The following is a 115,343-nucleotide window of genomic DNA, read 5'->3' as shown; positions in this document are numbered from 1 at the left end:
ATGCAAATATACAAGATTCGCGTATATCAAAAGATTATAGGAGCTAAAAAAACTTATTTTGTTTCATATATGTTTCGATAAAGTTTCGAAAGCTTATATATTGTGTTATAAAAGTTTCGAAAAAGCTTTGATATATTTAAAACGTAATTATCTTTGCAATATATAAACCTGCGTAATAACAATTAATACAATAATTTGCTTGATGAAAAGAGAAGATCACATTAAGAAAATAGCCGATACTACAATTGGATGGGATATCCTTGTGGTTGGTGGAGGTGCTACCGGTATAGGGATAGCTTTGGATGCCGCTTCACGTGGATTCAAAGCTGTACTGTTGGAACAGTCCGACTTTACGAAAGCTACATCGAGTCGGAGTACTAAATTAGTGCATGGCGGAGTGCGTTATCTGGCGCAAGGAGACGTAGGTCTTGTTGTTGACGCGCTTCATGAAAGGGGATTTATGCGAAAAAATGCACCTCACCTTGTGAAGGATCAGCGATTTATTATCGGAACCTACCGTTGGTGGGAAAAGGCGTTTTATACGATTGGATTGACAATGTATGACATTCTGGCCGGACGAAGAAGTTTCGGTCGCTCATTGCCAATGCGAAAGAAAGAGGTTATAAGCGAAATACCCGGAATCTCGGAAAAAGGACTCAGGGGTGGGGTAGTTTACCATGACGGGCAATTTGATGATTCCCGTATGGGCATTAACCTACTTCAAACAGCTGTTGAGCATGGCGCTACAGTGGCAAACTATGTGAAAGTATCCGCTTTGACAAAGGATGCAAACGGACGGATATCCGGAGTTGAGGCTGTAGATGAACTTACCGGTCAGACGTATAAACTCCAGGCTCGTGCCGTGATAAACGCAACAGGTATATTTGTAGATGATCTCATGCAAATGGACGCGCCGGAAAAAGAAAAGATAGTACGTCCCAGTCAAGGAGTGCATTTGGTGGTGGACAAATCATTTCTGGGAGGCGACACAGCGATTATGATACCTAAAACAAGTGATGGGCGTGTAATGTTTGGTGTGCCCTGGCATGATAAGGTGGTTTTAGGAACTACAGATACACCGATGAATGAGTTTGTTCTCGAACCAAAGGCGTTGGAAGAGGAAGTAGAATTTATACTAAAAACCTCCGGACAATACCTGACCAAGCAACCAAAACGTGAAGATGTGCTTTCTGTATTCGCAGGACTTCGTCCGTTGGCTGCACCCAAAAAGACAACAGATGGTAAAAAAACGAAGGAAATATCCAGAAGTCATAAGATTGTTGTATCGCCCAGTGGATTAGTGACAATAACCGGAGGTAAATGGACTACCTACCGTGATATGGCGGAAGATGCGGTGAATCGTGCGATTACTGTATGTAACTTAACGAATGTGCCCTGCAAAACCGAAGATATCTTGATACATGGCTATCAGGAAAAGGTGGATCGTTCAAACTTCTCGTATGTTTATGGCAGTGATTATCCGAAAATCCGCGAAATAGAAAGTGAAACAGCAGAAAATTCGAAAAAACTACATCCTGCCTATGATTACACAGTGGCTGAAGTGATCTGGGCTGTGCGGCAAGAAATGGCAATGACGCTTGACGACGTGTTGTCTCGAAGACTTCGAATAACGTTTTTGGATGCCCGGGCTGCTATGAACATGGCTCCTAAAGTAGCTGCGATTATGATGACAGAAATGAAGATGAACGAAGAATGGAAGGACCGGCAAGTGGATGAGTTTGTTCATTTAGCGAAAAACTATTTGCTGGAACCCTGATTTTCTGGCAGGATATTTATACTTTTGATTTTTGGAATAATCTAATATTGAAAAACGCATGGAAAAATACATATTGGCATTTGATGCCGGGACAACCAGTTCCCGCGCTATTCTCTTTGATAGAAAAGGGGAAATCTGTTCTGTAGCCCAAAAAGAATTTACGCAATACTTTCCGCAAAGTGGTTGGGTGGAGCATGATCCACGTGAGATATGGTCTTCACAAGCTGCAGTTGCTGCTGAAGCAATTACTAAAATAGGCGTTAATGGTCTGAACATAGCCGGAATAGGAATAACCAACCAACGCGAAACCACAATCGTGTGGGATAAAGAAACAGGCGAGCCTGTGTATAATGCGATAGTTTGGCAAGACCGACGGACATCTGAATACTGTGATCAGTTGAAGAATGACGGACAATTGCAACTTATTAAGGATAAAACCGGACTAATAATCGATGCTTACTTTAGTGCCACAAAAGTAAAATGGATTTTGGACAATGTAGAAGGGGCAAGAGAAAAAGCAGAAGCCGGAAAATTAGTGTTCGGAACGGTAGATGCCTGGATTGTTTGGCAACTCACTCGCGGAGAGGTACATGTTACTGATGTATCCAATGCTTCACGTACGATGTTGTTTAATATTCACACATTGACATGGGATGACGAGTTGTTGGAATTATTTACGATTCCTAAATCCATGATGCCTAAAGTATGCGAATCAAGTGAGATTTACGGATATACCAAAACTACGATTTTTGCAACTAAAGTACCCATTGCCGGTATTGCCGGCGACCAACAAGCTGCTTTATTCGGTCAAATGTGTGTGGAACCGGGAATGGTGAAAAATACTTACGGTACCGGATGCTTTATTCTGATGAATACCGGAGAAAACAAAGTTGTATCGAAGAATAATTTAATTACAACGGTTGCCTGGAAACTGAATGGAAAAGTAAATTATGCGTTGGAGGGTAGCATATTTGTTGGAGGCGCAATCGTGCAATGGCTGAGAGACGGACTAAATATTATCAAATCGTCTGCCGAAATAGAAGAACTTGCCAAAACTGTAAAAGATAACGGAGGTGTGTTTTTTGTGCCCGCGCTAACCGGATTAGGAGCGCCTCATTGGGATCAGTACGCCAGAGGAACAATTGTTGGCATCTCTCGTGGAACAACTTCCGGACACATTGCCCGTGCCGCACTTGAAGGAATCGCTTACCAAACGATGGATGTAATCAATGCCATGATTCTTGACGCCGGAGTAGGGTTGAAGGAATTGCGCGTAGATGGTGGAGCTGCGAAAAATAATCTGTTAATGCAATTTCAGGCAGATATTCTGGGGCAAACGGTAATTCGTCCGCAAACAACAGAAACTACAGCCTTAGGAGCTGCTTATTTAGCCGGATTAGCGGTAGGCTTCTGGACAAGTCTGGATGAAATACGCGCGCAATGGCATGTCGATGTAACTTTCGAGCCGAATTCAAAAATTGATATGCATCTGGCAAAAAAACAATGGAACGAAGCTGTTCACCGTGCTCAATCATGGATTAAATAACCCTAAAACTTATACTATTGCATGGGACAAGATTTATTATTCGAATTTATTGGAACCGCAATTTTGGTACTGTTGGGAGACGGTGTAGTTGCCAATGTGATTTTAAAGGGAACAAAAGGGCATAATTCCGGTTGGGTTGTGATAACTATTGCCTGGGGATTGGCCGTGTTTGTAGCAGCTTTCATCTCCGCACCTTATTCCGGAGCTCACCTGAACCCCGCACTAACCGTTGGTTTGGCTTTAGCCGGACTGTTTGAAGGAAATATTATCGGTTATATCGTTGCCCAAATGATGGGAGGTATACTTGGTGCCTCGTTGGTTTACTTGTTTTATAAACCTCATTTTGATGCTGAAGAAGACAGTACTACCAAACTTGGCGTGTTCTGTACAATACCTGCGATTCGTAATTATACATACAACTTCATTTGTGAAGTAATTGGAACCTTCCTGCTTGTTTTTGGAATACTGTATGTGGCAGGAGCGGAAATATCCGGTCCTTATCCGGTGGCATTATTAATTGTGGCAATCGGTATGTCGCTGGGAGGTACAACCGGATACGCGATAAACCCGGCTCGAGACCTGGCTCCTCGCATTGCACATGCTATATTACCGATAAAAGGAAAAAGAGATAGCGATTGGACTTATTCCTGGGTGCCTGTGGTAGGGCCCTTTACCGGGGCTTTATTGGCAGGCGGATTATATTTATTAATATAGAGAAAAAGGCAATCCGGATTCCGGATTGCCTTTCTTATAATACGAACGTGAGTAGGATTAAAGCTTGTTTGCCGAACCTAATACGTTTTCGATTTTGTGTTTGTACAACTTCTTCATGTTGTCGCGAGCCGGACCTAAATATTTACGTGGGTCGAATTCAGCAGGCTTAGTTGCGAAAGTTTCGCGGATAGAAGCTGTCATAGCCAAACGGCTATCTGAGTCGATGTTGATTTTACATACCGCAGAAGCAGCTGCTCTACGTAATTGTTCTTCAGGGATACCGATAGCATCTTTCAATGCACCACCGTATTTGTTGATAGTATTAACCTCTTCCTCAGGAACTGAAGATGCACCGTGCAACACGATTGGGAAGCCCGGAAGTTCTTTTTCGCAACCTTCCAATACGTCGAAACGCAAGGGAGGAGGAACAAGAACACCTTTAGCATCACGTGTACATTGGTCCGGAGTAAACTTGTTAGCTCCGTGAGAAGTACCGATAGAAATAGCTAAAGAGTCGCAACCCGTTTTAGTAACGAAGTCAACCACTTCTTCAGGTTTAGTATATGTATGGTGCTCAGCAGAAACTTCATCTTCAACACCTGCAAGGATACCTAATTCACCCTCAACAGTTACATCGAATTGATGTGCGTATTCAACAACTTTCTTTGTCAGCGCTACGTTTTCGTCATAAGGCAGGTGAGATCCGTCAATCATAACAGAAGAGAATCCCATATCAATACAGCTCTTGCAAGTTTCAAAAGAATCACCGTGATCTAAGTGAAGCACGATTTGAGGATTTTTGCAGCCTAATTCTTTTGCGTACTCAACAGCACCCTCAGCCATATAGCGAAGAAGAGTCTGGTTTGCATACTGACGTGCACCTTTAGAAACCTGAAGGATTACCGGAGAATTAGTTTCAGCAGCAGCCTGGATAATTGCCTGAAGCTGTTCCATGTTGTTGAAGTTAAAAGCAGGGATCGCATATCCACCTTTAACTGCTTTTGCGAACATTTCCTTTGTGTTCACCAAGCCTAATTGTTTGTAACTTAGCATTGTTATATGTGTTATTACGTTATTGATTAAAAACTTGTACAAATATACAAATATTCGGTGTACTGTATGCTATTAAACATACTAAAATAACACAAAACTATATTACAAATGAAAAAATACTTCCCATTTCTTTGTTTCTTCATGATGAATGAATACCTTTGCAAGCCAATTTACCGGTTACCAGCTGAATAAACAGATTATAATTAAAAATAAGATAAAGCAATGAAACAAGGTATTCACCCTGACAACTATCGTGCGGTAGCATTCAAAGATATGTCAAACGACGATGTATTCATCACGCGTTCAACAATCAACGCAAAAGAAACTATTGAAATTGATGGCGTTACATATCCATTAATCAAAATAGAAATTTCAAATACTTCTCACCCGTTCTATACTGGTAAATCTAAACTGGTGGATACTGCAGGACGTGTTGATAAGTTCATGAGTCGCTACGGTAACCGTAACAAGAAATAAGGATTCCTCTTAAGGAAAACTGAAAAACACAAAAAGGCTGTTCGAAATTATCGGACAGCCTTTTTTGTATCCTGTCGGTACGCTATTTTCTACACATTACTATACGTTTAAAAAGATATCCTTTATTTTTAAAAAGATATCCTTTATTTTTCGAAAAATAACCTTTATGTATTTGGCTTTGAATTTCAACGGCTGCAAAAATGCTGTTTTTTAGGAAAAACACAGGCGGATTAGTCCCGGATATCATTGGATTTATTAAATTTGAAAATAAACACAGACAAATAGCTTAGTTGCGTTTTCTAATTAAAAAAATAAACCATGATCTATCAATTTAAAATTCAAATTAAAGGAATAAAAAAGCCACCCGTTTGGCGTCGTGTAGCAGTCCCTTCAACCTTTACCTTTGAGCGTTTTCACGATGTGATTCAACTATCATTCGGTTGGTTAAACTACCATCTGTACCGCTTTGAACCCAAACCCATGGATCGCGGATTAGTAATCTCCATACCATCAGAAGACGACTGGGAGCCGGTAAAACACGCAAGAAAAATCAAACTAAAAGACATCTTCAATTCAGAAGGACAAACCTATATGTACATCTACGACTATGGCGATAACTGGGAACACGAAATCAAGCTCGAAGCCATATTGCCGGAAAACGCCCTCAAAGCCGTCTGCCTGGCCGGAAAAGGCAGTTGCCCCCCCGAAGACTGTGGAGGAGCCCCCATATACGAAGAAATAAAAAGAATACTACGAGAAACCCCCGAAACCCCCACCGCCGCACACTACAGAGACTGGCTCGAACTCGCCCCAGACGAAACCTGGGAAGAACTCTGGCCCTTTAATGCCAACGAAGTAAATGAGGAATTGAGATTGTTGTGAGTTGTGGAAAAAGAAAAGCGACATATAAAATATGCCGCCTCTAATGTTTTCACAACGGAATAATCCTTATTGTGATTTGCTTCAAATTGTAGGTGCAAATATAATAAAAAAATGAATTTAATCAATATAATGAAAAAAAATGAGAACTATTTTGGGATTAGATCTTGGAGTATCATCAATAGGATGGGCTCTTGTCAGAGAGGGAGATAATGAAAATGAAACGTCATCAATTATCAAATTGGGTGTACGTGTGAATCCGTTGACTGTTGATGAGACCTCTAATTTCGAACGCGGGAAGAGTATTACAACAAATGCGGATAGGACTCTTAAAAGGAGTATGCGTAGAAATTTGCAACGTTATAAATTAAGGAGAAACAACCTGATAGAAATACTAAAGAGGAACGGCTTTATTTCTGAAGACTCCATATTGTCAGAGACAGGAAACAAAACTACTTTTGAAACACATCATTTAAGAGCAAAAGCAGTCACCGAAAGAGTAACCTTGGATCAGCTTGCTCGTGTATTATTAATGATTAATAAAAAGAGAGGTTATAAAAGTAGTAGAAAGTCTAAATCTCAAGATGAAGGACAGTTAATAGATGGTCTTGAAGTAGCAAAAAGGTTATATGAGGACAATCTAACTCCGGGGCAGCTAATTTATCTGTTCTTGAAAGAAGGGAAAAAAAATATTCCTGATTTTTATCGTTCAGATCTACAGATTGAGTTTGATAAGGTATGGAATTTTCAAAGTCAGTTTTATCCGGAAATTTTGACTGACGATTTAAAGACAAAATCAGAAGGGAAAAGCAAACTAAATACCGCGAAACTATTCCTTGCATTACACGGTGTTTATACAGCAGAAAATAAGAATAAAGATAAACGCTTGCAAGCAGCTAAGTGGCGTGTGGACGGCTTGAAAAAACAATTGACTGTTGAGGAAGTTGCTTTTGTTATTAGTGAAATTAACGGAGAAATTAGTAACTCAAGCGGTTATCTAGGTGATATTAGTGATAGAAGTAAAGAACTGTTCTTTCACAAACAGACTGTAGGGCAATTTTTAATGATGCAACTGAAAAATAATCCTAATACTTCTCTTAAAAATAAAGTGTTTTATCGTCAGGATTATTTGAATGAATTTGAAGCGATTTGGGAAAATCAAGCGAAGTATCATGATGTGTTAACACCTGAACTAAAACAAGAAATTCGTGATGTTGTTATTTTTTATCAACGCAGATTAAAGAGCCAGAAAGGATTGATCAGTTTTTGTGAGTTTGAAAGTAAAGAAATTGAAATAATTGTAGACGGTAAAAAGAAGATAAAGAAAAATGGATTTAGAGTATGCCCTAAGTCTTCGCCAATTTTTCAAGAGTTTAAAATATGGCAGATATTAAATGATATTGTTGTTAAGAATGAAGGAGGTGGTTTTGAGAAACGTTTCCTAACTCAAGAAGAAAAGGAAACTTTATTTAAAGAGCTGAATATAAAAAAAGAAATGAAAGCTTCTGAGGTCATAAAACTTCTTTTTAAGAAAACCTCAAAAATTGAATTGAATATTGATAGAATTGAAGGAAACCGCACACAAGCTGCTTTATTTGAGGTTTATCAGGATATAATAGAATTGAGTGGGCATGGGAAATATGTTTTTCAAAAAATGAATTCCTCAGAGGTGTTAGAATTAGTAAGCTCTGTTTTTTGTGCTTTAGGTTATAATGTTGGACTACTTAATTTTGACTCAACTTTAGAGGGCAGTAGCATTGAAAAACAACCTTTGTTTCAGTTGTGGCATCTTTTATATTCTTTTGAAGGTGATAAATCAAATACAGGAAATGAAAAACTAATTCAAAAAATTACTGATCTGTTTGGGTTTGAAAAATCCTTTTCAACTTTGTTTGCAAAAATTACTTTTCAGAATGATTATGGGAGTCTAAGCGCAAAAGCAATAAGACGAATATTACCTTATTTAAGAGAAGGAATGAAATACAGTGATGCTTGTTTCAAAGCGGGCTATCAGCATTCGGCTAAATCGATGACTGTTGAAGAGAAAGAGCAGAAGCAGTATAAAGAACGATTGGAAAATTTTTCGAAGAACAGTTTGCGTAATCCAGTAGTCGAAAAGATATTGAATCAAATGATAAATGTGATCAATTTAATTATTGATACTTATGGTAAGCCTGACGAAATACGGATAGAACTAGCGAGAGAGCTAAGGAAGAATGCAAAGCAGCGTGCGTTAATGACTCAAAATATAAATCAGACAGCTATAAACAATGAAGAGGTCAAAAATATATTGAAAAATAAGTTTGGACTATCTCATATTAGTCGTAATGATATTATTCGCTATAAATTATATGAAGAGCTAAAACATAATGGTTACCATACACTCTATTCTAAAACTTATATTTCTCCGGAAAAATTGTTTTCAAAAGAATTTGACATAGAACATATTATTCCTCAATCGCGATTATTTGATGATTCTTTTTCAAATAAAACGTTAGAGTTAAGTAGTATAAATCGTGAAAAAGGAAATGATACAGCATGGGATTATATATTTAAGAAGAAAGGAGACGAAGGTGTTGAAGATTATGAACAACGGCTGGATTCACTGTTTAAACAGAGTGCGATTTCAAAGGCAAAATATGTGAAGCTTAAAATTAAAGGAGATGCTATTCCTGATGGGTTTATAAATCGAGACTTGAATGATACGCAATATATAGCCAAAAAAGCAAAAGAAATATTAGAAGAACTGGTTAAAAATGTAGTTTCGACTACGGGTGCCATAACAGATAGATTGCGTGAGGATTGGCAGCTTGTAGATGTGATGAAAGAGCTGAACTGGGATAAGTATGATAAATTAGGGTTAACGGAGGTTTTTGAGAATAGAGACGGTCATATTGTAAAACGTATTACGGATTGGACAAAGCGTAATGATCATAGGCATCATGCGATGGATGCTTTAACAGTTGCTTTTACGAAACATGTTTATATTCAGTATCTCAATAATTTGAATTCAAGAATTGATAAGACAAGTGATATCTATGGTATAGAGCAAAAATATTTGTCAAGAGATAGTAAGAACAAGTTGAAATTTAAACCTCCCATGCAATTGCATGAATTTCGAAAAGAAGCCAGAATGCATTTGGAAAATCTTTTTGTTTCAATTAAAGCAAAGAATAAAGTTGCTACAACTAATGTAAATACGATTGATAAAAAAGAGGGAGTGAGTAAAAAGAAACAGCTTACTCCAAGAGGTCAGCTTCATAATGAAACAATTTATGGCCGTATTCAGCAGTATGTCACAAAAACAGAAAAAGTCGGCGCCTCTTTTGATGAGATTAAAATAGCGAAGGTCGTACCTGAATGTCATAAAAAGGCTTTACTTAAGCGGTTAGCTTTATTTGATAATGATCCCCGAAAAGCATTTTCAGGAAAGAATTCGATATCAAAATCTCCTTTGTTTTTAGATGAAAATCATACGGAAATGCTGCCGGAAAAGGTTAAGTTAGTCAATTTAGAATATATCTATACCATTCGGAAAGAAATAGCCCCGGATTTGAAATTGGATAAAGTGATTGATCATAAAATTAGAAAAATTCTACAAGCAAGATTAAATGAATTTGGAGGAGATAATAAGAAGGCGTTTTCAAACTTAGAGGAAAATCCAATTTGGTTAAATGAAAAAAAAGGAATTTGTATTAAACGAGTTACTATTCGAGGTGTAAGTAATGCGAATGCTTTGCATGATAAAAAAGATAAAGACGGTAGATTTATTTTAGATAAAGAAGGACGGAAGATTCCTGTGGACTTTGTTAATACAGGAAATAATCATCATGTAGCCATCTATAAAGATAAGGCTGGGAATTTGCAAGAAACTGTAGTTTCTTTTTTTGAGGCAACAATGCGTGCAACCCTTCATCAACCGATTATTGATAAATCTTATAACGCAAGTGAAGGTTGGGAGTTTCTGTTTACAATGAAGCAAAATGAGTATTTTGTTTTTCCGAATCCGCATACTGGCTTTGATCCGAATGAAATAGATTTAAAGAATCCTGATAATTATTCAACAATCAGCCCTAATTTGTTTAGGGTACAAAAAATTGCAACAAGAGATTATTTTTTCAGACATCATTTGGAAACTAATGTTGATGATAATAATGCTTTGAAAGGAATTACCTGGTTGAGAATAGGACTTGGTGGTCTTACTGATATTGTGAAAGTAAGAGTAAATCATATTGGACAGATTGTTAATATTGAACAGGATTGAGGCTTGATTTATTATTTAAAAAAAAGAGGAGGAATTAAGTATTCCTCCTCTCAAAATAAAAAAAGCAAATCACAACTAAACTCAATATTTATTGTATTGAATTTATTTTGTTAAAATCTAATTTTGGAGGTGATAGCTTTTTTATGAAAAAGCTATCATGTATAAATAAATACCCTCCAAATAATAATTAAAAAATTGATAAGCATTCATCTGCAAAGATAAATTTATTTTGAACATTTATTGAGTTTAGAGTCATTTTATTTTGTTTTGGTGTTAAATTATGATAAAGAAAACATTGTATTTTGGTAATCCGGCCTATTTGAGTCTCCGTAATGAACAACTTATTATTAAGTTGCCGGAAATTGAAAAAAATGATTCGTTGCCAGATCATTTCAAAAAGGTTAGTGAGGCATCTTTTCCTATTGAAGATTTAGGTGTTGTTATGCTTGATCATAAACAAATAACGTTAACTCATGGATTAATAGAAAAGTTGTTGGCAAATAATGTTGCCCTATTAACTTGTGATAGTACCAGAATGCCTGTTGGTATGATGTTACCTCTTTCAAAGAATACTTTACAAAGTGAGAGATTTGCATCACAAATAAATGCCTCTGATCCATTGAAAAAAAACCTATGGCAACAAACAATCAAGGCTAAAATAACAAATCAAGCCAGAGTCTTGAAAAAACATAGAACGTGTAATATTCGTAATATGTTGTATTGGGCAGGGGAGGTGAAGAGTGGAGATGCTGATAATCATGAAGCACGTTCTGCTGCATATTATTGGAAGGAAGCCTTTCCTATGATTGATAACTTTACAAGAGGAAGAGATTGTGATCCCCCCAATAATTTATTAAATTATGGGTATGCGGTTTTGAGAGCAGTTATTGCACGTTCGTTGGTAGGTAGTGGTTTGTTGCCTACATTAGGAATTCATCACCATAATCGCTATAACGCTTATTGTTTGGCCGATGATATAATGGAGCCGTATCGCCCGTTTGTTGATGACCTTGTATTTTCAATAGTAAAGAGTGGCGAAAATTATTCAGAATTAACAACTTCAGTAAAAGCAAAACTTCTTGCAATTCCAACAATAGATGTGATGATAGAAAAACGACGTAGTCCATTAATGGTTGCAGCAGGACAAACAGCCGCCTCACTAAACTTATGTTTTGAAGGTAAATTACGCCGGATAAAGTACCCTGAATTGTTATAAAGTATGAGACAGAGTCGGTTTAATCAATATCGTATTATGTGGGTTATAGTATTATTTGATCTACCTACTGAAACTAAAAAGGATAGAAAAGCTTATTCGGTATTTAGAAATAAACTACAGAAAGACGGTTTTACTATGTTTCAGTTTTCTACTTATATACGCCATTGCATGAGCGTAGAAAATGCTAATGTACATATAAAGCGTGTAAAGAAATTTTTACCAGAAAAGGGGCATGTTGGAATTTTATGTATAACCGACAAGCAGTTTGGTATGATGGAGCTATTTTATGGAAAAAGTCCTGAATTTAAAGATACCGGAGCCCAGCAACTTGAATTATTTTAGAAACCCCAAATCTTAACACGTCTCAAGATTTAAGGTTTCTAAATAATAAAAAATCAAATGCAAACAACCTTTGTAATACGTTGATATATACGTTATTACTGTGTGGTATACTGTAATCAATGAACTAAGGTACAATTTTGAAAGCAAATCACAACTGAAAGCCCTTTACCTTCTACAACGTCAAACTGTAATCAATGAACTAAGGTACAATTTTGAAAGCAAATCACAACTATAAACGTATCCATCATCTTCTATCACATACTGTAATCAATGAACTAAGGTACAATTTTGAAAGCAAATCACAACTGAAGTATTCTGTTGATAAAAAGTACTCAAACTGTAATCAATGAACTAAGGTACAATTTTGAAAGCAAATCACAACTCTATCCATCCAATATGTTAATTGATAGCGACTGTAATCAATGAACTAAGGTACAATTTTGAAAGCAAATCACAACATACACAACCGGCATCACGACATTATCCTTACTGTAATCAATGAACTAAGGTACAATTTTGAAAGCAAATCACAACTGGCAGACTTAAGAGAATCAGGCGGTATCGACTGTAATCAATGAACTAAGGTACAATTTTGAAAGCAAATCACAACGCCATCCCACCAATAATCAGGAACGTCCGTACTGTAATCAATGAACTAAGGTACAATTTTGAAAGCAAATCACAACAGCAACGGAATGATAGTTGTACCCCTCATAACTGTAATCAATGAACTAAGGTACAATTTTGAAAGCAAATCACAACCTCCCTGAACCTTGAAAAAAAATGCGGAGGACTGTAATCAATGAACTAAGGTACAATTTTGAAAGCAAATCACAACTATCCCCGTTAATAGCGGACAGCATAAGTTACTGTAATCAATGAACTAAGGTACAATTTTGAAAGCAAATCACAACATATCACGGAAAAAGGAAATGGCTGGTTTACTGTAATCAATGAACTAAGGTACAATTTTGAAAGCAAATCACAACTCTTGTTGACGTGCTTCATTGCCGATTTCCACTGTAATCAATGAACTAAGGTACAATTTTGAAAGCAAATCACAACTTCCTTGCGGACATACCAATAGCTTAGGCACTGTAATCAATGAACTAAGGTACAATTTTGAAAGCAAATCACAACCCGCCGTACGCCTTACGATTCGCTAAAAGAACTGTAATCAATGAACTAAGGTACAATTTTGAAAGCAAATCACAACCTGTTTCTTCGTGGTTTATGTAAAAGCCCAACTGTAATCAATGAACTAAGGTACAATTTTGAAAGCAAATCACAACCTATCAGGTACAATGAGAATGACAGATCGGACTGTAATCAATGAACTAAGGTACAATTTTGAAAGCAAATCACAACTATTATCTTTCTTGCCAACAATGTCAATAGACTGTAATCAATGAACTAAGGTACAATTTTGAAAGCAAATCACAACCCGCCGTACGCCTTACGATTCGCTAAAAGAACTGTAATCAATGAACTAAGGTACAATTTTGAAAGCAAATCACAACCTGTTTCTTCGTGGTTTATGTAAAAGCCCAACTGTAATCAATGAACTAAGGTACAATTTTGAAAGCAAATCACAACCTATCAGGTACAATGAGAATGACAGATCGGACTGTAATCAATGAACTAAGGTACAATTTTGAAAGCAAATCACAACGGAATCCATATCTGTTAGTAAATCGTGGAAACTGTAATCAATGAACTAAGGTACAATTTTGAAAGCAAATCACAACTTGTAGCTGAAATGTTCGGCTTTGAACCTACTGTAATCAATGAACTAAGGTACAATTTTGAAAGCAAATCACAACCTATCAGGTACAATGAGAATGACAGATCGGACTGTAATCAATGAACTAAGGTACAATTTTGAAAGCAAATCACAACTTGTAGCTGAAATGTTCGGCTTTGAACCTACTGTAATCAATGAACTAAGGTACAATTTTGAAAGCAAATCACAACAAATGGATGTGCCTTTGGAATTTAAGGACAACTGTAATCAATGAACTAAGGTACAATTTTGAAAGCAAATCACAACAACTTGGTTATACAATCATTATAATAAGCACTGTAATCAATGAACTAAGGTACAATTTTGAAAGCAAATCACAACTTTAAGAGAACGGTATGGTAAGCCTATTCGACTGTAATCAATGAATTAAGGTACAATTTTGAAAGCAAATCACAACACGTTGTTACGGATTATATTACGTGTGCGGACTGTAATCAATGAACTAAGGTAAGCATTCGGCGTCCTCCGTCTTTTTCTTAGCTTTACTTGGTTCTATCTTTGCCCAAAAAAGATTATGTGGAATCTCAAAGAATTTGAAGTTGTCTATTCGCATTATAAGTCCAGCGGTCTCCGTGTCAAAGACTTTTGTCATAACGAGTGCATTTCTTTATCCCGTTTTTTCTATTGGCAGAAGAAGCTGAAGTCCTATGGCAGAGAATTGCCTTCCCCTTCCGGTTTCGTTCCGTTGATGTTGAATTCTTCAGGTTCTCCGGCAAAGAGTTCTTCTGATTATTCGGATGTTTCATATCATCAATCAAAAACCGAGTCTGTTTGCGAGGTGGTCTATCCTAATGGAATAAAACTCCGTTTACCTTTAGATACGGATATCCGACAGTTGGAACAGCTTATCCTCTTATTTCGTTAAGCCATGTTTAATCTGAATGAATCCATCCGCTATTGGTTGTATCCTTTCCCGACCGATATGCGTAAAAGCTTTTATACCTTGAGCGGGATAGTGACCGATCAGATGGGCTGCAATATCCGGAGCGGTGATGCCTTTATCTTTATCAACCGACCTTGCACCTCAATGAAAGTATTACACATGGAAACCGGCGGATTGGTTATCTATCATTTGCGGCTTGAAGAGGGCACTTTCAAGCTTCCTGCTTTTGATCAAGAGAGCCGTTCTCACCGGAGTTCCTGGAAAAATCTGATGCTTATGATACAAGGCATTGATGCGCAAACCTGCAAACACCAAAAACGCTGGAAAGGCTGATAAATAAAGGGTGTTAACCCACTTTTTTCTTGTCTGAATCGTTGAAGCTCCGTATCTTTACTCTTGTAATAAAGCGGGGATAGATGCAGGAAAACAACGAAAATACGGATGAACTTTTGCTGGTGCTTTTGGATAAATGCGACCGTCAGTATCAGGAGATACAACGCCTGAAAAGCAAACTGAAAGACCGTACGGATGTAGATGCCCTGCAGAGCTCTTATGAACAAACCATCTCCCTTCAGAAGGAAAAGATACTTTCTCTGGAAAGCCAGGTAGCTTACCTGAACCGCCGTTTGTGGGGTAAGACCAGTGAACGCTTTATTAAGGAAGATCCCCGCCAACGTCGCATTGACTTTGAGGGGATGGATGTTCTGCCCGAAGAAAAGGAACTGGTAGAGAAAGCAGCCCAAGAGCTTGCCGCTTCCAAAGAACGACGCACGCGTGAGCGGGTAAAAGAAAAACCCGTCCGCAAACCCTTGCCGGAAGATCTACCCCGCAAAGAAGAACATGTTTACCCTGCAGTTGATAATCTGGACGATAATACCGTTTGGAGCGAATTGGACCCGGAGGTGACCGAAGTGTTGGAGTATGAACCGGGCAAGTGTTATGTTCGTCGGATTATCCGCCACAAATATGCGCTCAAAGATAAACAACAGGAAGTGGCAAGTCCAATCGTAACGGCTCCGCTTCCAGTTGCTTACCAACCTCTCTCACGCAGTTATGCCGGAGCTTCTCTTTTAGCGGAACTGTTGATCGGTAAATATGTGAATCATCTTCCTTTTTACCGGCAGATACAGATGCTCAAACAGATGGGGGTCAATCTTCCTCCTCCCACGGTCAACGGTTGGTTCCGAGACACCGCGGATTTACTCCGCCCCCTGTACTATCGGCTCAAAGAATTAGTCCTTGCTACCGATTATATACAGGTAGATGAAACCACGCTTCCCATCGTACAGGAAGAGAAGCATAAAACCATCAAGGGATACATCTGGATGGTGCGTTCTGTCATGGACTCACTCGTATTCTTTCATTACGATCAGGGTTCCAGGGCACAGAAAGTGGTATTGCCATTACTCAAAGACTTCCGGGGAGCTTTGCAAACGGACGGCTATGAAGTATACAAGGTCTACGAAGACAAGCAGGGTGTTCTTCCTCTTGGTTGTTGGGCGCATGCCAGACGGAAGTTTGAAGAGGCTTTGAAAGAAGATAAAACCAGAGCAGAATATGCCTTGGAGCAGATAGGTCTGCTCTATGAGGTGGAACGGGAAGCTGATTACCGGAATCTCACGTATGAAGAGCGGGCCCAAATGCGCGAACGTCTTGCGTATCCTATCTTGGTGGTCTTTGAGAAATGGTTGGTAAATGAATACCCTAAAGTCTTGCCCAAAGGTCGGATTGGGAAAGCGATCAAATACACTTACGGGATTTATCACCGTCTGACCCGTTATCATCTGGACGGCCGATATCGCATGGATAATAATCTGGCCGAAAACAGCATCCGTCCCCTGGCTTTGGGGCGAAAGAACTATCTCTTTTGTGGAAATCACGATGCGGCGGAAGATGCCGCAGTGCTGTACTCTCTACTGGGCTGTTGTAAAGCGGTTGATGCTAACTTCCGGGACTGGATGCTCTATGTATTGAGTCACATCCATGACTACGATACCGATTATACGAAAGATTTGGCAGAACTGTTACCACACAAGTGGATGCAAAAAAACTCCAAAGAAAAATCCAAGAAAATCTGAAACGACTCCGAATGTTTTCGTAGTTTTTGAAAGTTACTTCTCTATAACTGAAAATCGTTTGCTATCAATACGGGGGACACCGAATGCTTACGAACTAAGGTACAATTTTGAAAGCAAATCACAACCTTCACGGCTTGGTCCTTCATACGGTAGTCACTGTAATCAATGAACTAAGGTACAATTTTGAAAGCAAATCACAACAGTTGCCTCATCGTACTTGATTGGAGTGCACTGTAATCAATGAACTAAGGTACAATTTTGAAAGCAAATCACAACTTAGCCGCAAGGATATAATCATAACTTCGAACTGTAATCAATGAACTAAGGTACAATTTTGAAAGCAAATCACAACTGAATTTATAGGTTCAGATACTGTTCCGAAACTGTAATCAATGAACTAAGGTACAATTTTGAAAGCAAATCACAACCGTGAGCGCCTTTTCCAAGGAGGGTATACGCACTGTAATCAATGAACTAAGGTACAATTTTGAAAGCAAATCACAACTACTGTTAAAATATAACTGCTGTGTTCCTACTGTAATCAATGAACTAAGGTACAATTTTGAAAGCAAATCACAACGATACTCCAACCACTCCCTGAATACCGCTTACTGTAATCAATGAACTAAGGTACAATTTTGAAAGCAAATCACAACCACGCCCCCGTACCTTGCGATACGTCAATTACTGTAATCAATGAACTAAGGTACAATTTTGAAAGCAAATCACAACTTCTGACGCTATTAAAAAAGCGGAAGTTGACTGTAATCAATGAACTAAGGTACAATTTTGAAAGCAAATCACAACACCTATATGTAAATTTCCGAACCGCAGTTGACTGTAATCAATGAACTAAGGTACAATTTTGAAAGCAAATCACAACACCTATATGTAAATTTCCGAACCGCAGTTGACTGTAATCAATGAACTAAGGTACAATTTTGAAAGCAAATCACAACTGGTAAGTCACGGCTTCCCTAAACTACCCACTGTAATCAATGAACTAAGGTACAATTTTGAAAGCAAATCACAACGCATCCACTGTTTAGGTTACCACTGTTTCGTTAACATTCGGTGTGCTCCGTTTTGTTTACATTTGATTCTTTTATATAGTTGTTTGGGTGTAATTCTGGCTTTTCTTACGAGTAGTCTGTGTCATCGTTAGGGGTATGACTGCGCACGTATATCATTCAATACGGGAATTACATACTATTGATTGAAACTTTACCGTTTGATAATCCGGATGCTCCGGATTATTTACTCGATCAACGTCAAGCTCGATATTAGTTTATGTCTTAATTTTATGCTTCTAAGTCAATAAGTTTTCCTTCTTTGTTGTATGCCAGATCAACTCCATGTTCATCATCCCATTCGCAATCACAGTGTAAAATAAGTTGCATTTCATCTGTATTCCCAATTCGTTCCACGTACAGATCTTTTAAATATATGTAGTTCCAAATTTCACTTTCAACAGCTAAATGAGCAAGTGTATGATGCATCTCATTCTCTTCGTCCCAAACATCTGATATAAAGTTTATACAGTCTTGGTGGAGCAAATGGGTAAGTTCATCGATTCTGTCTTGATTGGTTTTTGCCAAAAAGATTTGTAACAAGCTATCAGCCTCTGCCATGAAATTAGCATCCAAAGCAGGGGTGTAATTGGCAAAAGTGATCGGAACATTCTGCTTATTCCAATAAGGAATTTCAACCGCTTTCAACGTCCACCAATCGTCAAACTCTCCTTTAGGTATAACTCCTAAAACTGCTGAGGTAATTTCTGTTTCTTTGCTCACCACCTTCTGTTTAACCTTGATTTCATCGCAAAGGCTTTTGAAGACTGTATCACGCTCTTCTTCTGTTTTTATACCGTAGAGAAGTTTGCGTCCCAGTTCATTTTTATTAGTTACTATGTCTCCAACCTCATCACTGGTTATCGTAATCTGGCTATACCCATCTCTTGGCTTTATGCTCAACTGGGTATACGTGTAGTGAGGCAAAAAGTAGCAACAATGGCCCGAAGGAAAATGATAAAGCAAACCATATCTAAACTCCGTTTCGGTGTCAGGTTCTCGTTGCAGCACGGGATGATACTTGCGGATAATCCAGAAGGATTCCTCTGCTTCATCCCACGCACAAAGAGGATAATTTTGTAGGAGCTGTTCTACTTCTTTCTTTTTGTTTGCCAGTATGTTAGATTCTGATCTTTCGATCTCCCAGCCGGTTAATGATGTGTACATTTGTCGTAATTTATTGGATGATTGTACGATGAGTTGCTTGTTGTTTTTGAAGTACAAGATGAACTCTTCAACTTTATGGTCGCAAAAATAAGTTTATTCTATCAGAAACCTTTGCTGTGTGGATAGAAAAAATAGTCAATATTGCTTTTCCGAAGGTAGCGAGTAAGGTTCAAACTGGTCAAAATCATTGGATGATCACTCTAATGGAAAATATGGATTATCGGAGAAATGCCGGGAGAGCAATGAAACGGATGAGAGATAGGGGTATGTAAAGAAGGTGTAGGTGAGTACACCTTCTGAAGGTTTTTTTAGTGAAATCTGTTTGTTACACAGACGCTCAAGTCTGCTTTTCCATTGATGGCTTCCACGAATGTTTTAAAGTGGGCCGTTTCGTTGTGTGTGTTGATGGCGTCTTGAGATTTCCATACTTCGATAAATGCGTAGGTCAGCGGGGTGTTTGATTTTCCTAATTCGTAATAAACACATCCTTCTTCCGCGCGGGAACCGGCTACTACTGCTGCAACAAGCGTTCCCTTTCGGAAGATAGTCCTTTGCCGGTTAATATGCGCAAAATAAGGGTAGAACATCGTGTGGTAAGTGGAATCCATGATATCTATGTCTGTTTATTTGACGAGATCGATTTTGGTCGTATTTTCAATTGTTGTCCGGCAAGTCGTTCCGTGATGAAAGATATTGTGATGGCCAGATTATCGCAGCCTTGCAGTAAACGCACCTCTGTGGAAATGCAGGAAAGAGACTATGGAATAAAAATACCATTGGAAAAAGTCTATCGAATGATGGATGTTTTGACAGATGCTCGTATAAAACAACTTCAACAGTTAAGCTGGAATCATTCCCGGTCACTTCTGACTAAAGAAGTCAAGATCATGTTTTATGATTGTACTGCCCCGTATTTTGAAAGTTTTACGGAGGATGAATTCCAAAGCTTCGGTTACAGTAAAGATCATAAATTCAATCAGGGATAAGTGTTATTGGCCTTGATGGTAACCGAATAGGGGTTTTCGGTCGGTTAGGACGTTTTCCCAGGAAATATGTATGAAGGTGACACTTGTCTGCAGATGAGGTATTGAGTCAAAATCACGGTCTCTGGCAAGTGGAAGAATCGTTCCGGCTGCAAACATGATTTACGTGTATGCCCTGTCTTTCACTGGTCATCTGATAGAATAAAAGCTCATTTAGCTATATGTTTTGCCGCCTTTTCTTTGATTCGCTTCCTTCAATATCGTATTCTAAAAGAAAAACAGGAAGGTTATTCGACCGACAGGATACGACAGGAACTTTTCCGTGTACAAGAAAGCATAGTTTGTCATACGACTACCGATGATCACTATGTGATACCCTCCAAACCCAGTACTGAAGCCAATTTAATCTATGAAACCATGCAGATGAAGCGACACACTGTGCCCTTTAAATTAGAGAGGAAGAAATAAATGTAGTGTCTAAGCGAAAATGAATATCGCTGAAAATCATGTATTTAAGAAAATTAACCTTCAAAGTCAGGTGTCTTGAAATATATGCGGTGACTATTTAAATAATTCAAAGAAATGAACTCAAGTCCGTTGACTCGATTTCCCCATAATGACTATCTAATTTTCAAAGAATTCAAAGAATAATTGTGTTTTTCAGTGGACACTAATGACTTAAAAATGGAAGAACTGCTTTACTTTATTATTTGGTAAAGCAGTTTTTTCCCTTTTTGATTTTTACGATGTAGTCTTATTCTATTAATGCGAAGCAGCACCAGAGAATAGGAGCTTGTCCATGATAGTCTCCTGCCTTTCTGGGGCGGTCGTAATAATACTGACGATCATTTTTCTTGTTTGTCCCAACACAAACTTCTGTAACATCTCCATTCTCATCTATATAAGGAATTAGTCCCATCCATGCGTCGCGTGCCACCTTAGAATATTCTTCCTTATTGAGCCAGCCCAATTTTACTCCTGTGATCATAGCATAAGCAAACATTGCTGTACCTGATGTTTCAGGCCAAAAAGTCGGCTCATCAATTAACTGATTCCACATCCCAGTAGGCATTTGATATTCTTTTAGGCTTTTCATCATTAGTAAATATCCCTTAAGAATACGTTCACGATCCGGGTTGTCTTCCGGTAAATAACGGAGCAGTTCTGTCATACCTGCTGCCATCCAACCGTTTCCGCGTGCCCAGTAAAAGGGGACATCCGGCGCATGATAAAATAATCCGTTTTGCATCTGTAATTCATCTAGATACATGACCATTTCACGAGCTGCACGATCGATATACTTTCTGTTACCTGTGACTTTGTATGCTTGGGATTGTATAATGGTAATCATAAACATATCATCGATCCATAAACGGGTTTGCCATGAAAATCCTTTGTTTTCCCAGTCTTTTTCTTCAATACTGCAACTGTCAGGCGCTTGCCATTGTGTGTCTGCATATTTTAAACCCAGATCAAGACAACGTTTGTCTCCATTTATTTGATATAGTTCAAGAGGAAGGCTGCCGAACATATTTAAATCCACGTGATTCATTGGGGGAAGATAGCCTTGTTCGGTAGAGAAAAAGGGTTCAAACTTATCTTGTAATTGCTCACTCAACTCTTTATTGTTACTGACGGTGGCAAACTTTAATGCTCCGTACCATGAGCATACTTGGGCATAATGAATCCATGTGTTTTTGTGGAGCATGTGTTCGCTTGTTACAAAATGCGCTCCTAATTTAGTCCCTATTTCCACAGGAGTATAACCTTCCGGGAAATTGGTGAGATCTGTACTTTCTTTTTGAGCACAGCTGTTTAATGCGATGAAAATTAGTAATGCTAAAATGAAAATCTTCTTCATATAGTTTAAATCTTTAATTAATAATATCCCGGATTTTGTTCCTCGGCATCAGTCCCTCTTGGATTAAGTCTATCGATGTGTTTTTGAGGAATCGGTCGAAGTTTATGATGTGTCTTATATGTCACAGAGGCATCGGGATTCCACTTCTTAATATATTCTTCTAGTTTCTCACAACGTACCAGATCATTCCAACGGCAGGTTTCTCCTAAAAGTTCACGACCTCTCTCATCTAGCATAAAGTCAATGAAATTCGCTTGTATATTGGATGTGCTTACTTCTATTTTTGAAAATGTATTGTTTGTATTTCCGGCCTCTCCACCTTCTTCACGCCAATATTGTGGGATTTTTTGTTCATTATCCTGCCAGGCAGCCCGTTTGCGAACAATGTTGATATAAGTAGCAGCAGTAGTGTAGTCTCCTTTTCTTCCTGCGGCTTCAGCTGCGATAAGATAGGTTTCTCCAAGGCGCATCTTTACCCATTCTCTACCTCCAGGCATATCGTTAATGGAAATACGCAGAGGGTCAAAATACTTCAATAAAGGAGGGTAGTTGCGGTTATTTTTTGCTACAATTTTTTTATCCCAAGCAAAATATTTATAGCGATAAGCTTCTGTTGATGGATTAATACTATAGTAAATAGCGGTATCTCCTATTTCTAAACCAGCTCCTTCTCTATTTGCATAGTAAGCCCATTTGAAACTTTTATAAAAGCGGGAATCATTTTTTCGATCAAATAATTCCAACATTGTTTTATTCGTTTGAAGGTGCCTTCTGTAAGGACGACCATTTTCAAGATCTCTTTTCATTCCAGGCTGGTCTTCATACCATGAGCCCCAGTATAGATGGAAAGAATTACCCTTATCACGATAGACAGGATCGGTTGTAAACTGAATTGAAAAAATAACCTCTTTATTCCCCTGATTATTAATATCCCATAAATCGGTGAAATTGCTTAATAAACTATATTGCCCGCTTTCAATAACCATTCTTGCATATTTTAATGCATTATCCATATCTGTCGGTTGCTGCCCGCGCTGATCATTAATTGCGCTCCCTCGTGTCAAAAAGACTTTAGCTAGTAGATGGGCTGCTGCATATCGGGCGGCTTTGCCTGTTTTAGCTGGTTTTTCCGGTAGATATGCTACTGCATACTCCAGGTCTTTAATAATCTGCGTATAAATATCAGAAACAGAGAAACGGGGGAAATCCGTCCTGACTTCAAAATAGACATCTAATACCAACGGGATACTTCCGAACTGCTGTACGAGTTCAAAATATAAAAAGCCACGAAGGAATGACATTTCAGCTATCGCTGATTGTTTCTGAACTTCAGTCATTGATGTAGACGCTTCGACTTGTTGAATTACTAAATTCGATGTGCTGATCGCCTTATAATGGTTTTCCCAGAACTCATATAAAACGGCAGCATCCGGATTTAGCTGGCTACCATATTTGTTGAATCCATCAGCATATTTGCCAGGATCTTCACCTTGAGTAAATAAGTCTGTTCCGTATTCTGTTATAACATTATAACGTTCTTCACCTGCTCCCCAGCGCAGGTAGCTATATGTTGCGGTTGCTGCTGATTCTACACCAGCCACTGTCCCATAGTAATCAGGAGTCAGGCGAGGTAGATCTTTTTCTTTCAAATAATCGTCGCAACTTGTAAGTCCGAAGCATATAGCCAAGCATACGACTGCAATCTTTTTTATTGTTGTATCTTTCATTGTCATCATGTTTTATTGATTAAAAGCTTAAATTAAGACCGACTAACCATGTTGAAGGAGTTGGGCGGGTATATCCTGCATAGGTACCATCTATATCCTTATTCTGACCTTCCGGATCAACACCACTAAAGCTTGTCCACATCCACGGGTTTTGAGCTTGAACGTATATGCGGCACTTTGAAAATGTCAGCTTTTTAGCAAGCTTGCCAGGTATGGTATAACCTAGGGTTACATCTCTTAGTCTAATGAAATCTGTTTTTTCATAATGTAATGTTTCGTAATATGGAAGGTAGTCAACTCCTTCGATAGGACGAGGAAAAGCGTTGGTTGGATTTGACGGAGTCCAGTAATCAACTTTTACGTTTCCATTTCTATGCGCTTGATTCAGATAGCTAATGTTGTTCTTAAGCATAGCTCCAAAATTACCAACAAAAAACACGCTGAAATCAAAGTCTTTATAACGGAAAGAATTGTTTAAACTGAGTATTGCTTTTGGCCTGGACTGACCTTGAATTACACGATCGTCAGAATTGATCTTATAGTCGCCATTATCCCACAAACGTATTGTTCCCGGATAAAAATTACTTCCGTTGGCGTTGAATTTTTCCATTTCCGCATGATCTTCCGGAGTATCTTGCCATATTCCTGTTTTTTTGTAATCATAGAAAACGTTAATAGCTTCGCCGATAAACCAGGCATTTCCGGGATCATCTTCTTTTCCGTTGTACAGTTCTACTATTTCTTCTTTATTTATGTAGGCTATGAAATCTGTGGACCAGCTAAAATTCTTTTTGCTGATATTAAGAGAACTTAGTGTGAACTCTATTCCTTTGTTACGGGTTTTCCCGACATTGGAACGAATTTGGTTAAAACCGGAAACAATCGGTAATTGTCTGTTAAGGAGTAATTGATTTGTATTCTGTAGATACACATCAATAGCTCCGTTTAATCTGTTCCCAAAGAATCCGAAATCTAGCCCTGCATTCCATTGTCCGGTAGTTTCCCATGTTAGCGTGTTGTTTGGCATTTTATCCGGACCATATCCGAATAGCTTTTCATCACCATAATTATAAGGTAATTGTTTTAGTGTTCCCTTTGTTTCGTAAGGATCAACCTCAGAGCTGGCAACAGTTCCATATCCCAAACGGAGTTTTAAATTACTGAGTGCTGAGAAGTCTCTCAAAAATGATTCTTCATTAATACGCCACCCTAAAGCTATGGCAGGGAAGGCAACCCATTGATGCCCTTCAGCCAAACGAGACGAACCATCATAACGAGCAGAAACAGTCATCAGGTAACGTCCTTTATACCCGTAATTTAAGCGAGCCATAAAAGAAGCCAGCTTCCATTGACTTTTTCCACTCTCTGTGCTTCCTGGTGTCGAGGCTGATCCTACATTGTAATAAAGTAGTTCGTCAGCAGGTACTCCTTCCACAGGAATATTATTATATTCTCTCAGATATTCCTGGATTGACTGTAGTAAGGTGATTCCGAATGTATGATCTTTAATAACTTTATCATAGAACAATAAATTTTCCCAAGTAAACATAAAGCGGTTGTCTGTTGCATTCTTTGCAGAATTCATTGAACTACCTCTTGCTTCTGCTGATTGGAAGTTGTAATCCTGTACGGCTCGTGAGTCCAACCCTAAGTTGGTACGAAAGCGTAGTCCGTCAATAGGAAGAGAAATTTCGGCAAAATAGCTGCCAATAAATCTGTTAACTTTTAAGGGATTTTCAACAGCACCGTCAGCTAGTCTGAGTAAAGGGTTTCGCCATTGGTCATCAGTTCCTGATACTTTTTCCAATAATTGACCGTCATCGTCATAAAATCGTCCCATAGGCATAACACGCCAGGAATTGAACAAAGTACTTCCTCTTTCTTGCAAAGAATGAGAAAACTGGTTATTTGCTCCCAGTTTGATATGTTTATTGATCTGATGCTCAAGATTCATACGTGTAGAATAACGTGAGAATGCTTCATCTTTGACAAGACCTTTATAATTATAATATCCTCCGCTAAAAGTGAAATTGGTTTTATCATTTCCTCCTCTTACGCTTATCTGATGATCAGTTGTCATTCCTGTACGTTTGGCGGCTTCCCACCACTTACTACCTGAACGAACCTTTGATGGGTCATAACTGCCACTCTCGTCATAGGCCATTCGAAGAGACTCTAATGTATAAGGATCATTTGAAAATGAACCTATTTTCTTGTCTTCTTCCCAACTTGGTGTTGCTGAATTATATTTTCCGGTTGAACGATAAGATTCGCGTACTGTTTCTGCATAAGAGGTACCATCCATATACTCCAGCTCATTAAGAACGCTTTGAAAACCCACGTATCCGTTATAATCAACTTGCGTTTTGCCTTCGCGACCTCTTTTGGTTGTAATCATAATAACTCCGTTGGAGCCTCTGGCGCCGTAGATCGCAGTTGCTGATGCGTCTTTAAGAATATCCATAGACTCGATATCAGCTGGGTTGATTTCGTTTAATCCGCCAACGATAGGAATACCATCTACAATATATAAAGGATCACTACTACCGCTTATTGAACGCTTTCCTCTGATTACTACAGAAGCATTTTCGCCCGGTTTTGTGGTGGAATTAGCTATGTAAACACCTGGCACCCGACCCTGAATTGCTTGTACAGCACTTGTTGCTGGTGTTGCTGCAATTTTTTCTGCCCCGATAGATGAAACAGAGCCTGTCAAGTCTTTCTTTTTTACTGTCCCATAGCCCACAACTACAATCTCTTCCAATCCTAATTGATCAGCTTGTAATATGATATTCAGATGTTGTTTGTCTTTTACTGTTACTTCTTGTGTTTGATAACCTATGTAAGAAATAATGAGTGTCGGGCTTAGTTGATTCGTTTTCAATGCAAATTTACCGTCAATATCAGTAATGGTTCCTGTTGAAGTCCCTTTTATTAGGATATTTACACCAATTAACAGCTCGTTGTTTTCATCCATAACCGTACCGGTTAGCATATTTGATTCTTGCTGTGGAACATGTATAGGCGCTATTGCCATTGCTTTAGCTTTGGCAACAGATACCTGACGATTGTTGATCTTATAATCCAGACTTGTGTTTGTGAAAAGGCTATTTAGAATGACGTCTAATGTTTGTTCTTCTACTTTTATATTAACCTTCTTATCTAAATCCTTCCGGATATTATCTGAAAAAAAGAAAATGTATTCGGAGTTACTTTCAATTACATCAAAAACCTCTTTTATGGATTGCCTATTGATATCGAGTGAAAGAAGTGTGTTTTGAGAATAAGTAAAAGAAAAGGCATTGCTTATTCCCATAAATAGGAGGATTATTGTAATTTTCAATGCGCGCAAAGTTTTTCGTAGATCGTTGTCACCCCACGATCTATCTCTATGATGATTTATTTTCATATATTTGTATTGATTTTATAAGTTAAAAGTGCAATATTTACTTTGAAATCTCATGCCGGATAATAGTCCAATATTATCCGGCATATTTGTTTTTTTAGGGTCCGTGTTTCATAGGCTTTTTCGATTTAAGATGTTAACAGTATATTATTTATTATGGGTTTCTATGTATTGAGATTCCTGTTTCTTCAATTTTGTAACTGATTGGGATTGTATTACTGATTGTTTCTAAAACCTCCTTTATATTGTCGAACAAAAATAACTTGCCATTGCATTTTAGCATAGCGCTGTTTTCTTCATAATGTATAGGGATATCATAATAGCGCGAAAGACGTTTTAAAATATTGGTTAGTGGTTCGCTGGTGAACTGTAGATAGCCATCTTTCCAACTGACGTAATTGTTCACATCAACCTCCTTGACAGAGATTTCACCCATTGATGCTGAGAGTATCTGATTAGGCAGCAAACTGGCTTTTTCAGAATCAACACTAATATTTACACATCCTTCCACCAATACCACAGCATGTTCAGCGTCTTCATTATAGGCGGATACATTAAATCTTGTTCCTACCACATCTATAATCATCCTACTCGTGCTTACATAGAAGGGGCGGGTCTTATCCTTGACTACATCGATGAAAATTTCTCCTTCAACCCGGATATCTCTTCTTTCTGAATTGAACTGTGTCGGAAACTGTAGCGTAGTTCCTGAATTGATCCAGACTTTTGTTCCATCGGCAAGTGTAAGGCTTGAACGCTTCCCTTTAGGAACAATCAGAGTATTATAAGATGCATCTTTCGTGGCTGTTTCTGATGTTTTTATTTGTTCATCTTCGGTACTAACCGTTATTTCTCCTTTTTCGCTATATTTAATATCCGCATCCTTTTGAAACGTAATTGTTTTATTATCAGCTAAGATCAGTTGGATGTCTTTTTCGTTGATTGCATGATTTATAACATGTGATAGCGTTTCCTCCTCTGAAGGAATAGTGCGATTTGTAAATGGGTTCAGTAAAAAAACTGTGAGGATGACACAAGCCGCAGTAAAAGCAGATAGATACATCCGGATACGTTTTTGCCTCTGTTTCTTGTCTATCTTTTTTTGTACTTGTATAAATATCTCCTGTTTCTCTTCAGTAGATAGTTTCTCTATATTCTTTTTATATAACCAATGATTTTGCATACTTCACTATAAATATTCATAAGACAGACGATTAAGATTTATTTTTGTTCCCATATTTTGAAAAAATAATTTATTACAGATAATTATTAAAGAGCTAAAATTCCAATCAGGTTGTTGTTAGTTTATTCTTAATAAAAAACCTTTTCCAATTCTGTGATTTTTTATCAATAAGCATATGAAAAAATGATAATGAAGAATGTTTATAAAAGATATAGGCAAGAAAATAAGTATAAAATGAGCCGTAGTTTTTCTAAATATGTTGTTTAAACCGTTTTGAGGGTCTCTTGTAGTTGTTTGTTTTATTCTGATAGATGTTATCTTTGTATGTGATACGAAAAAATATTGATGAGCACCGTGAATAGAGACTTTGACAAAAGAAACGTAATAGTTGAGGAAGATCAAGTACTATTGACCTCTTTTCTAAAAGGTGATAGTGATGCTTTTTCAATTATTTATAACAAATATATTGATGAGCTCTTTGCTTACGGTGTGGGATTTGGATTTGACCGTGAAACACTTAAAGACGCCATACAAGATGTTTTTGTTAAATTTTACATCAAGAAAAAACAATTGAAAGATATTGTAGAATTGAAATATTACCTGTTTCGTATGTTGAAAAATCATTTATTTGATATTCATAGATCAATCAAAAGAGAGGTGAAAGAAGAAATCACAGACCTGCCGTTTTTAATCGAACCTTCAATCTTGGATGAGTTAGTAGCTATAGAAGAAAAACTTGCTTTTGAATCGGAAATGGAAACGTTATTAGGAGTTCTGACAGATAGACAAAGAGAGGCTGTTTATTTGCGCTTTATCCAGGAAATGGGATATGAGGAAATAGGGGAATTGATGGAAATGACTGCTCCGGCTGTGAGAAAACTTGTTGGGAGAGCAATGAAACGGATGAGAGATAAAGGTATGTAAAGAAGGTGTAGATGAGTACACCTTCTGAAGGTTTTTTTAGTGTAATTTATTTGTTACACAGACGCTCAAGTCTGCTTTTCCATTGATGGCTTCCACGAATGTTTTAAAGTGGGCCGTTTCGTTGTGTGTGTTGATGGCGTCTTGAGATTTCCATACTTCGATAAATGCGTAGGTCAGCGGGGTGTTTGATTTTCCTAATTCGTAATAAACACATCCTTCTTCCGCGCGGGAACCGGCTACTACTGCTGCAGCGGCTTTCTCAAAGTCTGCAATATGGGCTTCGCTTTTTAGTGTTACTACTGCAACGATTCTTAGTGCTTCGCCGGGAAGCTCAACTGTTTTTTCTACAATAACCTGTGGCGTGGGATCCGGTGTTTGTGCCGGCTGTTGGTTGCATGAAGAAAACAGACTTATGCCTGCGAAGATTAATGTTGAGAGGAATGCTTGTTTCATTTTTAAACTGTTTTTTTGTTAAACTTTAGATTTAATATTCTTCCCAAAAGTATATTTTCCTGCTGAAATATTGAAGTTTTTAGACTTTTGTTTTTTTGAAATCCTTATCAATATATTCTGTTTTAAATATATTGATAAGCAAAAAGAACATCGATAAAAGCAGTGGTCCGAATATGACACCCCAAAATCCGAATAATGATAACCCCATAATTACCCCGAATACCGTAATAAGCGGATGCGTATCTGCTAATTTTTTCTGAAGTAAGAAGCGAATTACATTATCTATATTGGTCAGGATAATTAATGAGTAAATTAATAACCCGATAGCACCGAACCAATTGCCGGTCAGCGCGAAATAGATACACAAAGGAAACCAAACCAAGCCTGTACCAAGTAGTGGTATCAGTGTGGCAAAACTGGTAATAATCCCGAAAATAAGCGCGCTCGGTACACCGAAAATCAGATACCCGATAAATGCGATTATTCCCTGAATTACGGCAAGCAGTGGGATTCCTATCGCGTTAGAAAGTACCATCCTCTTGATTTCAACCATAACGTTAGCCTTGTTCGCATCATTGAACGGTAGAATTCCATATATATAAGCCTCTAATTTTCGTCCGTTGATTAACATAAAATAGAGAATGAAAATAAGCACTACCGAATTTACAATAATATGGCTGACCTGGCCAATCAGCAATTGCACCAGTTTGGTAGCATAGGTTGTAACGGTGCCCAGATTGTCGGTGCTTAACAGGTTATAGCCGGTTTTTTCCTGTACAAGATTTATGAACTGTTGTACAAAAGAAATTAGCGGAGCAATGTCCAGATCTACGTGTTTAGCTTTTCCTAAAAGCATCCAAACAATCAGAAACATGGGAACAAGAATGCAGAGTATCACCTCCGAAATGAGAATAAGAGCTGATACCGTACTGTTGACATTTTTCTTTTCAACAAGGTAAAACATCTGTCTCCTCAGTACTACATACATCGTGAATGCTCCGAGCAAACCGGTTAGAAACGGACGAAACTCGTTGAAGACAATAATCCCGATAAAAACGATTAAGATCATTAACGAATACTTCCAATAATTTTCTTTAGATGTTGCCATAGATAAAAAAATGAATGAATAGTCTTGAAAAACCTGTGTAAAAATAATTATTTAAGACAAACGATGATCAAAAAAACGGTTTTTTGAATAAATGCTACTTATATATAGGGTCTGTCCGGGTTAAAATACCTATTCCTTGCTATTGAATAACGGGATTTTGTCTGCTACATTTGTGGAAGCCCGTTCAATAAGAAATATTAAACGATTCAACAATCATGCTATGTATATGGTTCTTTGTACGGAGAATCCTTTACAGAAATAAAATAATTAAGTAATAATAAAAGAGAAGTACGTTTACGGAAATAAAGTATCTTTGATCTGTAAGCGTAAAAGGAGTAAGATATATTATGTATAAGAAAGGTAATTACCGGGAAACCGATAAAATGAGCGATTTGATATGTGACAACTATCCGATGTTGCTTGTTATGAGTCGTTTTGGAATAGCGCTTGGCTTTGGTGAAAAGAATATAGGAGAGGTGTGCAGAATGAATAATGTAGATACATGTACATTTCTTACTGTTGTCAACTTTTTGTCTGATACCGCTTTAGGTTCTGTGCCAACAGTCAGCGAATGTCTTTCACTTGAATCATTTATGACCTATTTGCATAATTCCCATGATTATTTTTTAAAATTCAGACTGCCCCAGATACGTGCGAAACTGCTCGAAGCGATAAGTAATTCTACAGATGATGTGACCTTTGTAATACGGCGTTTCTTTGATGAATATGCCGAAGAAGTAAATAAACACATGCTGTATGAAGAAAAAACCGTATTTCCGTATGTAAGGGCAATACTGAACGGAGAGACAAATCAGAAATACAATATTTCTATTTTTATGAAAAGGCATGATCAGATAGAACTGAAGATTGCTGAATTGAAAAATATATTAATAAAATATTACCCCGGAGCCTCTAATAATATGCTGAATAGTGTATTGTTTGATATCTTCTCAACAGAAGAAGACCTGGCGTCTCATAATCAGATTGAGGATTCACTTTTTATCCCGGCGATCTTGGAGCTTGAAAAAAAAGTTTTAAATAACAATGGCAAACATAAACCTTAAAATAATCATTGCAGAGCCCTCCGTAATTATACGAAGCGGTTTAGAACTTCTTTTAAAGCGGATAGCGGGATTCCGAATTCAAATAGTAGAAGTTAGTGGAGTTGAATCTCTGCCCGACGCCATGCGGACGAATAAGCCGGATGTGCTTATTATAAACCCGGCAATGATCGGAGGAGTTAATCTCTCGAATTTTAAGGAAGAATGTAGCTGCCTTTCAGTGAAATGCATAGCACTTGTTTATTCCGTATTTGAACATACCTGTTTACGCATGTTTGACGAGCAGATCAAAATCTTTGATAGTGCAGATGAGATCAGGCACAAATTGGAGCGATTGAATGCGGAAGAGGTTGTTTCAATGGAAGAGTCTGATGAGCAGCAAATGCTGAGTGCCAGAGAAAAAGAAATTGTTGTTTGTGTAGTAAAAGGTATGACAAACCGGGAGATTGCTACAAGTCTTTTTCTGTCTACACATACAGTTATTACACATCGGCGAAACATTGCCCGTAAACTCCAGATCCATAGTGCCAGCGGTCTGACAATTTACGCTATTGTAAATAAATTAGTGGAACTGAGCGATATTAAGTAAAAGTGAGAGAGAGCAACCTCCTCCTTTTCTGAAAAAAAGATCACCCCGTTTTTAAGGAAAACCTTAAGAGCGGGGTGATTTGTTTTTTAGATTCGAGGGGTTTTTATTTTGCTTCCCAACCTAATGCGCTTGCGCCTAATACTGCCGCGTCGCTTTCTTTTAGTTGTGAGAATAATAATTTTGTTTTTCCTTCGAATACTTTCAGCATATTTTTGTCCATTGCTGCCTTGATCGGGTTCATGATCAGGTCTCCTGCTTTGGTAAGTCCGCCGAACAGGATGATTGCTTCCGGGCTTGAGAAGGCTACGAAATCTGCGATAGCTTCACCAAGGATTGTACCGGTGGCTTCGAATATTTCAAGAGCGATCTTGTCTCCTTTGATGGCTGCGTCAAATACGTCTTTCGATGTAATTTCTTCAGAATTCAGTTCGCGTAACAAACTGTCTTCTTTGCGAATTTCAAGATATTCGCGAGCTGTACGTGCCACACCGGTTGCTGAAGCATAGGCTTCCAAACATCCGTGACGACCACAACCGCAAAGACGACCATTGTGACGACGCATGATTACGTGACCTAATTCGCCGGCAAAGCCATCGTGTCCGTATACTAAGTTGCCACCGATAACAATTCCGCTGCCAACTCCTGTACCAAGTGTGATCACGATAAAGTCTTTCATGCCGCGCGCAACGCCGTAAGTCATTTCGCCGATAGCCGCTGCGTTAGCATCGTTTGTTAATGAAACAGGAATTCCGCCTGTTGCTTCACTGATTAGCTGTGCCAATGGGATTTTCCCCTTCCAAGGAAGGTTCGGAGCAAATTCGATACAACCGTTAAAGTAGTTCCCGTTAGGGGCACCAACGCCAATTCCTTTGATTTTGTCATTACCTCCGGCTTGATCAATTACGAGCTTAAGACCTTTCGCTAATTCTGCTACATAGTCGTTTACATCCGCATGACTGCCGGTTTTAATTGAACCACTGTAAATAATAGTTCCTCTTGCGTCAACAACACCATACACCGAATTGGTACCACCTATATCAATACCAACTACATAAGGTTTATCCATGATTTTATATTTTAGATTAATAATGAGATTTTTTTCAGACCAACAAATATAAGCGTTTATGTATAAGTGACAATATGTAGAATGATAAAAAAGTAGAAAAGAATACTTTCAGCTATCTTATTACCGGTAAAATCTCAATCCAATAGTCGTCCGGATCATTAATAAAATATAGCCCCATGGACTCATTTTCAAAGCAAACACATCCCATTTCCTTATGATATTTGCGAATTTCATCGTAATCACCCTCAACGCGGTAACAAAGGTGACTTTCGTTCTCTCCCAGTTCGTATGCTTCTTTGTGGTCTCTTAGCCAAGTTAGCTCCAGCAGGAAACCTGTTGTTTCATCGGTGAGGTAAACTAAGGTGAATGATCCGTCTTTGGCTTCTTTTCTACGTGCCTCTTTCAGACCGAGCGCTTTGTCATAAAATTCGATACTCTTTGCCAGATCTGTAACGTTTATGTTAAAATGATCGAAATGTCCTTTTATTTTCATTGTTATATGTTTAAATAGTTATACTCTGTCCTTTTTGTCGTATTTGTATATATTCACAGTTTGCTGCTTTTGCATAGTTGCTAAACGGTGCTATCTTGTCGTAAGCTTCTCCAAAATGCATCGGGGCAATTTGTTTTACGGGAATGCGCGAGACAAATTGTATAGCTCCACGCATAAAGTCCGTCCCTAAACGCGGATCGATAGGAAACATTGCGAAGTCAATATTGTCTATGCCATTGGCAACATCGGTTAGTTCGCGTTCGTAAAAGGCCTCGGCTTCGTCTACTTCCTCTTTTGTAGACTCATCTTTCCAATGCCAGTTATTCAGGTCGCCGGCATGAAATATTTTCTTGCCTTCTATTTCTACGAAGAAAGAAACACCCACATCAGTAGACCCGAACGCCTTTACAGAAAGTAAGTCGTCCGTAAAGATTTCTCCTTTTTCCAGATAAATGGCGTCATTAGCTCCGGCTTTATGATTCTCAAGAATGTCTTTTGAGAAAATATAGGTTGTGTTTTTCTGCTGGGATCTCCATAGAAGAATATCCCGGTTGAAATGATCCGGATGAAAATGCGATGACAAAACGTATAAAGGTTTTTTATCTGCCAGAATTCTCGTGTGAATAATTCCAACGCCGGGTTTGTCGCCACTATCTTTGAAGTAGTCGAAAATCAGATTGCATTTCTCTGTTTCCAGCAAATAACAACTGTGATATATATAGGTAAGTAACATAAATTTTATCCTTTCTTTTTTTGTCAAACAAATATACGATTTTCCCGGAAGTTTAACCGGGAAAGCCTGTTGGTTTAATTCAATTTACCAGACTACTATATTTACTAACAAACAAACCGGTGGTGTAGGTTTACAGTCTGGTCATGTTTTTTCGGAAAACAAGTGTGTTCATTGTGTTAAAATGTTGTTTTTCCGTCTTTTTTTGTGTCAAGTTGAATATCCGGAATTGTATTCATGTGTTAATGATTCAGTCCGGAGATGAAATAAAAGTTAAATAAGACTCTTGATATCCTTTGTTTCCATCAAAATCGGTTGGGTCGTTTTTTTGTTTCCCCTGATAACTTGAGAAAAGCATTAGTATATATTTTTTTTAATATCCTTTATTCTCCGAAAAATATCCTTTATCTTTCGAAAGACATAGTAATGTTGTTTTTTTTGAGAAAGACATGCTTTGATAAGGCCGATAAAAGCGCTTCTGCCGGACTTATAGTTCAATTGGACGCCCGTTCCGTTTCCCGGGGGAAAATGGCTGAGATAGCTTGTTTTTTCGCCGGTGTTAAAATGATTTTAAATCAACTGTTTTCGTGTCATGTTGCGAAATTGAAAAAAACTGCCGGGCGTTTTCCCGTTGTATAAAGATTGTTATAATATGCCTTGTTTAGATAAAAAATGAAACAGGGTTTGCTGTGTGTCTTAAATGACTTTATCTTTGTATGAAATATATATTTTATACATGGGACGACGCTCAGATAAAAAAAATAATTATAAACCTCGTCAAGCCGGGGAACGCCGAATTTCAGTTAATGAGGAAGCTACTTTACTCCCTCTTCTTTACAATTCATTGGCGAAAGAACATAGTAAAACTGCTATTAAATCCCTCTTAAGTAAAGGGCAGGTATTGGTTAATGGTGAAGTTACCACGCAATTTGATGCGCCTCTTCATCCAAATGATCTTGTAACTATAACTTACGGTAGGGGGAAAGTGGTTTTTAATCATCCTATGCTTAAGTTAGTTTGGGAGGACGATTCGCTTATTGTGGTGAATAAAAAAAATGGATTGCTCTCGGTTGCTAATCAAAAAGTAAAGGAGAGAACGGCTTACCAATTGTTAAGCGATTATGTGAAGAAAACAGATTTGCGGAACAAAATTTTTATTTTACACCGATTGGAGCGGGAGGCTTCGGGACTGATGATCTTTGCTAAAAACAAAGGTGTGCAGGCACAGTTGCATACGAATTGGAACACGATGATGACCAACCGGAGTTTTGCTGCTGCTGTGGAAGGGCGTCCGGAAAAAGATACTGATCTGTTGATGTCTTTCGATTCAAACGGAGAAAAGTCTACTGTTTATATTACGTCTGCCGATAGTGGCACGGAGACGATCATGCGTTATAAACTCCTGAAAACAAATGATATCTATTCTTTGTTAGAACTTACGATGGAGTCCGGTCATAAAAATTTGATCCGCGAACGATTGGGGGCACTTGGCACACCGATAGCGGGTGATGAAAAATTTGGCGCGCAAACCAATCCCGTTGCTCGAATTGCATTGCATGCGCATAAATTGTTTTTTATTCATCCTGTCACTAATGAAGAGATGTGTTTTGAGTCACCTATACCTTCATCTTTCATTTCTCTCGTGAAAAAATAAAAGTAAAAAATCGTATGAAAAAGATACATTCAATCCTTTTGCTTCTGGTTTTTACCCTTAGTGTACAAGCGCAGATTTTTACTCCTGCAAAATGGGATATTCGTTTAGAGCAATCCGGAAGTCCGGAAAAAGAGGTTGTCTTTACAGTTGTGCTTGATAAGGGTTGGCATTTGTATGATATGAACCTGCCTGAAGGCGGACCGGTATCGACTTCATTTACCTTTGAAAAGTTAACCGGAGTGGAACTGGTGGGTACGCCCGTCGCTTCTGTTGCGCCAACTACGGTGTACGACGAGTTGTTCTCGATGAACCTCCGTTGGTATGCGGATAAGGTTAGTTTCAGACAAAAGATAAAAATTACGGATCCGGTTAAGTTTAAACTCAATGGTGAGGTGGAATTTATGGTTTGTAATGATGAGACCTGTCTTCCTCCGGACCGTGTGGAATTTAGCTTTGATAAACGCCATGTTTCGATAACAAATGATCAGTTAACGGCTGATAATTCTGCCGATGAAGCGGTGACGGATAGTGCGGATAATCAAGTGGAGGTAACCTCAACCGCAGGTGAACCTACCGTGATTCAAACTATCCCTATGACCAAAATAGAAGATCCGTCTCAAAAGGTAGTCTCGGCGGATGTGTTGTGGACTCCTGTGATTGATGAATTGAAGTCGTATGGTGATAAAGTTGTGTCCGCCCCTGATACTTCCTGGTTATTTATCTTTTTTGCCGGATTTCTGGGTGGGTTGATCGCTTTACTAACGCCTTGTGTTTGGCCGATGATACCGATGACGGTAAGTTTCTTCTTAAAACGCACCAAAAACCGCAAAAAGGCGATTCGTGATGCTGTGACGTATGGCTTGTCTATTATCGTGATCTACTTAGTCATGGGCTTGTTGATTACCGGTATATTTGGCGCCAGCGCACTGAATGACCTTTCTACAAATGCGATTTTTAATATTTTATTCTGTCTGTTATTGGTTGTTTTCGCGATTTCGTTTTTCGGCGCGTTCGAAATGGTACTTCCGGCTTCGTGGACGAACAAATTGGACAGCAAAGCCGATTCTACAACGGGTATTCTGAGTATATTCTTCATGTCGTTTACACTTGTGCTGGTGTCGTTCTCGTGTACAGGACCTATCATCGGTACTTTGCTTGTACAGGCCGCGTCGATGGGTAGTGCTGTTGGTCCGGCAATCGGTATGTTCGGATTCGCTTTAGCGTTGTCTATCCCGTTCTCTTTCTTCGCGATTTTCCCGAATATGTTGCAAAATATGCCAAAGTCCGGTGGCTGGTTGAATTCAGTAAAAGTAGTTCTTGGATTCCTTGAACTGGCCCTTGCGCTGAAGTTCCTTTCAGTGGCAGACTTGGCTTATGGCTGGCGTATTCTTGACCGTGAAGTCTTCCTGGTGTTATGGATCGTTATATTTGCGATGTTGGGCTTCTACCTGTTGGGTAAAATCCGGTTTAGTCATGATAGCGAATTAAAGCATGTATCTGTACCTCGCTTGTTTATGGCGATTGTTTCGTTGTCATTTGCCGTTTATATGGTTCCCGGTTTGTGGGGTGCTCCGCTAAAAGCGATCAGCGCCTTTGCTCCACCGTTATATACGCAAGATTTTAATTTATATGATGATGAGGTTCATGCCAACTTCGATGATTATGAAGCGGGAATGGCCTATGCCAAACGGTTAAACAAGCCTGTTATGATTGATTTTTCAGGGTATGGCTGTGTGAATTGCCGGAAAATGGAAGCATCTGTATGGACGGATCCGAAGGTGAAGGGAATTATCGAGAATGATTACGTGTTGATCACACTCATGGTCGATGATAAAACAAAACTACCGGAAGTAATCGAGATCGAAGAGCATGGTAAAACCCGTAAATTGAAAACAATCGGTGATAAATGGAGTTATCTGCAAAGAAGTAAATTCGGAGCTAATGCCCAACCTTTCTATGTTTTATTGGATGCGGATGGAAAACCGCTGACCTCTTCGTATGCCTATGATGAAGATGTGGACAAATACATTAAATTCCTGCAGGAAGGTTTGATAAATTTTAAAAACAAATGAGTAGCAGAGAAGAACAGATGGCTGCCTTCGGGCAGCTGTTGGATATTATGGATGAGCTGAGGGAAAAATGCCCTTGGGACAAGAAGCAGACCAATGAGAGTTTAAGAACAAATACGATAGAAGAAACGTATGAATTGTGTGATGCCATCATGCGCAATGATGATGTAGGGATAAAGAAAGAGCTTGGCGACTTGTTGCTTCATGTGGTGTTTTATGCTAAGATTGGCGCTGAAAAAGAAGCATTCGACATTAAGGACGTTTGCGACAGTCTGTGTCAAAAATTAATCTACCGTCATCCGCATGTGTTTGGTGAAGCCGTAGCCGAAACCAGCAAAAAAGTAGAACAAAGCTGGGAGGAATTAAAACTGAAAGAAAGAGGAGGAAACAAAACAGTGCTTGAAGGAGTACCAGCTTCACTTCCCTCATTAGTAAAAGCACATCGGATTCAGGATAAAGCCCGCAATGTAGGGTTTGATTGGGAGGAACGCGAACAGGTATGGGATAAAGTGCACGAAGAATTCTCGGAGCTAAAAGCCGAAATCAATAAAATGGATAACGATTTCATGGAAGCTGAATTCGGAGATCTTTTCTTCAGTTTGATCAACGCTGCCCGTTTATATAAAATCAATCCGGACAATGCGCTTGAGCGGACAAACCAAAAGTTTATACGTCGCTTTAATTACCTGGAGGAGCATACATTGAAAGAAGGTCGCTCTTTAAAATCCATGTCTTTAAACGAGATGGATGAAGTATGGAATGAAGCGAAATCCAAAGGCCTATAAAAAACAAAAGGGGAGCCGACATCACGTCGTCACCCCTCCCTTAACTTAAACGCCAAAACTAAATCTAAACAAAAAACACAAATAATGATATTGTAAATACTATCTATTTATGTATTATCTTTTATTACCCGAACCTTTCATAAACTCACGAGCGAATCTATATTCAGCCGTGTTTAATTTATAAAGCTTTTCAGGCGAGAGTATCTTTTTGAATTTACCATAATACTCTTTATCTAATTCTGCTTCTTTCAGCTTCACTTCCACACATTCATCCACCGCTTTCGTGTAATCGGCCGAAGTTGCGCTTTTGTTCTTTCTGACTTCCCGGGAAAGCTCTCTGCATTTTTGTCCAACCTCAAATCTTTTGCCTTGGAACTCATTATAAAGAGGAATGAATTTTGCGGCTTCTTCTGAAGTAAGACCAATTTCTGCTACCAGATAAGCATTTCTTTTTTCAATAAATACTTTTCTGTCAAATTGACGTCCCTGTTGTTTCTCATGGGCGGATACTGTTCCGGAAAATAAGAAAGCGAACGAGGCAAATGTAATAATAAATATTTTATACATACAAATGAATTTACAAAAATATTCTATTCTACTAAATATATCTAACATTTTATTCGGAATAAGCCAACTCTTCTTCCAAAATATAATCAGAGTATCTGGCTTCTAAGTATTCGAGATATTCCTCATCAAGATTGCTTTGCAGGCCCGACATGATATCAGCTTGTCGTTGTGTTTGCACCCGAAGGGAATCATTCATATAAGCGTCGGTCTGGTCTTCAAGCCCAATGAAAATATTGATAAAAAAAGCTATCCCTAATGATATGGCAGCTATTCCTATCCACGGGCGAAGACGAGTTATCATGGGAACCTTGCGCGATTTCTTTTCACATGTAGCATCTTCCGGCAGCTGACTCATGATTTGGTCAGTCAGACTTTCCATGTATCCTTCGGGCACACGGAAAGGATTCTGTCCTTTCAAATTGTCTAATTCATGTTGATCTTTTCCCATTTTATATGTTTTTTATTATTTGACTAACTGAATCCCAAATGGTTTAAATGTCTTTTGTTAAAAAGTCCTCGACTTTTTTTGTTGCGTGATGATAGGATGCTTTTAGTGCACCTACGGATGTGTTAAGTATTTCTGACATCTCTTCATACTTCATTTCCTCAAAATATTTCATTGTAAAAACGATGCGCTGCTTTTCGGGCAATGTTAAGATTGCTTCTTGTAGTTTCATCTGGGCACTGTCGCCATCAAAGTATGAATCTCCTTTGAGTCGTTCCAAGAGAAAAACATCTGTATCGTCAATCGATACGTTATTTAAGTTGCGTTGTTTGTTGAGAAAGGTTATTGATTCATTGACGGCAATTTTATACAGCCAAGTTGAAAGACGGGAATCTCCCCTGAATGAATCAAGATTTGTCCAGGCTTTTAAAAAAGTATTTTGTAATAAATCGTTTGCATCATCGTGGTTTAAAACCATTTTTCGAATATACCAATAAAGCTTCTCGCTATATCGGTTGACTGTCAACGTAAATGCGGTACGTCGTTGGTCAGGAGATTGCAGTAGTCTCAGTATTTCATCATCTGTATTTTGCTGCATACTTTCTATTTTGGAGTAAATATATTAAAAAACTTTCTAATTTTGTCCAAACATTAAAGTTCATGGATGTTCAGACAATTTTATTAGCTTTTGGTTTAACACTTATCGCTGGCCTTTCAACCGGGATAGGAAGTGTGCTGGCCTTCTTTACAAAACGAACAAATACAAAATTCCTGTCAACGGCACTTGGATTCTCTGCCGGTGTGATGATTTACGTGTCATTTATGGAGATGATGCCCGAGGCGAAGTCGAGTTTGATAGAGGATTTTGGCGAGCATTTAGGTACATTATATATGTTGTTCGCTTTCTTTGGCGGAATGGCCCTGATTAGCTTAATCGACTTTATCATACCGGAAGATAAGAATCCGCATGAGCTGCATCGAGTTGAAGAACTGGATAAGAAACAGACCGGATTAACTAAGACCGGTATGATGGTTGCTGTGTCTATTGGTATTCATAACTTTCCGGAAGGGATAGCGACTTTTACTTCTGCGTTAAACAGTCTTGAGATTGCTTTACCGATTACTTTTGCTATTGCGATTCACAATATTCCTGAAGGTATTGCTGTTTCTGTGCCTATTTACCATGCAACAGGTAATAAGAAGAAAGCTTTTTGGCTGTCTTTCTTGTCTGGTATGGCCGAACCGGTTGGCGCTTTGTTTGGATTCCTTATATTAATGCCATTCTGGACGCCTGCATTGAATGGTTTTATTTTAGCCGCCGTATCAGGTATCATGGTCTTTATCTCGATGGACGAACTTTTGCCCAGTGCCCAGAAGTATGGTGAGCATCACTTGTCTATTCTTGGATTGATCGGAGGAATGGTAACTATGGCATTGAGTTTATTCTTATTTATTTAATCAATAACAAGATGAAGATCGAGCACATTGCAATTTGGACTTCCAACCTTGAGTTGATGAAAGATTTTTATGTTACCTACTTCGATGGCGTACCGAACGAACGCTATGAAAATCCGTTGAAAAAGTTCTCTTCTTATTTTATTGCTTTTGCAGATGGTTGCCGCTTAGAGCTTATGCAAAGAGACGATGTGAAAAATTCTTCGGAGCGTGGAGACTATTTAGGTATAACTCACTTGGCTTTTTCAACCGGTAATAAAGAAAATGTAACTGCATTGACCGAACGGCTAAGAGCAGACGGTTATACGATTGCTTCCGAAACAAGAACTACGGGAGATGGTTATTTTGAAAGTGTTGTACTTGATCCCGAAAACAATCGCATAGAAATTACAGAATAACTACCGGTTTATTTCCAAACCAATCCATCTTGGCGAATATGCCATAACTGATTCTGAAAGGGTAGGGTGATTTCATAGCCGGACGGCAAGGTGTATAGCTGTATTGTTTTCAACTCCTCAGCATTGCAGAAATCTTTTGCTTGTAAATCGTCAGGATTTTTAGCGTAATGTCCGAAAGTTTTGAAATAATGCGACTGGCGATAATACAGATTGCGTAAGGTCCATTTTATTTCTTCTTCCGGTTGTAAAACGAATGCTTCCTCACCCGCTCCGCATGTTATGCCTGAAAATTGTACAAATCCCCAGAATTCGGGACGATGAATATCTATAACTCCTGTTGGAGCCCAAACCCAATTGTATTCTCTGATCTTATCTTCACCGGCAATGGGTGTCTTTTTGTATTGGCCGTTTTCAACTGTAGTTGTCCATTGCACACGGGAAAAGTTTACCCGGATTTGTTCTCCCGGCTGAGGCATTTTTGAATGACGCACAGGTTGATAAAGTGATTCCCAGGGAATAAATACTTCTAAGCTCCAGGAACGATCTGTGTCGTTGGGGTTATTGATTGTGCCATCTACATAAACCGCTGATTTCATTCCGGCAAATTCCCAGTTGTTAAGCACAACAGTGCCGTCACGATAAGGCTTTGACAGGAATAAATCCCAGACAGTTCCGAGTGCGTTTACTTCGTATTCCAAATAATTATGTGTGTCTCCGGAGGGATTCAGGAATATTTCGAAATCATTGTCATGAAAGATAACAGCATCGTGTTTGGTTATAGATGCCCAAACATGAGGCTCCTCCATTAAGGCAGCGAAATACATACCGGTACTGTCGTAAGCCATTTTTACACGGGTTTGCAAATGAGGCGCCGGTTTTTTGTCTCCTTCGATATCCGTAAAATCATCTGTCCAGGGAATATTGTCCCATTCAGAGGGATTTATTTTGCCGTCTATCTCGATGGGGTGGTTAAGCTGGTAACACACATACCCGGGAGGATTGAATTGTATGGGATCGGCAAAGTTGATGGAGTGCACTTCTTTATCAGCCTGTTTACAGGACGGAATGAATAGTAATAAAAGGATAGTGAAAACAGAAAAGCTTAAAATGCGTATCATTATTTAGTTAGTTAGTGTTTGTTTAATTTGACATATCAAGGATGGACAATCCGGCCTTCAGCCAGATGTCGATATCGTCGGGGTAATGCTGAGATGTTCTTGTTTCGCTACGTTTTTCTCCTAAACGAACAATTACAGCGTTATGTTCCGGAATCACAAAAACATATTGCCCAAGTATACCACGCATATACGAAACCTCCAGGTCATGGTATTTTAAGTGCCAGAACTGATAGCCGTAACATTGGTTTGGCTCGTTGTATTCTGCGAATACCAAAGAGGCATCAGGAGTTGTTGCCTCCTCAAGGTATGCGGATGAAATCAGCTGTTTTCCGTTCCAGTAACCTTTGTTTAGCAATAACTGTCCAAACCGGGCAAAATCTCGGGCGTTACTGTTGAAGCAGCAATACGCTTTTTCCATTCCGTTCGCCTTATCTAAGCTCCACAACGCATTTTCTTCCGCTTGCATCGGAGTCCATAGTTTGCGAGATACATAATCGGATAATCTTTCTCCCGTAGCTTTCTCCAGTACGAACGCCAATAGTTGTGTAACGCCACTTTGGTATACGAAGTTTACTCCCGGCTTTTCAATTTCTTTCATTCCGTAAACAATATGCTCCAGGTTGTTTCCATAATACAACTTGGTGGTAGGAGAGAAGGGGGAAGTGTAGGCCTCTTCAAAATCCACACCGGCACTCATGGTCAGCAAATGTTTAATCGTTAAAACTTCACCATCAAACCCTTGAAAGCCCGGCACGAAATCACTAACGGGCTGATGCACATTGCGGATCAGTCCGTCGTCAATCGCACAACCGATAGCTAAGGCAACGATGCTCTTTGCCATTGAAAAGGAATTACTCAAAGAAGAGGAAGAGTACGTATCCCAATAAGACTCGAATAACAGGCGGTTGTCTTTGATAACCACAAAGGCAACCGTCCCGTATTTTGTGAAATCCGCTTGCAATTGTTCAGGAATAGCACGCTGATTATATTGTGGTGATAATTCCCACGGAGAAGGGTTTCCTGCCTTGACCGTTCTGTTCTCAAAAATCGGATATTGATCGATCTTCGGCGTCAGGTGTACTAACGCTCTTCTCAGGTAATAATTAGAAGGCAGCGTGATGAAAGCCGCCAAACAACCCAGTACCAGCAGAATCGCTACTCCCCACTTTTTCATTCGGAAGTATCCTCCTTATACCAAGAAGCATACATGTGGTAATTCTTAGCGATGCGTTGATTTATTTCCTGAGACTGTGCCGGGTCTACCTTCTTTACAAACTTAGCAGGAACACCGGCGTAAATGCTACCGGGCTCTACAATCGTATTGCTTAGAACCACCGATCCGGCCGCGATAATTGCACCTTCGCCCACCACAACATGATCCAGCACAACAGAACCCATTCCGATTAAAGCACCGTCGCAAATTTTAGCTCCGTGGATTGTAACGTTGTGACCTACAGATACATCATTTCCAATTTCGATTGTGGATTTCTGGTAGAGCGTATGCAGAACCGTTCCGTCTTGTATGTTTACCCCGTTGCCAATGCGGATAGAATTTACATCCCCTCTAAGCACTGTGCCGAACCAAATACTGCACCCTGTGCCGATCTCTACATCACCAATAATTGCCGCATTGTCGGCCAGGTAAGTGTCGTCGCCAATTATAGGCGTAAATCCCCTTACCGATTTTATAATTGCCATAGTTTAAATTTCTGTTGTTTTATCTTTTAACCAAGCCGCTTCTTCAGCGTTAAGATGCGGACTTAGCAGTTCGTATACCATTTCGTGATATTTGTTTAGCCAGGCATGTTCCCGCGCAGATAACATAGATGGGATAACTAAACGGGTGTCGATGTAGCAAAGCGTAAGCGTATCGAACGTTAAAAAGCGTCCGTATTCAGTAACGCTGTCTTCCCGGATCAACATAATGTTCTCGGTCCGGATTCCGTATTCGCCCGTTCTATACATTGCCGGCTCATCGCTCATCACCATGCCCTCGCGCAAAATCACCGGATTTTCTTCCATGCGAATGCTTTGCGGACCTTCGTGCACGTTGAGGCAATGCCCAATTCCGTGGCAAGTTCCGTGCATATAGTTGATCCCTGCATCCCAAAGTGCTTTTCTGGCGAATGCATCGATCAAACAACCCCGAATACCCTCCGGAAATTTACATTTGGCCATGCTGATTGTGCCTTTTAGCGCGCGCGTAAAATCTTTCCTCATCTGTTCGGTAGGTTCGCCCAAAGCGATAGTACGCGTAACATCTGTTGTGCCATCCAGGTACTGACCGCCCGAATCCAGCAGGTAGAGCCCTTCCGGTTGAAGTTGAATGTCGGTTTCCGGAGTAGGCGAGTAATGCACAACTGCCCCGTGTTCACCATAGCTGGATATGGCCGCGAAACTATCCATTATATATTGCGGTTGCTCCGCGCGTAAAGACGTTAGTTTTGCCGCTGCGCTGAGTTCGGTTACTTTTTCGCCGGCAGCCAGTTGCTTTTCCAACCAAAAGTAGAAACGGCTAAGCGCGATACCGTCTTTTAAAACAGCATGGCGAAAGCCCTTTATCTCGGTATCGTTCTTGATGCTTTTCAGGTGATTGGCCGGAGCGATACCTTCAATTATTGTCGCACCCTTTGGTAGCGCATTGTATAAAGCCACATTTGTTTTAGCCGGATCAAGGAACACGCGGCTGTTTTCCGGAAGGCGAGACAGATAAACCTCTATCATAGAATAATCGGCCAGTATAACCCCTTCTTCTTTCAATCTTCCGGCGGCTTCATCGGTCAGTTTCTTCGGATGAATAAAAAGAACGCTTTCTTTTTCGGAAACGAAAGCATAGCTTATCACCACCGGATTGTAGGTAACATCAGTTCCGCGAATATTAAAAGTCCACGCCACCTCGTCGAGTGCCGAAAGAACCGTACAATCCGCTTCCGATTTACGCAACATCGCGATTATCTCTTCAATTTTATCGGCAGTACTTTTACCGCTGTACTCAATCGGCATTTCAAATAACGCATCACCGGGTACTTCCGGACGGTCTATCCATATCTCGCCCGGCAGATCCATGGACGAATCCACTTTAATACCTTTACAATTTAATTTCAGTTCCAGGTTCCGCCAATCGGCAATGCTGTAACAAGCCCCATCAAAACCAACTGTCTGCCCCTCGAGTAATTCTGATAGTAAGAATTCGGGGATGGAAGGCGTTTCGGGTAAAGCAAGTCTGTAAAGATCGATTCCACTTCCGTTTAGTTGGTCAATCGCTTGCAGGAAATAACGTGAATCAGTCCACAAGCCGGCTTTGTTGGTCGTAATAACGACCGTACCTGCCGAACCGGTAAAACCGGATATCCACTGACGTGTTTTCCATCTGTCGGCAGGATATTCACTCATGTGCGGATCCGAACCCGGAATAATATACGCATCGATCCGGCGTTCGTGCATCAATTTTCTTAACGCGGCAATACGCTCAACAATTGTTACTTTCATCAAACTCTGGTTTTAAATCATTATTTGTACTTAAGGCAAAGTTATTAAAATACTGAAAACCGTTGCAGTTGTAAGTCGCTAAAAATGAAAAAAACGGAAAAACAATAGCCCGGCTCGGTGTGTTTAAATATGTTAAATTTCACGTAGCTATATCCACAGAAAAAGGGGTTTTATAACTAATTGATAATTAGCTTGTTGGTAGTGCTCAAAAACATAAAGGTTATTTTTGAAAACATAAAGGATATTTTTTGAATTATAAAGGATATCTTTTAAAAGATAAAGGATGCGTTTGGAGAGGCATTGATTTGCTATGTTTTTGAAATGTTAATTATCTTGAAAAATAAGCCATATCGGCGACAATCCGCAACTGGTTATAATTGTTGTTTATGTAGTGTCGCGAAAAGCACTGCGAAATAATGAATAAAATATAGATTCTTTTGCAGTGTGCTTGAATATTTGTATATTTGCGACCGAATGAGAGAAGAGGATGAGGAGGGGGACGGATAGTCCCCTTCTTTTATTCTCCTAATTGTCAAATAGTATGATTGATAAAAACGAACTGGTACGGCTTGTGGAGGAGAAGCTTGCTTCATCGACTAATTTTTTAGTAGATGTACAGGTTAAACCCGGCAATCTGATTGTGGTTGAGATAGATAATGATGAATCTGTGGGTATTGACGACTGTGTGGAGTTGAGCCGCTACATTGAAGATGCTTTAGACAGGGATAAGGAAGACTTCGAGCTGGAAGTCGGTTCGGCCGGAATCACTTCGCCGCTAAAAGTGCTTCGCCAATACAATAAATATATTGGTAAAGAGGTGGAGTTGCTGTTGCTAAAAGGGCTGAAGGTGACCGGTGTGCTGAAATTCGCGGATGAAAACGGAATCGTAATCGTCGTGGAAAAAATGGTTAAACCGGAAGGAGCTAAAAGAAAAGTGCTGGTCGAAGAAGAGCAGGCTTACGCTTTTGAAGAAATAAAATATACGAAATATTTATTAAGATTCAAGTAGAAAAATTATGGCGAAGAAAGAGGAAACAGTCAGCATGATTGATACACTTGCGGAATTCAAAGAATTGAAGAACATTGACAAGGATACAATGATCAGTGTGCTGGAAGAGTCGTTCCGTAATGTGATAGCCAAAATGTTCGGGACGGATGAGAATTATGACGTAATCATCAACCCGGAAAAAGGAGACTTTGAAATTTGGAGAAACCGTGTGGTGGTTGCCGACGACCAGCTGGAGGATTCGAATTTGCAACTAACATTGACACAGGCCCGTGAAATAGACCCGGATTGTGAAGTAGGTGAGGAAGTTACGGATGAAGTGTATTTTGCCAAATTCGGACGTAGAGCAATATTGAACCTGCGTCAAACATTAGCCTCAAAAATACTTGAATTACAGAAAGATAGTCTGTTTGCAAAATATAAAGACAAAATCGGAACAATAATTGCCGCTGATGTATATCAGGTGTGGAAAAAAGAAATTCTGTTGCTTGATGATGAAGGGAATGAGTTGCTTCTTCCTAAATCAGAGCAAATACCGACTGACTTCTATCGTAAGGGAGAAACAGTTCGTGCGATTGTTCAACGTGTAGATAATATGAACAACAATCCGAAGATCATATTGTCTCGTACCGATAAAGTCTTTTTACAGCGCTTGTTCGAACTGGAAGTACCCGAGATTAACGATGGCTTAATAACCATCAAGGCAATCGCGCGTATTCCGGGAGAAAGAGCAAAAGTTGCCGTTGAATCGTATGACGACCGTATCGATCCGGTAGGAGCTTGTGTGGGTATGAAGGGTTCACGTATTCATGGAATTGTTCGTGAATTGAGAAATGAAAATATTGATGTGATCAATTATACATCAAATATTTCACTGTTTATACAACGCTCACTCAGTCCGGCTAAAATTTCCTCTATTCGCTTAAACGAAGAAGAACGTAAGGCTGAAGTATTTCTTCGCCCCGAGGAAGTTTCCTTAGCCATCGGAAAAGGAGGTTTGAATATCAAACTGGCAAGTATGTTGACTGAATATACGATTGATGTGTTCCGTGATATTGATAGTGCGGATGAAGAAGACATCTATTTGGATGAATTCTCTGATGAAATTGATGCATGGGTGCTTGAGATTCTGAAAAACAGTGGATGCTATACCGCTAAAAACGTGTTGGCAATGAACCGCGCCGAATTAATCGAGCGTACTGATTTGGAAGAATCTACTATTGATGAGGTGTTGGCTGTTTTAGCTGCTGAATTTGAAGACGAGAAAAACGTATAAAAGTATTACGATAAATATTGATATGCCTATAAAATTAATAAAAGTAACACGAGATTTAAACGTAGGGATCACCACGGTTGTGGAGTTTCTGAACAAGAAAGGTCATCAGGTTGAGAGTAATCCCAACACGAAGATCAGTGATGAACAATATACTTTACTCGTAAGTGAGTTTGGGAAACCTTCGCATGCCGGAGTACGGGAACGACCTGCTTTTGAACGCCCTGTTAAAAAAGTGCATATCACAAAAAAAGAAACTCCTGAAATAATTAAAACAGAAGTTCCGGAAGAATATAAGCCAAAGATTGTAACCAAGGGAAAGATTGATTTGGATGAGTTGAACAAGCCGCAGGAGCAGCAAGCTCCCGTTGTGCCTGAAGTGAAGGTAGAACCTGAGGTTAAAAAAACGGAACCGGAAGTTAAAAAAGAAGTTATTGTAAAACCTGAACCGAAGCCTCAACCCAAGGTAGAAGCTCCGCAGGTAATTCCTGCCGCGAAGGAACAAGAGAACGCGGAAAAACTAATCGCTGAAAATAAAATAACTGTGGAAGCAGAGACTGTTAAAAAGACACAACCTGAAACTACATCAGCCCCTGTGGATAAAGGGCAGGAAAATGAAGAAACCGCGAGCGCTGACAATGATTCTTTATTTCGCCTGAGTGCACCTAAGTTCGAATCGAACATTAAGGTAACGGGGAAGATTGATTTGGCTACACTTAACCAATCTACTCGTCCGAAGAAAAAAACAAAAGAGGAACGTCGTAAAGAGCGGGAAGATAAGCGTGAGAAATTCAGTCATGGTAAAGGACCGAATACTGCTGCTGGCAATAACCCCAATACCCAATCCCCGAAAACGGGTGCAGGTACTGCCGGAACAAGTGCTGCCGACGCTGATGCGAAGAGAAAGCGCAAACGTATTAAAAAGGATCGGGTAGATGTAAACAATACACCCGGAACAAACGCGCCCCATAGCGGAGGACATAGTGGTGGACATAGCGGAGGTAATAAGGATTTCCGTAAACCTCGTCTGAGAAAACCGGTAAAGGCCGAAGTAAGTGAGGAGGATGTACAAAAACAAGTGAAGGAAACGCTTGCCCGCCTGACAAACAGGGGGAATAAGAGCAATAAAGGTGCGAAGTACAGACGCGATAAACGTGACGCGGCCGTAAGACGGGAAAGTGAATTGCTTGAACAGGAAGAACTGGAAAGCAAAGTATTGAAACTGACCGAGTTTGTTACAGCGAACGACTTGGCTAATATGATGGATGTTCCGGTAACGAAAGTAATCGGTACTTGCATGAGTATTGGAATCATGGTTTCAATCAATCAACGATTGGATGCTGAAACAATTAATATAGTAGCCGAAGAATTTGGCTTCAAAACAGAATATGTAAGTGCGGAGGTTGTTGAAGCGATCAATGCCGATGAGGAAGAGGATGTAGAAGAAGATTTGGTTGCGCGTCCGCCTATCGTTACGGTGATGGGACACGTTGACCACGGTAAAACATCTTTACTTGATGGTATTCGAAACGCGAATGTGATTGCCGGAGAGGCCGGAGGTATCACACAGCATATCGGTGCTTACAACGTGAAACTACCACGTAGCGGACGTCGAATTACGTTCCTGGATACTCCGGGGCACGAGGCGTTTACCGCGATGCGTGCACGTGGAGCGAAAGTTACAGATATCGCGATTATTATTGTTGCTGCTGATGACAATGTGATGCCACAGACTGTGGAGGCTATCAATCATGCTGCTGCGGCAGGTGTGCCGATTGTTTTCGCGATTAACAAGATAGATAAACCGCACGCGAACCCTGAAAAAATTAAGGAAGAACTGGCAGGTATGAACTACTTAGTGGAAGACTGGGGAGGTAAATACCAAAGTCAGGAAGTTTCGGCCAAGAAGGGTTTAGGTGTAGAAGAATTGCTTGAAAAAGTATTGCTTGAGGCCGACTTGCTCGACTTGAAGGCTAATCCAAAACGTAGAGCGATTGGTTCGATCATAGAATCGTCATTAGATAAAGGACGTGGATATGTATCTACTATTTTAGTAGAGAACGGTACACTTAAAATGGGTGATATCGTGGTGGCAGGTACGCACTTCGGACGTGTAAAGGCAATGTTCAACGAACGTAACCAACGCATTGAAGAAGCCGGACCTTCTGAACCGGCATTGATCTTAGGATTGAATGGTGCTCCTCAGGCCGGTGATACGTTTAATGTCATAGAAACAGAACAGGAAGCGCGTGATATCGCGAATCGTCGTGAGCAACTACAGCGCGAACTCAACTTGCGTACGCAGAAAATGCTTACGCTGGATGATATCGGTCGCCGTATAGCAATCGGAAACTTCCAGGAGCTGAATGTGATTGTGAAGGGAGACGTGGACGGATCAGTGGAAGCGCTTTCAGACTCTTTGATTCGCTTGTCTACAGAGCAAATACAGGTAAACGTAATACACAAAGCGGTAGGGCAGATTTCGGAATCGGATGTTGTTCTTGCGGCTGCTTCAAATGCGATTATCATTGGTTTCCAGGTGAGACCTTCGCAAGCTGCCAGACGCAACGCGGAAAACGAAGGCGTAGAGATTCGCCAGTACTCTATCATCTACGATGCTATCGAAGAGGTAACGAGTGCAATGGAGGGTATGCTTGCGCCTGAAGTGAAAGAAGTGTTTGCCGCGAATGTGGAAGTACGTGAAGTGTTCAAAATCACTAAAGTCGGAACTGTGGCCGGTTGTATGGTTAAGGAAGGTAAGATCAAACGTTCTAACAAAATCCGCCTGATTCGTGATGGTATTGTGATTTACTCAGGCAATTTAGGATCGCTGAAACGATTTAAAGATGACGTGAAAGAGGTTGCCTTCGGATATGAATGCGGACTTAATATTACCAATTACAACGATATTCAGGTTGGCGATATTATTGAAGCTTACGAAGAAATAGAGGTTAAACAAACGTTATAAAACAACGATATGAACTGGTTGGACATTGTATTGCTATGTCTGGCAGGTATAGGATTTTTGAAAGGCCTGTTTGATGGAATGATCAAACAGGTTGTTTCGCTTATAGCCTTGGCTGTTGCTATTTACTTTTGTGCGGAGGTTGCCGTTTGGGTGGAAGGACATCTGATACGGTTGGATTGGTTCTCTGCCGAGTCGGTAACGATCATCAGCTATATATTCGGTTTTATTTTAATACTTGGAATTATTTTATTGGCCGGAGAAATTGTACACCGGGTTGTCGGTGTAACGCCGCTTGGCGTATTAAATCATTTAGGAGGAGGGGCATTAGGTTTGGTTATCATGCTCCTTTTTTTAAGTTTGGGACTGAACTTTCTTGAGGTTTTTGAAAAGAAATCTGCGCTTATAGCTCCTGAAATCAAAGTAGAGTCTCGCTTCTATGCTCCGATAAAAGAAATCGTGCCAACCATTTACCCTCACAAACTGTTCTATAACGAGTAAAAGATTGTTTTTTAAATAAAGTATAATGCAAGAATCAAATGATATATTGAATGACGTAACAACCAGTGAATACAAATACGGATTTGTTACTGATATTGATACGGAGACGATTCACAAGGGATTAGACGAAGAAACTGTTCGTATTATATCCGCGAAGAAGAATGAACCCGAGTGGCTATTGGAATTTAGGCTGAAAGCTTATCGCCATTGGCTTACGCTCGAGATGCCTACATGGCCTCATCTAACCATTCCTCCGATCGATTACCAGGATATTATATATTACGCTGCTCCGAAGCAAAAAGAAGGACCGAAAAGTCTGGACGAAGTAGATCCTGAATTGCTTAAAACATTCGATAAACTGGGAATTCCTTTGGAAGAACAGAAAATGTTAAGCGGAATGGCGGTTGACGCTGTAATGGATAGTGTTTCTGTGAAAACAACGTTTAAAGAAGTGTTGGCCGAGAAAGGCGTGATCTTTAGCTCCTTTAGTGAAGCCGTTCAGCATCACCCTGATCTTGTTCAGCAGTATTTGGGAAGTGTGGTGAGCTATCGTGATAATTTCTTTGCCGCATTAAACTCCGCTGTGTTTTCAGATGGTTCCTTTGTTTATATACCAAAGGGAGTTCGCTGTCCGATGGAGTTGAGCACTTACTTCCGGATTAACGCGGCCAATACCGGTCAGTTTGAACGCACACTTATTGTTGCGGAAGATGATTCTTATGTAAGCTATCTGGAAGGTTGTACTGCCCCGATGCGTGATGAAAACCAATTGCATGCCGCTATTGTGGAAATTATCGCTCAAACGAATGCCGAAGTAAAATATTCGACTGTTCAAAACTGGTATCCGGGTGATAAAGAAGGAAAGGGTGGTATTTATAACTTCGTGACAAAAAGAGGACTTTGTAAAGGAGATAACAGTAAAATATCGTGGACTCAGGTAGAGACCGGCTCGGCTATTACATGGAAATACCCAAGTTGTATTCTGGCAGGAGATAATTCGGTAGGCGAATTTTATTCTGTTGCCGTAACAAACAATTATCAGCAGGCAGATACAGGAACGAAGATGATCCATCTGGGGAAAAATACCAGAAGCCGTATTGTGTCTAAAGGAATCTCTGCCGGATTCAGCCATAATAGTTACCGGGGTTTAGTGAAAATATCAGCCCGTGCTGAAGGAGCCCGTAATCATAGCCAATGTGATAGCTTATTGCTTAGTTCCACCTGTGGAGCTCACACCTACCCTTATGCCGATGTGCAAAATGAAACAGCGGTAATAGAGCACGAAGCAACCACCAGCAAGATCAGCGAAGAGCAATTGTTCTATTGCCAGCAACGTGGCATCTCGGTGGAGGAAGCGGTTGGATTGATCGTAAACGGATATGCAAAAGAAGTAATGAATAAATTGCCGATGGAGTTTGCCGTTGAGGCACAAAAACTACTCAGTATTTCGCTGGAAGGCAGTGTCGGATAATATAAAGATATATATAATAAACATGTTAGAAATAAAGAACTTACATGCCAACATTGAAGGCAAAGAAATATTAAAGGGAATAGATTTAAAAGTAAACGCCGGAGAAATCCACGCGATAATGGGACCAAACGGATCGGGTAAGAGTACCCTAAGTAGCGTATTGGTTGGAAATCCCGCTTTTGAAGTGACAGAAGGTGAAGTGCTATATAATGGTAAGAATCTGCTGGAGCTTGAACCGGAAGATCGTAGTCGCGCTGGTATCTTCTTAAGCTTTCAATATCCGGTTGAAATACCCGGGGTAAGTATGGTTAACTTCATGCGTGCGGCAGTAAATGAACACCGCAAATATAAAGGTCTCGAACCTGTTTCGGCAACAGACTTCTTAAAGTTAATGCGTGAGAAAAGAGCTATTGTGGAGTTGGATAATAAACTGGCCGGACGTAGTGTGAATGAAGGATTTTCAGGCGGTGAAAAGAAGCGGAATGAAATCTTCCAGATGGCTATGCTGGAACCTAAATTGTCTATCCTTGACGAAACCGATAGTGGTTTGGATATCGACGCTCTTCGTATTGTGGCAAAAGGAGTGAATGAGATGAGATCATCGGAAAACGCGACAATTGTAATTACCCACTATCAACGACTACTGGAATATATTAAACCTGATTTTGTACATGTCCTTTATAATGGTCGTATTGTAAAAAGTGCCGGTCCGGAATTAGCGCTGGAACTGGAGAAGAAAGGATACGATTGGATTAAGGAGCCTGAAACAAAAGCATGATATGGGAGCAGAAAAACAATATATTGATTTGTTCGCCCAACAAGAGAACTTGATAACTAAACATTCTCCTGAGGTGATGAATAAACTTCGGGCTCAGGCTTTCGAAGACTTTAAACGAATCGGATTCCCTTCATCAAATGATGAAAACTACAGATATACGGATGTTCAGAAAGCTTTTTCTTCTGATTACGGATTGAATCTTAACCGCTTGGATATGTCTTTCAAACCGGAAGATGTATTTCATTGTGATCTTCCTAATCTGGGAACATCGCTTTACTTTATGGTGAACGATTCGTATGTTGAGAAAACACATAAGGATAAGAACTTACCCGATGGAACATTCGTCGGGGGATTCAGGAAATTTGCGGAGATGCATCCGGATGTGGCAGCCCGGTATTACGGCAAAGCCGCATCAACAGCACATGACGGTATAATCGCAATAAACTCCATGTTGGCGCAAGATGCTTTTGTAATCTACGTACCCAAAGGAGTAGTGGTGGAAAAGCCAATGCAGCTGATCAATATCTTACGTAGTAAGGTGGAGATGATGGCGAATCGTCGTATGCTGATTATTATGGAAGCACATTCCGAAGCCCGTCTTTTAGTTTGTGACCACTGTCTTGATTACAAGAAATTCTTGGCAACACAGGTGGTGGAGATATTCGTTGGAGAAGGTGCTTTTTTAGACTTTTATGAGTTGGAAGAAACAAACGACCTGACTACGCGCTTCTCTTCATTGCACGTGAAACAGGAAGCCAATTCAAACGTACTTGTCAATGGTATCACGTTAATGAACGGACTTAGCCGTAACAACTACTACTTTGAGTTGAACGGTGAATATGCCGAAGCCACGTTATGTGGTATGGGAGTGATGGACAAGGAAAAGAAAGTGGATGTTTACAGCCATATCACGCATGCGGTACCAAATTGCCATAGTACGGAATTATTCAAAAATGTACTGAATGATCACTCGGTAGGTTCTTTTGCTGCGCGTATATTGGTGAAATTGGATGCTCAAAAAACACGTGCTTACCAAAGTAATAGGAATCTGCTGCTTACCCGCGATGCCCGTATGTACAGCAAACCACAATTGGAGATTTACGCTGATGATGTGAAGTGCTCGCACGGTATGACAACCGGACAATTGGATGAAAACGCGCTGTTTTATCTCAGAAGTCGTGGTATCCCCGAAGCTGAGGCGCGTATGATGCTGAGTGTTGCATTTACGGCTGATGTGTTAGACCACATACGGCTTGAACCGCTACGGGAAAGACTGACAGCTTTGGTGGAAAAACGTTTTCGTGGAGAATTGGCCACCTGTTCCGGTTGTAGTTGTTTTTAAGGATGCTTTTATGTGTTGATTGTTAGCGAATAAAGCGGCTAATAATCATAGATGAAAATAGATAAAATTGTATGAAGACCATGCCGGAAAGAGGTTCTTGAGAGAGCCTGATTACGGCATGGTCTTTTGTTTTATAGCTCTTTTTATGACCCTTAGTCTCTATTCGTTAAGATAATTAAATGGTTATAAGTCCTGTAGTTTTCATTATTAACTCTATCTTTGCGACAAGATATATCAGTGTATGGCAGATAAAGAAAATATTTGCAGAATAGATCTCAAACAAATCTTAAGACAAAAAGCACCTTCCCTTGCCGGGAAAATACCGGGCTTTATTGTCAACTATTTGATAAGAACAGTTCACCAGGATGAACTGAATGATATTCTGACAAGATATCAGGATAAAGAAGGTGTAGAGTTTATGCAAGAATTAATCGGTTATTTCGATTTGACTTTGCAACTTGTCAACGACGAAAATATTCCTGATAAAGGGCGCTTTATATTCGCGTCTAATCATCCTTTGGGAGGGTTGGATGGTATATGCTTGTCTGCCGTTATCGGTGGTAAGTTTGATGGAAAGATAAAATATCTGGTTAACGACTTATTGCTTTACTTGGCTAATCTGAGAACTATTTTTGTTCCGATCAACAAACATGGATCGCAAGGTAAGGAAGCGGCGCTAATGCTTGAAGAAGCTTATGCTTCGGATAATCAAATTGTCACTTTCCCGGCCGGACTTTGTTCCAGAAAGATAAAAGGCGATATTGTAGATCTGGAATGGAAAAAGTCTTTTATCCAAAAAGCCGTAGAATATAAACGGGATATTATTCCTGTTCGTTTTGAAGGAAAAAATTCCTCTTTCTTTTATAACCTGTCGAATGTGCGTAAAGCATTCGGTGTGAAAATGAATTACGAAATGATTTATTTGCCGGACGAAATGTTTAATTCTAAACATAAAACCTTCAAAATTTATTTTGGAGAACCGATTCCCTGGCAAACCTTTGATAAAAGTAGAAAGCCCGCTGAATGGGCTGAGTGGGTGAAGCAAATTGTTTATAAACTTTAGAACAGCAAGATGTATGCAAATGCAGGAGATAATTAGTCCGGTAGATATAGAACTGCTTAAGGCGGAACTGACGAAAGACAAACTCTTACGGAGAACCAATAAATCCAATAACGAAATTTATATCGTTACGGCTCATGATTCGCCAAACGTAATGCGCGAGATCGCACGTTTGCGCGAGATCGCCTTTCGTTTCTATGGCGGAGGCACAGGCAAAGAGATGGATATTGATGAGTATGATACGATGGACAATGCTTATCGTCAATTGATAGTGTGGAGTCCGGAAGATGATATGATTTTAGGAGGCTATCGCTTTTTGTGCGGTTCGGATGTAAAGTTTGATAAGGACGGGAAGCCAATGCTGGCCACTTCGCATTTGTTTAATTTTTCTGAGAAATTTATTAAAGATTATCTGCCCTATATTGTTGAACTGGGGAGATCTTTTGTTACGTTGGAATATCAATCAACGCGTGCCGGCGCAAAAGGGTTGTTTGTTTTAGACAATCTGTGGGATGGCTTAGGAGCCTTGTCGGTAATAGACCCTACCCTTAAATACTTTTTCGGCAAAGTAACCATGTATAACACCTATAATACAGAAGCCCGAAATATGATTCTGTATTTTCTAAGTTTGCATTTTCCCGATAAAGATCGCTTGATTACTCCGGTATGTCCTCTGCAAACAGATACGGATATCGAAAAAATGAAGACTCTTTTTCCGCATGAGAACTTTAAGGAGAATTATAAGATATTGAATACTGAGGTGCGTAAGTTGGGTATAAACGTTCCGCCGTTAGTAAGCGCATATATGAGTCTTTCTCCACAAATGCGCGTATTCGGAACTGCTGTTAACCAAGAATTCGGAGAGGTAGAAGAGACCGGTATCCTGATCGCGATAAATGAAATTTTGGAAGAAAAGAAGAAACGCCATATTGAAACCTATCTGAAAGAAGACCAATCTTCAACAGATTTGATAAAAAACGCGGAGTAAGCAATTAAATAAAAGAAACAAATGGAGCCTTGCTTTTTACATCAAAAAGGCAAGGCTTTCTTGTTGCTTAAGCAATCCGTAAATAATGAAGCCTGCTATTGTTACGAAAAGGGCTATAAATCCCAGCACAGTAAAGAATAAAAACTGCCCGAAGATACATTTGAATATGTTCTTTTTCCATGTTCCTCCGGTCAACTCTTTCATGTCGTAACTTAAAAAAAATAAATAGGAAAGCATTAAGTAACTGTCATTGATGGCATAAGACGGGAAAAACGCATTGAACAAAACAAAAATCAGTTCGATAATAATGATCTGTGAAAAGAAATAAGCCGCGATGAAACAGGTCTCCACCCAGGTGAACCGATAACGTATCTCTTTATAAAGCATGCGGAATACTAAAACCTGTAACGGGATACAAAACACCCACATGATTCCCCGGTTATTTTGAAAGAAGCGGATTAACTTCGTGCAAAAAGTATTTACCGCGGGTGTTAACATATTCGAGAAGCTGTTGCCTATCTCAAAATCACTACTCTCCCCACTCCAGAAATAGATAATCATGTAAAGAGTTGCCGTTAGGAAGAGCAGCTGGAAGGGGGCAAAGAACGTAACACGCCGGCCATATACATATTCCGCTGCCATACGGGCAGGCTGAGTAAAGAGGTCGATCAATGTGCGAAGCATACCCCTGTCTATTGTTCCGAAGCTCAGCATTACGCTTTGCGCTAAAGATTTATAATTTAGCGGTTCGGTAGCACTTTTTTGTCCACATTGCGGACAATAAGGTGTATTAACTTCCGTGTCACAATTCTTACAATTCACTTTCTTTTTGTTTTTCCCATTCGGAAGCAACTGTCTCTAATTCGTTGTACCAGGCTTCACCGAACTTGCGGATCAAGGGCTCTTTCAGAAATTTATATAAAGGAACGCCGGCCTTGCTACCCAGGATTTCAGCCGGTTTGCAAATCTTCCATTTGTTATAGTTCAGCGCGCGGAATGTATTGTGCTTCGCTACCCGAATTGGATAAAGATGGCAGGATATCGGTTTGTAAAAATCGATCCGCCCTTCCCGGTACGCCTTTTCTATCGCGCATTTACAAATGCCTTTTTCATCGTAGAAGGTAAACACACAGTCGCGTCCGTTTACTAATGAGGTTACTACCTCGCCATCCTCATCTATATAACCAACACCCTGCTTTTCGATAACAGCTTGCGCTTCAGGTGAGAGGTCATTCCAGATTTCGGGTAGTATCTTTTTGATGATCTGGTATTCATTGCTTTCAAGAGGTGCGCCGGAGTCTCCTTCTACACAACAGGCTCCTTTGCATTGCGCCAGGTCGCAAATAAATGCCTTCTCGATGATATCTAAGCTGATCAGCGTATCTTCAATTTGAATCATAAATAAAAATATGAATAGTAAAGACAAGGCGCGCCTTGTCTTTACTATGGTAATGATATAATCTTATTTTATCAATGAACGTCCGGTCATTTCAGCAGGCTGACCCAATCCCAGTATGGCTAAAAGGGTAGGGGCTACATCTGCCAGAATTCCGTTTTCTACTTTCGCTCCTTCGCGATCTGTAACATATACACAAGGAACGGGGTTCAATGAATGAGCCGTGTTCGGACTTCCGTCAGTATTAACCGCATTGTCCGCATTTCCGTGATCCGCGATAATAATCACTTCATATCCTTTTGCTTTTGCCGCTTCAACCGTATCGCGAAGGCAATTATCAACGGCTACAACCGCTTTCTCGATGGCTTCGTAAATGCCGGTATGTCCCACCATGTCACCATTTGCATAATTACAGATGATACAATCGTACTTTTCCGTATGAATAGCCTCAACCAATTTGTCTTTAACTTCGTATGCGCTCATTTCCGGTTTCAGGTCGTAAGTAGCCACTTTAGGCGATGGCACAAGAATACGATCTTCGCCGGAAAAAGGCTCTTCACGTCCACCATTGAAGAAGAACGTTACGTGCGCGTACTTTTCGGTTTCCGCGATATGAAGCTGAGTTTTATTCTGTTCAGCCAGATATTCACCCAGGGTATTGCTTACATTTTCCTTGTCAAAAAGAATATGAAGTCCTTTATAATTTGCGTCGTAAGGAGTCATACAGAAATAGTGCAGACCCGGGATTGTTTTCATACCGGCTTCCGGCATATCCTGTTGCGTCAATACAACGGTCAATTCTTTTGCACGGTCGTTACGATAGTTGAAGAAGATCACTACATCCCCTTCTTCGATCTGAGCTACCGGCTTGCCGTTTTCGGTGTGTACGATTGGTTTTATAAATTCGTCGGTGATTCCTTCGGCGTACGAATCTTCTACGGCCTGAACCATACATTCAGCAGATTTTCCGATGCCGTTCACAAGCAAATCGTAAGCTTCTTTTACACGTTCCCAGCGTTTGTCTCTGTCCATTGCGTAATAGCGTCCGATGATGGAAGCTATCTTTCCGCCTGTTGTTTGAAGGTGCTTTTCAAGTTCTTCAATAAAATCCTTTCCGCTTTTCGGGTCGGTGTCTCGCCCGTCCATAAAGCAATGTACGTACGATTTGGTAATGCCATATTCACGGGCAATGTCGGTGAGCTTCATCAAATGCTCCATAGAGCTATGTACACCCCCGTCTGAAACCAATCCTAAGAAATGAATATTTTTATTGTTTTCTTTGGCGTAGCTATAAGCACGTTTGATTTCCGGGTTGTTCATGATTGTGTTTTCACGACAGGCAATGTTGATCTTAACTAAATCCTGATATACCACACGTCCTGCACCAATGTTGAGGTGACCTACTTCCGAATTACCCATCTGTCCGTCGGGCAGACCTACGTTTTCTCCCGAAGCCTGCAGTTGTGAGTTAGGATAGTTCTTAATTAAGCTATCCCAGTAAGGAGTTGGTGTCGAAAAAATAACATCACTTTTACCCTGGTTGCCGATTCCCCAGCCATCACAAATGATTAAGAGTGCTTTTTTGCCCATAATTCAAATATCTATTTTAGTTGTAATTTGTATAATAGCCGCAAAGATAGGGATTTCCGATGTATTAATTGTTTGCACTATTATATTACTTTTGCCTTAGGAATGAAAAGAGAAATTATAGACAAGGACTTAGGGGTGATAGCGCTTCGAAAGAGTGCGAAAGCAACTCGTTATACACTGAAGATAGCGAATGGCAAGATTGAAGCTGTTATGCCTGAACAGGGAGAAGAGAAACAGATGCTTGCCTTTATTGAAGAGAAGCGGGAGCAACTGATCAAGGCTTTGCAAAAGCGACCTGCCCGTGAGCAATTAAATGAATCTACGGTTTTGCAAACGAATACATTCCGGCTGCATATTTTCTGTACAGAACGAAGCGGCTTTTATATGAAACTGGAACAAGGTATGCTGCATATTGCTTGTCCGTCTCAGACTGATTTTTCGGATGAACATGTTCAGGAAATACTGTATGATTTACTTGGAAGGGCTTTGTTTCACGTGGCTAAACTGGTTTTGCCATGGCGACTGCGCAATCTGGCCGTTCGAAACAAATTTACCTATACCGGCGTTCGAGTCTCGAAAAGTAAAACAAGCTGGGGCAGTTGCAATGCCCGGAAATCCATAAGCCTTTCAAGATCATTGATGCTGCTGCCTGATCATCTGATCGACTATGTGCTTTTACATGAATTGTGCCACACCAAAGAAATGAGTCATAACGAACGCTTCTGGAAATTGATGGATGCTGTTACGGAAAATCAATCGAAAGCACTTCGTCAGGAACTGAAAAAATACCATACAATTTAACTTATTACCGTATCGAAACTGTACCGTTATACAGCCTTTTTTAATTTTGAGGCTCCTGCTTTTGTTTTTTGACGGCCGTGCTTTTATCTTTTGACGGCCGTGCTTTTGTCTTTTGAGGCGCCTCAAAATTTAATTCCGACCTTTGTGTATAGAAAATCAAAAGACTTCATAGTGTTAAGATAGATTAATATTACTATCTTTGTTGTGTCTTCTATTTTAAACACATATCTATAATGAAAGCAACAACAATTACAAGATCATTGGCTGGACTATTTCTCTCCTGCTCAGTTTTTTGTGTGCTGACTTCGTGTGATACGACTCAGCACAATGTATTAACTCCGGAAGAAGAGGCAGCAGGCTGGCAATTACTATTTGACGGAACTACGCTGAACGGCTGGAAAGACTATAATGGAACCACGCTTACGCAACCTTGGCATGTAGTAGACGGATGTATACAGGCGAAAGGCGATGGTAGCGACGCCAGTGGATACATAGTTACTGATAAAGAATACGGAAATTTCGAATTGTCGTGGGATTGGAAATTGTCTAAAGGTGGCAATAGTGGTATGTTATATCACGTAGTAGAACGCCCACAATTCGCCGTTCCTTATGTAACAGGACCGGAATATCAACTTATTGACGAGCCTAACTTTCCGGAACCATTGGAAGAATGGCAAAAATTAGGCGTAGATTATGCTATGTACTTGCCTGATAAATCAAAAATGAAAGTTAATCCGCAAGGAAAATGGAATAATTCTAAAATCGTTTTTGACAATGGCCATGTAGAACATTGGCTGAACGGTGAAAAAATACTTGAATTCGAAGCATGGACAGACGATTGGCATGCACGCAAAAATAGCGGTAAATGGGAAAATGCGCCCGAATATGGATTGGCTCAGAAAGGCGTTCTTTGTTTGCAGGATCATGGCTACCCGGCTTCTTTCCGTAATATTAAGATAAAGGAATTGCCACGCAAACCGAAAGACATTAATCTGTTTAATGGTGTAGACCTGACCGGTTGGGAAGCTTATGGAACCGAACTTTGGTATGTAAAAGATGGTTTGTTGATCTGTGAAAGCGGTCCAGATAAGCAATATGGTTACTTGGCTACCCGTGATTATTACGATGATTTTGACCTGACTGTTGAGTTTAAACAAGAAGCCGACGGTAACTCCGGTGTCTTTATCCGTTCTTTTATTGAAGAAGGAGTGAAGGTGAACGGCTGGCAGGTAGAAGTAGCACCAAAAGGACATGATACAGGTGGTATTTACGAATCATACGGACGTGGCTGGTTGGAGCAAATACCCGATGAAAAAGAAACTATCCTGAAAGTAAAAGACTGGAACACCATGCGTATTAAAGTTCAGGGAGATAATGTTACTACTTGGTTGAACGATCAGGAAATGGTAAATCTTACTGACGCTAAGATCGGAGCCGGAAAAGGCCGTATCGCCCTTCAGATACACGATGGAGGAGGTATCAAAGTTCTTTGGCGCAACCTGAAAGTAAAGACTTTGTAAAAACAGGAATTATATAAATTTGAGAAACCGGATGAAGATGCCACTTGTTATAAGTGAAGCACTTTTTCCGGTTTTTTTAATAAACTCAGATACACAGACAGTATGAATCCCTTAGATATTATTTCAAATTATTACGTTCCCGGTTCCGAAGCTTATCATATACTTGTAACCCACAGCAGAAGCGTAGCCGATAAAGCATTAGCAATAGCAGCTATGCATCCGGAATTGCAGATAGACACGCGTTTTGTGGAAGAAGCAGCCATGCTGCATGATATTGGAATTTTTTTGTGTGATGCGCCGGGTATAGCATGTTACGGAGCGTATCCTTATATCTGTCACGGCTATCTGGGGGCAGACTTGCTGAGGAAAGAAGGGTTGGAGCGACATGCCTTGGTTTGTGAACGGCATACCGGTACCGGGCTTTCTTTGGCAATGATTGAAAAAGAAGGGCTGCCTTTGCCGCATCGGGACATGCTGCCCGTTTCGATTGAAGAGCAGCTGATCTGTTTTGCCGACAAGTTTTATAGCAAGACTAAATTGGGTGTTGAAAAGCCTGTCAAGAAGATAAAAAAATCACTTTTGAAGTACGGAAGCGAGACGGAAGAACGATTTGATAGGTGGTGTAAACTCTTTTTAGGAGATTAAACATCCTTTGTAGCGGTATTTTGTTATACATTTGCACTTTGATAACGGTCAAATAAACAAAATGTTCTTAAGATACAGAGTCTTTATTTTTCTGATATTTCTTTTAACCAGAAGTTTCGTGGTGTCTGCCCAGGAAGAATCTATCCCAACAGATAGTCTTGAGGTGGTACCTGTCGATACAATTCCCCCAAAGAAAAACGGACTCGATGCTCCGGTAAACTATCAGGCAAAAGACTCTATCGTGATGACTGCCGATAATTGGGCTTTCCTGTATGGCGAAGGCAGTGTTAAATACCAGAATATAGAATTAGAAGCCGAGCTTATCCAGATGAATATGGATAGCAGTTTGGTCAATGCTACATTCGCATTGGATACTGCCGGACTGGAATTTGGTTATCCGCTTTTTAAAGAAGGCGAACAGCAGTATGAATCTAAAACCATGCGCTATAATTTCGGCTCGAAAAAGGGATACATAACCGACGTAATAACACAACAAGGAGAAGGGTTTGTAACTTCGGGCAGAACGAAGAAGATGCCATCGGATGTGCTGAATATGGCACCCGGAAGATATACCACGTGTGATGAACACGATCATCCTCACTTCTATATTCACATGACGAAGGCCAAGGTAAGGCCTAAAAAAGACATCGTGACAGGTCCTGTTTATTTGGTGCTCGAAGATGTTCCGCTTTATCCGATCGGACTACCGTTTGCCTTTTTCCCTTTTACAAGTAGTTATTCTTCGGGTATTCTTATGCCCACTTTCGGAGAGGAAAGTTCACGCGGTTTCTTCCTGCGTGATGGCGGATATTATTTTGCGCTAAGTGATTATATGGATTTAGCTTTGACCGGCGAAATTTACACTAAAGGTTCCTGGGGGCTAGCGGCTAAGTCTTCTTATCGTAAGCGATATAAGTATTCCGGAAACTTTAACCTGGCCTATCAGGTATCTAAATATGGAGATGTTATCAAAGGACAAAAATTGCCCGATTACTCTTTGGCTAAAGACTTCAAAATAAATTGGTCGCATTCTCAGGATCCGAAATCGAATCCTTTCCTGACTTTTTCTGCCAGCGTAAATTTTGCGACGAGTAGTTTTGACAGGAATAATGAATACGGACATTTTAACGGCAATAGTAGTAACGGATATGGTAGTGCTACCGAGAATACGAAAGGATCAACGGTCAATATAACCAAACGTTTTCCGAATAATCCATTCAGCATTTCCGGTACAATGAGTGTTAATCAGCGTATGAAAGACTCCTCTTTAGCGGTTACCCTTCCGGACTTAACTGTTACGATGAGCCGTATTTTCCCATTTAAAAGAAAATCGCGTGTAGGAGCTGAGCGATGGTATGAAAAAATATCCATGCAGTACACCGGTTATTTGCGAAACAGTATTACAACGAAAGAAGATCAATTCCTTAAGGCCAGCCTCGTTAAAGATTGGAAGAATGCCATGCAGCATAAAATACCAGTAAGTGCGACTTTCTCGTTGTTTAATTACATTAATATTACGCCTACTTTCAATTACACGGAGCGTTGGTATAGCAATAAGGTGGAAAAAGAATATGATCCCACTCAAAATGCTTTAATGGTAAAAGACACCACCTATGGTTTCTATAGAGTGTATGACTATAATGCGTCGGTTTCTGCTTCTACCACCGTTTATGGTAATTTTAAACCTTGGTCGATATTTGGAGATGCGGTGCAGATGATACGCCATCGCTTAGAACCGTCGATCTCATTCAGTGCGGCACCCGACTTTGGAGATCCCAGCTATGGATTTTACAAGACGTATCTGTATGAGGATATGAATGGGATACAGCAAGAACATGTTTACTCGCCTTTTGAAGGACGAGAATTCGGTATTCCATCAAAAGGAAAGCAGGGAAGTGTTTCTTTCTCGGTATCTAATAATGTGGAAGCAAAAATACGTTCGGATAAGGATTCTACAGGATTTAAGAAGATCAGTTTAATTGATAAGCTTTCTTTAAGTATAAGTAATAATCTGGCGGCCGATTCTTTCCAATGGAGTGATATTTCAGCCTCTTTACGTTTGAAGTTCTCTAAAAGTTATACATTAAACCTGAACGCAATGTTTGATACTTATACCTACAGGTATGATGATCATACGAATTCTTTAGTTAGACAGAACAAAACGCGTTGGGAAGCCGGTAAAGGTTTGGGGCGTTTACGCTCTACGGGTACCAGTTTTTCTTATACATTCAACAATGATACATTCTCGAAGTTGTTTGGCGGGGGAGGCTCCGAAAAGAAAGGCGATCAGGGAGCTTCAGCGAACAACACGGCCGATCAGGATCAACCGGGTATGAATGGTCCTGATGAAGAAACCGCTACTACCGAAGGAGGAAGGTTAAGGAAAGATCAGAAGGCAGAAGCGTCAGACGCTGATGCCGATGGCTATTATGTAAATACAATCCCCTGGAGTTTGTCTTTTAATTACAGCATGAACCTTAATTATGACAATCAGAAGATCGATATCGCAAATGCAGAATATAAATACAAGATAACCCATGCGCTGAGCTTTAATGGGAATATCCAACCAACGAAGAATTGGCGTTTCAACTTCAACGCTACGTATGATTTCGATAATAATAAACTTTCTTACATGACTTGCAATATCTCACGTACACTTCACTGCTGGCAGATGACCGCAAGTTTTGTTCCGGTAGGTCCGTATAAAACTTATTCTTTCTCTATCGCGGTAAATTCGTCTTTGCTGAAAGACCTGAAATGGGATCAAAGAAGCAACTATCGTGATGGACAAAAATGGTATTGATCTACCATGCTATCGGAGACTGTCCGTTCGCGATCAGATAATCATTTGTTTTACTGAAATGTTTACTTCCGAAGAATCCTCTGTAAGAAGATAGGGGAGAGGGATGAGGTGCTTTAAGAACCAGGTTTGCGGAAGTATCGATAAATGCACCTTTGCGTTGGGCATAAGAGCCCCAAAGGATATATACCAACTGTTGCTTTTGTTCTGCCAGACGGTGTATCACCGCATCGGTAAATGTTTCCCAACCCTTGTTTTGATGAGATCCGGCTTGATGCGCCCGAACTGTTAATGTTGCGTTGAGAAGCAAAACGCCTTGGTCAGCCCAACGGGTAAGATCCCCGCTACGCGGACTGGTTATGCCAAGGTCCGTTTTAATTTCTTTGTAAATATTGACTAAAGAAGGAGGAACAGTAATTCCCTCTTTGACCGAGAAACAAAGTCCATGTGCTTGCCCCGGCTCATGATAAGGATCCTGCCCGAGGATAACAACTTTAACTTTATCAAAAGGACAATGTGAAAAAGCATTGAATATATCACGCCCAAGAGGATATACCTGCCTTTGCTGATATTCCTGCCTGATAAAATCAGTTAGATTCTTGAAATAATCTTTTTCAAACTCATCAATTAACTGTGTTTTCCAACTTTCCTCAATCTTTACATCCATTCCTCTTTTGATTCAATTGCTATATTAGCGGCATTCCGGCTGCTTTAGACTCTTTCCGCATATCATCCGGCCATATACTGGCCTGAATTTCGCCTATGTGTGCTTTGCGAAGGTAGAACATACAAAGACGACTTTGACCTATCCCTCCACCTATGCTGAGAGGTAGCTCGTCGTTTAACAGGCGATGGTGAAAATAAAGGTTTGCCCGTTCTTCCGCGTTCGAAAATTTCAGCTGACGAAGCAAAGCCTCCTTGTTAACACGAATCCCCATAGAAGAAAGCTCTACCGAACGATTCAAAATCCCGTTCCAGACCAATAAGTCTCCATTTAAACCTGTTTGCCCATTTTCGGCTACGGTAGACCAGTCGTCATAGTCCGGTGCTCTTCCGTCGTGCTTTTCCCCATTGCTCAGTGTACATCCAATCCCGATGATGAAAACCGCTCCGTATTCTCTACATATCTCATCCTCCCTGTCTTTCGGAGTCAGCGTAGGGTATTTTAGTAATAAGTCTTCCGCGTGAATAAAGTGTATTCGCTGAGGAAGCACAGGCTTTATATCCGGAAACATTTCATACACCATATATTCTGTACGTACAAGCGCGGCATAAATGCGTTGAACTATTTCCTTTAAGAAGTCAATGTTTCGTTCTTCGTTTGTCATTACCCGCTCCCAGTCCCATTGGTCCACATATAAAGAATGCAGGTTACCCAGTTCTTCGTCAGAGCGAATCGCATTCATATCCGTGTAAATACCAAATCCCGGATCTATCTCATAATCAGCCAAAGTTAATCTTTTCCATTTGGCGAGTGAGTGTACAATTTCAGCCTTATTATCATTTAAATCTTTTATAGGGAAAGTTACTGGTCTTTCTATACCATTCAGGTCGTCGTTGATACCTAACCCCTTTAATACAAAAAGAGGAGCGGTTACACGTCTTAGCCGTAACTCCGAAGAAAGATTTTGTTGGAAGAAGTCTTTAATTTTCTTAATGCCCAATTCTGTTTGAGCAAGGTTAAGCAAAGCTCTATATCCTGTAGGTTTGATCAGGTAGCTCATATATGTTTATTCCTTTGTGTTTGTTTAAATTAGAATGCAAAGATAACGGAATAATAAAATAAGAACAATGAAAAAGTATTATAATTTACAAAGTGGTATGTTTGAGGCTTTGAATAGTTTCATTTTGTCAATTTAAATTTCCTGCTTGTATTACTGATAGATTATGCTTACTTTTGCAGGTCTTTGGCTGGGTAGCTTAGTGAATAGAGCGTCAGATTCCGGTTCTGAAGGTCGTGGGTTTGAATCCCACCCTGGTCACCAAAGAAAAAAGCCTGAATACAACTGTTGTTGTTGTTCAGGCTTTTTTTATTAATCAAGTCTTTAGTTTGCTGAGAGTTATAAAGATTAAGAATCAAGTGAAATATGTTGTTTTCTATGACTGTATTTTATTTTTTTTTGGTTAAAAACAGGACTCTATTTTCTGCTTTTTTGCCCTTCTTGTATATGCTTGATAATCAATGTATTGTATCTTGATAAAAACATAAAGGTTATTTTTCGAAAAATAAAGGATATATTTTGAAAAATAAAGGATATATTTTTTTTTATATAGTAATGTAAAAAACACGCCTCTTTTATAAGGCTGTTTTTTGCCTTGTTTAAAAATTTCGCGATCCTTGCTCAAGGTATAATTTTATACGTCCGTTTTTTTCTTTGTGTGATAGATAGATTATTCCTCCTTTTCGTATTCTTGTTAGGAGTGGATTCATACTCGTTTTCAGGTAAATTGTTCCCGGTGTATCTAAACGTACCACTTCAGTGTCGACGAAATGTAGCAAATCTGTTGATAAATGAAGCCAGGTGCTATCGGTAATTCCTTGACTTTCTATTTTAGCCGATACATAATTGTCCTTGAATGTAACGATTTCTCCTATCCAATTGATTGGCGACATTCGTTTTACTTGTACAATTCGCTCTAAATTGCCTACTGCTATGCTGATTTGACCTTTAGAGAAATTTGCGGCTAAATTTAGTTTTACTTCACTCGTGTTGTTCGTTCCGTTAGGCTGATCTAATCCTTTAGCTATCGTTATTGATCCGGCAGGGGATGCAGCAACTACTTTTGTTTGTGCAAGAACTCCGGTAGGAGCGTTATAAGAAACTGTTACAGCCGTTAGGTTGTCTTGTTTTGTGTTTGAATATACAATAAATTCAGAATTGCTTAACCCAATGAAGTACTGACCATTATCGGTAATCTCCATAGCGTTTTGATCGATAACAGTTATTGTTGAGAATATATTGGAGGGCGGAGCATTTAACGCCTCACCAATCGTTTTATAGCCTGCGGTATTAATTTCTTTTAGCTTAAACTGATACCATTTGTTGCGTATGAGGTTGAACGAATTTTTGTTTGCGTCCTGAAATAACAAGCTATAATAGCCGGATTGCCCCTTGTAGCTTCCTTTTACGATAACAGAAGATTCTCCGGCAAGCGATTCGTATATGTAAATAGGCTCACCCGATGAGATTCCGCAAATTGAATCGTGGGGAGGGGCTGCTAAATAATTCACCTTATCTACCTGAGTTGTAAATGTATTCGACGGAATTAAACGTCCATACTGCGAGGCTCCGATAACCGAAAAACCTTCAAGCACGAAATCGGGCGAATTGTTCTCTACGGTTACTTTCGCAACCACACGAATTAAGCTCAATTTGTTTGCGGCAGTTCCTATAGCCGTATTGTTATCAATCTTATTGAGTGTTATGGATAGCGTGGCCGGAATATCTTCTGCGGCATACGGTATGCTTTTTTGCGGCGACTGGAGTTTAGGGGTGTTGAGTATTGATAAAGCCTCATTGTACGTTTTGCCTGTTAATTTTGAGGTAAGCGCATCTTTACTTAAAGGTGTATTATCAATGGTTCCGTCGAAAAAAACAGCCGGCGGATTCGCGATAATCATAACCCGTGTTTTAACCGTTGTTTCAGTGAGCGACACAACCATCTTATTCCCGGATTTTGTTGCGCGAGCAACTTGCGAAAACATTGCCTGATCGGTATCTCCCAAGAATACGATTACCCAAGGCATCGCCTCCGATAAACCTCCTCTAAATGTTCTTGTTTGCTGATTTGTAGGGGTTTGATAATCACCCGTATGGGTGAAAAGCTCTACTAACACGGTGCTCTCAGCAGTATCTACCGGTTTCATATCTGTTAAGTCATATTCTTCACTACAAGCGGTTAGCAGGAGCAAAATAAACCCAAGCAGATAATATTTTTTTAAATTTATTGTTAGTTTCATAAACGTAATTTTTTTTTGATTATTCATCTTTTACGCACCGAATGTTGTAACCATAAAGTAAACTGGCACTCATAACATCTTTGTTTTCTTTGGAACTTCTATACAACCAACTATTACCATCGTTGCGTGTGGCTGTTGACCAGAAATAAACTCGTTCTCCGTTTCTCCTCAGCCCGCCTTTAATAGGATATAAAAGATTTGATTCGCTGGAAGCACGATATCCGGCAGCCGGAAAGAACAATGATGCATTTGTGTAGGGATTAAAATGTAACTGTCCGATATAAGCCAGCTTTGCCCCACTTCCAACTGTAGAGGCTTCTGTGCCCGTTAGGCTTTTTCGAATAGGTCTGCGATCAAAAAAACCATCAGCATAATATCCCCACAAGGTATTTGCATCATCATTTTCTCTTCTTTTCTTGGGATCTAATAATAGGGATTGGCTAATTTCTAAATCACTGCTGGACGTGGACGTTGCATAACTACTAATGCTTCCCTCATTTGGACGGCGATATCCGGCAGGAGCGCTTTCCCAGTCGTTTTTGTGTAAATACCATAGTGCATTGGGTCTATTGTAGTACCAATTTTCCGGAGCTTCAACATCAGGATACCAGGCATAGGTCCGAGCAAACTGAAAATAATACCCCGCCTGAGTTGGAAACTGAGTAAATACGTATTTACTATTGATTGAATCGCCTACGCGCCCGGGTCTTTCCTGAGGATCGGTTAAATTGTATGGACTAAATTTTTTCGCAAATGGGCGTTTGGGGATAGAGGGATTAACCCCAACAGTCGGGTCGTTCATTCGCATTAAATAATCTGCATCTTCTCCCTGGCGTACATAGATAGTAGAATAACCTTTTGAATGAGTAAGCTTAATTGTAGCGTAACGTACCGGCTTAGTCGGCGTGCTTTGGTAGGTTGAAGTCAACCCTACGCGAAAGTAAATACGACCATTTCCGCTTATTGTTTTTTTACCGTCCACTACCGGATAATTTTCAGCATCTCCCGGGTTTTCGGTGCGTAAAGACTTGTCCGCACTCCGGGATTTACTTAAAACAACGAAATGTCCTTCTCCGGTGGGATCATTTACCTCAGCACTCCATGCGCCTATATGGTCAGCGTAAATAACGCGTTCTCCTACTTCGTTTTTACGGTGAAAGGTTCCTACCCAAGGGATCTCTAAAAACGTTTTCGGGGGGTCTGAGATATTCGTCTTTACAATTATTTCCCGCTTAAGCCCTCCGGCGTTAAGGTAGATTTTGCGTATGTCATTTGTCGTTTTCTGTGTGCTTATTGTACTTATGTCCATATGCCCATGTCCGCTTACCGGATTGAACTGAAAATTCGTTGTTAGAGGCGAACCGGCTAAATCATCAAAAAAATCATTAACATTAAACGGGCTTGTATTCGAATATCCGATATACCCTTGTTTTTCCACTTTAACCTCTTTCTGGTCACTCCAAAAATAGATTCTTGATGCACTTACGTCGGAAATTTCAGCTTCAGTGGCCGAAAGATGTAACTGTCTTTTCAGCACATTTTCAGAAATAACCTGCGTGCTCCAGTCGGCAACCATTAAATTCATATCCGTGCCCCTGTTCCAAGCCTTCTCGGCCGTGGGGTGTCCCGATCCGTTTACTTGAATGATATTGAGTTGATAACTATGATTGCGTAAAATATCGCGCGTTTCGGTTTTATCGCCTGTCATTATGTCTAATCTGTAATAGGAGGGAGCAGAATCCCAGGCAATGCCATTCTCACTATAATAACCTCCTATAACAAACCCTGTAGCGTTTAAAAAATCTGAACTGAGAACAACTGCCCGGGATTCTGAAAGATATATTGTGTTAAGTAAAGAAGTCTCACTGTCTGCAACATATTTAATTGGTCCGAACCAGTTCTGTTGTGATGTTGCTAATGTTGGCTTTGTAACAATGAGTCTGTTGTTGGAATAAAGTTCTAACGTGTTTGTATCCGGAACGATGCGACTATTTTCTTTTATATTGTAAAGGTAGATTTCGCTCAACTTAAAATGGTCTTTTATTTTCTTGCCGGATGCCTGATCGACCAATAAGACATCAACTTTTGCTACCATACGAAGCATTGGAATTTTATCTATGCTTGCGGTTGCGGTGGTAATTTGTTGGGGAGTCTGTGTTTCGCCCCACATCGGAATAGGAGTAAACCCGGCTGTGTTACTAATATTCCATTTATGATCCGGTGCTGCGTTTGTAAATTCCAACATCTTCAGCATTTCAATTTTTTCAATTGGTTGGCCGGCGTAAGTGTGTAAAATTTGCGTTACTTCGTCACGTGCGTTAGCAATAATAACAAAACGCTGTTTGTAGGATCTTACTTTTACTTTCGCGCTGTATGTTTGAAGTGCAGTTCCTGCACCGGATTGCAGTACACCTTCAGTGTGATAATCGAAGTGTTCTTTCCCTGCCGAATTAACTTTATACGCAAGGATGTTGATTTTTAGAATTGTGTTTTCATTCTGAGTCCCTGCCTGTTCCACAGAGGGCTCGTCTTGTGCCGGTAGTGACAGGTTGAAATTAACGTCTATATCTTCTGTATTTGATGAGTTAGATCTGAGTTCTATTTCGTTACTACACGCTACCATAAAAAGAACAGGCACAATAACTAAAAGGTAATGATTAATAGATTTCATATGCTTATTTATTTTGTTATATAGACATTTTTATTTCAATCAGGCTCTATTGTATAATCCGTTTCATAGTCGTTCCAGTATTGTATGTCAACAGTAACTTCCATGTTCGTATTGTAATAAAGAATGATATCAAATACGTGGGTAGTTTTAAAGTCGACATCCGGATATTTCTCGGTGATCATTTTAATTAAATCATTCGATAAACCACTTTTCCCCGGATATAGATCTATCTTTTCAGTTTCATTCCATAAAACCAGTTTAGGTTGGTTTTCCTTGTAGAGTTTAAGTACCCTTAAGGAGGAAACAAGATCAGTAGATTCATTTACGACACTTTTTGTTCCTCTCAGATTCATTGGAGCCACATAGCTGATCTCTTCGCCTGCAACAGGTTTGTTTTGAAACGATTCGTATGCATTTTTGTCACTAATTACCTGATAGTACTCATGACCGGTTTGCGGCAATCCTTTAACCGTAACATTAATTGTGTTTGTGTTTTGTACAAGCGGAATCGTTATAATCTGATTGTCGTTGGTAATCTGCTGGTTACTCACTTCGCCAAACATAATTAAAGGAATTTCAGATGTAATATATCCCAAAGACGGAACTGCTAACTTTATAATATCTTCGTGTCGGTCCGGGTTGCTGAGCTTTTCGTTTGAATCGACAGACAATACGTCAAAATATTCTGCTGTATTCATCCATACAATAAATTCATACTCGCCCGGGAGGAGATCAACCTCTATCGGATAATTGTGATAAAGTTGCGGATTTTGGTAAGTAACGGTGCTTACGTAATTTCCGTCTACATCAAATATGTAAAGGTGCGCTATTTTAAGCTCGGCGGGATCTATGTTACGCGGTCCTGCCGGTGTGTCGAATGAAAAAGCCACTTGGAGTTTCTCCATTTTCACAGGACAATCAGAAAGATCTTCCCGAATGCATGAAGACGTGATTAGCAGCAAGACGAACCATGCGGAGAACTTAAAGTTAGATAGTATTCCCATGTTGTTTTTGTATTTAATTATTTACGAGGCTCTTTTTTTAACAAGGGAGAGGTTTTATTTCTCCCTTGTTGAAACATACATTCATATAGGAATGTGTAATTTTTCCCGGTTAAGGTTCAAGCGAATAATCGCCGGTAATAAGATTCCAGAATAAAATGTCAAGATCAAACTGAAGGTCTGTTTCAACTGCCGGCGGCGTTTTAGGATCCACTAAATTTTCCGTTGGACGTCCGGGAGCAAGTATGTTCGTTATGCGGCAACGGTAATAATCATTTCGGAACACATCCCACTTTTTAGCCGTTACGATATTGCCTTGAAAGTATCCGTCTTTGTTCAGGTACATATCGTAATAACAATAACCGTTTGTGTAAGCAGCCGATTTAATACTACCCGGATTGGCCGCTTTATAAGCATTAGCCGTACTTTCGTTTAAGAAGAAATATTTAAAACCATTTTGCAGCAAGACTGTCCAGAATGTAGTTGGAGAACTATTGGGGTTTGCTATCTGAACATAATTCGCACCCTGGAGATCAGTAATTTTTTCCGGCACAAAAGTTGCTCTAACTATAACCCGTGTAATTTCTTCTTTCCAATGATTAACAGATGTGTTTTCAGTCGCATAAAGCGTTTTCAGCTTTTTCACTTCTGTCTTAGCCGAATCAATACGAATAAAACCGTCTCCCGCACCTCCCGGTGTGTTAACTGCGCTAATAAAATCGCCCGCCAGCCATGTATTGGCTGCATAATTGGGGTCGCTACCATCTGTTTTAGGCACTAAGTACATTTTTTTGTTTATGTTGCTTATCGCGAAGCTCAGATTATCCAACTTACCCGCACCATTGATAACCATGTTTTCACCTTCTTCTACGGTTATTTTAGCTACCATTCGCTTAATTGGAATTTTAAGTACATTATTGGTGTTGTAGGCAGGGTCTCCTATAGGTTTAAGTTCGCTGGTTGTACCTTTTGCACTAAACATGGCTAAACCTTGGGTTGTAACCAATTCGCTTATGTTTAAGGTATGTGCTATATCATTAAAATTAGCAAGCGATGTATTATTTAATCCCTGTGCGAAAGTTACCGGCAAGTTAATACCTACGAAAATGGTTTTCTGTCCGGTCGTTGTGCCTATCGTTGTTTTAGCCTTCCAAACATCTTCTGAAGAGGTAGATGCCATCTGATCAAAGTTGGAAGCATTCAACACGGCGTTTTTTACCATAAAGCCGGTGTTAGAGTTAAAAATAAACACATCAATTCTGTCTAATGCCGTTTCCTCTAAAGTGGCATTATTATCTCCGGTGGCACGGAATTGAGGTCCGTCTGTCTTAGGAAAAGATAATGTTAAGCTCATATACGTTTCTTCGCCATCCGTGCCGTCACCTTTGTTTTGAAGGTCATAATCTTCGTTATTGCAGCTAATAATTCCGAATGCAATAAGCGATGTCGTCATGAATAAATTTTGGAGTTTCATAGTTTTCTATTATTAAATTAATTAAAAGAAATGATTCGTTATCTCACTTTGATTACTGCAAATAAAACAGGTAAAAATGTATTTCTCTTTACTAAACTGTATATTCAAAACATGCCAAATGATAAATATAAAAATGTAAAAAAGGACACATGATATATACACTTCATATTTGTACAAATGCATCAGGTAATGAGATGATTACGTGTTTTTATTTGTGTTTTTTATGAGTGGAAACGATGAGGTTTTTTTATCATTTATATCATTCTTTGTGTACTGTTTTGTTTACTTTTCTTTTTGGACAAATTGTAAAATAGACGTAAAAAAGAATGGTTAAAAGATTTGTTTTGTTTAAATTTGCTTTGTGTTTCAAGAAAAGTGCTTTGTTTATGGGTATGTGTTATATCTGTTGGTAGCAAAAGCTCTCTATTTATTTTTTATTTATTAAACACGACGAAATAATGAACCAAACCAGTTTTCTAACATGTATGGAGATTGTCATTTATGCAATTCCGGTATATTCGTCAACCATTTGCATCATATTAATGATACTAACCTACCAGGATAGCACCTGTTCTGAAGAGAAAGGAATAAGATGGGTACTGATTTTCTATTATTTATTCGCACTAACTATTTGGGCCGGAACCATTTTGTTTAACTATCAGAGCGAATTGTTTATTTATTTAAATCCACTGTTCTATCTGAGTTTATTATTGGCTTCGGTAACTTTATATCATTTTATTTATAATTTAACCGCTTCCCAAGAAACCCCGAACTTTCCGGCGTGGCATTATGTGCCTCCTTTAATTCTTTGCGCCATTATTTTTGTTTGGTCTCTTTTTATTCCATATGAAGTTCAGAATGCTATTGTTTCTTCATCGGCAAACATAATTCCGGAATATAGATATTATTATATGTTTTATGAATCAAAGCATGTAATGCGTATTTTATACCTGATTGTCTATGTTTTGTTATCCATGAAAACGCTTTGGTCGTATAACCTATTTGTGAAGAGACGATATCCCGCAGACTATAAGAGGTATACATTCTGGCTGTGGTATTTAATAGGCTTGAGCATTGTCATTTTATTAGTTGCCATGATAAGCTCGCTTGGCTCTCACGCACATATGAATAAGTTGTTGAGGAATATTTTCATAGTGTTGTTCATCGCATGCGGTCATGTTGTGATGAGTTATAAGGTGATGAGGCGTAATTATTTCCTGAATTTTTCCGAATCGATCACTACGTCAAATCCGGACGATGAAGACATTGGAGATATTGAACCGGCAGATTATCAAACAAATCCGATCGGTAGTCAGATAGAGAGAAGTTCCGTTACCCGATATCAAAGAAATGCAGACACCGAGATATTCGCTCCATTCCCGATACTTAACAAGAGGAATTTTGAGAATTATATGAAAAAGAACAAGCCTTATCTGGATCCGAAATATCAGATCACTGATTTGGTTGAGCAACTTAAAGTTAACCGGACCTATATTTCCCGATTTATAAATACGGAATATGGTGTGAATTTTAACCGGTATCTGAATCAGTGCCGTTTACAGGAGTTAGCTATTTTACAAAGATTGCCCTCAAATAAAAATAAAGAACTGCGTGAATTGGTGTCGAAAGCCGGTTTTGGTAGTTTTCGTAGCTATCTAAGGGCTAAGCAATCAGAAGAAGAACAATAAAAAAGAGCAGTAATGAGTATCATAGAATTGTTTTTTATTATCAGTATGGCTGCTCCGGCCATGACAGCGTTTATTTGTTTAGGTTTTATCTTAATGCGTTTATTCGAGAAAGACAAAACAAAGAATGTCTATCTGCTAAAATTGTTGATGGTTTACTATATAATGATTGTATTCGTAAGTGTTGCAAGCTTCTCTTTTATTTACCTGAAACCCCTTTATGTTTATGTAAATTTTTTTTCGATGCTGTCGATTTTGTATTCGATCATTATCATTTACCATATTATCTATCTGGTTACTAATGTGGATAAGAGAACAACGTTTTCTTATTGGCATTACCTAAGTCCGATTCTTATTCTGATAATTCAATATGTTTTTTCGTATTCTATTTTACCCGGTTTTAATATTGCGTTGCTTTATACGCCAAAGTGGTTTGTCGTTGTTTCGTCTTTTAAGCTTTGTATTTGGATGGTTTACGGAACTGTCTATTTATATTATGGTTTACGAAGGATTCTCAAATATAGAAATATCATTAAAGATTATTCGGCAGACGAAGACAGAACTTCCCTTAGATGGCTTATTTTAGTAATAATACTAACCTTTTCATTAATACCTCCTACCGTTTTATATGTGTTTTTTAGAGATGAAGAGGTAATGATCTCCCTGTTCTTGGCCATAATACATTTTATTTTTCAGCTACAATTAATAATTATAGTTTACAATGTATTTACAGACAACTACATCATCATGTATCCTGTAGGAGTTGATTTAAAAGAAGAGAAACTTGATTACCTTCATATTGACAAAGCTGAATTCGAGAAACTGATCCGGGAGAAAAAACCCTATTTGAATCCAAGTCTTAAAATTACCGATCTGATGTTCGAGCTTTGTACAAACCGCACTTATTTATCGACTTTTATTAATAAAACGTATGGTATGAGTTTCAGCCGTTATATAAACAGTTGCCGGTTGATTGAACTTAAACAATTAGAAAAAGAACCTGTAAAATCAGATTATGATAAAGAAATGCTTGTTCTTAGAGCCGGATTTAGAAGTTACAGAGGATACAAGCATTTTGTAGACAAATTAGACGGAAAAATTTAACTGTAAGATCAGTAATTAAGCCACAATTTAAAATTGGAAGCTTTCCCTTCGCTTATTATAATGTCTGATTTGAAAGAAGGATGAACGGTTACTTTAATCCGACCTTTAAAATACGGTGCCGCATGGTCAATCGCATCGATGTTCAGTATCATCTGCCGGTTCACCCGGAAGAACTGTTCAGGATTCAATTGTTCCTCTAATTTATTTAACCATGTGAGGAGCGATCGCTGCAAGTTGGGTTAAAATTTACCCAAGCCGGAAAAAGCGGGACTGAATACGGATTATGAGATGACAGGAAAAAATGTAGTTTCAAAAGGGAAATAAATACGAAGTGAATGGGTAAGTTGGAAGCCCTATAAACAGCGTGATTTTTACAAGCGATTTTTATATTACTATCTTTATAAAAACATAAAGGTTATTTTTGAAAATATATCCTTTATATTTTCAAAAATAACCTTTATGTTTTTCGGTGTATCTAACGGCTTGATTATCAGATTGGTGTAAATAGGCTAAAATTTATCCCCGGAAGGGTCAATTTAGTCATCATAATCGTCGTCGTCGTCGTCATCATCATGATACTTTTTCTTGTATCGTTTATCATATCCTCTATGGTATCCATTGTCATACTTTTTCTTGTGTTTGGCTTTGTACTTATGATTTTTAGGGTGGTGCTTACCGTGTCTTTCACAGTAATTGTAATAGTGTTGATCCCAAACATCATGGTGATGATGTATTCTGTCATAAAACGGTTTGTAATAGCGAGAACCGGGTTTGATACCTATTTCCAGTACAACGCGATCCCACCCGTAGCGACGGTAGCGATCGTAATAATTACAAACATCTCTCATGCTTCTTCCGGAGGTTCTCGCAATTTCAAGCGCGATTCCTACATTTCCCCAATCGTTTCCGCACCGGTGGTAATAATCATCTAATGAAGAAACAGGTATACCATACTCCACACATAGCCGTTGGCGGAAATCAGATAATTCCACAGCGGCATATTGGTTTGCGCTTCCTATGTAGAGCGAAAGTCTATTCTGACTGAACGCATTGCTAACGAAAGCGACCAAGAACAGCAGTAAATAAATTCTTTTCATACTTCTTTTCCTTTAATTAATACAAACGGTTAATTTTATAGACATGATATACACCCTTGTAATTCGCGGCAAATCCCTCATCCGATTTTCCCATGTCTACGATTTGCAAATCAGCTTGTACAGGTTGTCCGTTTTTGGTTCCCCCTGTTTTTTTATCATACTCTAAATAAAGTTCTCCTGTTTTATCGATAATCTAGTAAATCTCAGAACTACCCTCCGGTTTGAACGCACGAACTTCCGGGCCGATAATCAATTCGCCAATTACGTTTAAACTCTTTTTAGCCGGAACAATTAATGCGGCAGGAATAGTGTCTCGTGATTTCTCTTGTGGCGTAACATCTCTTGCGTAGCCCAGCACAAGTTTACCTTTTCTCAATACTAAGCTATCCTTTGTCAACTTATCAATATTAAACGTGTCCGAGAAAGAAATTGTTTGACGATTGCCGATGCTGTTTCCCGAAAGAATAAGCAGCGAGTCTTGCTGCGACCAGGTTTCATAAGCTAATGTAGCTATTTCGTTAAATATATCGCCGGTTTTTTACTGCTCCGTGCAGATAAGAAATCGTTTCCGATTTTAGGTCCGAACAAGTTATTGCCGATTCATCCGGAACAAGTCAGTTTAAACAAATACTATACTCCACTCGTCCTTAATATCAGAGATTATAGCTGAATTACAAATTATATTACAAAACGGTTAAAACGATAAACAGCTAATAGTCCTAAACATTCTTTGCTCATTTACAGTCAAATATAAATGACGAAAGAGATATCCATTTACAAATATGAACATTCTCTTTATTCTTTCATAAATCTTTTACTTAAAAATGTGAAAGTTAATCTTAATTCCGAATTCGGGTCAGTGTAATCCTGTTACTTCAATAGCACTTTTTTTTATATTCCAACGGTGTAATCCCCTCCTTTTGTTTGAAAATTCGATAAAAGGAACTGTCGCTGGAAAACCCGGACATTATCCTGACCTCAGACAGCGTTAAACCTCTTTTTTCCGGTTGAGATAATATCTTTTTTGTATAATCAACCCGGTACTCATTAATCAGATCGGTAAAACTCATGTTAAATTCATCGTTGATAACATTGGATATATAAGTTCTGTTTGAATATAACATGTCGGCTAAGTCGGTAATCTTTAATCCTTTACGGGTAAATACGGATTCGTCTTCGAGTAGCATAAGTAGCTCATGTCTGATCGTCTGCTTTTCCAATTTAACGTCTTTCGCAGTGTCATTGTCGAATGAATCAGACGCGTTATCCCGCATTAAACCACGAGCTACGTAGTTTCGATAACCTAAATAACATATAGCAAAGATCAATCCTATAATGAAAAGTACAATTATAAGCATAATGTTACTCCAAAATACACAAACGAATAGTGGCGCTAAGCTAACAAGTCCCAACTGCATAAACCCTGAATAGTTATAAAGTTCTAAAATGAATTTTCATCGAAAGTTATTCACATATTTCTACACCGATAAACTTAAGCATAAATTGATTAAACCGGCGTATCCACATGTTAATAAACCCAAACCGGACAGCATGAAAAAGCAATTTCATAGTTGCCTGGTATTTTTTACTTTTTGAGAGTATATATTTTACTTATTAACGAATTATTTTACGCTTAATAATGGCTTTGACGGCTCTACAGGCGTAATTTTGCAAGCAGATAAGTGAGCTTTAAGAAAACTTTATTAAACACTTTTTCCCACTATAATACAACTTGCGCACAATCAATCAGTATAACTAAAGCGGGCGTATCGCTTATTCAATAGAATAAATCATCAAATAGATAATTCAATTACTCATTATTAAATTTTCGCATTATGAAACTACGTAAATTTCTTTTTTTAAGTGCTATAACATTAGGTTTTGTAGCTTGTAGCGACGAAGATGTACCTCATTCGGCCAACGGAAGTACCGACGCGTCAATCTCAATAAAAGTGTATCCCGCCAGTACAGGTTCGCAAACTCGCGCAACAGGTGACTTAAAAGGGGATGGTGTCCTTTCGCCGGGTTTGGTTGCGGAAAGTGAGATCAAACAACTGGAAGTATGGATTTTTAATGGAAACGCTTTAGAAAAATATGCTTCTGTAACCGGCTCGTTAGAGATCAAAGATATCGAAGTTACTTCCGGAGCACGCAAGCTTGTGGTTGTTGCAAATGCCAATCTGGGCACACAAGCTACTTTGACTGCGCTTACTGCTTTGACAAAAAAACTTTCTCAGGATATATCAAAAGGCTTGGTTATGACTGCCGATCCTTTGGATGTCGCGCTTGTAAAAGGTGAAAATTTCTATGGCTACCCGGGAACAACAACGTCCGAAAAAAATTACATTTCAACCGACCCTTTAGCGCTTATCCGCATCAATGCGCGAGTAGCTATCGTTGGAGCTACACTCAATCTTGCAACACCCGGAGCAGGAGAAGCACAACTGTTTGATGGTTTAACAGATGCTCAGGTAGCCCTATTTAATGTTCCTGAAATAACGAAGCTTTTCGGGGCTGAATTGGCGCAAAACTCAGCTTATCTTTTTGGACAGGACTGGCTTTCTACTTCAGGAAGCTATATGTCAGGAACCTTGGAACAGACTCTTTTTGAAGGGGCGGTAAATTTCCCAATCGTAAACACTGCTGCGCCTTACTTCTATGTAAACGAAAACACAGCAAAAACAGAGCAGGAACAAATGTTAATTGTATTGAGAGCTAAACCGACATTAAGCGGTGTTGCTGTTGTGGCTCCCGGTTTATACACAGATGCAAGCGGATATACATACTATCCTGTCTGGGTAAATGCGATAAAAAACGGCTACAGCTATAATCCGGATCACACGGCCGACAGCAAGATTATCCGTAACACGCAATACAACATATCATTATCTGTTACAGGTATTGGCAACCCCTCAATAGACCCGGCAGAAACGGCGTTTCTGGATGTGAAGGTAGTAGTTAAACCTTGGGAAGTGGTTAATCAGCAAGTGATTTGGTAAATGCGGCAATTGTTGCGTTTAACAATCAGGAAGAACAATCTATCCTCAGGTAGCAACATTTCTACCTGAGGCTTCACAAACTACACGTATTATTAAAGAATAAAAGAGATGAACAACACAAACATAATACGCTTGATTATGATAGTGGCAGTGCTGATCACCGGATTGCTGTCTGTCAGTTGCATTAAGGATAGCTATGGGGATTGTCCACGTCCCTTCAGACTGTTTATTAAAGCTATAGATGCCGACATGAACGATATTACCAGTTCGGGAGAGGTGCAGCAAGTGATTCTGTTTGTGTTCAACGAGAAACAAGAGATTGTAAAGGCTATTGAACTTGATACCAATCATATCAAAAGTAATAAACCAGTCGACGTTAAGTTGGATTATCCCGGACATCAGGCATTGCAGTTTGTTGCATGGGGAAATATAGGACCGAACGTAGAATTTCCGACTATTAATTCCGTGAAAAAAATAAACGATCTATATGTAAGCCTTAAAAACGCCGAAGCAAAAACGATGACATCAGGCAAAATTTCTCATTCGCCCGACGATTTATTCTATGGTAACCTGAGCGTACCGGTTGAATATAGAGGGGTTGAACCGTCCGGTGATCAGACTATAGTACTTTCAAGAAAGACGGCTCAGGTTAGTACTGCTGCTTTCGGGTTAAAATTATGGAATAGAAACTTGGAAGGAGAATATGCTTTCGAATTAGGAGTATCTCTCGATACTTACAATGAAGCAGGAATCCTTACCGATAACATAACCGGGTACTCTCCTGCAGCGAATATGGATAATCTGGGAAATCTATCTACTCCCATTTTTCATACCTTTCCAACATCCGACGGCAAGACGTATACGCTTTATATTCGTTTTAATGGGGAAGTCATTTTTGCAGATACAAAAGATTCAAACGGACATCTTTTTGTGCCGGAAGTGGGTAGGCTATTAAATATAATAATTCACTTTGAAGCGCCCCGTGAAGATCAGAAAGTTCCTTCAAACGTATCAATAAAAACAGTGGTCACTCCTTGGAATCAGGTATTCCAACATGTTGAATTATAAATAAGCGGCGATATGAAAAAAAGATATTTAACGCACCATGTAATACTGGCACTATCAATGTTGTTATTCATAGCCACGCCATCATGTACGAATGAAGATTTTCCGACAGAAAAGGGCAATGGTTTTATTTTAGTTTCATTGAACAACACGCAGCTAAGGGCAGAAAGCTTATTTGCCAACGAGGATTTAATCGAGAAAATAAGGGTGCTTGTGTTTTTAAACGGAGACATTGAAAAGAACGAGGTATTCATTTCAGGCAATACAAACTTCAGCAACCCTTTTCAGATTGAAGTGAAAACCGGAACAAAAGAGGTCTATGTTATTGCTAACGAAACAGCCGGACTCACTTCTGCTTTAGCAGTAATAAGCTCTGTGAGCCAACTGAAAGGATTGCTGGCAGAAACCATAAATTCTCCGCTTAGTTTACCGTTAATGATGATTGGCAATATGCCTTCGGTTACAGTGATGGAGGGGCAACCAAATATAAGTGAGATTACTTTAAAACGAATTGCCGCCAAAATTCAATTGTTGTTCAGAAAAGAAACTACGGATAATGTAATAATTAAGAAAGTATCATTGTTTAATAATACCGAAAAATCAGGACTGATAGATGGTGCAATCAGCATTCCTGATGCCAATCAAAATTATTGGTCTTATATCTCTGCAACCGACAATATGATATTGAACGCGGACGCAACCTCATTCCCCGGAAGTGAAGTTATTTATGTGTATGAAAATTTAACGGGCGGAATCATAACCAATGCTACCCAAGTAGAAGTAGAAGCTTCCTACAATGGTGTTGATACAAAATACCGTGTTTATGTTAATGAAAATATTTCTTCATTTGTAAATGCAGGAAATCCGGGTTCTTCGGTCTCATCGCCAAATGATCATCTTTACGCTATTAAGCGTAATTATGCGTATGTACTTACAGGAACTATCACCGGGATGGGAGAGTTTGACGGTCTGAACTTAGAAACGAACGTTCTCCCCTGGAAAAAAGTATCTTCTTCTATTTTGTATGATTGGATATTGAGTATTACACCGCAACCTACATCTGCGAATCACACCTTTACAATGGACGCGTCTAATCAGATTTCCTTTACCTTCAATTTGACAAATCCGATTGGTGCTTCCTGGACGGCAAACCTCACGAATGAAGTAGACTTTGAGATCACATCAATACGTAGCGGAATAGCCAACCAACAAGTTACCATAACCATACAAGCAAAAAAAACGCCTTCCGATGCTGCAAATCGGGAAACAGCGTTTTATATCAGTGCATTATTGGATGGTAATTTCTCTGAACTACCACTGATATCGGGAAGCTCATTAATAGGAGAAGGTAACCGGGTCAAAATTATACAGCCGATAAGTAATTAATCGATATAAAAGGACAGAATCTGATATGAGAAACATAGTCAACAACCTATTCGTCTTATTCTCTATAGCGTTAATTTTAAACACAAGTTGCGCAACGGACGAACCTGATATAGGTAACAATAACCTTGTAATGAATTTGTCTTTTGGTACGTTGAAAACCAAAGCACCAGGTGAAGAAGTGGGTAATTACGAAGGAAGTCTTAATGAAGATAAGATCAATTCACTTGATATTTTCTTCTATCAAGAAAATACGCTTAAATGGCATGCTTCAACCGTAAATTCCGGAATTAGTTACAATGATTCGGATCTGAAAGCAACTGTTCCGATCACTTCAGCAAAAAATAACTTGTTTCCGGGTACGTACGACATCTATATTATAGCAAACAACAAAGCAGATCTAAGTTCGATAAGCGAAGGAGCGGTGAATCTGAACGATTTAAAAAACCTCGTTTTCCAAACTTCCGAATTTCAGACTAAAGGAGGATATGAAGCACAAACGGATTTCCTGATGGATGGTACGATGCCCAACAAAGTTATCAATGTGAACAATCCTTTTCTGGGTACCGTCAGTTTAAAAAGAGCAGCGGCAAAGATTCGTATGCGGCTGATCAATGTGGCTGTTCCGGGCTACACACAGTATGGAACAGCAACCGCGCGGCTTGTTCACTTTACCGATAAGTCGGTTTTACTCGAAGAGGGTACAGCAGCTGCCATTAGTAAGCATGCCGACTGGAAAACCTCAAGCGACAGAAACATAGCGTCTACTCTTCCCTACGGTTTAAACGGACTTTCCACAGCGGCTCCTTTTTACGCTTATGCCAATAATTGGAGCAGTGATCCGGATAAGGAAACTTATTTAGAACTATACATTCCTCTGAAAGGGAATACATCCAATGTGACTGATACGTATAAATATTTGGTTCCCATTACGCCGGGTGAGTTGACGGGTGAAGACAGTAAATATAGGACGAATTTATTTCGCAATCATCTTTATGATATTGCAGTAGATATCCGGATACTGGGCGGATTAGACGAACGTCCGGTAATTGCAACCGGCAACTGCACCATTATTGATTGGAACACAATGAATGTTTTAATCGACATCAAAGGAGCCCACTACCTGGTCGTATCCGAATCAAACATTGTTATGCCGAATATCTCTACTTACACTTTAACCTTTAATTCCTCAATTGCTGATGTTAAATTGGTAAGCGGCAGTCTAAAAGCAAGCTATACTTATGTGGATGCCAACAGCGGCACGGTGTTTCCGGTAGCCATTACTACCGGCTCTCAATACCCTTCAGTTAGTCTACAAAGCGGGGTAGCTTCCGGAACAATAGTAATAACCAGCGCAATTCCGGTAAACCAAATTCCAAAAGATATAGAATTCAAATTAACGAACGGACATCTGACTGAAACAGTAGTTGTAAGACAACTCCCGCCAACTTATTTTACAACGGAAAAAGGAAACAGATCCAATTTAAGAAATCAGCTCGATGCGGAACACACAAACCCATACATGTATTCAATAACCACGTTGGCTCCGAGCGGTAGTATTATATGGGGATTTCCTCCGGTAGATTCAAAAGGCAATACGATAAATTCGGCAGAAGTTGCCAATATGGTTTCGCCCAAATTTATGATGGCATCGCAAATGGGAGCAACATCATCGATGAGTTACAACAATGGGGCCACAAACTGTCAGGATTATTGGGAGGAAACGACTAAAAACGGACTAACGGTACGCTATTCGGATTGGCGTTTACCCACAGAAGCTGAAATCAGATACATTGATGATTTGCAACACGACTCAAACAATCCGCAAGGAGTGGTAATGAGAGGCAATTATTATTGGGACGCGTACAAAGCGAACAACGCTTATCGTATGAAGGCTCCAATCAGCACTTCAGCCAGTAGTACTTCTGCACATGTTCGTTGCATCCGTGATATTAAAGACTAAAGATTAAAAAACACAACGCTATGAAAAAGATCGCATATAGCTTGTTCGTACTACTCCTGATCTGTTTGCCGGGGTGTACGCAAGAAGAAAGCCTTAATGGCGAAAACCTTACTGAAAAAGAATACGTTACACTGAGTTTTATAGCAACAATTCCGGAGTTTAAAACATTGGGAACCCGGGCAAGCGGAGGCGTAAACAGTATGTATTTGCTTGTTTTTGACGAGAATGGGAATTTTATTGTACGCAAAGAAGCAACACTATCCGCACAGACTGAAACCGGTGGTGCATTCACCGCTGAACTACCGGCAAGTACGAAGAAACGCACGATTCATTTCATATCGAATTATGATCAGGCGGACTTCACCGATATTCCCGGTACAAATGAAGTGGGTGTGATCACGCCAATAAAGAGTAGCGATCCGTCAAATCCGGTTTTCTGGTCACGTGTTGTGCTTGATTCCGGTATATCCGCAACCGGTTTTGCCAATCAGTCGGTCGAGTTATTACGGAATCAGGCTAAAATAAGCGTAAGCAGTATTGCTCCGGGATTTACTTATTCTGGGTTTACAATCCATAAAGCGCCATCGGCAGGAACGGTGGCTCCTTACAGCATAAGCTCTTCGTTTTTAGCCGGAGTAATTACCGAACCTGCCGATTTGATTTTACATAATGCCAATGTGAATGATATTAACAACACGGAGAAGTATTTATTTGAAAGAAAAAACGCTTCCGCTTCAGAAATCACAACAGTTATTATAAAGGGTAATTACGTAGGGCACGACTATTATTACAAGATCGACTTAATTGACGCCAACAAGAATAGATATAACATCGAACGAAATTATCATTATGCCGTAAAAATTCAAACAGTCAACAGAGCCGGATATGCAAGCTTTGAAGATGCGCTGAACGGTGCCTCTCTCAATAACAGCGCGCTGGATCCGATCATTGAAAAATATCCGATCATCTCAGATGGTATTGGAAAACTGGAAGTCGAAAAAACAATCGTTGTTTTAACTCAGCCCAATCAGGCAATGAGTGTTTGGTACAAATTCTTTCCAAGCATTGGCTCTCCAACAGTAGACAATACAGCGGTTTCGGTCGTGTTACAGCCGGGTGGAAACGCACTCACACCCTCCCTTAATATAAGCTCCGGAACTATTGCAGTCAATGCAGTGAATGTTTTGCCGGCTGTGCCTCAACAATCAACTCTTGTTGTTTCAAAAGGAGAATTAGCTCGTACCATCCGTGTTTTTTTAAGAGAACCCTTCCGCTTTATACCGGTAAGCATAAACAATCAAAGCCCGGCTCAAATCGCAGAAGGACAGGGTAAAGACGCGATACTAAGATTCAATATACCTGCCGATTTTCCGGAAGATTTACTTCCTCTTCCTGTAAAAATATTTACGCAAGGTTTATATGCGGCAACAACTGGAATGGAAGCACAAGTAGCAGCCGGAGAAATTCATTATATCTATCGCGCGGTATCAAAAGGACAGCAAACAATACATTTTAAAACAAACAAATCAGGTAACTCGGAAACGATCACGCTACAAGCAGATTATTTCACGGATGGACAGGTGGCTTATCATTCAAATGCATCAATAACGATAAGTGGACCTATACAGTATAATCGTAGAAATAATAATAATAACCAGTGGACTAATGTGCCAAGCAATGCGAATGTAATAATTTCAGGTATCAACAACGCGACAATTCAAGTGTCTTCAAACGGGAATTATGTTTTTACCATGCCATCAACGCAAAGTAACCCAAACATAACATTTACCTATCAAACAGATGGTCGAACCTATCGTCAAACAATCTCATTAAATGATCTGACCGCAACTAGAAATTTGAGATTAAACCAGGTAAATAATTAACAATAGGGATATAAAAGTAAAAAGGATACGTTTGTTTTAGCTGTATATAGGATGTTTATTCCCAAATAAAGTATATTTTTCTTTTTCTATATATATGGAAAAAGCTTTCTACAGCTATAGAAAAACTTTACCACAGTTGTGGAAAAACTTTACTACAGCTATGGAAAAAAGAAAATATACTTTATGAAAATCTGTTTGTACTATATATTCTTTTTTTAATCCTTTGTCAGCGATTATAATAATGTATATAGCGTCCTCGCTGCTCACCCCGGTCTGAGGAAGAAATTTTGGTTAGATCCGGAGCGTGTACGCCTTCGTGTAATAGTCCGGCTGTCTTTTCCATACGTATTTCATCCCATAAACCTTCTTTGAGAAATTGGTTATGAAGCATGCTTCCTCCTTCAACCAATAGGGAGATCAATTTTCGTTTGTACAAGTGGTGCAGCACTTGCAGCAGTACCTCTTTTTCAAAATCAATCGTGATGTATTCTACATGCTGACGTTTTTCGGCTTTTTTTGCCGTAAAAACGAGCGTAGGAACAGATCCGTCCAGTATATTATAATTTGATGGGATAGTTAAAGCCCTGTCTAATACTACCCGAACGGGCGACTCGCCCACCCAATGGCGAACGGTCAGAGACGGATTGTCTAATATAGCTGTACGCGTACCAATCATTATAGCGCTTACTTCCGCGCGCAATTTATGCACTAACCGCATAGAGTCTGGTGGCGACAGCACAACAGCCGGGGTAGAAGCGTCTGTTCGAATTTTATCAATAAAACCATCAGCGCTTTGCGCCCATTTCAGTATAACATAAGGGCGTTGGCGCATGTGAGCTGTAATAAAAGGACGATTCAGTTCATACAATTCGCCTTCCAAAACACCGGTAACGACCTCAACTCCGGCGTTTCTCAACATGTCAACTCCTCTTCCGGCCACTTCAGGGTAGGGGTCAAGAGAGCCGATCACAACCCGGGGAATCTGTTTTCGTATAATTAATTCGGCGCAAGGAGGTGTTTTGCCGTAATGCGAGCAAGGTTCCAGCGTTACATACATGGTCGAATCCGGCAGTAAAGTTTCATCTTTCACCGAATTAACGGCGTTTACCTCCGCATGCGCTTTTCCGTATTCGCAATGAAACCCTTCACCTATAATCCGGTCGTTATGCACAATTACAGCTCCTACCATCGGATTGGATTTTACCGCGCCACGTCCGTTTAACGCCAGTTCCATGGCACGTCTCATATATTTTTCGTCAACTGTCATCTCAATTCGTGTTTGGTTTTTAATTACTTTTGTCTGCCGATAAACATTAAATGCGAAATGAACAACACCATTGCTTATATAAAACAAGCATTAGGAAATCACTTTCAGCCGGAGGAAGTCAGAAGTTTAACACATCTTATCCTGAAGGATGTATGTAATTTTGAACCTCATCAGATTCTCCTTCACAAAGATAAGGAATTATCAGAAGTAACACGAGAGCAAATCAGGCAGATCGTGAACAGATTACTTGCGCATGAACCTATTCAATATATATTAGGCTCCACTTCTTTTTATGGTTATTCTTTTAAGGTTACCCCCGCGGTGTTGATACCTCGCCCCGAAACAGAAGAACTTGTTGATTTAATTGTTCACGAGGAACATGCGGAAAACCTACGCCTGTTAGATATAGGTACCGGAAGCGGATGTATCGCCATTTCGTTGGCGAAACAACTCAAACAACCGGTAGTTTCCGCTTTGGATATTTCAGAAAAAGCACTTGAAGTAGCAAAAAGCAATGCTGATGCAAATCAGGCCGACGTTCGTTTCATACACCGGGATATACTGAGTAGCGATGATTTACAACTTGAGAAACAAGATGTTATTGTAAGTAATCCGCCCTATGTGATGAATCGGGAGATGGAGGCCATGAAGCAGAATGTATTGGATTACGAACCCCATAATGCCCTGTTTGTTCCCGATGAAGATCCCTTGCTTTTCTATCGGATAATTGCCTTGTTCGGTATCCGGTATTTAAAAGAGGGCGGTCGACTATATTTTGAAATTAATGCTGCTTTAGGACAGGAAACGAAAGTGCTAATCTCCGAATTGGGATACCGAGACTGTATACTTAGTAAAGACCTTTCTCAAAGAGACAGAATAATCAAAGCTACGCGATGAGCAATACAACCGAAACAACTATTTTGCAAAGAATGGCTGCTCTTTGTTCCGTAAAAGAATACTGCATTCGGGATATCCGGCAGAAAATAAAAGCAACCGACCTGACAGATGAAGCATGCGAACGAATTATCCACCGCCTTTGTTCGGAGAAGTTCATTGACGAAGAACGATACACACGGGCTTTTGTCAAAGATAAGCTGCGGTTCAGCAAATGGGGGCGCGTCAAAATTAAATATGAACTTCGCGGAAAGGAAGTCCCGTCTTCTTTAATTGAAAACATATTGAATGAGATAGATGAGACAGCCTACAAAACCATGCTCAAAGAAATCTTAATTCAAAAGAAAAAAAGCACGAAAGGCAAAACAGCACAAGAAGTCTTTGTGAAATTATATCGTTTTGCTGCCGGAAGAGGGTTTGAAAGTCCGTTTATTTCAGCTTGTTTGAAAGAAATTCTCAATACGGATACGGATGAAGCGGATTTTGACTGAGTTGCTTTACTTATTTTTTCCCAACACCTGTGTTAATTGTAAGTCTCCGTTAATAATCGGCGAAGAACAACTCTGTATTGCCTGCCTCAATCAACTATCCTATACTCGATTTAACGTTAATCAAAATCCGGCGGAGCTGTTATTCGCCGGAAGAAATGAGATCAGCGCGGCTTACGCATTCCTTCATTATGAAAAAGGAGGTATCACGCAAAAACTGATCTTCTCACTAAAATACCATAACAATAAGAAATTAGGTTTCTTATTAGGCCGGATGGCAGCGTTGCAGCTTATCCGGCAGGTTGATTTTGAACAACCGGATGTAATAATCCCTGTTCCTCTCCATAAAAAACGGTTAAAAAAAAGAGGATATAATCAGTCTGAATGGATTGCTAAAGGGTTTAATTCGGTTTGCCGGAAATCAATCGACACCACTTCGCTCGTACGCCTTAAGAAAACCGAAACTCAAACCAAGAAGAGCGTATACGATAGAATAACCGGTATCGAAACTGCTTTTCAATTAACCTCCGGCGAGAACCTGGAAGGTAAGCACGTGCTCCTTATTGACGATGTAATGACCTCAGGCGCAACACTTAATGCTTGTGTTAAGGAATTATCGCGCTGTGAGAAAATAAAAATCAGCATCTTTTGTCTGGCAGTTGCTCAATGACATAAAAATTTTACCTCATTGTCTTAAGGTTATATCGCCTAGTTTAGCTATTTTTGCGTCTGTATATAAATTTTATTCATGGTATGAAAACACTGGAAAGATTAGTTGCAGAGAAATTGTTAAAAATCAAAGCCGTAAAATTGCAACCGGCTAATCCGTTTACTTGGGCTTCGGGATGGAAGTCTCCAATTTACTGTGATAACAGAAAGACCCTTTCTTATCCGGCGGTTCGTACATTTATCAAATTAGAACTTGCGCGTGTTATTAGTGAAAAGTATGAAAACGCAGATGCTATTGCCGGTGTAGCAACGGGAGCTATCGCTCAGGGCGCATTGGTAGCAGATTTGCTGGGATTGCCTTTTGTTTATATTCGCGCAACGCCAAAAGATCACGGATTGGAAAACCTGATTGAAGGAGAATTGAGACCGGGTTCGAAAGTCGTGATAATTGAGGATTTAGTTTCTACCGGAGGTAGTAGTCTTAAAGCGGTAGAGGCAGTTCGCAATTTTGGTTGTGATGTTGTTGGTATGGTAGCCATCTTTACGCATGGGTTCCCTGTAGCAACACAACAATTCAGAGACGCGAAAGTAACGCTTACCACCTTGAGCAACTATGACGCTGTGATTGAAGAAGCTGTTCGTACAGACTATATCGATGAGTCTGAAATCGCGACATTGCAGGAGTGGCGTAAAGATCCGGCAAACTGGCAACCCTAATCAGGTATAACTAAACGAAATGGCTATGACTGATTTTGTTAGTGAGGTAAAAACTATACCTCACAATGACGATCGTATCTTTGCGATGCTATCCGATCTGTCTAATTTAGAACAGATAAAGGATCGCATCCCACAAGATAAGGTCTCTGATTTTGAGTTCGATAGTGACAGTTGCAGCTTTACGGTTGCTCCTGTTGGTAAAATAACATTCCAGATCGTTGAGCGCGAGCCAAACAAGCTGATCAAGTTTGCTACAACCAATTCTCCGGTTCCTCTGTTTTTATGGATCCAATTGGTACAGGCCGGCGATAACGACACTAAAATGAAACTGACCGCCCGGGCAGAATTGAACGCGTTTATTAAACCAATGGTGTCGAAACCATTGCAAGATGCGATAGATAAAATCTCTACTGTTCTGGCAGGTCTTCCTTATTAAAAGATTGATTATGGCTCAGAAGCTTTGGGAAAAAAACATACAGGTAGATAAAGAAGTGGAAGCATTCACCGTCGGTAAAGACCGTGAAATGGATATTTATTTGGCCAAATACGATGTGCTTGGCTCAATGGCGCATATCACAATGCTTGAAAGTATTGGTTTGCTAACCAATGCAGAGCTCGACTTGCTGCTCCATGAGCTTAGAAGCATCTATCACATTGCCGAAAAAGGGGAATTTGTAATAGAAGAAGGTGTTGAAGATGTGCATTCGCAAGTGGAACTCCTTTTAACCCGTAAACTGGGCGACGTAGGTAAGAAAATCCATAGCGGACGTTCACGCAATGATCAGGTGTTGGTAGACTTGAAACTATTCACCCGCGCGGAGATTCGTACACTTACAGAACTAACAAAAGACCTGTTTGATGTTTTACTCCAACAAAGCGAAAGCTATAAAGAAGTTTTACTACCGGGCTATACGCACTTACAGGTTGCTATGCCTTCATCCTTCGGACTATGGTTCGGCGCTTACGCCGAAAGTCTGGCCGACGATCTGCAATTATTGCAGGCCGCCTATAAAGTATGCAACCGAAATCCACTCGGCTCTGCTGCCGGATACGGTTCATCTTTCCCTTTAAACCGAAAGATGACCACCAACCTGTTGGGTTTTGATTCCATGAACTACAATGTGGTTTACGCGCAAATGGGGCGCGGAAAAATGGAACGAACGGTTGCCTTTGCCATGGCAGGAATCGCGGCTACCTTATCCAAACTGGCTTTTGATGCTTGCATGTTCAATAGTCAAAACTTCGGTTTCATCAAGCTGCCGGATCAGTTCACCACCGGATCGAGCATCATGCCTCATAAAAAGAATCCGGATGTATTCGAACTAACCCGGGCAAAATGCAACAAGATTCAAGGATTACCTCAACAGATCACCTTAATCTGCAATAACCTGCCATCCGGTTATTTCAGAGACTTGCAACTAATTAAAGAGCTATTTGTGCCGGCATTCGATGAATTGAAAGACTGCCTTCGCATGGTTGCTCACATGATGCGTGAAGTAAAAGTCAACCAAAGTATTTTGGAAGACGACAAATACGCGCTGCTCTTCAGCGTTGAAGAAGTAAACCGTCGCGTAATAGAAGGCACTCCTTTCCGCGATGCCTATAAACAGGTAGGTTTAGAAATAGAAGCAGGCAAATTTTCTCCCGACAAGAAGATTCATCACACGCACGAGGGAAGTATAGGCAACCTATGCAACGATGCAATTTCCGCCTTGATGCAAAATATTATCGATGGCTTTTCGTTTGAAAGAATAGACTTCGCAGAGAAAAAATTATTGACAAATGAAAACTAATCGTCTGACGTTTCTAATCTTTGCCTTATTCCTATTAGCCTGCGGCAAAACAGAATATTCGGATATACCATCAACAAGGGTTAGCTTAACATTAGATTTAACCTTCAAGGACAAGGAACTAAATAGCATTCTATCCCATAAAATCTATACACTAAAAGACATCAACATATTAAATGAACGTGTTGGTTTTGGTGGGGTTTTGGTTTATCATAGTGCTTCCGGTTTTCTTGCATTTGACGCAGCATGTCCATACGAAATAAACCCTGACGTAATAGTGCACGTTGATTCGTCCGGATTGTCGGCATCCTGCTCAAAATGTAGCAGTCAATTTAGCCTTGAAGCAGGTGGAGCACCTGTCTCAGGACCAAGCACAGAAGACCGGGGACGCAAAAGGCTACGTCAATTTTATAACATAACAACACTTACAGGAAATAAAATTTACATATCTAATTAAATTTGCACGCAAAAGGTTTGGAAGAATCAAAAAATACCCTACCTTTGCACTCGCAAAACCAAAGAAAAAAACGCGAAAGTAGCTCAGTTGGTAGAGCATAACCTTGCCAAGGTTAGGGTCGCGGGTTCGAATCCCGTCTTTCGCTCATCTTTTAAGAGAAAAGGATGCTCGGATGGTGGAATGGTAGACACGAAGGACTTAAAATCCTTTGGCTATAGCAGCTGTGCGGGTTCAAGTCCCGCTCCGAGTACATAGAAAGCTTATAATCGATTGATTATAAGCTTTTTGTTTTTATAGAGGGGTAATTCGAGGGATAAAAAAGTCATTCTTTATCCATTGATGAAAACAAATTATCTATCATATAACTTTCACTTGGGGAATCATCAAATCTATAATCATCCATATAAGCTTCGGCTCGTGCTTCTTCTTCTTGATTTTGTTGTATTATAGCTTCAATATCAACATCAGCAAATAAGCTTTCTGTCATATTCTCTGGAAGTTCTCGATGAACCCCTAGAATCTCTCGGTAAAGTGTAGTATAACTCTCCCAAACATCATTTTCTATTCCTTGAAATTCTTCTTCTGAATATACATTGAGTAACTCATTCTCTTTAATATCTTTAACTTGCTCTAAATATATATTTTTTATAGATAAATCTATTTGTGAATGAAAATCATCAGCATATAATTCAGATAAATTATATCCTAACCTGACACACAATTCTTTGACTTGTTCAATTTGTTCTATATCATTCAAGCTTTTAAGTAAAGTAGGTAATATTTCATCAATCCATTTTTTCTTAATAATGTCATACAATCTACTTTTCTCTTCTACAGAAAGAAATAGAGGAAGTATGTCATGAACTAAAGAGTATAACTCTGTTACATCAGCCCAAATTATACTATCTAATCTGCTTTCAATTTTTTCATCAATTAGTATATATGATTCCTTATTACGGAAATGACATAAAACACTTATTATCAAAATAGACATATTACTTGGAGATTGCGAAATAAAACTATATAACGAACATTGGCATTCATCAATTTTCTTTATAAATCTTTCCAACTCTTCTTTTTTTATGTTTATTTTGTTGCGTCCTTCTTTTTGCAAATCATATTCAAACACAAACGAAAATTGTTCAATATAGAACAATGAATTTATTAAATCCCATTTTTCGATATTATTCAAATTAAAAAAAGATATTAGATAGTCTCCTATTGATGGATTAACAAATGAAATCCTTGAATCGTTTGTATCTCTAGAAATAAGATGATTTATGAATCCATCTAATAAATGTTTGAAAGATTTTTCAAAAGCACCTTGTCTTCTATGGTAACCATTATTATTTACTTCATAACTAATACGTTCTTTAAAAGCAATCTCTAAATGTTCTTTTTTTACTGACCCCCTAAAAGTCAGTAAAGTAAATAACAGATATTTATCCGGATCATCTAGTTGGTTTTGAATAGCATGCTCCCAAATCTTGTTCGGATTATTTAGGTTTTTCATTATGAAATAGACATAATCTTCTGTAGAGACATCTTTAATATTACTTTTCTTCGAAAAAAAATCTATCAGACGAGGATTATAATTAGAATGCTTAATTATTTTCCAATAATTCTTCTTTTCGAAAATTTTTGAAATATACTCTTTTTCTAAATCATAAAAATACAGATGGTTGTATAGAATCTTTGCCTTGTCATAATCAGAGTAATCTTTTAGCTCTATTTCATATTTTAAGTTGTCTAAGTTTGTATTATTTAATTTTTCACGATAACTCTTAGCTTGATTCAAAATACTAGACCTTGTAGTCAATATCAAATATTTATTTTTAGAAGAACTAATTCTTTCAATAAAATTTACAATCTTACTGTCTGTATTTTTAGAATTAACAATTTCAATATAATTTGAACCTAAAAAATCGTCAAAATAAAATAGTTGTTTTGATGCTGAATTATCAAAAAGTTCTTCTGCTTCCTTTAATTCACCATCTATATACACTAATTCAAAATCATTCCCTAGTATATGATATGTTAGCATATTCGCTAACGTGGATTTGCCTATTCCTGGTATTCCAGTTATTAAGACTATTTTGTTATTTCTGATTATATTTAAGGCTTTTTCAAACGCCTTAGTCTCTACATATAGCTGTATGTGTTTTTCTATCTTTTCTTTGATAAAAGAAGAACGACCAGAAATTGCATTCTGAAATATTTTTTCTAAAACAAGTGTATTTGAAAACCAAAGTTTATGGTATTTCTTTTCAATATGTCCATGTTTTACTAACAACCCATTTAGATCATCTTGTCCTAATATATCATTGGTCGTCTGTATATATCCCTTAAATAATCTTTTGAGTTCTTTTTTATTAAGAGGAGTTAACTTTACAGATGTTATAAGAATATATCTATTCACTTTTGGTGTCATATTTTCCACTTTTGGTAATTCTTCATTCTTTAGTTTTGACTTGAGTCCACTATAGCCTGTACCTAAATAATGTTTTGCTTGAACTATAATGTTATTTTCGTTTTTTACAGTAGCATATCGTAAATCTATTCCACCATCTCTACCTTGTGTGAAACTTTGAAAAAACAATTTCAACTCTGCATTTAATAGATCCCTTGATAATTCTTCAAAATCTTTATCATTTAATGTTGAAAAATCGTAAGTTGTCATATACATGTATGTTTATTAGTAATTACCAACACAAACATACTAAAAGTTAAAAACGAATCTATTCTATCCAAATTAATTAAAACAGAATTATTTATATCTTTGCCAATAACATATTAGCGAAGCGTCGCATATAAAGTAGATATACATTAGCGTTCACATAAACCTTGTAACAGAAAACTGGAAATTTTAGAGAGACAAGGAAACTGTGCAATGCTCATGCTCGTAATAGGGGCATGGGCTTGCCTTGTTTCGTCTCTAGGGTATACCAGTACCTCTACTACGGACTTGGCGAGTTCCACGTCTTCTTTTTGTGGTTTAGTGAATAGCTATTGTGAAATAGAAATAAACAACAAATGATTGTAAACCACAAAATAAACACAATATGACTAATATCGAATCCTTGGAATTCATTGAAGAGCTTTATACGAAGGAAGCCCACAACTACATCAATGAGCATTATCCAGGCCAATTTAAAGACGATACTGGATCTTTAGAATAACATTATGGTATTAATAACTGCTTCAGAATTTAATAGAAACATTGACAAATATTTAGCTATAGTCGACAAAGAAGAAGTAATGATTGTTCGAGGTAGGTGGAATAGCAAATATTATCTGCTGACGCCTGTAATCACTGAATAAAAAAATAACAAAATAGTTATAAATATGTTTGCACATATAACAATAGTGTTATATATTTGTATTGTACAAATGATCTTTGATTTTATGAAAACATCAGAGTTTCTTAAAAAGGCTGCTAAGATAGGTTGCTATTTTGTAAGTCATGGTAAAGAACATGATGTCTGGTACAGTCCTGTTACTGAAAAGTTTTTCAGGGTGTCAAGGCATCAGGGCCAAGAGCTTAAAAGTGGTACTCTTAACAGCATGATGAAAGATGCGGGGTTGAAATGACCCCGCACATTTGTACAGACCTGACACAGGGGTTGCTGTGTAACTTAAATATATTTAACATGAAATTTACAGCTATTGTGGAGTTATGGGATGATGGTACATATAGTATCTATGTTCCTGATATGGAGAAGCATAATCTTAACGCACAAGGCACAACAGTACAGGAAGCTAAAGACGGATTACTGGAAGGATTAAAAGATTATGTTGAAATGTATGAGTCAATGGGTAAAGAAATACCAGAGGCGTTTATTGATCCGGAATTTGAATACAAGTATGATCTGGCTTCTTTCTTTGACTATTACGATTGGATTAATGTTTCAAAACTTGCGGAGAAAGCAGAAATAAACGCTTCTTTACTTCGTCAGTACAAAAAACGTCTTACATTTGCATCGGAGAAGCAAATAAATAAACTCCAAACTACAGTTAACAAATTAGGAAAGGAAATGGCAGCCGTAAGGCTTATATAAAATCAAACCATTTGTACAGACTTAGCCCTCTTTAATCGGAGGGCTTTGTTAAATCCTCCCGGTTCTCCGCCAAAGCATGTTTCCGACTATTCACAGGTTTCCTGTCATTCGCTAAAAGGAGAGTTAAAAGAAATTGCGACAGGATTGAATGTGTTTTTGTAGCTATCAGCCTAAGGATGTGTCAAATCTGATGACGAGTAGCTACAACAAGCTGCTACCTTCCGTCTTCTAAGAAGAAAAATCGCTATATTTGTCGTGTAAACATTCTAAAAAGCAGGATATCATGTTTGATTTTTTGGATACATACCCTTGGATATTACCTTTCATTATTTTCTTCGGGCGTATTTGTGATGTGACGTTGGGGACGTTAAGAATTATTTTCGTTTCTAAAGGAGAGAAGTACAAAGCTCCTTTGGTGGGTTTCTTTGAAGTTTTCATCTGGATCGTCGTCATTTCTCAGGTCTTAGGGCGCGCCAATGACTTAGTAGCTTATTTGTCTTATGCCGCCGGTTATGCCGCCGGAAATTTTGTTGGTATATTAATCGAACAACGTATTGCTTTCGGGGTAATTCTTTTCCGTGTGTTTACACAAAAAGACGGATTGGAATTAACTAAAAATCTAAATGCGAAAGGATTTGGGTCTACTTGTATTTCCGGACAGGGGGCTGTTTCGAAAGTCGATGTGGTAGAATCTGTTTTCAACAGAAAGTTTGAAAAAGATGCAGAAGCGGTAGTTCGTGATTTTGATCCGAATGCATTTTATATTGTTGAGGATATACGATCGAAGCAGCGAGGAATATTTGGGAGAACTTCTTCCATTTTCCGATACGGCAGACCGGGGAAGTAAGCGTTTAGTCTGAATGGCAGTAAATAGAAAGCTATGAATAATATTCCGGGAGACAGGATTAAAGAGCTGCGGGAAATATTGGAGCAGCATAATTATAACTATTATGTACTCGCGCAACCGAAGATAAGTGATTTTGAGTTTGATGCGTTGATGAAAGAGTTGCAGGCACTTGAAGCTGAACATCCGGAATTTGCTGATCCTTATTCCCCAACCCAACGTGTGGGGAGCGACTTGTCGAAAGAGTTTGAGCAGGTAACACACCGTTACCCCATGCTTTCTCTTGGGAATACCTATTCGGAAGACGAGGTGCGGGATTTTTACGAACGGACAGCACGCTTTTTGAATGAATCTTTCGAACTGGTTGCCGAACTAAAATACGATGGAACTTCCATTTCTCTGTTATATGAGCATGGTGTGCTGGTTCGCGCTGTAACGCGAGGTGACGGAACGAAAGGAGATGATGTTACTGCTAATGTGAAAACAATTCGTTCTATTCCGTTGCGGTTAATGGGCTCAGGTTATCCGGAAGTGTTTGAAATTAGAGGAGAAATACTACTGCCATGGGTGGAGTTTGAACGTATAAACAAAGAACGTGAAGAACAGGAAGAACCCTTGTTTGCTAATCCGCGTAACGCGGCGTCGGGCACTCTTAAATTGCAAAATCCGGTAGTTGTCGCCTCTCGTAAATTAGATGCTTATTTTTATTATCTATTGGGTGAAGATTTGCCGTTTGAGAGTCATTTTGAAAATCTGGAGGCAGCTCGTTCCTGGGGATTTAAGGTGCCGAGCGTGATACGTAAATGTACTACCCCCGAAGACGTGTTTTCTTATTTAAATTATTGGAACAAAGAACGTAAGAATTTACCGGTAGCTACCGATGGCGTAGTGCTGAAAGTAAATTCATTAAAGCAACAACGCAACCTCGGATTTACAGCAAAGAGTCCACGCTGGGCTATCTCATATAAATTTCAGGCCGAACGGGCAGCAACACGTTTGAATTCGGTGTCTTTTCAGGTAGGAAGAACGGGCGCGATAACGCCTGTAGCCAACCTCGAACCGGTTCAGCTTTCGGGAACAGTCGTACGAAGGGCTTCGTTGCATAACGCGGATATTATTGCCGGTCTAGATCTATATATAGGAGATCAGGTGTTTGTTGAAAAAGGCGGAGAGATCATACCTAAAATAGTGGGAGTGGATACCGATTCACGTCCTTTGCTGATTGGAGAAAAAGTACGCTTTATCACAAAATGCCCGGAATGCGGTACTTCGTTGATTCGCCCGGAAGGGGAAGCCGCCCATTATTGTCCGAATGAAACGGACTGTCCGCCACAGATAAAAGGGCGCATAGAACATTTCGTTACTCGAAAGGCTATGAATATAAATATTGGTCCTGAAACAATAGATGATCTGTATAACGCAGGCTATGTGAAAACGTCGGCTGATCTTTATGTGTTGAAGACCTCGGATCTGCTTCGTCTGGAACGATGGGCGGAAAAGAGCGCGGAAAATTTCATGAAGAGTGTCGATACGTCGAAGCGTGTACCGTTTGAGCGGGTGCTTTTTGCATTGGGCATTCGCTATGTTGGCGAAACTGTTGCCAAAAAACTGGCTTACGCTTTTCAGCATATAGAGAATCTGCGGCAAGCTTCCATAGAGCAATTAATGGAAGTTGACGAGATAGGAGAGCGTATAGCTCAGAGTGTGGTAGCGTATTTTGCCAATCCTAAAAACAAAGAACTGGTGGCCCGGCTGAGAGATTCCGGTGTTCAGATGGAAATCTCAAAAGAGTCGGTTGCGATGCGCTCAAACAAACTGGCGGGAAAATCTGTCGTTATTAGCGGAACATTCGCGAAATATTCCAGAGACGAATATAAGCACATGATAGAGCAACACGGCGGTAAGAATGTAGGGTCGGTTTCAGGAAAAACTGATTTTATTCTGGCCGGTGACAATATGGGACCTGCTAAGCTGGAAAAGGCGGCCAAATTAGGTGTGAAAATTTTAGATGAAGAAGCGTTTCTTAAGCTACTTGAAGAATGATATTTGGAAACTATTTTTTTAAACGGAAAGTTCAGAAATTAATTGCAGACTCGCACGGCAGAAAGCATAAATTTTGCTCATTGGAAGATGCCCGTAGTTTGCTTGTTTTATTTCGGAATGAAGATAAAGCAGCAGTTGAACCACTGTTGGAAAAACTGCGTGCTTCCGGTAAACGGATCTCCTGTTGTGTAAGCTATACGGGAACAATAGATCACGACGACCCTTCTGTGCTTTATGTGAATAAAAACAAAGAAGCCGATAAATATGGAATACCAAACGCGGACATAAGTGCCCGGTTGGCTAAAATAGAGGCAGATGTGTTGATTGATTTGAGCAGAGGAAAGTGCCATGCATTATCAGTACTTATGCTTCAACATCCCTCTCGCTTTAAAGTGGGGGAAAGACTTATGGATGAAACGATTTATGATTTTTCCATCATTATGACAGATGGAGGAGGAACGGCCGAATTGTTTGGATATATATTATTTTATTTGCAAACAATCCGTTCGAAATGATATTATTTCCTATTTTTGCATGACAAAAGAATAAAGAAGAGAACAAAATCTCCATGGCAGATATTAATTTAAAAGGAATGGGGGTAGCATTGATAACCCCGTTTAAAGAAGATGAGAGTGTTGACTATGATGCGCTGAACCGTTTGGTAGACTATCAGTTGCAGAATGGCACAGATTATCTTGTTGTACTTGGGACTACCGCTGAAACCCCTACATTGACAGAAAGTGAAAAGAAAAATGTAGTAAGCTTGGTTGTCTCCAAAGTTAAAGGCCAAATACCTATTGTGTTGGGAGTAGGAGGGAATTGTACTCGTTCGGTTGTTGACGCATTAAAACACGACGATTTTTCGGGAATCGATGCTATTTTGTCGGTTACCCCATATTATAACAAACCTTCCCAAGAAGGATTATACCAGCATTATAAAGCGGTTTCGGAAGCAACCAGGCTGCCTATCGTATTATATAATGTGCCGGGAAGAACAGGCGTGAATATGACGGCTGAGACCACCTTGAGAATCGCGCGTGACTTTAAAAACGTTATTGCAGTGAAAGAAGCCTCCGGTAATATCACTCAGATGGATGATATTATTAAGAATAAGCCGGCAAACTTTAATGTGATCTCCGGCGATGACGGCATAACCTTTCCGTTGATAACTCTTGGTGCTGTAGGTGTAATTTCAGTGATTGGAAATGCTTTTCCCCGTGAGTTCAGTCGAATGGTTCGTTTGGCTCTGAGTGGTGACTATGGCAATGCCCGTACTATTCATCATAGTTTTACGGAATTGTTCGATCTGTTGTTTGTAGACGGCAATCCGGCAGGAGTAAAAAGTATGCTGAATGCAATGGGATATATTGAAAATAAATTGCGTTTGCCATTAGTGCCGACGCGAATTACTACTTTCGAAAAGATCAGAACAGTTCTGAACCAGCTTAACATCAAGTGTTGATAGCGGATTTCCTTGCGAGGTAAATAGCAAGCGTTCACGGACTGTCTGAAGAACATTTGATCTTAATTAATTTAATTGGATGTTTATGAAAACAATTCTTTATTTGATTATGACTGTGCTGTTTCCGATATCCTTATTAGGACAGGGTGGTTCGTTTTATGATTTTACCGTGAAGACGATTGATGGAAAAGATTATCCCCTGAGTCAGTTGAAAGGTAAAAAAGTGTTAGTGGTTAATGTCGCATCTAAATGCGGATTGACTCCCCAATACGAAGGTTTGCAGGAACTATATACGAAATATGCGGAAAAAGGACTGATGATTATCGGGTTTCCCGCGAATAATTTCAAAGGACAAGAGCCTGGATCGAATGAAGAAATACAGGAATTCTGCACCTTAAATTATGGTGTGACGTTTCCTATGATGGAGAAAATATCCGTACAAGGAAACGATATCGCTCCGTTATATAAATGGTTGACAACAAAAGAAGGAAATGGCAAGGCTGATGCTGAAGTTACTTGGAATTTCCAGAAGTTTATGATCAGCGAAAACGGGGAATGGATTGGAAGTGTGTCCCCAAAAACATCCCCTTTGTCTGATGAGATAATTGAATGGGTAAAAGGTGAATAAACAAGATTAATAATAAAAATAGCTAATTATTTGGCTATTTATTAAGGTTATATAGAATAGTTTTTTTACCTTTGCGCTCCGAAAGATGCGGGTTCGTTTGTAATTCGTGTATTTTTTGTCTTTGATCCTGTACGTGATGCTAGTTCAGTAAGAAGATGATCGATTCATGGGGTGTTTATACTGGTGTATAACAAACTATGTCCAGTTTGAGTCTGGTCGTAAGAGTTTAAGAATAATATATAAAACTAAGATAGAGATGTCCAAGATTTGTCAGATTACCGGAAAAAAAGCAATGGTTGGCAATAACGTTTCTCACTCTAAAAGAAGAACGAAACGTAAATTTAATGTTAACCTGTTTAGAAAAAAGTTCTATTGGGTAGAACAGGATTGTTGGATTAGCCTGAATGTGTCGGCTGCAGGTTTGCGCACGATTAACAAGTTAGGTGTTGAAGCTGCTATTAAAATGGCTGCTGAAAAAGGGTATTTAAACGCATAATTTGGGAGGACTAAGAAATGGCTAAGAAAGCAAAAGGTAATAGAATCCAGGTTATATTGGAATGTACGGAACACAAAGAAAGTGGTATGCCGGGTACTTCAAGATATATAACAACAAAAAACAGAAAAAATACAACTCAAAGAATGGAATTGAAAAAATACAATCCTATTCTGAAGAGAATGACTATTCATAAAGAAATTAAGTAATAAGGAGATTAAACAATGGCAAAGAAAGCGGTTGCGACATTTAAGAAAGGTGACGGACGTACCTATTCAAAAGTGATTAAAATGGTTAAGTCTCCAAAAACAGGAGCTTATATCTTTCAGGAAGAAATGGTCCCTAATGAAGCAGTGAAAGATTATTTCGCGAAATAATCAAGCTGGAAATAATAGGAGAAAACCCTCTTTTGTTTTGATGCAGAAGAGGGCTTTTTCTGTTAATGAAGATTTGTGATCTTAATCAATAGGGAAAATGGATTTATTTCTTAATTTTGTTTTTGTTATTAATTTATATAGCAATAAATAATTCTAGAATAACAATATAAATAGATAAGATATGAAATTTGATGTATCAAGCACAGCGCTATTGTCTCGTTTGCAATCGATAAGTAAGGTGATCGCTTCAAAAAATTCTTTACCGATTCTGGATAGTTTTCTTTTTAATCTGGAGGGGGATAAACTTACAATAACAGCATCCGACTCTGAAACCCGTTTGCTTACTTCCGTTGACGTGATGAACGTTGAAGGAGAAGGCTTGTTTGCCATATCGGCTAAGATATTGCTTGATCCATTAAAAGAACTTCCTGAACAACCTTTGCACTTTAGCATCAATGAGGATAATATGGAAGTGTTTATTCATTTTCAAAACGGACAATATAGTTTTATAGGTCAACGTGGTGATACGTATCCTCAACAGAAACCGATAGGAGAGAATGTAACTTCGCTCCAGATCGAAGCTCAGATACTACTGAACGGACTTGGACGTGCTTTGTTCGCAACCGCAGATGATGAACTTCGTCCGGTAATGAACGGTGTTTATTTCGATATCAATACGGATAGCATGACTTTTGTGGCTTCAGACGGTCATAAATTAGCCCGCTTGAGAAATTACGCTATTAAAGGCGAGGAGAGGGCTGCTTTTATATTGGCTAAGAAACCGGCCAATTTGCTTCGCTCTGTTTTGGCGAAGGAACAAGAAGAGGTGCTGATTAAATTTGATGAGAATAACGCTTATTTTACTTGTTCGAATTTTGAAATGGTTTGTCGCTTGATAGAAGGACGTTATCCAAATTACAACAGTGTGATTCCACAGGAAAATCCCTATAAAGTAACGATAGACCGCGTTTCGTTTCTGAATGCTTTAAAACGTGTTTCTGTATTTTCCAATCCGGCAAGTAGCTTAGTGAAACTTCACCTTTTGGATAATCAGCTGATTATTTCTGCTCAGGATATCGATTTTTCCACCTCCGCAGAAGAAAAAATTATTTGCCAGTATGTAGATCCTGAATTGAAGATTGGATTTAAGGGTACTTTCCTGATCGAAATATTAGCTAATATATCATCCGAAGAAGTAGTGATTGAATTGGCTGATCCTACTCGTGCGGGAACAATTGTTCCTGCTGAAAATGAGGAAAACGAGGATCTGCTGATGCTGATAATGCCAATGATGCTTAATGATTAAATAAGACAAAATATAATGCAATTGAATTTGAAAAATCCGTTGGTGTTTTTTGATCTGGAAACCACCGGGATCAACATAGTGAAAGATCGAATCGTCGAAATATCTTTTATGAAAGTTTATCCCAATGGAAAAGAAGAATCAAAAACACGTCGGGTTAATCCGGGAATGCCTATACCGCCGGAAGCTACCGCTATTCATGGAATATCGGATGATGACGTAAAGGATTGCCCGACTTTCAAAGAGATAGCGAAATCTCTTGCCTCTCAATTAGAAGGATGTGATCTGGCCGGTTATAATTCAAATCGTTTTGATATCCCTTTGCTGGCCGAAGAGTTTCTGCGTGCTGAAGTGGATGTGGATTTGAACAAGCGTAAATTTATTGATGTACAAACAATTTTCCATAAAATGGAACAGCGTACATTGGCCGCCGCATATAAATTCTATTGTGATAAGACATTAGAAAATGCACATACCGCTGAAGCCGATACGTTGGCTACTTATGAAGTTTTGAAGTCACAGTTGGATCGTTATCCGGACTTGGAAAATGACATAAACTTTCTTTCTAAATTTTCCAGTTTTACGAATAATGTGGATTTCGCAGGACGGATGGTATATAATGATAAGGGGGAAGAGGTTATTAATTTCGGAAAGTATAAAGGGCGTTTGGTTGCAGACGTTTTACAAACAGATCCCGGCTATTATGGGTGGATCATGAGTGGTGATTTCCCGTTAAATACAAAACGGATATTAACAGAGATTAAATTGAGGGGATTTAATTCAAAATAAGAAGATGAATAATTTTGAGTTTTGCAATCCGGTAAAAATAATTTTCGGAAAAGGAATGATCAGCCGATTAACGGCTCAATTACCTGCCGGTGTAAAGGTGTTGATCCTTTATGGTGGTGGAAGTATAAAAAAGAATGGCATATATGATCAGGTAAAGAACGCTTTGTCCGGTATCGAAACTTTCGAGTTCGGAGGAATACAACCAAACCCTGATTATGACACCTGCATGAAGGCGGTGGAGCTGGTAAAGAACGAAAAAATTGATTTTCTGTTAGCTGTAGGTGGTGGGTCTGTAATAGATGCTACTAAATTTATAGCGTCTGCAGCTTGTTATGAAGGAGAGGATCCATGGGACATTTTAAGGAAAGGTGCCGCCATAAAAAAAGCATTGCCTTTAGGATGTGTTTTAACACTTGCAGCTACAGGATCTGAAATGAATGAACGTTTTGTTATCTCTAAAAACGACTCAAAATTAAAACTTGGATTTGCATCACCTCTTGTTTTTCCTCAATTTGCTATTCTTGATCCAGAAGTTACTTATTCTTTACCGCTCAAACAGGTCGCGAATGGAGTAGTGGATTCTTTTATGCATGTGATCGAACAATATCTAACTTATCCGGTAAATGCCCGCGTGCAGGATGCTTTTGCTGAATCTTTGATGTGTATTATCAAAGAAGAAGGGCTAAAAGTATTGAAAAAACCAAATGATTATGCTATTCGTGCTAATCTGATGTGGGCTGCGTCTAACGCGTTAAATTCATGGATTGGACAGGGTGTGCCTCAGGATTGGTCGTCTCATCGTATTGGTTATTCGCTTACTGCATTGTTTGGCTTAGATCATGCACAAACACTGGCAGTGATTTTGCCGGGTGTGATGGAATATAAAAAGAAAGAGAAGAAAGATAAAATTATTTCACTTGGACTTTCTGTCTTTAATATTATGCCGAACAGCGAGTCTGCACTGGTTGACGAGACAATAGATGCTGTTGAGGCTTTCTTCCGTTCAATGGGTTTCTCTACTCGTTTATCAGAATTTGGAATTAAGGAGAATGATTTGAATTCTCTTGTACAACATGTTCGTGAAATGAACTGGCAGTTGGGAGAACATGCAGATATTGATTGGCAGGCTGCAAAGGAAATATTGAGCTTAAGATTATAACTTTTCAAACAAATAGGTTTGTAATGCTGAAGGGTAAAAATATTATTGTAGGCGTAACGGGTAGTATCGCGGCATATAAAGCCGCTTATCTGATTCGTGGGTTGGTGAAGAAGGGCGCTAATGTTCAGGTGGTTATTACACCTGCCGGAAAAGAATTTATAACACCTCTGACGCTCTCCACATTAAGCAATGCCCCGGTTATCAGTGAGTTTTTTTCAAATCGCGACGGTTCGTGGAATAGTCATGTTGATCTGGGACTATGGGCAGATGCTATGTTGATTGCTCCTGCTACAGCAGCTACAATCGGGAAAATAGCGAATGGAATTGCGGATAATATGCTGATTACAACTTATCTTTCATGCAAAGCTCCGGTATTTATCGCACCGGCAATGGATCTGGATATGTTTGCCCATCCAACAACACAACAAAACCTGGATCGCTTGCGTACTTTCGGAAATCGTATTATTGAACCAGCGGAAGGTGAGCTTGCGAGCCATCTGATAGGTAAGGGGCGTATGGAAGAACCGGATAGTATTATATGTGTTTTGGAGCATTTTTTTGCAGAGCAGAAAGACCTTCGTGAAAAAAAAATTGTAATAACTGCAGGTCCTACATATGAAAAGATAGATCCCGTACGTTTTATAGGTAATTATTCGTCAGGAAAGATGGGATATGCGTTGGCAAAGGCTTGTGCTGAACGAGGAGCGGAAGTTATTTTGATATCCGGTCCGGTGTCGGAAACGATCGCTCATCCTAACGTAACACGCATAGATGTGGAATCGGCAGACGAGATGTACAACGAGGCAATGTCGGTTTTTCCGCATGTGGATGCAGGTATACTTTGTGCTGCTGTTGCTGATTATAAACCGGCTGTTAGCATGGATAAAAAGATCAAGCGGGAATCATCTGCCGAACTTACGTTGCAACTTACTCCGAATAAAGATATTGCCGCTTCTTTAGGCGCAATTAAAAAAGAAGGACAGGTGCTGGTTGGTTTTGCTTTGGAAACAAACAACGAAGAAGCACATGCTTTAGATAAGTTGAAACGAAAGAATCTGGACTTTATCGTCTTGAATTCCTTAAAAGAGAAAGGTGCGGGATTCCGTTGTGATACGAATAAAATATCAATAATAGATCAAAAAGGAGCAATCGCTGAGTTTCCCTTAAAACTGAAACAAGAGGTGGCTGTTGATATTGTAGATAAATTGGCGACTTTGTTATTATGAAGGCATTAAAAATTATTATTCCTATTCTGTTTGTTTGTTTTACCTGTTCGGTTAAGGCACAGGAGATAAATGCCCGGGTGACAATTAACAGTGACAAAATTCAGGGATCAAGCAAACAAGTTTTTACCACTCTGGAGAATGCTTTAACTGAGTTTGTGAATAATAAGAAATGGACTGATGCAACTTTCGCCGTGAATGAACGGATTGACTGTACGATAAATCTTACAATAAACGAGCGTCCTTCGGATGATAGTTTTAAAGCTGAATTGTTGGTGCAGGCCCGGCGACCGGCTTATAACTCCTCCTATACAACTACATTGTTAAATTTCCGTGACACACAATTAGATTTCAATTATGTGGAATTCGAACAACTGCAATACACGGAAAATACGCTGGAAAATAACCTGACAGCAACGATTGTCTTCTATGTATATCTTATACTCGGACTGGATTTTGATAGTTTTTCTCCATTAGGGGGAAATGCTTTCTTGCAACAAGCCATGCAGATAGTAACTTTGGCGCAATCTGAAGCCTCCTGGAATGGCTGGAAGCCTTTTGATAGCCAACGAAACAGGCACGCATTAGCAACAGCTCTGACGGAAAACACCGGTGAAGGATTCCGTAATATGTGGTATACATATCATCGCAAAGGATTGGATGAGATGGCTGCAAATGCAGATCGTGGACGTACTACGATTATTTCATTATTGCCTGCGCTGACCGAACTGAAAAGCAGTAGACCATCTTCTGTGTTGTTGTCTGTCTTCTCCGATGCCAAGTTAGACGAGTTGGTTGCGATTTATTCCAAAGCAACCATGCAAGAGAAACAAGAAGGCTATAAAACTCTTTCTGAACTATATCCTGCGGAGTCAACAAGATTGGAGCCTTTAAAGAAATAATCCGAAACTATGTTAAAGTCATTACTTATACAGAATTTTGTATTGATAGATAATCTGGAGATAGACTTCAATGATAAATTCTCTGTTATTACCGGTGAGACTGGTGCCGGAAAATCTATAATTTTAGGTGCACTCGCTCTTGTTTTAGGACAACGGGCAGATGGGAAAAGTATTAAGTTGGGAGCGGATAAATGCACGATAGAAGCCATCTTTGATATTAAGAAATACGAATTAGCCTTCTTTTTTCAGGAGAATGATCTGGAATACGATCCCGAAGTTTGTATTTTCAGAAGAGAATTATATGCTTCCGGTAAATCCCGTGCTTTTGTGAACGATTCGCCTGTGTCTCTTTCGGTGATGAAAGAACTTGGCGCATACCTGATAGATATTCATTCGCAGCACCAAAACCTGTTATTGGGAGATATTATGTTCCAGTTGCGTGTAGTTGACGTGATGGCGAACAACAAACAACTTCTGTCACACTATCATGAGGAGTTTCTGGCTTATACCCGATTGCGAAAAGAACGCAAAGAACTATCGGATAAAGCGGCACAGGCAAAGCAAGAAGAAGATTATATCCGCTTTCAGGCGGAACAATTGGAAGAGGCAAATCTTTATGCCGGAGAACAGGAAGAACTGGAAAATGAACAGACTCTTTTGACGCATGCTGAAGAAATAAAAACCTCACTATATAAATTGCATGAGTTGCTTAACGGTGAAGAGCAAGGAGTTGTACGTGGGCTGAAAGATGCGATAGCATTGGTAGGATCTATTGAACGCTTCTATCCGAAATCAAAACAAATGGAAGAGCGTTTACGTTCGGTCTATATTGATTTGGATGACCTGGCTGCAGACGCCGAAGGCCAACAAGAAAACATAGAATATAATCCGGAACGAATGGATTATGTTAACGAACGGTTGAATTTGTTTTATTCATTAGAACAAAAACATCGTGTTTCTTCGATCGATGAACTGATTGTTTTGCTGGAAACCTACCAAAAACAATTATTGGCAATTGAATCTTTTGATGAACAAATTGAAGAACTCGACAAACAGATCAAAACTCAATATACAACAGTTCTTTCCCTTGCAAAAAAAATACATGAAGCCAGACAGCAGACAGCCGAACAGATTTCCCGTGAATTAGTGAAGATGATTGCACCCTTGGGTATGCCCAATATGCGTTTTTCGGTTGAATTATCTCTGCGGAAAGAACCGGATATGAATGGGATCGATGAAATTCGGTTTCTTTTTTCTGCAAATAAAAACGGACTTATGCAGCCTGTGGCAGAAACAGCCTCAGGAGGCGAAATTTCCCGGCTTATGCTTTGTATAAAGGCGATGATTGCCGGATCAACAGCCTTGCCATCCATTATTTTTGACGAAGTAGATACCGGAGTTTCCGGAGATATTGCTGATAAAATGGGTGATATTATGCGTGGGCTGGGCGATAATATGCAGGTTTTGGCAATTACTCACCTTCCGCAGATTGCGGCAAAAGGAATGAGTCATTATTATGTATATAAACATGATTCGGCAGATCGTACCATCACATCGATACGAAAACTGGATCAAAATGAACGTGTGTCGGAAATCGCACGAATGTTAAGTGGTGCAACGCTGACTGAGGCCTCGGTAGCTAACGCGCGTGATCTACTCGGAATTTGATGATAAAAAAAGAAATAAGATAAATGAAAGAGAATGAATTAATCTTTGGTACCCGTGCCGTTATCGAAGCCGTTCAGGCAGATAAGGAAATAGATAAAATTCTTGTTCGCAGGGACATGAAAAATGAATTGTCTAAAGAATTATTAGATGTGTTAAGAGGTCGGGACATCCCCATACAGCGTGTGCCACCTGAAAGATTAGACCGCATTACGCGAAAGAATCATCAGGGAGTTATCGCTTTTATTTCGTCGGTTACCTATCAAAAGTTGGAAGATATAATTCCATTTCTATATGAACAGGGAAGGAGTCCCTTTATCGTATTATTAGATGGAGTAACCGATGTGCGTAATTTTGGTGCCATAGCTCGTACTTGCGAATGCGCAGGTGCAGATGCGATAGTAATACCATCGCGTGGAAGTGTAACCGTGAATGCCGATGCGATCAAGACTTCTGCAGGAGCACTTCACACTTTGCCTGTATGTAAGGAAAAAAGTATAAACGAGGCTATACGTTTTTTGCAAGCCAGTGGTGTGAAAGTATACGCGGCAACAGAAAAAGCAACCGAACTTTATACCTCAGTTTCGTATGATGGACCGGTCGCGATTGTTGTAGGAGCTGAAGATACAGGTGTTGCCAACGAAAATTTACGCATTGCCGACTATATGGTGAAAATACCTCAATTTGGAAAAATTGGTTCACTCAATGTTTCTGTCGCTTCTTCTATCTTAGTGTATGAAGTAGTGCGGCAACGTATCAATCAGGAAGAAAAATAAAAAAACGTATATGAAACGAACAGGCAAAACGATCGTTTACGCTAACGTGAATGATAATGTGAGTTCCATACTACCTTAATATAAAAAAACTATAATCGTATGAAAAAAATTATTGTAACAAAAAATGCACCGGCAGCCATTGGACCCTATAGTCAGGCCATACAAGCCGGAAATATGCTTTTTGCTTCCGGACAGTTAGGCCTTGTTCCGGAAAGTGGAGAATTTGCCGCACAAGATGTTAAAGGACAGACAGAACAGGCATTTAAAAATATCCATGCGGTATTGGCCGAAGCCGGTTATGCTATTGAAGATGTTGTAAAAGTAACCGTCTTTCTTGCTGATATGGGTGATTTTGGAACAGTAAATGAAGTGTATGCAACCCAATTCAAAGACACATATCCTGCGCGTTCGGCCGTTGCGGTCAAAACCCTTCCCAAAAATGCGTTAGTAGAAATAGAAATTATTGCGGTCAAGTAATATATACAGATCAGGGGGATTTGTTTCAAGGTGGTTGCCGTTGTGCAATCACCTTTTTTAATGCTTTTCAGTTAGAGCCAATTTAAATTTAGCCCGTCGCTGTTTTGAGAATTATTTTTGATGATATTTTCCTGTTTAAAAGCTAAAACAAGGTATGGTTTTTTATGCATTTTTACATCTCTGATAATCAGCTTATTATACCTATCAAAAAACATAAAGGTTATTTTCGGAAAAATAAAGGATATATTTTGAAAAATAAAGGATATATTTTTTTTTCATATAGTATTGTAAAAAATTGCTCCATTTTAAAGCTGAATTTGCTTACGCTAACTCGAAAGCGGAATAGATACAAAAACACAACCAACCGGAACGAATAATTTATCTTTCATTTTTAATAAAATCGCTGAAAAATAGTGAGAGATCATGTTTTATAACCCCTGCGCTGAAGCCTCACAATTGGGAATATCATCTTTTTTCACCCAACACGTAAATTTCCCTTGTTGTTTATGAAAAAAAGTATAACATTTTCCAATGATTAGTTGTTATATAAAAGAAATAAAATAAAAAAAGGACGCTGAAGTTTTGTTTTTTTCTACGGACATGATGAATTGTCAAAAAGACAAATAAACAGAGAAAATGTTTGTAATATGCAGAAAATCAGCACTTAATATTCTATCTTTTATGATGAATAATGTAATATATATGATATTTAAGATGTTAGATAGTCTCTATGTCTAGAATTTTTTTAATATTATGTTGATATTAAATGGAATCATCGTTTTGAATTTAAAAGATTATGTCTACATTTGCATCAGTAGGATTATTTGTTTTTATAAATTATTTATTACATCTGAATTGAATTAAAATGACAAATACCTAATTTAAGGTAGAATTTTATTTGAGTTATATATTATTGTATTAATTTAGTTTATTAAAGAATCAGATCATGAACAAAGCAGAGTTAACAAAAAGCCTGGCAAGTAAGATGTCAGTTACTCAATCTCAAGCTCAAAAATTCCTGGATACATTTCATGAAATATTAGGAGAAGAATTAAAGCAGGATAATAATTTATCATTGCTTGGGTTTGGAGTATTTTCTCCATGGAAACAAACTGAACGTGTAGGTAGAAATCCACGTACAGGTGTTGAGTGTGTAATTAAACCTCGCCTGAGTGTGAAGTTTAAGCCGGCTACTCGGTTTCTTGAGGTACTGAATGACGAGAAGAAAGCAAAAAAAGCAAAAGCGAAATCTAAAAAATGAATTTTTTAAAAGGCTTGTTCTCATTACGTTAAAAAAAAGATGTTTTTTTCTTACGATTTTTTTTGGATTGTAAGAATAAAAACATCTATATTTGCACCCGCAATCAGGACGAAAGTCAGTTTGCTAAACGATCTTTGAAAGAATTACATATCAACTAAAAAGTAGTACAGTTTTGTCTGTCTGTTTAGTGGTATATATATGTTATGTATATATATTGTATAGAATAGATGGTTCAAGATTAAAAAAGGAAAAGGGAATTTGATAATAAAAAATTGACTTCCGTTCAAAGACTTAAATACAGGTACTATTCAATAAATCATTATTTAAAAGGAAGATATCCTAGAG

100 protein-coding genes, 3 tRNA genes, 1 pseudogene and 2 CRISPR repeat arrays are annotated in these 115,343 nt (G+C 39.3%); of the genes and pseudogenes, 70 read left to right on the top strand and 34 right to left on the bottom strand.

All coding sequences use genetic code 11. From position 1 onward, the window contains the following. Positions 1-202: 202 nt before the first annotated feature. Genes B9Y81_RS01005 through B9Y81_RS00995 form a run of 3 tightly spaced genes read left to right on the top strand, consistent with a single transcriptional unit; the run spans position 203 to position 4,037 of the window. Complete coding sequence (locus B9Y81_RS01005; RefSeq protein ID WP_085535141.1) at positions 203-1,777, top strand: glycerol-3-phosphate dehydrogenase/oxidase; 1,575 nt, start codon at positions 203-205, stop codon at positions 1,775-1,777. A 58-nt stretch (positions 1,778-1,835) separates the two neighbouring features. After that, positions 1,836-3,323, top strand: coding sequence for a glycerol kinase GlpK (gene glpK / locus B9Y81_RS01000; protein WP_085535140.1), 1,488 nt, complete (start codon positions 1,836-1,838; stop codon positions 3,321-3,323). 21 nt (positions 3,324-3,344) lie between these two features. Further along, positions 3,345-4,037, top strand: coding sequence for an MIP/aquaporin family protein (locus tag B9Y81_RS00995; RefSeq protein ID WP_085535139.1), 693 nt, complete (start codon positions 3,345-3,347; stop codon positions 4,035-4,037). Positions 4,038-4,094: 57 nt separating this feature from the next. Here B9Y81_RS00995 and B9Y81_RS00990 read toward each other — a convergent pair whose 3' ends face one another. Then, positions 4,095-5,090: a class II fructose-bisphosphate aldolase gene (locus B9Y81_RS00990; RefSeq protein WP_085535138.1), complete on the bottom strand. Its 996-nt coding sequence runs from the start codon at positions 5,088-5,090 to the stop codon at positions 4,095-4,097. Positions 5,091-5,312: 222 nt separating this feature from the next. Between B9Y81_RS00990 and B9Y81_RS00985 the strand changes: the two genes are divergently transcribed. The 8 genes from B9Y81_RS00985 (at position 5,313) to tnpC (ending at position 17,033) form a co-directional block, all read left to right on the top strand. After that, positions 5,313-5,567, top strand: coding sequence for a type B 50S ribosomal protein L31 (locus tag B9Y81_RS00985; protein ID WP_085535137.1), 255 nt, complete (start codon positions 5,313-5,315; stop codon positions 5,565-5,567). 318 nt (positions 5,568-5,885) lie between these two features. Then, positions 5,886-6,449: a plasmid pRiA4b ORF-3 family protein gene (locus B9Y81_RS00980; protein ID WP_085535136.1), complete on the top strand. Its 564-nt coding sequence runs from the start codon at positions 5,886-5,888 to the stop codon at positions 6,447-6,449. A 139-nt stretch (positions 6,450-6,588) separates the two neighbouring features. After that, on the top strand, positions 6,589-10,710 hold the full coding sequence (cas9, locus tag B9Y81_RS00975; RefSeq protein ID WP_085535135.1) for a type II CRISPR RNA-guided endonuclease Cas9: 4,122 nt from the start codon (positions 6,589-6,591) through the stop codon (positions 10,708-10,710). A 280-nt stretch (positions 10,711-10,990) separates the two neighbouring features. Next, entirely contained in the window at positions 10,991-11,926 is a 936-nt protein-coding gene (gene cas1 / locus B9Y81_RS00970) for a type II CRISPR-associated endonuclease Cas1 (protein WP_085535134.1), read from the top strand. A 36-nt stretch (positions 11,927-11,962) separates the two neighbouring features. Then, positions 11,963-12,268, top strand: a complete 306-nt coding sequence (gene cas2, locus B9Y81_RS00965; protein WP_085535133.1) for a CRISPR-associated endonuclease Cas2 — start codon at positions 11,963-11,965, stop codon at positions 12,266-12,268. Positions 12,269-12,377: 109 nt separating this feature from the next. Next, a CRISPR array of direct repeats spans positions 12,378-14,469; the repeat unit is 46 nt; unit sequence ACTGTAATCAATGAACTAAGGTACAATTTTGAAAGCAAATCACAAC. A gap of 117 nt (positions 14,470-14,586) precedes the next feature. Further along, positions 14,587-14,937: an IS66 family insertion sequence element accessory protein TnpA gene (tnpA, locus tag B9Y81_RS00960; RefSeq protein WP_085535132.1), complete on the top strand. Its 351-nt coding sequence runs from the start codon at positions 14,587-14,589 to the stop codon at positions 14,935-14,937. A gap of 3 nt (positions 14,938-14,940) precedes the next feature. After that, complete coding sequence (tnpB, locus tag B9Y81_RS00955; protein ID WP_085535131.1) at positions 14,941-15,288, top strand: IS66 family insertion sequence element accessory protein TnpB; 348 nt, start codon at positions 14,941-14,943, stop codon at positions 15,286-15,288. Between the two features lie 83 nt (positions 15,289-15,371). Continuing rightward, on the top strand, positions 15,372-17,033 hold the full coding sequence (gene tnpC, locus B9Y81_RS00950) for an IS66 family transposase (RefSeq protein ID WP_085535130.1): 1,662 nt from the start codon (positions 15,372-15,374) through the stop codon (positions 17,031-17,033). 155 nt (positions 17,034-17,188) lie between these two features. Continuing rightward, positions 17,189-18,067: direct repeats of the CRISPR family, unit length 46 nt; unit sequence ACTGTAATCAATGAACTAAGGTACAATTTTGAAAGCAAATCACAAC. A gap of 267 nt (positions 18,068-18,334) precedes the next feature. Here the strand turns inward: tnpC and B9Y81_RS00945 are convergent. Both B9Y81_RS00945 and B9Y81_RS00940 read right to left on the bottom strand, forming a co-directional pair. Further along, complete coding sequence (locus tag B9Y81_RS00945) at positions 18,335-19,270, bottom strand: DUF6985 domain-containing protein (RefSeq protein ID WP_085535129.1); 936 nt, start codon at positions 19,268-19,270, stop codon at positions 18,335-18,337. Between the two features lie 308 nt (positions 19,271-19,578). After that, positions 19,579-19,878 (bottom strand): putative quinol monooxygenase, encoded by a 300-nt coding sequence (locus B9Y81_RS00940; protein WP_085535128.1) that lies wholly within the window; start codon positions 19,876-19,878, stop codon positions 19,579-19,581. Between B9Y81_RS00940 and B9Y81_RS00935 the strand changes: the two genes are divergently transcribed. Next, positions 19,861-20,256, top strand: coding sequence for a hypothetical protein (locus B9Y81_RS00935; protein ID WP_139822871.1), 396 nt, complete (start codon positions 19,861-19,863; stop codon positions 20,254-20,256). The two genes, B9Y81_RS00940 and B9Y81_RS00935, sit on opposite strands and share 18 nt — an antisense overlap. A 751-nt stretch (positions 20,257-21,007) precedes the next feature. Here the strand turns inward: B9Y81_RS00935 and B9Y81_RS00930 are convergent. The 4 genes from B9Y81_RS00930 to B9Y81_RS00915 all read right to left on the bottom strand — a co-directional run bounded on the left by B9Y81_RS00930 (position 21,008) and on the right by B9Y81_RS00915 (position 28,430). Next, a complete protein-coding gene (locus tag B9Y81_RS00930; protein WP_085535126.1) occupies positions 21,008-22,114 on the bottom strand; it encodes a glycoside hydrolase family 88/105 protein in 1,107 nt (368 codons plus the stop codon). Positions 22,115-22,131: 17 nt separating this feature from the next. Next, entirely contained in the window at positions 22,132-23,841 is a 1,710-nt protein-coding gene (locus tag B9Y81_RS00925) for a RagB/SusD family nutrient uptake outer membrane protein (protein WP_085535489.1), read from the bottom strand. Between the two features lie 19 nt (positions 23,842-23,860). Continuing rightward, on the bottom strand, positions 23,861-27,250 hold the full coding sequence (locus B9Y81_RS00920; RefSeq protein ID WP_085535125.1) for a SusC/RagA family TonB-linked outer membrane protein: 3,390 nt from the start codon (positions 27,248-27,250) through the stop codon (positions 23,861-23,863). A 151-nt stretch (positions 27,251-27,401) separates the two neighbouring features. Then, positions 27,402-28,430, bottom strand: a complete 1,029-nt coding sequence (locus tag B9Y81_RS00915) for a FecR family protein (protein ID WP_085535124.1) — start codon at positions 28,428-28,430, stop codon at positions 27,402-27,404. Between the two features lie 354 nt (positions 28,431-28,784). Between B9Y81_RS00915 and B9Y81_RS00910 the strand changes: the two genes are divergently transcribed. Then, a complete protein-coding gene (locus tag B9Y81_RS00910) occupies positions 28,785-29,354 on the top strand; it encodes an RNA polymerase sigma factor (RefSeq protein WP_245832375.1) in 570 nt (189 codons plus the stop codon). 36 nt (positions 29,355-29,390) lie between these two features. On the opposite strand, the gene B9Y81_RS00905 is transcribed toward B9Y81_RS00910, so the two are convergent. Together B9Y81_RS00905 and B9Y81_RS00900 are read right to left on the bottom strand one after the other, a co-directional pair. Further along, positions 29,391-29,807, bottom strand: coding sequence for a putative quinol monooxygenase (locus B9Y81_RS00905; protein ID WP_085535122.1), 417 nt, complete (start codon positions 29,805-29,807; stop codon positions 29,391-29,393). Between the two features lie 79 nt (positions 29,808-29,886). After that, positions 29,887-30,915 carry an AI-2E family transporter gene (locus B9Y81_RS00900; RefSeq protein ID WP_085535121.1) on the bottom strand — a complete coding sequence of 343 codons (1,029 nt, stop codon included), beginning with the start codon at positions 30,913-30,915 and terminating at the stop codon, positions 29,887-29,889. Positions 30,916-31,262: 347 nt separating this feature from the next. On the opposite strand from B9Y81_RS00900, the gene B9Y81_RS00895 reads away from it, so the two are divergent. Together B9Y81_RS00895 and B9Y81_RS00890 are read left to right on the top strand one after the other, a co-directional pair. Further along, a complete protein-coding gene (locus B9Y81_RS00895) occupies positions 31,263-31,979 on the top strand; it encodes a hemerythrin domain-containing protein (RefSeq protein ID WP_085535120.1) in 717 nt (238 codons plus the stop codon). Further along, positions 31,960-32,565 carry a response regulator transcription factor gene (locus tag B9Y81_RS00890; RefSeq protein WP_085535119.1) on the top strand — a complete coding sequence of 202 codons (606 nt, stop codon included), beginning with the start codon at positions 31,960-31,962 and terminating at the stop codon, positions 32,563-32,565. The genes B9Y81_RS00895 and B9Y81_RS00890 overlap by 20 nt, the downstream gene beginning before the upstream one ends. A 103-nt stretch (positions 32,566-32,668) precedes the next feature. On the opposite strand, the gene B9Y81_RS00885 is transcribed toward B9Y81_RS00890, so the two are convergent. From B9Y81_RS00885 to B9Y81_RS00875, 3 genes are all read right to left on the bottom strand, one after another. Continuing rightward, on the bottom strand, positions 32,669-33,631 hold the full coding sequence (locus B9Y81_RS00885) for an ROK family protein (RefSeq protein ID WP_085535118.1): 963 nt from the start codon (positions 33,629-33,631) through the stop codon (positions 32,669-32,671). A gap of 112 nt (positions 33,632-33,743) precedes the next feature. Next, positions 33,744-34,124: a VOC family protein gene (locus tag B9Y81_RS00880; protein ID WP_085535117.1), complete on the bottom strand. Its 381-nt coding sequence runs from the start codon at positions 34,122-34,124 to the stop codon at positions 33,744-33,746. 10 nt (positions 34,125-34,134) lie between these two features. Continuing rightward, positions 34,135-34,857: an MBL fold metallo-hydrolase gene (locus tag B9Y81_RS00875; protein ID WP_085535116.1), complete on the bottom strand. Its 723-nt coding sequence runs from the start codon at positions 34,855-34,857 to the stop codon at positions 34,135-34,137. Between the two features lie 435 nt (positions 34,858-35,292). Here B9Y81_RS00875 and B9Y81_RS00870 point away from each other — a divergent pair, with 435 nt between their 5' ends. From B9Y81_RS00870 to mazG, 4 genes are all read left to right on the top strand, one after another. Beyond that, the gene (locus B9Y81_RS00870; protein WP_139822870.1) at positions 35,293-35,493 is read left to right on the top strand and encodes a hypothetical protein; all 201 of its coding nucleotides are present in this window, start codon (positions 35,293-35,295) and stop codon (positions 35,491-35,493) included. A gap of 97 nt (positions 35,494-35,590) precedes the next feature. After that, the gene (locus tag B9Y81_RS00865) at positions 35,591-36,508 is read left to right on the top strand and encodes an RluA family pseudouridine synthase (protein ID WP_085535488.1); all 918 of its coding nucleotides are present in this window, start codon (positions 35,591-35,593) and stop codon (positions 36,506-36,508) included. 14 nt (positions 36,509-36,522) lie between these two features. Beyond that, positions 36,523-38,580, top strand: a complete 2,058-nt coding sequence (locus tag B9Y81_RS00860) for a protein-disulfide reductase DsbD family protein (RefSeq protein WP_085535114.1) — start codon at positions 36,523-36,525, stop codon at positions 38,578-38,580. Next, positions 38,577-39,362, top strand: coding sequence for a nucleoside triphosphate pyrophosphohydrolase (gene mazG, locus B9Y81_RS00855; protein WP_085535113.1), 786 nt, complete (start codon positions 38,577-38,579; stop codon positions 39,360-39,362). The genes B9Y81_RS00860 and mazG overlap by 4 nt, the downstream gene beginning before the upstream one ends. 114 nt (positions 39,363-39,476) lie before the next feature. On the opposite strand, the gene B9Y81_RS00850 is transcribed toward mazG, so the two are convergent. Genes B9Y81_RS00850 through B9Y81_RS00840 form a run of 3 tightly spaced genes read right to left on the bottom strand, consistent with a single transcriptional unit; the run spans position 39,477 to position 40,972 of the window. Further along, a complete protein-coding gene (locus tag B9Y81_RS00850) occupies positions 39,477-39,929 on the bottom strand; it encodes a hypothetical protein (protein ID WP_085535487.1) in 453 nt (150 codons plus the stop codon). 49 nt (positions 39,930-39,978) lie between these two features. Further along, positions 39,979-40,377 carry a hypothetical protein gene (locus B9Y81_RS00845; protein WP_085535112.1) on the bottom strand — a complete coding sequence of 133 codons (399 nt, stop codon included), beginning with the start codon at positions 40,375-40,377 and terminating at the stop codon, positions 39,979-39,981. Positions 40,378-40,420: 43 nt separating this feature from the next. Further along, positions 40,421-40,972, bottom strand: a complete 552-nt coding sequence (locus B9Y81_RS00840; RefSeq protein ID WP_085535111.1) for an RNA polymerase sigma factor — start codon at positions 40,970-40,972, stop codon at positions 40,421-40,423. A gap of 62 nt (positions 40,973-41,034) precedes the next feature. Here B9Y81_RS00840 and zupT point away from each other — a divergent pair, with 62 nt between their 5' ends. Continuing rightward, a complete protein-coding gene (gene zupT / locus B9Y81_RS00835; RefSeq protein WP_085535110.1) occupies positions 41,035-41,832 on the top strand; it encodes a zinc transporter ZupT in 798 nt (265 codons plus the stop codon). A gap of 11 nt (positions 41,833-41,843) precedes the next feature. Beyond that, positions 41,844-42,227 (top strand): VOC family protein, encoded by a 384-nt coding sequence (locus B9Y81_RS00830; RefSeq protein WP_085535109.1) that lies wholly within the window; start codon positions 41,844-41,846, stop codon positions 42,225-42,227. A gap of 8 nt (positions 42,228-42,235) precedes the next feature. On the opposite strand, the gene B9Y81_RS00825 is transcribed toward B9Y81_RS00830, so the two are convergent. Genes B9Y81_RS00825 through B9Y81_RS00810 form a run of 4 tightly spaced genes read right to left on the bottom strand, consistent with a single transcriptional unit; the run spans position 42,236 to position 46,834 of the window. Continuing rightward, complete coding sequence (locus tag B9Y81_RS00825; RefSeq protein WP_085535108.1) at positions 42,236-43,345, bottom strand: carbohydrate-binding family 9-like protein; 1,110 nt, start codon at positions 43,343-43,345, stop codon at positions 42,236-42,238. A gap of 22 nt (positions 43,346-43,367) precedes the next feature. Continuing rightward, on the bottom strand, positions 43,368-44,519 hold the full coding sequence (locus B9Y81_RS00820) for a serine hydrolase domain-containing protein (protein ID WP_085535107.1): 1,152 nt from the start codon (positions 44,517-44,519) through the stop codon (positions 43,368-43,370). After that, positions 44,516-45,043, bottom strand: coding sequence for a gamma carbonic anhydrase family protein (locus tag B9Y81_RS00815; protein ID WP_085535106.1), 528 nt, complete (start codon positions 45,041-45,043; stop codon positions 44,516-44,518). The genes B9Y81_RS00820 and B9Y81_RS00815 overlap by 4 nt, the downstream gene beginning before the upstream one ends. Positions 45,044-45,046: 3 nt before the next feature. Further along, on the bottom strand, positions 45,047-46,834 hold the full coding sequence (locus B9Y81_RS00810; RefSeq protein WP_085535105.1) for an aminopeptidase P family protein: 1,788 nt from the start codon (positions 46,832-46,834) through the stop codon (positions 45,047-45,049). 541 nt (positions 46,835-47,375) lie between these two features. On the opposite strand from B9Y81_RS00810, the gene rimP reads away from it, so the two are divergent. The 9 genes from rimP (at position 47,376) to B9Y81_RS00765 (ending at position 58,218) form a co-directional block, all read left to right on the top strand. Then, entirely contained in the window at positions 47,376-47,843 is a 468-nt protein-coding gene (gene rimP / locus B9Y81_RS00805) for a ribosome assembly cofactor RimP (protein WP_085535104.1), read from the top strand. A 7-nt stretch (positions 47,844-47,850) separates the two neighbouring features. Next, positions 47,851-49,116, top strand: a complete 1,266-nt coding sequence (nusA, locus tag B9Y81_RS00800; RefSeq protein ID WP_085535103.1) for a transcription termination factor NusA — start codon at positions 47,851-47,853, stop codon at positions 49,114-49,116. A 22-nt stretch (positions 49,117-49,138) separates the two neighbouring features. Then, on the top strand, positions 49,139-52,081 hold the full coding sequence (gene infB / locus B9Y81_RS00795; protein ID WP_085535102.1) for a translation initiation factor IF-2: 2,943 nt from the start codon (positions 49,139-49,141) through the stop codon (positions 52,079-52,081). A 9-nt stretch (positions 52,082-52,090) separates the two neighbouring features. After that, the gene (locus B9Y81_RS00790; protein WP_085535101.1) at positions 52,091-52,579 is read left to right on the top strand and encodes a CvpA family protein; all 489 of its coding nucleotides are present in this window, start codon (positions 52,091-52,093) and stop codon (positions 52,577-52,579) included. A 25-nt stretch (positions 52,580-52,604) separates the two neighbouring features. Next, positions 52,605-54,050 (top strand): Fe-S cluster assembly protein SufB, encoded by a 1,446-nt coding sequence (gene sufB, locus B9Y81_RS00785; RefSeq protein ID WP_085535100.1) that lies wholly within the window; start codon positions 52,605-52,607, stop codon positions 54,048-54,050. A gap of 22 nt (positions 54,051-54,072) precedes the next feature. After that, positions 54,073-54,828 (top strand): Fe-S cluster assembly ATPase SufC, encoded by a 756-nt coding sequence (gene sufC / locus B9Y81_RS00780; RefSeq protein WP_085535099.1) that lies wholly within the window; start codon positions 54,073-54,075, stop codon positions 54,826-54,828. Between the two features lies 1 nt (position 54,829). Further along, entirely contained in the window at positions 54,830-56,170 is a 1,341-nt protein-coding gene (gene sufD, locus B9Y81_RS00775) for a Fe-S cluster assembly protein SufD (protein ID WP_085535098.1), read from the top strand. Between the two features lie 241 nt (positions 56,171-56,411). Continuing rightward, positions 56,412-57,233, top strand: coding sequence for a lyso-glycine lipid O-acyltransferase GlsA (locus tag B9Y81_RS00770; protein WP_085535097.1), 822 nt, complete (start codon positions 56,412-56,414; stop codon positions 57,231-57,233). Positions 57,234-57,252: 19 nt separating this feature from the next. Then, positions 57,253-58,218 carry a glycine N(alpha)-acyltransferase GlsB gene (locus B9Y81_RS00765; RefSeq protein WP_085535486.1) on the top strand — a complete coding sequence of 322 codons (966 nt, stop codon included), beginning with the start codon at positions 57,253-57,255 and terminating at the stop codon, positions 58,216-58,218. 36 nt (positions 58,219-58,254) lie between these two features. On the opposite strand, the gene B9Y81_RS00760 is transcribed toward B9Y81_RS00765, so the two are convergent. From B9Y81_RS00760 to gpmI, 3 genes are all read right to left on the bottom strand, one after another. Then, positions 58,255-59,040 (bottom strand): DUF3667 domain-containing protein, encoded by a 786-nt coding sequence (locus B9Y81_RS00760; RefSeq protein WP_085535096.1) that lies wholly within the window; start codon positions 59,038-59,040, stop codon positions 58,255-58,257. Next, complete coding sequence (locus tag B9Y81_RS00755; RefSeq protein ID WP_085535095.1) at positions 59,030-59,617, bottom strand: DUF3109 family protein; 588 nt, start codon at positions 59,615-59,617, stop codon at positions 59,030-59,032. The genes B9Y81_RS00760 and B9Y81_RS00755 overlap by 11 nt, the downstream gene beginning before the upstream one ends. A gap of 63 nt (positions 59,618-59,680) precedes the next feature. Then, positions 59,681-61,204, bottom strand: coding sequence for a 2,3-bisphosphoglycerate-independent phosphoglycerate mutase (gene gpmI, locus B9Y81_RS00750; protein WP_085535094.1), 1,524 nt, complete (start codon positions 61,202-61,204; stop codon positions 59,681-59,683). Between the two features lie 102 nt (positions 61,205-61,306). On the opposite strand from gpmI, the gene B9Y81_RS00745 reads away from it, so the two are divergent. The 4 genes from B9Y81_RS00745 to B9Y81_RS00730 all read left to right on the top strand — a co-directional run bounded on the left by B9Y81_RS00745 (position 61,307) and on the right by B9Y81_RS00730 (position 66,973). After that, positions 61,307-62,005 (top strand): M48 family metallopeptidase, encoded by a 699-nt coding sequence (locus B9Y81_RS00745; protein WP_085535093.1) that lies wholly within the window; start codon positions 61,307-61,309, stop codon positions 62,003-62,005. Between the two features lie 233 nt (positions 62,006-62,238). Next, on the top strand, positions 62,239-63,525 hold the full coding sequence (locus B9Y81_RS00740) for a 3-keto-disaccharide hydrolase (RefSeq protein ID WP_085535092.1): 1,287 nt from the start codon (positions 62,239-62,241) through the stop codon (positions 63,523-63,525). Between the two features lie 102 nt (positions 63,526-63,627). After that, positions 63,628-64,170, top strand: coding sequence for an HD domain-containing protein (locus B9Y81_RS00735; RefSeq protein WP_085535091.1), 543 nt, complete (start codon positions 63,628-63,630; stop codon positions 64,168-64,170). A gap of 61 nt (positions 64,171-64,231) precedes the next feature. After that, a complete protein-coding gene (locus tag B9Y81_RS00730; RefSeq protein ID WP_085535090.1) occupies positions 64,232-66,973 on the top strand; it encodes a putative LPS assembly protein LptD in 2,742 nt (913 codons plus the stop codon). Position 66,974: 1 nt separating this feature from the next. Here the strand turns inward: B9Y81_RS00730 and ung are convergent, their stop codons facing one another. Together ung and asnA are read right to left on the bottom strand one after the other, a co-directional pair. After that, the gene (ung, locus tag B9Y81_RS00725; protein WP_085535089.1) at positions 66,975-67,637 is read right to left on the bottom strand and encodes a uracil-DNA glycosylase; all 663 of its coding nucleotides are present in this window, start codon (positions 67,635-67,637) and stop codon (positions 66,975-66,977) included. A 19-nt stretch (positions 67,638-67,656) separates the two neighbouring features. Beyond that, positions 67,657-68,694, bottom strand: a complete 1,038-nt coding sequence (asnA, locus tag B9Y81_RS00720; protein ID WP_085535088.1) for an aspartate--ammonia ligase — start codon at positions 68,692-68,694, stop codon at positions 67,657-67,659. Between the two features lie 185 nt (positions 68,695-68,879). Between asnA and B9Y81_RS00715 the strand changes: the two genes are divergently transcribed. Continuing rightward, a tRNA-Arg gene (locus tag B9Y81_RS00715) sits at positions 68,880-68,955 on the top strand. A gap of 335 nt (positions 68,956-69,290) precedes the next feature. Here the strand turns inward: B9Y81_RS00715 and B9Y81_RS00705 are convergent. The 4 genes from B9Y81_RS00705 to B9Y81_RS00690 form a co-directional block, all read right to left on the bottom strand. After that, on the bottom strand, positions 69,291-70,931 hold the full coding sequence (locus B9Y81_RS00705; RefSeq protein WP_139822869.1) for a hypothetical protein: 1,641 nt from the start codon (positions 70,929-70,931) through the stop codon (positions 69,291-69,293). A gap of 19 nt (positions 70,932-70,950) precedes the next feature. Beyond that, on the bottom strand, positions 70,951-73,602 hold the full coding sequence (locus tag B9Y81_RS00700) for a FimB/Mfa2 family fimbrial subunit (RefSeq protein ID WP_085535085.1): 2,652 nt from the start codon (positions 73,600-73,602) through the stop codon (positions 70,951-70,953). Positions 73,603-73,637: 35 nt separating this feature from the next. Further along, the gene (locus B9Y81_RS00695) at positions 73,638-74,606 is read right to left on the bottom strand and encodes a FimB/Mfa2 family fimbrial subunit (protein WP_085535084.1); all 969 of its coding nucleotides are present in this window, start codon (positions 74,604-74,606) and stop codon (positions 73,638-73,640) included. Positions 74,607-74,715: 109 nt separating this feature from the next. Further along, the gene (locus B9Y81_RS00690; RefSeq protein WP_085535083.1) at positions 74,716-76,077 is read right to left on the bottom strand and encodes an Mfa1 family fimbria major subunit; all 1,362 of its coding nucleotides are present in this window, start codon (positions 76,075-76,077) and stop codon (positions 74,716-74,718) included. Between the two features lie 485 nt (positions 76,078-76,562). Here B9Y81_RS00690 and B9Y81_RS00685 point away from each other — a divergent pair, with 485 nt between their 5' ends. Both B9Y81_RS00685 and B9Y81_RS00680 read left to right on the top strand, forming a co-directional pair. After that, complete coding sequence (locus B9Y81_RS00685; RefSeq protein WP_085535082.1) at positions 76,563-77,765, top strand: helix-turn-helix domain-containing protein; 1,203 nt, start codon at positions 76,563-76,565, stop codon at positions 77,763-77,765. 12 nt (positions 77,766-77,777) lie between these two features. Then, positions 77,778-78,866, top strand: a complete 1,089-nt coding sequence (locus tag B9Y81_RS00680; protein WP_085535081.1) for a helix-turn-helix domain-containing protein — start codon at positions 77,778-77,780, stop codon at positions 78,864-78,866. Between the two features lie 8 nt (positions 78,867-78,874). Here the strand turns inward: B9Y81_RS00680 and B9Y81_RS00675 are convergent. The 4 genes and pseudogenes from B9Y81_RS00675 to B9Y81_RS00660 all read right to left on the bottom strand — a co-directional run. Then, positions 78,875-79,075: pseudogene (locus B9Y81_RS00675) on the bottom strand (LytTR family DNA-binding domain-containing protein); the annotation flags it as partial. Positions 79,076-79,402: 327 nt separating this feature from the next. Next, positions 79,403-79,963, bottom strand: coding sequence for a hypothetical protein (locus B9Y81_RS00670; protein WP_085535080.1), 561 nt, complete (start codon positions 79,961-79,963; stop codon positions 79,403-79,405). A 193-nt stretch (positions 79,964-80,156) separates the two neighbouring features. Next, positions 80,157-80,477 (bottom strand): lipocalin family protein, encoded by a 321-nt coding sequence (locus B9Y81_RS15430; protein WP_262494092.1) that lies wholly within the window; start codon positions 80,475-80,477, stop codon positions 80,157-80,159. A 361-nt stretch (positions 80,478-80,838) separates the two neighbouring features. Then, positions 80,839-81,321, bottom strand: a complete 483-nt coding sequence (locus tag B9Y81_RS00660) for a helix-turn-helix domain-containing protein (protein ID WP_176221425.1) — start codon at positions 81,319-81,321, stop codon at positions 80,839-80,841. 477 nt (positions 81,322-81,798) lie between these two features. On the opposite strand from B9Y81_RS00660, the gene B9Y81_RS00655 reads away from it, so the two are divergent. The 5 genes from B9Y81_RS00655 to B9Y81_RS00635 all read left to right on the top strand — a co-directional run bounded on the left by B9Y81_RS00655 (position 81,799) and on the right by B9Y81_RS00635 (position 89,256). Continuing rightward, positions 81,799-82,962: a fimbrial protein gene (locus B9Y81_RS00655; RefSeq protein WP_085535078.1), complete on the top strand. Its 1,164-nt coding sequence runs from the start codon at positions 81,799-81,801 to the stop codon at positions 82,960-82,962. A gap of 108 nt (positions 82,963-83,070) precedes the next feature. Continuing rightward, positions 83,071-84,030 carry a FimB/Mfa2 family fimbrial subunit gene (locus tag B9Y81_RS00650; protein ID WP_085535077.1) on the top strand — a complete coding sequence of 320 codons (960 nt, stop codon included), beginning with the start codon at positions 83,071-83,073 and terminating at the stop codon, positions 84,028-84,030. 12 nt (positions 84,031-84,042) lie between these two features. Beyond that, a complete protein-coding gene (locus B9Y81_RS00645) occupies positions 84,043-85,413 on the top strand; it encodes a fimbrial protein (RefSeq protein ID WP_085535076.1) in 1,371 nt (456 codons plus the stop codon). Between the two features lie 25 nt (positions 85,414-85,438). Continuing rightward, the gene (gene fimD / locus B9Y81_RS00640) at positions 85,439-87,373 is read left to right on the top strand and encodes a fimbrial tip adhesin FimD (protein ID WP_085535075.1); all 1,935 of its coding nucleotides are present in this window, start codon (positions 85,439-85,441) and stop codon (positions 87,371-87,373) included. A 20-nt stretch (positions 87,374-87,393) separates the two neighbouring features. Then, positions 87,394-89,256 (top strand): hypothetical protein, encoded by a 1,863-nt coding sequence (locus B9Y81_RS00635; RefSeq protein ID WP_085535074.1) that lies wholly within the window; start codon positions 87,394-87,396, stop codon positions 89,254-89,256. A 226-nt stretch (positions 89,257-89,482) separates the two neighbouring features. Here B9Y81_RS00635 and ribD read toward each other — a convergent pair whose 3' ends face one another. Continuing rightward, entirely contained in the window at positions 89,483-90,523 is a 1,041-nt protein-coding gene (ribD, locus tag B9Y81_RS00630; protein ID WP_085535073.1) for a bifunctional diaminohydroxyphosphoribosylaminopyrimidine deaminase/5-amino-6-(5-phosphoribosylamino)uracil reductase RibD, read from the bottom strand. A 57-nt stretch (positions 90,524-90,580) separates the two neighbouring features. On the opposite strand from ribD, the gene prmC reads away from it, so the two are divergent. The 9 genes from prmC (at position 90,581) to B9Y81_RS00585 (ending at position 95,788) form a co-directional block, all read left to right on the top strand. Continuing rightward, positions 90,581-91,420 (top strand): peptide chain release factor N(5)-glutamine methyltransferase, encoded by an 840-nt coding sequence (gene prmC, locus B9Y81_RS00625; RefSeq protein WP_085535072.1) that lies wholly within the window; start codon positions 90,581-90,583, stop codon positions 91,418-91,420. Further along, positions 91,417-91,908, top strand: a complete 492-nt coding sequence (locus B9Y81_RS00620) for a regulatory protein RecX (RefSeq protein WP_085535071.1) — start codon at positions 91,417-91,419, stop codon at positions 91,906-91,908. The genes prmC and B9Y81_RS00620 overlap by 4 nt, the downstream gene beginning before the upstream one ends. After that, positions 91,889-92,575: a ComF family protein gene (locus tag B9Y81_RS00615; RefSeq protein ID WP_085535070.1), complete on the top strand. Its 687-nt coding sequence runs from the start codon at positions 91,889-91,891 to the stop codon at positions 92,573-92,575. The genes B9Y81_RS00620 and B9Y81_RS00615 overlap by 20 nt, the downstream gene beginning before the upstream one ends. Positions 92,576-92,658: 83 nt before the next feature. Beyond that, positions 92,659-93,291 carry an orotate phosphoribosyltransferase gene (pyrE, locus tag B9Y81_RS00610; RefSeq protein WP_085535069.1) on the top strand — a complete coding sequence of 211 codons (633 nt, stop codon included), beginning with the start codon at positions 92,659-92,661 and terminating at the stop codon, positions 93,289-93,291. 25 nt (positions 93,292-93,316) lie between these two features. Then, entirely contained in the window at positions 93,317-93,727 is a 411-nt protein-coding gene (locus B9Y81_RS00605; protein WP_085535485.1) for an SRPBCC family protein, read from the top strand. Between the two features lie 10 nt (positions 93,728-93,737). After that, positions 93,738-95,084 (top strand): argininosuccinate lyase, encoded by a 1,347-nt coding sequence (gene argH / locus B9Y81_RS00600; protein WP_085535068.1) that lies wholly within the window; start codon positions 93,738-93,740, stop codon positions 95,082-95,084. Beyond that, positions 95,074-95,538 carry a hypothetical protein gene (locus tag B9Y81_RS00595; RefSeq protein WP_085535067.1) on the top strand — a complete coding sequence of 155 codons (465 nt, stop codon included), beginning with the start codon at positions 95,074-95,076 and terminating at the stop codon, positions 95,536-95,538. Before argH ends, B9Y81_RS00595 begins: the two co-directional genes overlap by 11 nt. A 72-nt stretch (positions 95,539-95,610) precedes the next feature. Next, positions 95,611-95,683, top strand: a tRNA-Gly gene (locus B9Y81_RS00590). Between the two features lie 21 nt (positions 95,684-95,704). After that, positions 95,705-95,788, top strand: a tRNA-Leu gene (locus B9Y81_RS00585). Between the two features lie 72 nt (positions 95,789-95,860). Here the strand turns inward: B9Y81_RS00585 and B9Y81_RS00580 are convergent. After that, on the bottom strand, positions 95,861-98,218 hold the full coding sequence (locus B9Y81_RS00580; RefSeq protein ID WP_176221424.1) for an nSTAND3 domain-containing NTPase: 2,358 nt from the start codon (positions 98,216-98,218) through the stop codon (positions 95,861-95,863). A 725-nt stretch (positions 98,219-98,943) separates the two neighbouring features. On the opposite strand from B9Y81_RS00580, the gene B9Y81_RS00575 reads away from it, so the two are divergent. The 19 genes from B9Y81_RS00575 to B9Y81_RS00480 all read left to right on the top strand — a co-directional run bounded on the left by B9Y81_RS00575 (position 98,944) and on the right by B9Y81_RS00480 (position 114,998). After that, positions 98,944-99,129: a type II toxin-antitoxin system HicA family toxin gene (locus tag B9Y81_RS00575; RefSeq protein ID WP_085535484.1), complete on the top strand. Its 186-nt coding sequence runs from the start codon at positions 98,944-98,946 to the stop codon at positions 99,127-99,129. A gap of 59 nt (positions 99,130-99,188) precedes the next feature. Beyond that, positions 99,189-99,596, top strand: coding sequence for a type II toxin-antitoxin system HicB family antitoxin (locus B9Y81_RS00570; RefSeq protein ID WP_139822868.1), 408 nt, complete (start codon positions 99,189-99,191; stop codon positions 99,594-99,596). A 283-nt stretch (positions 99,597-99,879) separates the two neighbouring features. Continuing rightward, positions 99,880-100,443, top strand: a complete 564-nt coding sequence (locus B9Y81_RS00565; RefSeq protein WP_085535064.1) for a DUF2179 domain-containing protein — start codon at positions 99,880-99,882, stop codon at positions 100,441-100,443. A gap of 33 nt (positions 100,444-100,476) precedes the next feature. After that, the gene (gene ligA / locus B9Y81_RS00560; RefSeq protein ID WP_085535063.1) at positions 100,477-102,483 is read left to right on the top strand and encodes an NAD-dependent DNA ligase LigA; all 2,007 of its coding nucleotides are present in this window, start codon (positions 100,477-100,479) and stop codon (positions 102,481-102,483) included. Then, on the top strand, positions 102,480-102,998 hold the full coding sequence (locus B9Y81_RS00555; RefSeq protein WP_085535062.1) for a DUF6913 domain-containing protein: 519 nt from the start codon (positions 102,480-102,482) through the stop codon (positions 102,996-102,998). Before ligA ends, B9Y81_RS00555 begins: the two co-directional genes overlap by 4 nt. Before the next feature lie 53 nt (positions 102,999-103,051). Continuing rightward, positions 103,052-103,945, top strand: coding sequence for a 4-hydroxy-tetrahydrodipicolinate synthase (gene dapA, locus B9Y81_RS00550; RefSeq protein ID WP_085535061.1), 894 nt, complete (start codon positions 103,052-103,054; stop codon positions 103,943-103,945). 85 nt (positions 103,946-104,030) lie between these two features. Then, on the top strand, positions 104,031-104,573 hold the full coding sequence (locus tag B9Y81_RS00545) for a glutathione peroxidase (protein WP_085535483.1): 543 nt from the start codon (positions 104,031-104,033) through the stop codon (positions 104,571-104,573). A gap of 256 nt (positions 104,574-104,829) precedes the next feature. Next, positions 104,830-105,069, top strand: coding sequence for a 50S ribosomal protein L28 (gene rpmB / locus B9Y81_RS00540; protein ID WP_085535060.1), 240 nt, complete (start codon positions 104,830-104,832; stop codon positions 105,067-105,069). A gap of 17 nt (positions 105,070-105,086) precedes the next feature. Then, positions 105,087-105,275 (top strand): 50S ribosomal protein L33, encoded by a 189-nt coding sequence (gene rpmG, locus B9Y81_RS00535; protein WP_085535059.1) that lies wholly within the window; start codon positions 105,087-105,089, stop codon positions 105,273-105,275. A 15-nt stretch (positions 105,276-105,290) separates the two neighbouring features. Further along, positions 105,291-105,443 (top strand): DUF4295 domain-containing protein, encoded by a 153-nt coding sequence (locus tag B9Y81_RS00530; protein ID WP_085535058.1) that lies wholly within the window; start codon positions 105,291-105,293, stop codon positions 105,441-105,443. 181 nt (positions 105,444-105,624) lie between these two features. Further along, complete coding sequence (gene dnaN, locus B9Y81_RS00525) at positions 105,625-106,749, top strand: DNA polymerase III subunit beta (RefSeq protein WP_085535057.1); 1,125 nt, start codon at positions 105,625-105,627, stop codon at positions 106,747-106,749. A 15-nt stretch (positions 106,750-106,764) separates the two neighbouring features. Further along, positions 106,765-107,535: a 3'-5' exonuclease gene (locus B9Y81_RS00520; RefSeq protein WP_085535056.1), complete on the top strand. Its 771-nt coding sequence runs from the start codon at positions 106,765-106,767 to the stop codon at positions 107,533-107,535. Positions 107,536-107,539: 4 nt separating this feature from the next. Further along, on the top strand, positions 107,540-108,694 hold the full coding sequence (locus B9Y81_RS00515; RefSeq protein WP_085535055.1) for an iron-containing alcohol dehydrogenase: 1,155 nt from the start codon (positions 107,540-107,542) through the stop codon (positions 108,692-108,694). Between the two features lie 23 nt (positions 108,695-108,717). Continuing rightward, complete coding sequence (gene coaBC / locus B9Y81_RS00510; RefSeq protein WP_085535054.1) at positions 108,718-109,920, top strand: bifunctional phosphopantothenoylcysteine decarboxylase/phosphopantothenate--cysteine ligase CoaBC; 1,203 nt, start codon at positions 108,718-108,720, stop codon at positions 109,918-109,920. Next, positions 109,917-110,819, top strand: coding sequence for a type IX secretion system protein PorD (gene porD, locus B9Y81_RS00505; protein WP_085535053.1), 903 nt, complete (start codon positions 109,917-109,919; stop codon positions 110,817-110,819). Before coaBC ends, porD begins: the two co-directional genes overlap by 4 nt. 9 nt (positions 110,820-110,828) lie before the next feature. Beyond that, positions 110,829-112,487 carry a DNA repair protein RecN gene (recN, locus tag B9Y81_RS00500; RefSeq protein WP_085535052.1) on the top strand — a complete coding sequence of 553 codons (1,659 nt, stop codon included), beginning with the start codon at positions 110,829-110,831 and terminating at the stop codon, positions 112,485-112,487. Positions 112,488-112,510: 23 nt separating this feature from the next. Beyond that, entirely contained in the window at positions 112,511-113,260 is a 750-nt protein-coding gene (gene rlmB, locus B9Y81_RS00495; RefSeq protein WP_085535051.1) for a 23S rRNA (guanosine(2251)-2'-O)-methyltransferase RlmB, read from the top strand. Positions 113,261-113,359: 99 nt separating this feature from the next. Further along, positions 113,360-113,737, top strand: coding sequence for a RidA family protein (locus B9Y81_RS00490; RefSeq protein WP_085535050.1), 378 nt, complete (start codon positions 113,360-113,362; stop codon positions 113,735-113,737). Positions 113,738-114,683: 946 nt separating this feature from the next. Continuing rightward, positions 114,684-114,998 carry an HU family DNA-binding protein gene (locus B9Y81_RS00480; protein WP_085535048.1) on the top strand — a complete coding sequence of 105 codons (315 nt, stop codon included), beginning with the start codon at positions 114,684-114,686 and terminating at the stop codon, positions 114,996-114,998. Positions 114,999-115,343: the final 345 nt, after the last annotated feature.

Source organism: Massilibacteroides vaginae (assembly GCF_900178525.1).
Classification (GTDB): domain Bacteria; phylum Bacteroidota; class Bacteroidia; order Bacteroidales; family Tannerellaceae; genus Massilibacteroides; species Massilibacteroides vaginae.
The sequence above is the reverse complement of the archived record's forward strand: the minus strand, read 5'-3'. Positions and strand labels throughout refer to the sequence as shown.

Bases quoted from the DNA above. Each gene is read 5' to 3' on its own strand.
- B9Y81_RS01005 (WP_085535141.1), top strand. From the start codon at position 203: ATGAAAAGAGAAGATCACATTAAGAAAATAGCCGATACTACAATTGGA.
- glpK (WP_085535140.1), top strand. From the start codon at position 1,836: ATGGAAAAATACATATTGGCATTTGATGCCGGGACAACCAGTTCCCGC.
- B9Y81_RS00995 (WP_085535139.1), top strand. From the start codon at position 3,345: ATGGGACAAGATTTATTATTCGAATTTATTGGAACCGCAATTTTGGTA.
- B9Y81_RS00990 (WP_085535138.1), bottom strand. From the start codon at position 5,090: ATGCTAAGTTACAAACAATTAGGCTTGGTGAACACAAAGGAAATGTTC.
- B9Y81_RS00985 (WP_085535137.1), top strand. From the start codon at position 5,313: ATGAAACAAGGTATTCACCCTGACAACTATCGTGCGGTAGCATTCAAA.
- B9Y81_RS00980 (WP_085535136.1), top strand. From the start codon at position 5,886: ATGATCTATCAATTTAAAATTCAAATTAAAGGAATAAAAAAGCCACCC.
- cas9 (WP_085535135.1), top strand. From the start codon at position 6,589: ATGAGAACTATTTTGGGATTAGATCTTGGAGTATCATCAATAGGATGG.
- cas1 (WP_085535134.1), top strand. From the start codon at position 10,991: ATGATAAAGAAAACATTGTATTTTGGTAATCCGGCCTATTTGAGTCTC.
- cas2 (WP_085535133.1), top strand. From the start codon at position 11,963: ATGTGGGTTATAGTATTATTTGATCTACCTACTGAAACTAAAAAGGAT.
- tnpA (WP_085535132.1), top strand. From the start codon at position 14,587: ATGTGGAATCTCAAAGAATTTGAAGTTGTCTATTCGCATTATAAGTCC.
- tnpB (WP_085535131.1), top strand. From the start codon at position 14,941: ATGTTTAATCTGAATGAATCCATCCGCTATTGGTTGTATCCTTTCCCG.
- tnpC (WP_085535130.1), top strand. From the start codon at position 15,372: ATGCAGGAAAACAACGAAAATACGGATGAACTTTTGCTGGTGCTTTTG.
- B9Y81_RS00945 (WP_085535129.1), bottom strand. From the start codon at position 19,270: ATGTACACATCATTAACCGGCTGGGAGATCGAAAGATCAGAATCTAAC.
- B9Y81_RS00940 (WP_085535128.1), bottom strand. From the start codon at position 19,878: ATGGATTCCACTTACCACACGATGTTCTACCCTTATTTTGCGCATATT.
- B9Y81_RS00930 (WP_085535126.1), bottom strand. From the start codon at position 22,114: ATGAAGAAGATTTTCATTTTAGCATTACTAATTTTCATCGCATTAAAC.
- B9Y81_RS00925 (WP_085535489.1), bottom strand. From the start codon at position 23,841: ATGAAAGATACAACAATAAAAAAGATTGCAGTCGTATGCTTGGCTATA.
- B9Y81_RS00920 (WP_085535125.1), bottom strand. From the start codon at position 27,250: ATGAAAATAAATCATCATAGAGATAGATCGTGGGGTGACAACGATCTA.
- B9Y81_RS00915 (WP_085535124.1), bottom strand. From the start codon at position 28,430: ATGCAAAATCATTGGTTATATAAAAAGAATATAGAGAAACTATCTACT.
- B9Y81_RS00905 (WP_085535122.1), bottom strand. From the start codon at position 29,807: ATGAAACAAGCATTCCTCTCAACATTAATCTTCGCAGGCATAAGTCTG.
- B9Y81_RS00900 (WP_085535121.1), bottom strand. From the start codon at position 30,915: ATGGCAACATCTAAAGAAAATTATTGGAAGTATTCGTTAATGATCTTA.
- B9Y81_RS00895 (WP_085535120.1), top strand. From the start codon at position 31,263: ATGTATAAGAAAGGTAATTACCGGGAAACCGATAAAATGAGCGATTTG.
- B9Y81_RS00890 (WP_085535119.1), top strand. From the start codon at position 31,960: ATGGCAAACATAAACCTTAAAATAATCATTGCAGAGCCCTCCGTAATT.
- B9Y81_RS00885 (WP_085535118.1), bottom strand. From the start codon at position 33,631: ATGGATAAACCTTATGTAGTTGGTATTGATATAGGTGGTACCAATTCG.
- B9Y81_RS00880 (WP_085535117.1), bottom strand. From the start codon at position 34,124: ATGAAAATAAAAGGACATTTCGATCATTTTAACATAAACGTTACAGAT.
- B9Y81_RS00875 (WP_085535116.1), bottom strand. From the start codon at position 34,857: ATGTTACTTACCTATATATATCACAGTTGTTATTTGCTGGAAACAGAG.
- B9Y81_RS00865 (WP_085535488.1), top strand. From the start codon at position 35,591: ATGGGACGACGCTCAGATAAAAAAAATAATTATAAACCTCGTCAAGCC.
- B9Y81_RS00860 (WP_085535114.1), top strand. From the start codon at position 36,523: ATGAAAAAGATACATTCAATCCTTTTGCTTCTGGTTTTTACCCTTAGT.
- mazG (WP_085535113.1), top strand. From the start codon at position 38,577: ATGAGTAGCAGAGAAGAACAGATGGCTGCCTTCGGGCAGCTGTTGGAT.
- B9Y81_RS00850 (WP_085535487.1), bottom strand. From the start codon at position 39,929: ATGTATAAAATATTTATTATTACATTTGCCTCGTTCGCTTTCTTATTT.
- B9Y81_RS00845 (WP_085535112.1), bottom strand. From the start codon at position 40,377: ATGGGAAAAGATCAACATGAATTAGACAATTTGAAAGGACAGAATCCT.
- B9Y81_RS00840 (WP_085535111.1), bottom strand. From the start codon at position 40,972: ATGCAGCAAAATACAGATGATGAAATACTGAGACTACTGCAATCTCCT.
- zupT (WP_085535110.1), top strand. From the start codon at position 41,035: ATGGATGTTCAGACAATTTTATTAGCTTTTGGTTTAACACTTATCGCT.
- B9Y81_RS00830 (WP_085535109.1), top strand. From the start codon at position 41,844: ATGAAGATCGAGCACATTGCAATTTGGACTTCCAACCTTGAGTTGATG.
- B9Y81_RS00825 (WP_085535108.1), bottom strand. From the start codon at position 43,345: ATGATACGCATTTTAAGCTTTTCTGTTTTCACTATCCTTTTATTACTA.
- B9Y81_RS00820 (WP_085535107.1), bottom strand. From the start codon at position 44,519: ATGAAAAAGTGGGGAGTAGCGATTCTGCTGGTACTGGGTTGTTTGGCG.
- B9Y81_RS00815 (WP_085535106.1), bottom strand. From the start codon at position 45,043: ATGGCAATTATAAAATCGGTAAGGGGATTTACGCCTATAATTGGCGAC.
- B9Y81_RS00810 (WP_085535105.1), bottom strand. From the start codon at position 46,834: ATGAAAGTAACAATTGTTGAGCGTATTGCCGCGTTAAGAAAATTGATG.
- rimP (WP_085535104.1), top strand. From the start codon at position 47,376: ATGATTGATAAAAACGAACTGGTACGGCTTGTGGAGGAGAAGCTTGCT.
- nusA (WP_085535103.1), top strand. From the start codon at position 47,851: ATGGCGAAGAAAGAGGAAACAGTCAGCATGATTGATACACTTGCGGAA.
- infB (WP_085535102.1), top strand. From the start codon at position 49,139: ATGCCTATAAAATTAATAAAAGTAACACGAGATTTAAACGTAGGGATC.
- B9Y81_RS00790 (WP_085535101.1), top strand. From the start codon at position 52,091: ATGAACTGGTTGGACATTGTATTGCTATGTCTGGCAGGTATAGGATTT.
- sufB (WP_085535100.1), top strand. From the start codon at position 52,605: ATGCAAGAATCAAATGATATATTGAATGACGTAACAACCAGTGAATAC.
- sufC (WP_085535099.1), top strand. From the start codon at position 54,073: ATGTTAGAAATAAAGAACTTACATGCCAACATTGAAGGCAAAGAAATA.
- sufD (WP_085535098.1), top strand. From the start codon at position 54,830: ATGGGAGCAGAAAAACAATATATTGATTTGTTCGCCCAACAAGAGAAC.
- B9Y81_RS00770 (WP_085535097.1), top strand. From the start codon at position 56,412: ATGGCAGATAAAGAAAATATTTGCAGAATAGATCTCAAACAAATCTTA.
- B9Y81_RS00765 (WP_085535486.1), top strand. From the start codon at position 57,253: ATGCAGGAGATAATTAGTCCGGTAGATATAGAACTGCTTAAGGCGGAA.
- B9Y81_RS00755 (WP_085535095.1), bottom strand. From the start codon at position 59,617: ATGATTCAAATTGAAGATACGCTGATCAGCTTAGATATCATCGAGAAG.
- gpmI (WP_085535094.1), bottom strand. From the start codon at position 61,204: ATGGGCAAAAAAGCACTCTTAATCATTTGTGATGGCTGGGGAATCGGC.
- B9Y81_RS00745 (WP_085535093.1), top strand. From the start codon at position 61,307: ATGAAAAGAGAAATTATAGACAAGGACTTAGGGGTGATAGCGCTTCGA.
- B9Y81_RS00740 (WP_085535092.1), top strand. From the start codon at position 62,239: ATGAAAGCAACAACAATTACAAGATCATTGGCTGGACTATTTCTCTCC.
- B9Y81_RS00735 (WP_085535091.1), top strand. From the start codon at position 63,628: ATGAATCCCTTAGATATTATTTCAAATTATTACGTTCCCGGTTCCGAA.
- B9Y81_RS00730 (WP_085535090.1), top strand. From the start codon at position 64,232: ATGTTCTTAAGATACAGAGTCTTTATTTTTCTGATATTTCTTTTAACC.
- ung (WP_085535089.1), bottom strand. From the start codon at position 67,637: ATGGATGTAAAGATTGAGGAAAGTTGGAAAACACAGTTAATTGATGAG.
- asnA (WP_085535088.1), bottom strand. From the start codon at position 68,694: ATGAGCTACCTGATCAAACCTACAGGATATAGAGCTTTGCTTAACCTT.
- B9Y81_RS00705 (WP_139822869.1), bottom strand. From the start codon at position 70,931: ATGAAACTAACAATAAATTTAAAAAAATATTATCTGCTTGGGTTTATT.
- B9Y81_RS00700 (WP_085535085.1), bottom strand. From the start codon at position 73,602: ATGAAATCTATTAATCATTACCTTTTAGTTATTGTGCCTGTTCTTTTT.
- B9Y81_RS00695 (WP_085535084.1), bottom strand. From the start codon at position 74,606: ATGGGAATACTATCTAACTTTAAGTTCTCCGCATGGTTCGTCTTGCTG.
- B9Y81_RS00690 (WP_085535083.1), bottom strand. From the start codon at position 76,077: ATGAAACTCCAAAATTTATTCATGACGACATCGCTTATTGCATTCGGA.
- B9Y81_RS00685 (WP_085535082.1), top strand. From the start codon at position 76,563: ATGGAGATTGTCATTTATGCAATTCCGGTATATTCGTCAACCATTTGC.
- B9Y81_RS00680 (WP_085535081.1), top strand. From the start codon at position 77,778: ATGAGTATCATAGAATTGTTTTTTATTATCAGTATGGCTGCTCCGGCC.
- B9Y81_RS00670 (WP_085535080.1), bottom strand. From the start codon at position 79,963: ATGAAAAGAATTTATTTACTGCTGTTCTTGGTCGCTTTCGTTAGCAAT.
- B9Y81_RS00660 (WP_176221425.1), bottom strand. From the start codon at position 81,321: ATGCTTATAATTGTACTTTTCATTATAGGATTGATCTTTGCTATATGT.
- B9Y81_RS00655 (WP_085535078.1), top strand. From the start codon at position 81,799: ATGAAACTACGTAAATTTCTTTTTTTAAGTGCTATAACATTAGGTTTT.
- B9Y81_RS00650 (WP_085535077.1), top strand. From the start codon at position 83,071: ATGAACAACACAAACATAATACGCTTGATTATGATAGTGGCAGTGCTG.
- B9Y81_RS00645 (WP_085535076.1), top strand. From the start codon at position 84,043: ATGAAAAAAAGATATTTAACGCACCATGTAATACTGGCACTATCAATG.
- fimD (WP_085535075.1), top strand. From the start codon at position 85,439: ATGAGAAACATAGTCAACAACCTATTCGTCTTATTCTCTATAGCGTTA.
- B9Y81_RS00635 (WP_085535074.1), top strand. From the start codon at position 87,394: ATGAAAAAGATCGCATATAGCTTGTTCGTACTACTCCTGATCTGTTTG.
- ribD (WP_085535073.1), bottom strand. From the start codon at position 90,523: ATGACAGTTGACGAAAAATATATGAGACGTGCCATGGAACTGGCGTTA.
- prmC (WP_085535072.1), top strand. From the start codon at position 90,581: ATGAACAACACCATTGCTTATATAAAACAAGCATTAGGAAATCACTTT.
- B9Y81_RS00620 (WP_085535071.1), top strand. From the start codon at position 91,417: ATGAGCAATACAACCGAAACAACTATTTTGCAAAGAATGGCTGCTCTT.
- B9Y81_RS00615 (WP_085535070.1), top strand. From the start codon at position 91,889: ATGAAGCGGATTTTGACTGAGTTGCTTTACTTATTTTTTCCCAACACC.
- pyrE (WP_085535069.1), top strand. From the start codon at position 92,659: ATGAAAACACTGGAAAGATTAGTTGCAGAGAAATTGTTAAAAATCAAA.
- B9Y81_RS00605 (WP_085535485.1), top strand. From the start codon at position 93,317: ATGACTGATTTTGTTAGTGAGGTAAAAACTATACCTCACAATGACGAT.
- argH (WP_085535068.1), top strand. From the start codon at position 93,738: ATGGCTCAGAAGCTTTGGGAAAAAAACATACAGGTAGATAAAGAAGTG.
- B9Y81_RS00595 (WP_085535067.1), top strand. From the start codon at position 95,074: ATGAAAACTAATCGTCTGACGTTTCTAATCTTTGCCTTATTCCTATTA.
- B9Y81_RS00580 (WP_176221424.1), bottom strand. From the start codon at position 98,218: ATGACAACTTACGATTTTTCAACATTAAATGATAAAGATTTTGAAGAA.
- B9Y81_RS00575 (WP_085535484.1), top strand. From the start codon at position 98,944: ATGAAAACATCAGAGTTTCTTAAAAAGGCTGCTAAGATAGGTTGCTAT.
- B9Y81_RS00570 (WP_139822868.1), top strand. From the start codon at position 99,189: ATGAAATTTACAGCTATTGTGGAGTTATGGGATGATGGTACATATAGT.
- B9Y81_RS00565 (WP_085535064.1), top strand. From the start codon at position 99,880: ATGTTTGATTTTTTGGATACATACCCTTGGATATTACCTTTCATTATT.
- ligA (WP_085535063.1), top strand. From the start codon at position 100,477: ATGAATAATATTCCGGGAGACAGGATTAAAGAGCTGCGGGAAATATTG.
- B9Y81_RS00555 (WP_085535062.1), top strand. From the start codon at position 102,480: ATGATATTTGGAAACTATTTTTTTAAACGGAAAGTTCAGAAATTAATT.
- dapA (WP_085535061.1), top strand. From the start codon at position 103,052: ATGGCAGATATTAATTTAAAAGGAATGGGGGTAGCATTGATAACCCCG.
- B9Y81_RS00545 (WP_085535483.1), top strand. From the start codon at position 104,031: ATGAAAACAATTCTTTATTTGATTATGACTGTGCTGTTTCCGATATCC.
- rpmB (WP_085535060.1), top strand. From the start codon at position 104,830: ATGTCCAAGATTTGTCAGATTACCGGAAAAAAAGCAATGGTTGGCAAT.
- rpmG (WP_085535059.1), top strand. From the start codon at position 105,087: ATGGCTAAGAAAGCAAAAGGTAATAGAATCCAGGTTATATTGGAATGT.
- B9Y81_RS00530 (WP_085535058.1), top strand. From the start codon at position 105,291: ATGGCAAAGAAAGCGGTTGCGACATTTAAGAAAGGTGACGGACGTACC.
- dnaN (WP_085535057.1), top strand. From the start codon at position 105,625: ATGAAATTTGATGTATCAAGCACAGCGCTATTGTCTCGTTTGCAATCG.
- B9Y81_RS00520 (WP_085535056.1), top strand. From the start codon at position 106,765: ATGCAATTGAATTTGAAAAATCCGTTGGTGTTTTTTGATCTGGAAACC.
- B9Y81_RS00515 (WP_085535055.1), top strand. From the start codon at position 107,540: ATGAATAATTTTGAGTTTTGCAATCCGGTAAAAATAATTTTCGGAAAA.
- coaBC (WP_085535054.1), top strand. From the start codon at position 108,718: ATGCTGAAGGGTAAAAATATTATTGTAGGCGTAACGGGTAGTATCGCG.
- porD (WP_085535053.1), top strand. From the start codon at position 109,917: ATGAAGGCATTAAAAATTATTATTCCTATTCTGTTTGTTTGTTTTACC.
- recN (WP_085535052.1), top strand. From the start codon at position 110,829: ATGTTAAAGTCATTACTTATACAGAATTTTGTATTGATAGATAATCTG.
- rlmB (WP_085535051.1), top strand. From the start codon at position 112,511: ATGAAAGAGAATGAATTAATCTTTGGTACCCGTGCCGTTATCGAAGCC.
- B9Y81_RS00490 (WP_085535050.1), top strand. From the start codon at position 113,360: ATGAAAAAAATTATTGTAACAAAAAATGCACCGGCAGCCATTGGACCC.
- B9Y81_RS00480 (WP_085535048.1), top strand. From the start codon at position 114,684: ATGAACAAAGCAGAGTTAACAAAAAGCCTGGCAAGTAAGATGTCAGTT.